The sequence below is a fragment of the Nocardia yamanashiensis NBRC 100130 genome, from assembly GCF_001613325.1.
In the GTDB taxonomy this organism is placed as follows: Bacteria; Actinomycetota; Actinomycetes; order Mycobacteriales; family Mycobacteriaceae; genus Nocardia; species Nocardia yamanashiensis.
In genome coordinates, this window is sequence record NZ_BDCD01000038.1 from 1 (window position 1) to 97,634 (window position 97,634).

Consider the following 97,634-nt stretch of genomic DNA (forward strand, 5'->3'; position numbering starts at 1 on the left):
GACCGCGCACCCGATCGCGCCACCGATCAGCGCACCCGGGACGGCCATCGCACCGGCAGTGGGGATTCCGCCGATCAACCCGCCCGCGACCGCGCCCACGATCGCCCCGACACCGCACCCGCCGACCGCGCCGACCGGGGCCGCGGCCAGGGCCGCGACCGGGGCACCGATCGCCGCACCACCGAGTGCTCCGGCTGCGACGCGGTCGGATTCGGCCTGCGGTAGTCCGGCGGCGTCTCCGGCGGCCGCGATGTTCCATTCGGCCAAATCGACATACGCCTGCACCTTGTCGCGCGAGCGCACATCCACCACCTCGGGCAACATGACCTGTCCGTTGCCCAGGCGCAGGGCGTGCGGGTCACGCGGCGGCACCGCCGGGACGTCGAGTGCCGGTTCGGTGTCGGTCTCGGTGACCTGTTCGGGTTCGCTGGACCAGTTCTGCGTCCAGGTCTGGATCTGCGGCTGGGTTTGGGGCTGGGTCTGCTGCTGTTGCGGGCGCGGCCGCCACTGCGGAACCGGCATCACCTGCTCGGGCTCGGGAACCCAATCCGCGAGCTGGGTAGTCGAGGGCGCCGACTGCGGCACCACGGGAGAGACCGGGGCGGCCTGCGGTGCGGCACTGGCACCGGGCTGCCCCGCTCCGGGGGCGGCCATGCCGGGCTGTCCGGGGGCGGCGTGTGCTGCTCCGGCAGCCAGCGCGAGCAGTGCCGGCCACGCCCCGATCGCCATCCATACCTTGCGGGTACGGGAAGGGTTGCTGCTCATCGGATTTCCGTCCTCTCGGTCCACGCGACCAGCGGCCGCGACAGGGTGTGCACGGGCTGAACATGGGTGGCGCCGTAGCGCCACAGCAGGCGCGCGGCCCACCGGTCTTCGGCATCGAGCACCGCCAGCAGCCGAACCACCGCCGGCGCGTTCATCGCCGCACCGCCGATCGAGAGACAGGCCGGGGTGTTGGTGCCGCAAGACATTGCGTGATCGGCGACAGCGCGCCGACGAGCAGAACCGCGCGCACCCACAACGCCAGGTCGGCAGCGGCCAGAGCGAGAGCGCGGCGGATCAGAGTCTTGGTGTGATGCACAGGAATTCGCGTGGCCGGTCGCACCAGGAAGGGAGCCGAGGTGTTGTTCTCCCCGATGCGAACCGGCCGACGCCCCCGTACCCGCGAGCAGTCAGCGAGCCGGGTGACCAGGACATGCCACGACAGCGGGCAAACCCACCCCGACCCGAAACGGGTTGTGTGTGAGGGGGTTTCTTCCGCGCGGTGCCCATGAGGGTGCGTCGCGTCCTGGACGATTTCATGTAGTGCGCGGCCGGCGCCGTAAGCGTCGATGACGGCCGCGCTGGTCAGATGCTCACGCCCGGCATCGAGGGCGTGCATCGCCTCCCTGTCCAGGAGGTCGTCGAGCTGGCGTGTCAGCGCAGCGATTTCGGCATCCTGAGCCGCGATTTCGGCGGCCTGAGCCGCGAGGCGAGTGCGTAGCCGGGCCACCTCGCCCGTGAGCGAGCAAGCGCGAAGTGGCCCGGCACCAGCGACTCTCACCGCGCAGGATGGGCGAGAGCGACCTGTGACAGGGATGCGAGCAGAGACAGAGGTAGTCATGGCAGGTTCCTTCGGGTGTGCGCCCGGGTGGCCACGACAGCACCAGGGGATGCTTCGCGAACGCCGAAGGGGCGCAATGAAATAGGGGGGTGAAGGAAAACGCGCTGATCAGAAGGTGATCAGTCACGCCATCAGAGCTGCCATCACAGTCTCTGGGTTGTTCGCTTCGAACAACAATCCCGATTGCTCGAGGGTTGCTCTGTGCGAGTGAGCTCAGAGTATGCCCGGAAAGTGATCCGCGCAACACCCCGCGTTGACTCATTACAAATGCCCGCGTAAACCGGGTCGTTGCCTCATCGGGAAATGCCCGCTTTCCGGCGTGTCTGCGCAGGTGGGTGACGGTGTGATTGCTTGCCGGAAGGATGGCTGGGCTGACGATGGGACAGCGAAAAGCGGTCACGAAGGCGATGGCGGCGCGGTATCGGTCGGCGTCGAGGTCGGGCAAGGCCGCGATGTTGACCGAGTTGTGCCTTTTGACGGGTTGGCATCGTGATCATGCGCGCAAGCAGTTGCGGGCCGCGCTGGGGCCGAAACCTGTTGTGAAGAAGAGAGTTCCGCGGCCGGTGGTGTATTCCGAGGAGGTCGTGGCCGCGTTGCGGAAGGTGTGGGCGGTGCTGGACGCCCCGGCCGGCAAGCGGTTGGCGCCGTTCCTGCCCGAGGTGGTGGCCCGGTTGCGGGCCTGCGGGGAGCTCGATATCGACGATGCGACCGCGGCGAGGTTGTCGGGCATGTCGGCGGCCACGATCGATCGCAGGCTTGCCGGTGAGCGGAAACGGTTGCAGCTCAGGGGCAGAACGCTGACCAAGCCGGGGTCGTTGTTGAAGTCGGCGATCCCGGTGCGGACCTGGGCGCAGTGGGACGAGGCGCAGGCGGGGTTCGTGGAGATCGACACCGTCGGTCACGAGGGCGGTGATCCGCGCGGGGAGCACTGCTACACGCTGACGGTGACCGACGTCGCGACCGGCTGGACCGAGCTGCGCGGGGTGCGCAACCGCGCGCAGAAGTGGGTTTTCGTTGCGCTGCAAGAGGTTCGGGAGGCGTTTCCGTTCCCGATCATCGGCATCGATTGCGACAACGGGGGCGATTTCATCAATCACAATCTGTTGCGGTACTGCGAGGCCGAGCAGATCACCTTCACCCGGTCGCGGCCGGGAAACAGCAACGACGGCGCGCACGTGGAGGAGAAGAACTGGTCGGTGGTGCGCCGGACGGTGGGGTATTGGCGCTACGACACCGCACCGGAGTTGTTGTTGCTCAACGAGATCTACGCGAAGCTGCGTTTGCAGATCAATTTCTTCGCTCCGCACCAGAAGCTGGTGTTCAAGCAGCGCGCCGGGGCGAAGGTGGTCAAGCGCTACGACACCGCCGCGACCGCCTACCAGCGGGTCCTGGCCGATCCGAGCGTGCCCGAGGCGGTCAAGGCGGGGTTGGCGAGTCAGTACGCGACGCTCAATCCGGCCCAGTTGCGGCGCGAGATCCTGGCGTTGTCGGGGCGGCTGCTGGAGCTGGTCAGGGACAAACCCCGTGCGCCGGGGCATCCGGCGGTCAGGTCCGCGCGGGCACAATCGGGTGAGGCAACGAATCCGCCCTCGCGGGCATCTTGACATGAGGCAACAGGCACCCTGGCGCGAAATCGGCGCGCACGCTGGGCAATCAGGGCGACACGCCGTCGATTCGCCCCTGAACAGCCCCTTTGCCCGTTTCCGCTGCCCGACCAGCGGATTCGGACCAACCGGATATTTGGCACGATTCGTCATCACGGAAATCGCTCTGATCAGCTACAACGCCCCAACAGGCGCTGTACGGTCTGCTTTATAGCGTCCCGCTATACCGCTTCGGGTCGGAGGAGCCGTCCACCCCGGGGCACCCCTACAACCGACACCCGGAAAGCAGGGAAACCGAACGGTAACCAGCATCGGCCTATGGCCGATAACCAGCTGTTGGGAGGTTCACCATGGAGCCCGTCACCGCGCCCCGCAGCGACGACCCCGGCGACGACCGCACCGCACAGACCAGCGCGACCTGGCCGTGGGTGGTCATCGAAACCCTCACCGAACCAGACGATTTCACCGTCGTGCTCGACGGCCCCGCCCCCAGAGCGTTCTCACGCCTCAACCGCGCCAGCATCTCCCGCAACTCCACCGCCGCCCGCATGCTCCCCGGGTTGGTTCGCGACGCCGCCGCCACCGGCCGCACCCGCGACCAGTACTTCCACCTCTCCGACGACCGGGTCCGGCGCATGATGGTCATCCCCGTCGCCGGCCCCACCGGCATCGTCCACGCCACCGCGGTCTGGGTCGGCGGTATCGAGGAACCCTTGCCACGGCTGCCGATCATCGGCGCGATCGAATGGACCATCCAGGGACTGGCCGTGGCCAACCCCGCCGGCCAATTCCTGCTCCGTGCACCTCAGGGCGACCTGCTCAGCGCGCACACCCTGCCCGAAATGCTCTCGGGCTTCGACGAATTCGAGGACAGGCCGGGGTTCCTGTCGCTGTTCAATCTGGGCGATCTCGACACCCCCGCCCAGCAATGGCACGGCACCGCCCGCCTGCGCTACGACGACGGCGGCGAACTGCACACCCTGTTCCTGGCCGCCCGCGCCGTCGGCCAGGGCACCGACCGCGTGGTGCGCGCGGTCGTCACCGACATCACCGGCAGCCAAACCCCCACCCGGCCCGACCTCACCTTGGCCGCGGTCCGGCATATGCCGATCACCCCCGGCCATGCCCTTGCCCTCGCCGACCTGAAAACGGGTTTCATTCACGAGTGGCTGACGTCGTCTCCGACCAGCCCGCTCACCGCGTGGCGGCACCACAATCCGGAGTTCGATCCGGTGTCCAAGCTGGAAGTCGTACAAGCGTGTTATGCGCTGGCCACCGGCACTACCGAGACCGTGACCCACCAGGTCACCATGCGGTTCTCCGAAGCCGACGACTGGATCCCGCTGCTGGCGAAATGGACGCTGATCTCCGGCGGGGACCGCCCCCAAGCGCTGATCGACATCACCCCGATGGCGCCGCTGCCCTCGCCGGCGGTCAGTGGCTGTCGCATGTGCGCGGACTTCGCCGCCCGCAACGCCACCACCTGACCGCCGGACGCGAACCCCTGGACGAGCGAGTCCTCACGCCTCCCGCGGAGAGGACTCGCTGCGGTGAGCCCACACCGACTCCAGCACCGCGGCCGCGTGGTCGACGAACAGCAAATGCCCTGCGCCTTCCACGATATGCAGCTCCGCGCCGGGAATCGTCGCGGCCAGACGCCGACCGTCACCGGTCGGCACGTTCATGTCATCGTCGCCGTGCCACACCGCCGTCGGCACCCGAATGTCCGCGGGATCGAAACCCCAGTCCCGCGCGAACAACCGCACCATATCCGCCGCGGTCCCCCGGGTGCCTGCTGCCATCGACGTGCGGATGTTCTCCCCGAGATCGGCCAGCAGCTGATCATCCCCGGCGATCCGCGCCTGATCGGTCGCCGACATCTGTTTGATCACCGCGGCCAGCCCTTTCGGCTTCGCCACCACCTGCTTGAGCCGCCACACCGCCGGCCGCGCCAGGAACGGCGACCGCCGCAACATCAACAACCCGCCCGCCTGCCGCTTCTCCCCCGGCTCCGGCGCGACGTCGGTGAACGGTGCCAGCGAGCTGACCAGCACGCACTTGCTCACCCGCTCCGGCAGCTGATGCGCACACGCCATCGCATACGGGCCACCTCCGGAAGCCCCCAGGACCGCGAACTCCTCCAGGCCGAGGTGATCGGCCACCGCGGCCGCAGTCGCGGCCCAATCGACCACTTGCCGCTGCTCGGCCATCCCCGACATGCCCATGCCCGGCCGGTCGACCGCGATGAAATGCAATCCAGCCTCCGCGGCCGGAACATGCGCGAAGGCAACAGCTTCCACATGGCAACCAGGCGAGCCGTGGAACGCCATCACCGGGTAGCCCTGCCGGTCACCACAGTGCATCCCGCCTACCGTCACACCGTCCAGGGACAACGTCCACCGCGTCGGAGAAGTCATGCCAGCGACCATACGAGCCAGCGAATATCCAGCGCACCGAAACGCCGACGCTGTACCGAATCGCCCGCCAATCTGTCCGAGATGTCAGATTTGCCAGCGCAATTCGCCCCAACGAGTAGGACCTGCGACGACACGGGCGGTCCGTGCTGGTGAGTCGGTTGCGACACCAACCGACTCGGACGGACGCGTCCGTCCGATATCGGTGTGACCGCGCACTGCGGATTTGGACGGCACGGGCCGAATCACACTCCGACACAACTCGATTAGAAGCAGCATGGCGCGCGCCTTCGTTGCTTCTAATCGGCGCACGGGTGTCGAAGTTGTCGGTACCTGCTGCGATCCTCGACTACACCAACAAGCCCGGAGGAGGACGCTGTGGCCGCAACAGCGAGCGCTGGGCCGGACCCGGCACCAGAAGGAGTGGCCGACGGCCGCTTCGCGCTGTGGCTCGCCGCCGTGGCCGGGCTCTCGCGCCGCACCCAGCAGAGCTACAGCGAGCAAGCCCAGTACTACCTGAACTGGCTCGACCGCCCAGCCCAGCAGGCCGCCCACCCGGCCGCACTCACCCGCGCCGAGGCCCGTGACGAGGCGATCACCGCCTATTGCACCGACCTACTCGCTGACGGGTTCGCCACCGCCTCGGTCAACCTCGCCCGCGCCGCCGTGCACGCCTTCTACCGCTGGCTCGGCCTGCCCGCCGACGACATCGCCACCGTCAGCATCGACCGCGTCGTGCATCCACCCCTCACCCTGGCCGAACGCGCCGGCATCCTGACCGAAGCCGAAAGCCGCGGTCCCCGCGACCACGCGATCACCGTGCTCCCGCTCTTCACCGGCCTGCGCAAATCCGAACTCGCCGATCTCGACACCGACGACCTCGAGATCACCGCCCGCCAGGGCCGCATCCGCTGCCCCGGCCCCGATGGACAACCCTGCTTCCTGCCCTTCGACGCGCGCCTGGGCACCGTGCTGCTCACCTGGCTCAACCACCGCCGCCAGCTCCTCGGCACATCGCTGGGCCCACTGTTCGTCTCCCTCGACCGCCCCCACACCCGGCTCTCACCCCGCAGCATCGACGCCGTCATCCGCGCGGCCGGCCGCGCCGCCGGAATCGAAGTCTCCCCCGGCGTACTGCGCAACACCTGCCAAGCCTGGCTACAGCAATCGGGCTACGACAACGCCACCGTCGCAGCCTTCATGCGCCAAGCCCGTTCCGACCCAGCCCGCGTACGCGCCTTCCAAGCCGCCACCGACCTCACACCACCCACCGACCGATCAACCCCGCTGCTGCGACCACCGCAGATCGGCCCGGAGTCTGCACAGCTGCCCCTCGACTTCTGACCGGGTCAGCGACCATTGCCGCGATCGCGTCCCAGATCGGGATCCGGTGCCCGATAAGCGGTCTTGCTCTCGCCGGTGACTGAGGTCGGACCGGACGCACGTCATCGCCCTGCGTCCTGTTTCGCCGCCCGCAACGCCGCCACCTGACTACCGGCCACCTGCTTGCAGGGGAGAACGCTCGCCCCTCCTTCAGGGAAGATTCGAATGTGCGGCCGCAGACCCTGTCCACACGTAACCCCTGATCTCACCATCCCCCACGCCCGCGTTCGCCCAGCCGGACAACCCGAAATCAGCGCCGGGGATGGCGCGCAGTAAATAGCGTGACGTCGCCGATATCAACCAACTCGACAGCACCGAATGCCTCCTTCAGCGCCGATTCCAGTCCGGCATGATCATCGGCACGGTTGTTGAACGCCCCGACCCGGCTGTAGGTCGCGGTCAACGCCCGGCCGAACAGTGTGGCCGGACGCTGATTGAGAATGGTCGAACCGAACAGCACGCCGTCCTCCGCGAGCACGGCCGCCAGATGGCTGAACGCCACGCCCTTCTCCGCGAAAGACCCCGGCAGGCAGTGCAATACGAAATTGATGCCAATCGAGTCGTAACCGTCGCATGCCTCCGCTGGAACTGGCTCAAGCGCACTACCAGCCACGGCCTGAATCCGTCCAACTGTGCCCTGCAACCGCCGGCGGGTGTGCTTCATCGGGATCGGATTCAGATCCAGCAGCGTGACTGTGCAATCCGCGGGTAGCCGAGCATTCACCAGATACCAGCCCGACCCTGGGCCGACCTCGAGATGCCGGGCACCGGCGAACTTTCGGTACGGCGCGAGCATCCGTTCCGCTGGGCAACGCCATGCGAACCGATCGCTGAGTTTGATGACCCACACGTCGTAAACCGCAAGGAACACCGGCGTATACGGTTCCGCAGCAAGCTGGGCTCTGTCCTTCTCGGCCATACATTCACCCCACGCTGTCGGAAGCACTCGGTATCGACCTTTCATGCGGCCTGCATCGACCGGCCATATCCCGGTTCCGATGGCCGATATCGGAACGACCGCACGGGACCACAGGCTGGCTCTGGTCAGGAGAACAAGACCCTAGTAGTCTCGATGGTAGTCTCGGGGCTGTGGCGATCGAGTGGTATTGGGCGTTGGCGCAGATGCTGGCGAAGACCGGAGTGGACATCAATGACGTCTTCGACATGGTCAACGCCTGGCAGTCCGGCAGGCGCCGGGTACGGCTCGAGCGCGCTATCGATCCCGCGACCGGGCTGGGGTCCTTTGTCATCTGGGGCCGCACCGACAAGGGCCGAGCGGTCGCCGTGTACGCCCGGCACACCGGGCGCGACATTTACATTTATGACGCGACCTACCTGAACACCGAGCAGACCGCACTTTTCGAAAGTTGGGAGGCGACCCGCAATGACTGATCCGTTCGAAACCATGAGTCCCGACGAGGTCGCGGCGATCAAGGACCGCCTCGTGCTGACCGGTGAGACCGTGACCGAAGAGGAACTGGGTATCACCATCGGTCCCGACGTCGAGCCGGTACTGGTTCCGCGGTCGATCAAGATGCCCTATGAGCTCGACCTGGCAGCCAAGAAGCGTGCGGCGGCCCTGGGAATGTCGGCGTCGGCCTATATCCGGTCTCTGATCGAGAACGACATCGCCACGGCCGGCATCGGGGAACCGCGACCGCCGTGGGTGAAAGAACTCCTCGCTGTCATCGCCCACCACGAGCACGACCGCAAAGCATCCTGACCGGTCCTACCCGGCGCTGAATCAGCCACCCACACAACGTGCTTCAGCGTTGGTCATCGGTGGGGATACCACGCGTGCGATCGCTCCGTGTCCTGACTACCGTCCACGTGAAGAGTGCGGACGAGGAGTGGCCGGGTGCGGGTTTTGGTGTCGGCGAGCGGTACCCGCGGTGATATCGAGCCGGCTTTGGGGCTCGCCGTGGCATTGCGTGAGCTCGGGAGTCAGGTGCGGCTGTGCGTGCCGCCCTACTTCGCGGACCGCTGCGACGAGTTGGGAATAACATCGGTGCCCGTGGGGCCACTGCCACCGGGCGCCGATGGCGGCCCGGTTTCGCTGGCAGATCTACTCGACTACGCGAACCACTGGCCCGGGTTCCATTTCGACACGATTCCCGAGGCGGCCGCAGGATGTGATGCGATCGTGGCGACAGGGATCACCGAGATCGCGGCCCGGTCGGCGGCGGAGCAACTCGGGATCCACTACCAGTACGCGAGCTACCAGCCGACAAGTCTGCCGTCACCGCATCACCCGCCCATGCCGCGCAGTGCGGGCGATCGACCCGCGCCGGCGACGATCGGCAACGAATTGCAATGGGAGATCGACGCTCTCGGATGGAACGCGCAATTCGGTGCGGCATTGAACAATGGGCGTGCCGCGCTGGGGCTGTTGCCGGTGAGCGATGTGCGTGAACATGTCATGACCGAACGACCTTGGCTGGCAGCCGATCCGATGCTTGGGCCCTGGCCGGGATCACCCGGTCTGGAGGTGGTGCAGACCGGCGCTTGGGTCGTTCCCGATCACCGACCGCTACCCCCAGCGGTAACGGCATTCCTGGACGCGGGAGAACCTCCCGTATACGTCGGCTTCGGCAGCATGCTGGTCCGCAACGAGGTCGCCCGAGCCGCTATCGAGGCGATACGCACACTCGGCCGACGCGTGCTGTTATCCCGTGGCTGGGCGAAACTGGCGTTGGTCGACGAATTTCCCGACAGTATGGCCATCGGCGAGGTCAATCATCAGAAGCTGTTCAAGCGGGTCGCAGCCGTCGTCCACCACGGCGGGGCAGGTACGACCACTACCGCTGCCGGCGCCGGCGCGCCACAGGTCGTGGTGCCGCAAATGCTCGACCAGCAGTACTGGGCAGACCGGGTGGTTACGCTCGGCATCGGAACCGCCTGTGCGACTAGCGTTCCCGATCCCCAGTCACTGTCTACCGCGCTCGAATCCGCATTGACACCAACCATCCGGGCACGGGCACATGCGGTGGCGGGCACGATCCGGGCCGACGGGGCCACAGCGGCAGCGAGATTGCTGATCGACGCGATCGGCTAGGGCACGCCGGGCCGATCCTCGTCAGGTCCCGCGCGGACCACGAGTCGGGGTCGCGCGCGGATCAACGCTCCTGATCGCGTTGGTCGTGCACATCGAGAGCGTGCTGCAAGGTGGCATTGAGCGCTTGGGCCTCAGCGAGCTGATCTTCCAGGATCACGATCCGGCACGCGCCTTCCATGGAATTGCCGGCATCGATGAGTTCACGCACGCGCACGGCAATTCGCAGCTGGTAGCGCGAGTAGCGGCGATGACCGCCCTCGGAGCGCTGCGGAGTCAGCAGTCGCGCCGCGTCGAGAGTCCGCAGGAATGCCTGGGTGACGCCGAGGAGCTCCGCCGCGCGGCCCATGCTGTAGGCGGGGAAGTCCTCGTCATCGAGCCGGTCCACCCCGGCCGAATCAGTATCGAGGGCCGGATTCGTTTCCGATTGCTGCACAGCACCTCTCAAAGAACTCTGAAACGACGGGAGGCCCCGGCGCTGATGCGCCGGGGCCCGGACAACACTTATCCGAAAGGGTCGAACTGTTCACCGGCCTCCACGGGCCGATGGCAAACACCGTGCCTGGGCAGGCGCGGGTCGCGAAACAGGTTGCCGGCTGGTCAGTGAGCCACCACCTCCAATTCGTATCGGTCTTGTCCGAAAGTCTCGCCGTTGCTGCACCGCGCCCCTGCCTGCGGCGGTCGGGCAGCCAGCAGGCCAGCCGGACTCTCGCCTGCTTCGGCAGGGGCGCGGGGTACCGCATACCAGGCAGTTCACCTGCCCAGTCCACTCGATCTCGCATTTGAACGACAGTGAAATTACACAGCCTCCGCCCGAATGTCTATAGTCTCCACTACAAATTTTTTCCTAGCATCTACCGACTAGAGGCCCGCAGTCATCAGCACCGCAAGGCGGCGGCGTCCGTGGCAGCCCAGGTGCCGCCGCAATTTGCCCCCTTGTCCTGGCTTGCTGTTCGGCGAGGTTCGCTGGGACCTTTTGTTTGCATTCATAAATAGATGTATATATATAAGTAGCCTCCTGAATATCCTTCTCGGACTCAGGACGTGGAGTGTTCTCGGCCCATCTCTACATCGCCGGCACCGGGAACGCTGATCGATCGAACTCGTGGTTGCGCAGAGCTCGAACGAACGCCGTGTACTCGACATGGTCGAAACGAAGCGTGGCGGTGCCGACCGACTGCCTGTATTGGGGCGGTGCACTGAACTCGTAGTGACCGTCGGGCTGACGAACGATGCTCAGCCACGGCGGCAGCGGCGCTCCGGTGCGCAAGGCCCACTGAATAAGGTCGAACCGATCGTGATCGAAGACCAGGCATTGCTCGACAGGCACCGTGAGATTCGCGGCGTCGGCGAGCTTGTCATCCCACACCAGGGTGCGATGCTCGTCGCGGTAGATCATCACACACGCCTGCTGCGGCGAGCTGGCGGCGGCTTTGCGGAACTGCGCGGCGGTGAGCGTCGAGATCATCTGCGATCCTTTCGAATTATCCAGCGGAGCAAGCTGTTTCGGGTCAGCGCAGGACGCCGACACCGGCGAAGTTGCAGGGCCGCGCGGTGTCGGCGGTATCGATGGGATGGTCGGGGTGCCAGTCGGTGGCGTAAGTGAGGCCGGGTTCGACCAGGGACCAGCCGTCGAAGAAGGCTTCGAACTGGGCGCGGTCGCGCAGCGTGACCGGAGTGCTGGCGTCCTGGAAGATGGCGGCGCCGGCGGCGACCTGCTGTTTGATCTCCGGCCCCGCGTCCTCGAGCGATACGTGGGTCATGGCGATGTGGCTGCCGGGCGCGAGCGCCTCGCGCAGCTGAGCGATCAGAGCGGCTGGCTTGTCACTGTCGGGCACCCAGGGCAGTACCGAAACCAGCAACAGACCAACGGGTTCGGTGAAGTCGATCAGCCGTGCGGTGTCGGGGTGTTCGAGAATGCGCGCCGGATCGCGCAGGTCGGCGTCGAGCATGGTGGCGCGGGCGTGGATGCCTTGGCGCTGCAGCAGGTCTCGGGCGCGATTGATCGCCTCTTCGTCATTGTCGACGTAGACCACCCGCGCCTCGGGCGAGAGTTCGTGCGCGACCTCGTGAGTATTGCCACCGGTGGGCAGACCCGAACCGATATCGAGGAATTGGCGAATACCCCTACCGACCATGTAGCGCACCGCGCGGTCGAGGAATCGGCGATTGTGGCGCGCCCACAGCGGATAGAAGGGGATCTGCTCGTAGAGCCGGTGAATGAAAGGCAGATCCGATTCGAAGATCACCTCGCCGGTGATCATGTGGTGGTAGATGCGCGCGGAGCTGGGCTTGTGGGTGTCGATCGGGCGTGGCTCGAAATCACTGGCAGACATCATGTTTCCCATACGGTCGAGACGAGCGGATATCAGGAGTGGAAGGTGGGACGGCTGCGCAAGCCGCGGCGCAGGTGTTCGATGAACTGGCGGGAATCGGCGGGACCGAGCGCGGTCATGGCCAACCGGTTGAAGATGCGGTCCCGGATGGCGACCGCGGGTTTGTCGTCGATGTAGCGAATGTCGCCCTGCGCTTCTACGACCGCCATCTCGAGGTCGCCCGCAGCACCGGGCGAGGGAACGCGCAGCAGGATGTAGCGGTCCTCCATCCCGGCACCGGGGGCCTGATGGGTGAACGGCATGACCTGCAATTGGATATTGGGATGCTGGGACAGCTCGAGAAGGTGACCGAGCTGCTCGAGCATCACCGCGTCACCGCCATAAGTGCGGCGCAGGCACGACTCGGAGAGAATGGCGTGGAATTCCGGTGCGCCGCGTTTGAACAAAATCTGCTGGCGCGCGATCCGCGCCTGCACATGGTCCTCGACGGTCGCCGCATCCGGGTCGCCGAGGTCGGGTCGCAGCGGTTCGTGCAATGCGCGAATGTAGTCGGGATGTTGCAGCAGACCGGGAACGATCTCGCTCCCGGTCTCCCGTAATCGGTCAGCCACATCCTCCAGATCGACCAGCAGCCGCAGTTCCTCGACGTATGCCCGCCGATGGCCAGCCGTCCAATAACCGCGCCGGCGGCTGTCCTCACGCAGGTCCAGCAGCATCCGCACGAACGCCTCGTCACCTGCTCCCAGCTTGCGGGCCAGCGTCTCCAGCGCTTCGGCTTCGAGATTGCCGGAACCGGCGATCGCGGCCGCGATCCGCGACTGGCTGACCCCGATGAGTTTGCCCGCCTCGGCCTGGGTGGTGCGCGCCCGCCGCAGCATCGCGTCGATCTCCCGGCCCAGCAACACTTTTCGCGCTGTCTTCACCATGGTTCCCCACCGTATCGGGCTGCGTGCGGATCGCTACATATGTCACAACCCTGATGATCAAGCTAGATTATCTGGCACAATTATTACGCGAGCGAGGCCACGGGGCCATTCGAAGCACCACAGCCCCAAGCGCTTTCAGCAGCCTGACGAAGGGCGGGGGCCTGCTATGGACGTCATCGACCCCGAAACCGCGCGCGGCGCTCCGGTTTCCGGGACGCCCGACGGATGGGGCCGGAAGCTGCGGCTGTTTCGCCACACGCAATTGGGACTCAGCCGTGGCGATTTCGCCGAGCTGGTCAATGAGCAGGCCCGGCGGCAGGGCCTCAACGTCGCATGTTCCGAACGGCACATCGCACGCTGGGAACTGGGCGAGGTGCGCCGGCCCAACACGACCTACCGCGACCTGCTCGCCGCTCTCGGCGCCCCCTCCCCCGACACCGCGTACCCGCCCAGCGCGGCAGAGACGATCGCCGAACTCGATCCCGCATCGACAGCTTGGCTCAGTGCGCCGGGCGACGGCACCCGTTCCGGCGCAGCGACTTTCATCGAATCCCTGGCCGCCGCGGTCGTGGGCTCGCCCGACCATCTGATCCGCTGGCTTCCCCCCGCGAGCGCTGGTGGATCGAACGGCGAGCAAACCCACCACGATCTCGACTTCGTCCGTGACGCCACCGCCCGGCTACGCGAGATCGACCAGCGCCACGGCGGTTCCGCCGTCGCCACCGCGGCCACGGGACTGCTGACCTCCACCACCACGCAGCTGATCCACTGCCGGGACGAGGACCGCGAGCACGCGCTGCTGATCGCCTGCGCCGATCTGGCCCGCCTGGTCGGCTGGGCCCACCACGACATCGGCGACCAGCATCAGGCCCGCGGCTACGCCGCACTGGCATTGTTCTTCGCCCGGAAAGCCGGAGCCGACAGTCTCGCCGCGTCGATCCTCTACGTGCTCGGCCGGATCAGCTTGTTCGAACGCGACCCGCACACCGCGCTGCGCATGTTCCAGCTCGGGCAACTACCCGCCCAAGTCGCCACCGGCAGTGGCGAATCCGCGCGACTCTACGCCAACGAGGCATGGGCGCACGCCATGCTCGGCGACGCACACCGGATGCGCTGGGCGCTCTCACGCGCCGAGGACGAAATCGACCGCGTCGGCGATGCCCTCGATCCCTGGACGCAGGTGTTCTTCACGCCGGGGGAATACACCGGCATGCGGTCGGTGATCTACAGCGAGTACGCGGCGACCACCAGCGGGCGCACGGCCGAACGGCACACGCTCGAAGCCATCGACACCGCGCGGACCTCCCTGATGACCGCCGCCCCCGGACGGCCCACCCGCAGCATCCTGTTCGACAACATCACCGTGGCCACCGGCGCCTTCCGACTCGGCCAGATCGATGACGCGATGACTTTCGCCACCGCATCCCTGGCGCTGACCCACGAGGTCGACAGCGGCCGCGCCATCGAACGCCTCGGCCGCATGGCCCACACCGCCGCCCTCGCCTCACCCCGCGCCGACGTCCGCGATCTCTGTGAAGCGGTCCGGCACACACTCACCGCGGCCGCGCACCGGATACGCACGCCGCGACCGAAACCCCTCCCCGCCGGCCGGGAGTAGTCGATGACCACCGACATGGACGCCGGGCGCATCGAAGAGCTGCATCACGCCGTCGAATCCTCCTGCGCACGAGCCGGTTTGAATCCCGCCGGCGCGCAGCTGATCAAATACACGGTCAATGCCGTCTTCCGGCTGCCCACCGAAGGCGTCGTCGTACGCATCGCGAGCGGCGCCGACGCCGCAGACCGGACCCGGCGCACGGTCGCGACCGCACGCTGGTTGCACGATCGCCGGGCGCCGATCGGCCCGCTGCTGGACGGCGATCAACCGATCGACATCGACGGCTGGCATTGGGCCACCTTCTGGCAAGAACTGGACCGTGCACCGGCATGGTCACCAGCCGAGCTGGCGGCACCGCTCATCACGCTGCACACGCTGGCGCCGGACGGGGCACTGCCGCACTGGAATCCCTTCGGCACCGCACGCGCTCGTCTCGCTGCAGCCGATCGCGCCGTCGTCGGCGGCGACGACCTTCGATGGCTGACCGCCGAATGGGAGCACGCCGAGCACATGTACGGCTCCTGGCAGCACGAGCTGCCCCTGACGGTCATCCACGGCGACCCGCACACCGGCAACCTGCTGCGGCGCGCCGACGGCCAGGTGGTGCTGTGCGATCTCGACGAGACCGGAATCGGCCCCGCGGCCTGGGATCTGGTCCCGCAGGCCGTGGGCGCGACGCGCTTCGTCCGCCCCGCGTTCTATCGTGCGTTCGCCGCCGCCTATGGCTGCGATGTGCGGCGCGAACCGTATTTTCCGGTGCTGGCCCGGATCCGGGAGCTGATCATGGTCACCGGGGTCCTGCCCGATCTGAGCCATCGCCCTGCCGTCGCAGCGCAATTCACCCACCGGCTCGCCACCTTGCGTACCGGCCGCACCTCGGCCACCTGGGATCTCTACACCTGAGCGCGGGCCCCACCCGTGATCCACGAACTGGCTGAGGCCCGATCGACTCCGCATTGCCCGCCACCGCAGGGCCCCATCATGATGCCCGCGCCGAGGCAATGTCCTGTTCGATACCGTGGATGTCATCCTCGCGGCACCGTATCGCCGGGACTGACCTGTCGAATGTCATTGTCACAGAGCACTTTCGGCTATTGACTCGACAGATGATCATGGGTGACGCGGACGTCCGCCGCGCGAACGACGATACGCACTCCCCCGCCGCCGCGCCGCTGCTTCGGTGCACTCTGCTCGTCCGGTCCCGGCCGTGAATCCCGTCATGTGGTTCGGTTACGCCCGCGTGGACCTTTTGGCCGCGCAGGAGCACGGCGTGGTCGCCGCCGCATTGCACCGGTACGCGGCCGATCGGGGATTCGGTGACGGCACTGTCATTTTCGAGCCGTTCACCGCGGCTGTCATCCTGCGTGACATGGTTGCCGAGCTCGATCGAGCCGATCCCGCCGCGGCAATGGCGCCTCGGCTCCGCGGCCTCGCCCAGACCTGGGGCATCGACCTCGACGCGGTCTTCGATGACACCGGAGGCACTGAAGTGCTCTGGCAGCTCATCGAACAGCTCGAGCACAGCAGCGCCGCGCACCTGATCGTGCCCTCGCGCGCGCACCTGACCGAGCTGAGCGCGCCCGGGCGGGCGGCGGCGAGCCGGCTCGCCGAATCACCCACCATCACTGTGCATTTCCTCGATTCCTCCAGCACAGACGAGCTACCCGCCCGCCTCCGCGACGAGCTACAAGTACTGGTGGAAACTCCGATCGGCGCGATCCCCGCGGTGGCTCAGCTCGATGTCGCCACCGAACTCATTCGTTTCGGACAGAACTCGGCTGTCGAGCCCGTGGACGCGGTCTACGTAGCTCTGATCAATGAGGTCCAGACCCCGGTCAGGGGCGCCGGTTTCCTCGCGGCCGGGCCCGATCCCGCGGTCATCCGGCTGCTCGCAACCGCGACCGGGCACTTCGTCGTCGAATTGGAAGAGCCCTACCCGCACACCTCCCCGGTCTCCCGATCACTGACCGAGTTGTGCACGCACACAGAGCGTTTCGTCGACCGTGGCAGAACTTGGACTCGCTGCCTGGTACGTCTGCCCGATGCAAACCTCCCGGGAGGCCGGGCATGAGCGCGACCACGCCGGACGGGCTCGACACCCGCTGCGGCGGTGAACCGATGCGCGCCGCCGAAGGGCTGCTGGACGCACGACAGCTACTGCTCGCCATCGCCGGCAGGCTGCGCGGCAGCTCCCCGCACATCGAGTGGGCACGCGAACTCGCCGACCTGCACGCCACCCTGGTCACCGCATCGGTCTCGGAAGCCCGCCGCCCCAACGACTTCGACTACTTCACCATCCACCACCGCATCGACACCATGATCATGCTCATCGACCGCTGGGCCGCCTTCCACCTGCCCCGCGCCACCACCGGCCGCCGCCACACCCACTCCCTCGGCGAGGTGATCAGCCACGTCGCCGGCGTATATGCGCAAACCCAATGGACCCTGCGCCACCAGCCCGGCGCCCAGCACCAGCATCACGCGGCACTGCGGTTCGCCCATGCGCAGGAAGGCTACGCCGAACTCGTCGAGGAGATCCGGGCCTTACGGGTCGTACTGCCCGCAGGGCGCTGGCGGACCGATACCACGTCCTGAATCGGCTGAATCCCGGCTCGGACGCGCTGCGTCGCTTGCGTCGTCCGCAAGTTATGCGCGACAACCGTTTTCGCAGACCGCCTTCCTCGCCGCTAGTCGTGAGCTGACGGCGAGTCCCGCTACTTGTTATCGGGGAAGCAGACGTTGGGAGGTCGCTCGCGCCATTCGATTTCGATGATGACCGAAGGGTTGTCGGGGGTCGCCCAAGAACACCACGAAGGGGAACCGTTGCCGTGGAACAGGCAGGCGGCGTCCGCGGCGCTGACGGCGACCGGGCGGACCCGGCCGGGGTCCCAGCCCTCGGCACAGGTCACCAGGTGCGGGGTCATGCCTTCAGTCATGGAAGGCGCAGTTTTCGATCGCGGGCTTCGGTTGTCGTGGCTGGTCGGCGGGCCGTTGGCGGCGCAGATCACATTCAGCCGCGGATGTGGGCAGGTCACAGATCACGGAGTCGGTGCTCCCCTCGCATTGCCTGCCCGGAAGGCGCAAACTTGAGGCTTATCGGTAGGTCTGTTGTATTCCGAACGACGAAGGGCGGTACATCATGGCAACGCTCATCCTCGCGGGCATTGCGACGGTGGGAGTGTTCGCACTCTTCCACAACCGCGACAACATGGACTTCCGCGCACGCGAAATCGCCGAATACCGCAACCGTAAATAACTGCCCAGGGTGCACCGGTGATGGTGGCCGGGGTCATGTCCGCACGCTATGCGCGGCAACGACTCTCGTCGATTCGGGCATAATCTTCGACTGCGGGTGGCCTCGACACGGTCGATACTGGCCTTGTCCCCCGGAGGAGGAAAGTCGACAGCGCGGCGTCGCCACGGGTCGCGAAGCAATCGGACAGGCGCGATGGCCGGCCCGATCGACTTCGTAGACAGACGTTACTTACCAGCCTTGTTGTAGGCCTCGAGGATCTCAGCCGACACTCGACCGCGGCTCGATACCTCGAAGCCGTTCTTGCGGGCCCACTCTCGGATCGCCTGGGTCTGCTCGCGATCGACGGTCGAGCGGCCTTTGGTCGCACTAGTGCTCTTTGCAGCGCGGCCGACCTTGCGTGCGTGCGGCGTCCACTGCTCGAAAACCCCGCGTAGAGAAGTGGCGTTCGAAGCGGACAGGTCGATTTCGTATGCGACACCATCGACAGCGAAGTTCACCGTCTCCTCGGCGGCGGACTTTCCATCGAAATCGTCCACCAACTCGACGATGACCTTACGTGCCATGGAGCTTCCTCTCAGAATCAACCGACGTACCGACACGGAATCCTAATGGAGGACGAACAGGGGCGGTCACCGCTGGTTCCCACACCACCGACATCAGTGGCCGAGGTCGTTGGTCCGGAATTCCTCGGCGACCGTGCGCACCGCGTTCATCTCGATATCGGAAAGACGTCCGATCGCCTGGATGGCCTGTGCGTCGAGCCCGAGGTCGAGTGCCGCGGCTGCGGCGACCAGGCGTCGGTCTCGCAGATTCGCGTACTCCGGATCGTCTGCACGCGATCCATCGAGCAATGTTTGCAGTTCCGACAAAACGGTTACGGCATCCAACTGTGCCTCGGTTGCCGGTCCGTCACTGCCGCTGGCGCGCTTCACTTCCGTTGTCCCTCCGGTGCGATCGTCTCGTCGTTCGAAAAATCGGCGAGACGAGTTCGAGTTCGCCGTCGATTCTTGTAAACCGTCGGCAGCGTCGACAGCACCGATCGCGTCAACCCGCTGCGATACACGCCAGCACAGATGGAATCCCGGCTCGATCGGCATGGGCTGCAGCCGAGTGGAAGGGCGGGTTGCGGGATCGGGCGGTCACCAACCCGCCGGGGCCTGGTTCACGGGCCGATCAATCCGGGCCGCCGTCCGGAATCGCGCTGAACCTTCGGACTCGTCATGGGTTCCGAAAATGAACAGCGCCACACCGGCCGCGCCCAGCTACCCACAATTCACCGGAACGGCGGCCCGCTGACGTCCAGCGTCCACGGACAGAGCAGATTCCGCGGGCAGTCTTCGAATCGGCCACCGGTTGGATCCATGTCCGCGCTGGCCCGGGAGCGTCCTGATCTGCCATTCCAGGGGGCGACCGCCGAACCCGCTGATGCCGCCGGACCCTGCCCGGCGGCATCGCTTCGAGCCGGACGTCCGCGTGTTATGCGCATAGCCGTGTCACAGCCGTTGCGGGTCAACGCATTTCGCAACTCCGCTCAGGTGTCAGCCGCGGGCCAGGGCCCGGAAACCCGGTGACATCGGGATGTGGGGCAAGCCGGGGCGCAGCACCACGCCGGCGTCGGTGGTATCGACATTGGCCTGCGGGTAGACCACCACGACCTGCTTGAGGGCTTCGGTGAAATCGCGCCGGAACTGGTGGCGGCGGCGGCGATCGGAGGTGTCTGCCGCCGAACCGAACTGGACCATCAGCGATTCCCACGGGACCGTGGTCTCGCGCTTGACCGAGAACATGCGGTAGGTCAACCACGCGTAGACATCCAGGCGCAGCGCCGAACCGCCGAGCGCCTTGATCGCGTTCATGTCCAGCGGGACCGGGTGCGCGGTGACCTCGCGGAAGAACTCGTCGCTCAGGCGGACGGTCGAGGAGAACAGCGACGGCTGCTCTTCGTCACTGCCGCACCAGATGTTGTACGCGCTGGCGACATAGAGTTTCGCGCCGATGCGACGGTTCGCGTCACCCTTGTACTCGATGGTCAGCGTCGCATTGAACAGCCGATGCGATTGCATGCGCATCCGGGTCAGCGAACCGTTCTTGCCCCCGGTCGCGGTCAGCCCCATCGCGCCCATGAAATCAGTGAGGCTGTCGCCCAGGACGATCTCCTGCGACCCGGTCCGGACCGCCTCGGTGGACAGGAACGTCAGGATCAATCGGGGCATCGTGCCATAGGGATAGCCGATCGAACTCGTCTTGTTGTTCTCGTCGGTGGTCATACCCGGCTGCACCGTCAGCGACAGGTCGCCATTGCGCCGTCCCCAGGCGGGGACATCTCCGGGATCTCGATACGGCAGCGACGTCTGAGTGAACACGCGCGCCAGATAACCGACTTCCTGCTCGCCGTCCCATACCTCGGCAGCAGCGCGCACGATGTCCAAAGGACTGCGTTTGGGTCGTGGCATGGCGCCTAGCATGGCACGAAACGCGCCGATAGCTGGTGCATGTCGTACGGCGCGGCGTGCCACCGTGCCGTACTATCTCCAGCCCGCTCATACGATTTCGCACGCATAACTCGCGGACATCGGCAGGTCAGTACCGTATACGGAGGGGCCTGATGAGCAACTCGCGCGCGACCACGACCCGCGCATAAATCGCGGACGTCGACGACATCACATCCACTCCCGGCAAGCGATCACTGGGACAATCGATGTCGAGCCCGCTAGACAGATGCCCGACTCGCGAGAACGTGGGTATCCGCGGTCGACGGCGAAGCGGCACCCGCGGTGAGGCACTGGGGCACTGAATCTTGCTGGGTTCATCGAGGTCACCTGCGGTATGGAGACCGTCTCGGCCAAGTCGCGAACGCCCGGGGAGATGCGCATACCTTGCGGACAACCCCTGTATCCGGGCACGCATATCTTGCGGACGGCGACCGCCTGCCCAGAGCACATGAGCGGGGCATGGCCACGGAGTTTCCCTGGAGTCGGCGACCTCCGGCCCGTCGACGCATACCTTGCGGACCGCGCGAGCATGTCGTGCGGACCCTTCCGTGGCGCGCATACCTCGCGGACATCCCCGCAGTGCGCATACCTTGCGGACTCCCAGCTCCCCGCCGCGCATAACTTGCGGACATCCAGGCCGCCGTCGCGCATACCTTGCGGACAGCTCCCCACTCAGCGCGCATATCTCGCGGACGCTGACCGCCGACGCACGCATATCTCGCGGACGGTGGATAACCGGCGTCCGCGAGATATGCGCACCGGCGATCATGATGGCAGGGCTTGCCCGGCCGCTTCTCCGCAGGCCAGCCCCTGCAGAGCGGGACCGGTGTCCGCAAGGTATGCGGCGCCGAAGTCCCAGGAGCGCACGCATAAGAGGCGGACGGGATAGAGGCGAAGTTGTCCACGCATATTCTGCGGACGTTATCCACAAGCAGCGCACCGGATCTCGGCCGAAAAGCAGGTTGTCCACGCATATCTTGCGGACATCGGAAACCGGATTTTCCCAGAACGGCACGCATATCTTGCGGACGGGGTACGCATATCTTGCGGACACCGGGTCATTGTTTCCCCAGGTGACACGCATGAAACGCGAGCCCCATGTAGTTCTTTTCCTAGAAGAGATTCCTGTAGTAGGCTCGGCTGCGGTTGTGGACAGGGATCGCCGCGACCAACCCCCAATGTGGTTGACCCGGACGCCGATTCGCGATGCGTCCCCGCTCCTTCTCCATGCCGTTTTGCTTCGCCCAGCCGACTGATTCGACGCTCGATATCGCGGCTACCAGCGGAAAGGGCTTGTGACGCAGGACGATTACCGCCCGGTGCGGTGCCGTCAGCTCTCACAATCGGCGCGCGCGGGTGATACCTTCGCCGGCTCAGTCAATAGCTGGGTCGTTCGAATCCGCCCCGTCATCACCGACCGCTCCAGCTCGGCCGTACGAATCTTGTTCCAGCACGACCTCTTCAGCGTCTCGGAAGGCTCCCGTCCGAGCCGCACCGCACCGTCCTAGGCATTGCGGCCCCTTAACTTCCACCTGAGCGCACAAGAATTCGTCCCGGCTGAACTTTGGCGGCCGCTGCCACGAATGTTCTCTGTGAGGCCTTCCGGCCACGTTCTGACTCAGTTGCTGCACAGAAGCAGCGGCATCAGCATCGACTGGCCCGAGCACCACTGGCAACTGCACAGCGCGGCCAGCACCGGCCACCGGTGACCGAGCGATCACCGGTGGCGTCCCGAAGTACAGGTACCCGCGTCATGGAACATCACGGAGTACCGCAGCGGCTCAGTTCTCGGTCGAGGCGTCTTCGTCGCCTTCTTCCTCGCCCGCGAGACGTGCGATGTCCTCGGCGAGGTAGAGCTGAAGTGCCTTGTCGACCAGCGCACTTCGGCTACCGGCATGCCATTCCACCACCAGCTCGTCGAGCTGGGCGAGGTCCGCGGCGATAATGCCGGCCAGCGGAATCTTGACCGGAGGCTCGGCATGGCGGCGACGCCGAGGACGGGAGTGGTCGACACGCGCGAACAATCGCCCAGCGGGTTTGGCGTTGGCCGCGGGGTCGAAATGCCGCTTGATCTCGTCCATGTGCTGCTCGATCGCGTCAAGCACCACCGCACCATAACTGCGGCCTTGCCCACGCTGCTGCTTCTCAGCATGAGTCAGCTGCCGCAAGGCCTCCGCGGCGAGACTGGCGACATGCGCCTCGGGCGTCGAATTCGTCGCTCGCCGGCTGACCGCCGGTTTCGTCCGCTTGGCGACGGTGTCTCCCGCTGCCGCGGCGGCCCGGGTGGTCTTGCGCGGGGCAGGCTTGACGGGGACAGTCTCGGTCTCTGCGATATCCGCTATCGGAGCGTGGGTTTCGACCACTGCTGCGGCGGGGGCCTGTGCCACCGGCGGCCGAGACGCCGCTACCGGGCGCGGCGGCGCCGGGGGCAGCAGATCATCGATGTCACCAAGCGCGTCGTCGGTGAATGCGCCTTTGCGAGCCATTTACACGGCCTCCTTCGCACGCTCGCCTGCGGCCAAGCGCAGCAGTACTTCTTTGGTCAACAGCTGATAGTCGGTGGCGAGAGGGCCCGGATCGCGAGACCACTTCTTGGCGGGCACATCCTCGGCGGCGGTGTCCTCGGTGACCCGGGGCGGGGTGTAGTCGATGAGTTCCTCGGGCGTCAGATGGAAAGCGCGCGTATCGATCGCGGTGGCCTTGTCCTGCCGGATGAAGTTCCGGAAAGGCTCGATGCCGGTACCGTCGAGCAGCTCCATGATCTTGCCGAGGGTGTCCTCGTTGCGGCGCACCGCCCGGGGATTGCAGTCGAAGAGGATCATGCCCATCAGTTCGACCGCCGCACCGCCCTTGCGCGCCATCAGGTATCGGCGTGCCAGTAGTTCCGCGCCGTCGATGCTGCCGTCGTCCTCCTTGGTCGGGACGATCAGCCAGCTGACGACCTGCAGTAGCAGATCGAGCACGCCGCGGTCACCCGGGCCGGAGTCGATGAGCACCAGGTCGTAGCCCTCGCTGTCGACCAGCGACTCCAATGCGGCCAGCAGGTTGCCCCGCGGATCGATACCGTGCTGCTCGGAGTTGGAGATGAGAGTTCCGGCGAGCGCCAGCATCTTTCCGCCGCAGACCACGTCCAATCCGCTGCGCACATCCCGCACCGGTTCCAGCGCGGAACCGTACTGCAGGGTCATCGCCAGCGAGCGACCGTCGTCGGAGGCTTTCACCCCGAGGTCTTTGAGAGTGCAGTTGCCTTGCTGATCGGCGTCGACTACCAGCACGCGCTTACCGCGCTTCGCGACCGCCACGGCGATGGCGGCGACGATCGACGACTTGCCCACTCCCCCCTTCTGGTTGGCAACCAGAATCGTTCGTCTCACGGCCCGGGCATCATCTGGCAAACGCGAACTTGTCACGCCGTGGACAGTACCGGAGCGCAAGCCTCAAGAACAACAACCGGATTGGGGTGTGTCGTGCCCTGATCAAGGGGTACGACGGCGGCGTGAGCCAGGGGCAATGACTATGTGCTGAAAGAGCTCTCATCTCAAGCCGTGTGGACTGTGGCCCGTTGGATTGTTCGAAATGCCTGCGAGACAGCCTGCTACGGCGTCGCAGCTCGAGCTGCTTGTGGTGGGGTTCTGATGTCCATGCCTAGGGGCGATACAACGGTGCGTGCCAGGGCAAGGCAACAAGCGGTAGTAGCCGCAATAACCGAGACTTCCGCCTTGGCCGTGGTCAAGCTCAGAGGACCGGGAGTATACGAGCCCTCGAGTTAGGTACGGGAGAACGCAATTCGATTGGTAATCGTCTCGGCCTGTGTAAGCGTTGCTACCTCGGCACAGGTATTGGGCGATAGGCGGGCCGCCGGCATGGGGATAAGTCGGGTTGTCTTAGATGCAGCAGTGAGACCAGTGTGCATGGCGCTGGCGAGTGCCAAGTGTTGGGCGCGCAGAGTTGTCATGAACAGGGTTGCATTGACTGCACGCGCTTCCACACAGGAATCGTCCAGTGAGGTTGCAGATACTACGACGTGAGAAGCAGCGCTGAACCAGGTATGCAAACCGGTCCTGCTATGCGCGCTGTTTACGGCTGTGTCGATGGGCTTGGTAATGCCGGTGACGAAGGCTATATGGACGGTAGGTGGGATAGCTCTAGCAATGGCGGTACCTGCGAGCGAGGTGTTGGCGCTGTTCAAGCGCGTGTCGAATGGCGTCGGTACTGCTTCTTCAACCCCACCTGAATGGACGTTCGAAAAGGCCTTTTGAGAAGTCTGCGACAGTGGCTGAGTGAACGCTTTCATGACGTCACTGTGTACTGCCCTCGACTTGCCGGGTAACCACGTACGTCGAGCCGTCTTATGTTGAGGCGTTGCTGAAGCCGTTGGATAAACCAAGGAGCAGACCGAATTAGATGCGGAACTAGGAGTCACAACAAGAGCATGTGTAAAAGTCATATCTACACCGGCTGTCATGGGCTCCTCTGAAGGAGTCTCAGCTGCCGTTGATAGCGCACTCGAATGGGGTAACTGAACGACCGATGAAACTGCTGTTCGGAAGCCCAGTCTGACCGGATTCTTTTTGGTCAAACAATATCCAGCTAGGTGGGTCCTCATGTGAGGGTTAGATGCTGGCTCTTGTCGGGTCGTAGTTAACGTCGTACATGCGACGCTAACTACGACGTTGCGTACGACGCTAGGTACGACGTTAACTACGACGGTTGGTGATGCATAGCATGAAACATGCAGTTGGAAAGTGGTTTTTGGCTGGCTTTCGCACGCCTTGGATACCCTTTGAGGGGATGATCCTCGAGCTAGCTTGCCGTCTCGAAGGGGTGGAACAGGCCATGCGGAGAGGGGTTGCAAGGTCGTGTCACGGTCGTCCACTTTCCCTGCCACCTCCTTCTGTACTGTCGCCTGCGGAACGCGCACTTTGTCAACTGTAACGGTGGGAATTGTAGCGCGTCGCAAGACCGTTGAGGCTAAGGCAGGTAGGCCGGTTCGAAACTGCTCTTGCCGTAGAAATCGGCATCTGCCATAACGACTCCGGCGACAGGCTTCTTCTGGATGATTGCACCACGGCAGGTCAGGACTAGCGAACCCGCTCGAGCCCTTCCTGTGCACCCGCGAACACGAGAAGAGCACTGCGCGGATGCAATCCTCGTCGCCCCCCGATCGAGTCGTGACAGCTCGATACGTTCCGCTCCGCAATGAAGCCAGCACGATTGACACACGGTGAAAAGCAACCCGTCATCGAAAGCACGGTGGTGGGGGAGTGGGTCTCGATAACCGCATGAGACGGCGAGCAGGCGCAATCCCCGATGGTCTCGTCGGCGCGGTTCCTATCTGTTCACGCGCACGGGATAACGCTGCCGTTGAATCCGATTTGCGCACGCACAGGACCGACATCGGTTTCGAGTTCCCCTTCACGCCGACCTGCGCCCGAGAGCTGTGCGAGCGCTGAGCCGCACCGAACTCCTTCGCGGACACCGCTTGTTCTCGACCGACTGCCCCGTCAGTTTCCGGCAGCTCGCCGCATCATCGTGTGGCCGTTCGAAACGGATCGTGCGCGACGTCCAACCGGAGATGCCCCCGTCGAAAACCCCCGAACGGTATGAGGGCTTGAGGTCCGTCCTCGGTTCGGTTGCGAGCACACCGGTCACCGTCAGCGCAGCTTCACCCAACGGAGACTCGATGTCCGTCCGTGCCGGGCGCGCTTGCCCTAATCCTGCTGTAGCCACCTCATTCGAGGATCTGGCTTGTCCCGAGTTGGAACGCTCCAGGATGCGTGCACCCGCCGAGCAGACCGCTGAACGAACTATGGTCCTGTGCGACAGGACATTCGCGGAATGCACCGACAACGGAGTACACCGAGCGGATGACCTAGCCATTGCAGCCGACCACCAGGATCGCCAGCGCCACAGTGCTGATGACCGCGCGAGGCCGCCGAGCAGTTCCGTGTCGACGGCCGTGGACGGGGGAGTGCGGAGGCCTGAACATCGTGTCGGCCGCGGCCGTCCCATCGCCTTTCGAACACTCATCGAGGTTTGCTGGCAAGATGCCAAAAATTCTGCGAATCGGGCCGAATAGCAGGATTTTCAGCGCGCCGCATCGGTCGGAATCGCCGTTTTGGGCTCAATTTTGGCCGTAGAGCGATTTGGGTGCCTGATCGATGTGCGGACCCACACTCGACCCTGAAAGTCCGCCTGTTGGCCGCCTAGCATGCTAGAGCGTGTTGACCTGCGACGATGTTCAGCAGGCGCCAGTGACTGATGCCTGACTGCCAGTCGCCGACGCGAAAGCCGTAGCCGAACAAGCCCAGTCAGGCAGGAGAGGGGAGTGCACTCGCAGGGTGCAAAGCCGGCGGGCCGCCAGGAGGTTGCGGTACCAGCCGCGAACGGAGGCTTCCGGCTTGTTCCTTGCGCGGTGAAACCCCAGGTGGCCCGCAGCTAGCCACACGCGACCCGGATCGAACATCGCCAGCCATGAGATGGAAAACACCAGGTAGAAGCAGTAAAATGGCGTCAGGTTCACGGTTGACCGTCACCGCCGCACCGCCGGCCAGGTATCTGAGGTTTCTCGATCCCGGTAGAGGCCAAGAGAACTCACTCGGTGATTTGTTGTTCGAGATACCGGCAAAGGTATTTATCGGAACCCGAAACGCTGAATAGCCTGATCAATACAGATATCTCGGTCATAGACACGATCGGCATTGACGCCTGGATTCGGTCGGAAACCCCGTACCCTGAACAATCGTGACGATCAGGGACTATTCGACGGCCACGCGCCGAGGCCGACCCAAAGCGACCAATACCCTGCTCGCCTACGGGAAGTCGTGGCAGCGATACACCGAATGGTGTGCTGCCCGCGACACGCCGCCCCTGCCCGCCGATCCCACCCACATGCCCTTCTACGAGCAGCTGCTCGCCGCCTACCTCACCGACGCCGCACAGACCCGCACCGCGACCGGCGGCTTCCGGTATGCCCGTTCGACATTGGATTCCTGGGTCGCGGCCATCGCGCACCATTTCTCCGAAGCCGGCCTGGCCGCCCCCGGCCGCAGCATCCTCGTCGCTCGAGCCCTGGATACCGCAGCCGCGCAACGCCGCGCCGCCGGCACGGACACCGACCGAGCCCAACCCCTGTCTCCCGAGACCCTGGCCGCGATCGTCGCGAGCATCCACGACCACACCGTCGGCTGGAAAGCCCGCATCGCCGCACGCCGCGATATCGCATTACTGCTGGTGAGTTACGCTGCGGGCCTGCGACGCTCGGAGCTGGTCGCCCTCGACCTCGGCGATGTTCATCCAGGCGAGGACGGTGCGCGAGACCGTCTGCACCTCCGGATCCACATGAGTGCCGAACCGACGGGATCGGGCATCGATATCGAGGTGGGACGCGGCTCCGCGGCGGTGACCTGCCCGTGGTGCGCCCTCCTGCGCTGGATGGCCGTCCTGGCCGCCTTCGACCGCGCGGACCTGGCAAAAGCAGCCGGGCCCAGCGCCGAAATCGCCGTCCAGAGAACACTACGACGCGACGAGACACCCGACGACCTGCACATCTGCGACCGAGAATGGCCCCGATTCCGCCGGACCGCGGCCCCGCTGTTCCGACCGCTGGATCGCGACGGCCTGCCGTATCCCGAACGGCTGTCCACCCGTTCGGTGCCACTGATCCTCAAACGCCGTGCCGCGGCGGCCGGGATCGAGCCCGAGATAGTCGAGAAGCTGCGCGGCCACTCCGCCCGCGCCGGCGCGGCCACCCACGCCCTGGCCGCCGGCGCCGCCCCCGACGCGGTGGCCGAGCACCTGCGCGCCCGTGATCCGCGCACCGTCATGGCCTACCGCCGCACGGATTCCGAGGTGGGGGAGTCGGTCGCACACCGGCTGGGATTGTGATCCGATGACAGCTGAGAGTGAATTCGATTATGTACCACCACCTTTCGGCCTGAAACGGCGCTATCACACCGACTGGCGGCAGTTCGCGGTCTGGTGTGCGGCCGCTGACCGGGAGGCTCTGCCCGCAGCCACCCTGACCGTGGCGGAGTTCTTGGCCGACCACCCGGGCAAGCCGGCCACCCAAGCTGGACGCCTCACCGCGATCAATCGAGCCCACGACGCGGCCGGACACCCAGCCCCCGGACGGGCCGAAGCCATCCGGCAAGCCCTCGACGAGTCGCGCGCGCGGCGGATAGCGGCGGTGCGCCGGGCCGTCGACCGGTTGCTGCCGGACATTCCCCGCTGGGGCTGGCCGGGCGGGCTGGCCGGGCGCCGCAATGCCGCCATCCTCACCGTCGCCGCCGCTGGGCTGCCCTACGCCCGGATCGCCCGCTTGACCATCGGGGACATCGCCTGCTCGGACCGCGAAATCCATTTGGGCACACAGCCTTTGGTTTCGATTCTCGCTGCGGACGAACCTTACCGATGCCCGGTCACCGCACTACGCGGCTGGCTCGAGGTACGACCCGCCCTGCAGCGCTACAACGGCCACGCCCTGGCGAAGGCCGCCCTCGAAACCCAGACCCTGCCCGGAATCGGCCTCGACACCGTCGATCCGGACCAGCCGCTGTTCCTTCGCCTGGACCGCCACGGCTATGCCCCGATGCCCTTCGTCAGCGCCCCCGGCCAATCGCTCGCGATCCCGCCCTTGCCAGCAGACTCCATCGCGTCGATAGTCGCCGCGCACCTACGTGGCCAACCGCCCAAGTACCGCAATCTGCCTCCGCGTACGAACGCCGATGACCAATCCGACGCGCCCCCAGAGTTTTTCGAGCTCGAGCTGAGCAACGACTACTACGAACGTGGCACCGCGGCACGACGTCGCGACGCCGAACTGCTGGCCGACGTCAATGATGACCTCGACGCCATCCTCGAGCAGATGGACGACTGGATGGCTCGCACCGACGAGCTGCTCCGCGACGCCACGCGGTGACCTTCACGATGGCGCGGCACGATCTCGGGCCGCGTCCGCGACTTATGCGCGCGCTCAACGGGTTCGGCGGGATGTCCTCGATCCGGAATGCGGCGGCGCGGCCAGGCATGATCGACGAACATACCCGCCGCTATCGTCCCTGAGGCTTTCTTACGCCCGCTCGACGCTGGGACTGTTCACGCCAAACAAGTCCGGGACTCGTCCTGTGTACAGCGAACGAGAAGGTCCGATCGCTACCGCAGTTGCCGTCGCAATGGGTGGCTCGCCGCCGACCGGATAGATGGCAGTACACAGTCCGGTAGGGAGGGCTCGTGGAGACAGTCCCGAATCTCGCTCGCATGCGCGAGACACGCCATACCACAGTGTGTTCCAGCGCCAACCGCTTCGAGTAGGTAAGACGACCGGGGCCGCTTACGGCCCGTAGGCCGACAGGGCTGTAGATATTAGTATGTATATATGCGTATCTAACTACGTAAATCCGGCATTTCACACAACCAAACGACTCGCCCCGACATGCCGAACGCAGCTAACGTGCCAACTTGTCGAGTCGATCCCGAACTACGAAACAATGAGCACTGACCTTGGTTGCGATCGTTGCCGTCATCGGAGGCCTGCACGCCAGCGCGAATTGATTTGAAGCATATGAGGAAATGCGGCGGCCAGAATGCCCACATGACAGCCGCGTCTCATCGACAACGACTGCCGATGTGGATGCCAGCGCCCGACCAGGCGGCGGCGCACAGCAAGGGCGCACTCCTCGCAGCGTCCGCCGGGCCGGCACATCTCAGCTGTGTAGCGCGTACGCGAGTTCGGCGAGTTGTCCCAGCGTGCAGTCCAACTGGTCGTATCCGACGGCTTCGAGCGCGGCCGAGACGCTCGGGGTGATCAACGGGCCCGAGAACACGATGCTCGCGGTGACGGTGGTACCGGTGTCACACGGTTGCAGCCAGTAGCTGAAGTCGCACCGCACGCCGTCATGCCCATGGCCGCGCAACGAAATCTGGTTGGGCGCGTCGAGTTTGGTCACCGTCCACTCCACCTCCTCGCTCATGCCGTGCAACAGCACCTCGGAGACGAAGGTCGAACCCTGCACCAGCCGCACTGGCGGGGTGCCCACGAAATCGCGGTGAATACCGAACCAGTGCTCCCACGTGCCCGGGGAAACAATGGTCTCGTACAGTGTCCCGAGGGTTCCCGGGACATCTTTGCTCAGGAGAATGGCGCCCATCGCGCTCCTTCGTGAAGTCATGTGTCGAACTGGCCCGGGCCGATCCGGCCGGGGCTCGTCGCGATCGCCGGTAGTCCGGCGATTTTCAGTGTGATGCGCCGTCGGCGCATGAATATGGCTGTACTACAAGGGCATTCGGGCGCATGGCCAGACGCCATGTCCGAATCACCGTGTGAATCAATGGCAAGCGTCTCCTCGTGGCGGGTGAACAGTCGAAAAGTGCTGCGCCGATGCAGCATTTCGGCCGCCTCGCTCCGCTGCCCCCGCGCCGATGCGGTCGATCCTGGCACATGGCAAACCGCAGCACAATACGAGGTAACCAGTGGTAGAACTTGCTATTGCAAATGCAATCGCAGAGCCTCGGGACAGCGCGGGCCGGTGCAAAGACCGGGAAGGTCCAGTGGCGATTGTGAGCACCAGACACGGCCGGGGTGGTCGGTAGGTGGGGCCGGCAGGTGCTCGGATGCCGACATGACTCGGTGGGTTTCGATTACCCCTGAGGGGACGAGATCTGCTGGGGGAGAGTCGTTTCCATTCAACGTCGTACATACTGTCGTATGAGTCGTCTTATGTACGACGTTGACTCGGAACGGATGCCGGGATTCAGGGATGGTGAAGGGCCCGCCAGCACCGTTGCCGGCGGGTCCGCTCGTGGGTTCAAGCCGCCGCTCGGACCTCGAACCGGGTCGCGCCTATGTCGGCTTCGCAGTGGTTGACCTCTGCAACGGTATTTCCACGCAGCCGACCCTGGGCTCACCCGATTCGAATGAACAGAGGTGCGCTCGACATTCCGGCATCGAGCCAACGCGGCGGTGCGTTGGTGACTGACGCGGTCCGCAAGCCGAACAGATGGGCTCGCGTGCTCAGGTGTTTTCGGAAAGGACGAACAACTCGAGCCGGTAAGGCAGCTGCTGCTCGATCGCGGTCCACCGGTCACGGTCCGCGGTCACGATGGGCCAATCGAGTTGCTTGGCAGTGTGCACGACATGCGCGGCGGCGAGATCATGTAGCGCACCGAATTCGATGATCACCCTGGAGAAGTCGGTCGCCTCCGTAGCGGAATGCAAACCATCGAGATCGATGTGCTCGAGCAACTCGATGACCCCGTCGACCTCATCGCACTGCTCATCGGACAGCTCCACCTTGGCCAAGGCGAGCGTCACGCTCGGCACCGCCATCCGGATACTGCGCGCGTCATTGGCGGCGATCATGCGCGCGACATGATCACTTCCGTGGGCGAAAGCGTGAATGATGGTGTCGTCGAGCACGAAACCGATCACCGCTGTGCGGCCTGACGCTCCTCCAAGTACCGGACCATATCCTCGGAGGTCTTCTCACCCCACGCCACCGCGGCGGGGTTGGCGTTCGCATGAGCGAGCCGCCGTTCCCAAGCCAGCCGGCGACGGGCCTGCGCCCGCTGATGTTCGTCGAGCAACGTGGTGATCACGTCTTCCATCGTTTCGCCCTTGCGGGCGAGCGCCGCCAGCCGGTCCCGGGTCGCGCCCGAGACCTTCACCGTAGTCGCAGTCACGTCGGCCATACCGTCAGTATACTGTACATACCAGATTGTACGCCGTAGTCGAGCCTACGGTCCGACGGTCCGACCCGCCGGACCGGATTCGTTCCCGCGAATGAGAAGCGCTGAGAATGCATCTGGAAGAGAGCTGGAAAAGCTTCGGCGTCAATGTATTTCGCCGCGTGCGGGTCGACGGTGTGGCGACGTGCAGTGAACGGCCCTGATCGGAGGAACTGTGTCAGTTGGGGACGAAATCAAGGATCTTCTGGACGGTGAGAATCTCCTGGAGGGTGTGGCCAACTATCTCACGCCTGGTTTACCCGGCGCCCCGATGGGCATACCGGACGACGCGGGAGACGCCCTCCGCAGGTTTGCCGCCGGTGTCGGCCCGATTGCGCCGCCTTTGCATGAACGCGTCGAACAACTGAAGGCGAACCGCGTGGACTCGAGCGGCACGACACCGCCCGGTGGTCAAGCGATATACGTCAACCGCGCTGTGCTGGAGAAGGCCGCAAAGTCGATGGATAACTCCGTGGACGCCGCGCTGATGTGCTTGCCGAACAAATGGATGGAGCCGCCCGGGGGTGACCCACGCTCGGCCGGGGCAGCCAACGGATTCAATCGGCGAGGCTGGGAGCTGGTCAACGAGAGCTTCACGGAGCTCACCGGATTGCAAGGCATGGCCCGGTTCATCCGTGCGGCGGCCAGTAAGTACGATTATATCGACGATGAGGGTGCGAGCATCATCGGTGGTGGTGGGCGTGCTCCGCGCGAGGTCGTGAGTGCTATGACGCCGCTGGGGGAATGCAGCAGTCCCTTGAACCCCCAGCCACCCCCCGATTTCTTCACACCCGACGAGAAGGAGTACACCGACGCCATCGTGTTCGCTGAATCCTTGACGAAGGGCGCGAAGACAGCCTCGGCGACGGATTTCGCCGAGTCGCTGGTTCGGTTCTGCGACGAAGTACACAACAAGCTGGCGCCGGACCTCAGCCGCGACGCCCTGTCTGTGCGTGAATACTGGAAGCCGGCTGGGACCCTGCAGGCCGAGACGATCGTCAGCACCAGCGGCCATCTCCTCGAGATCGAGGCCCAAATGAGGAAATTGGCCAAGTCCGTGTTGGACGTCGTTGCTGCCTTTGAACTGGTCAAGCACGACCATCCCACCGCGAAGCAGCTGAGCGAGACACGCGATCTGTATCACGAGATGCGAAACCGGCCGGACGTCAACGCCGCTGAGCGCGACATCGCGGTACAGGACTATGAGAATACGATCGCGAGAGCCACGACCGCCCGGACGACCTATGAGCGGCGGGTCAATGTCGAAGTCTGGGACGATGTCATCATCGCCAAACTCGATCCTGCTCCAGCCGATTCGCGGTCCTGAGCGTGCGGCGGCCTCGGGAGATTCAGGGCCGTTGTGCGATGGCGGAACCGGAGTTACCTGCCCCCGCCAATCTTCCCAGTACTGAGAATTTCCTGGGTGCGTGCCATGCTGACGCGCATGTCACGAGCCAGACGCAGCCCCTTGGACATCGTGCGCGCCGCCGCCGGCATATGGGATGGGGAACAAGAGGTCGGGTATCTGGCCCGCGTCTTCACCCAGACCTCGCTGCCTTACCGCGATCCCGGTGACGTGCCGGCCTGGGGCCGACGCAACGGCGACCTCTCCTTGACCGTGCAGCCGGGCATGACCACCGGCGAGGACAACAAACCGATGTCAGTCGGCTACCCGTACGGGACGATGCCCCGACTGATCCTGACGTTCCTCTCGACCGAGGCGGTGCGCACCCGGTCGCCGGAAATCGTGCTCGGCGACAGCTTGACCGATTTCATGGCCTCGATGGGTTTGACCGCCACGGGTGGCAAAAACGGATCGCTGACTCGTATGCGCGCCCAGTCGCATCGGTTGTTCAATGCGACCTTGACCATCGAATACAAGGGCGACGCCAATCGTCGGATCGGGGCGAAGCTCAATGTTGCCAGCGCGTACAACATTTGGTGCGGTACCGAGTCCGAGGACGATCACCCGTCGTTGTTCTCCTCGACGGTGCGGTTGAGCGACGAGTTCTTCCGAGAGGTCACCGCCCACCCGGTCCCCTTGGACATCAACGCCATCAAGGCGCTCGGCGGATCAGCGCTGCGCTTGGACATCTACGCTTGGCTGACCTACCGGATGTTCTCGGTGAAGCACGAGACGACCGTGCCGTGGGAATCGCTGATGGTCCAATTCGGTTCGGTTGCCGATACTTCCGATCGACGCCGGCGTCATCAATTCCGGCGTGATTTCACCGAAGGACTGCGCCAGGTACTCGTGGTGTATCCGCAGGCCAATGTCGACACCACCGACACCGGGGTGATCCTGCGCCCGGGCTTGACGCATATCCCTGTGTCACCGGGGTTCCGTGCGCTGGCGCGTGTCTGAGCAATAGTCGAAATACCTTCCCGCCCTTGGGAATTCGATCGACAACATCTCGGTCGGGACCTCGCTACCGTTCACACGCCGGAACCCAATACCGGCAAAGATGTTCGAACGGAGTGGTACCCATGGAAAACAAATCCCGTCCGATCGTGTTGTCCGTCGTGATCCCGGTATTGAATGAACGCACGAATATCCTTTCGACACTGGAGCGATTGGTTGTCCAGGATGCCATCGACCAGATCGTGGTCGTGGACAACGGCAGCACCGATGGCACCCACACGATGGTGGCCCAATACGGAATGACCCACCCCAAGGTCGATCTCGTTCACGAACCCGTACGTGGCATCGCGCAGGCTCGCAACACCGGATTCGACAGGGCTGCAGGGGAATTCATCGCCCGAGTCGATGCCGACACGATCGTCGGCCCGGAGTGGGGGGCGGTGGTCCGCGATTACTTCACCGACAATCCCGACGTCGCGGCGCTCACCGGCATCACCACCTATTTCGACTCGCCGGTGGGGTTCCTGCTCAGGTTCGGTCTCTGGCTGCAGATCAAGCGCGGCAAACTCGGCGGACCCGTCGGCAATCTGCAGGGTGCCAATATGGCCATCCGGCGCAGCGCCTGGGAGCAGGTACGTGAGGACGTCAGCACTCGGCCGGGTGTGATCGACGACCTCGATCTCGCATTGTGCCTGAGCAAACGACGGTTGCCGATGATGCTACTGACCCAGCTGCGGGCCCAGACCTCCGCTCGGCGCCGTCATACCAGCCTGCGCCGCTGGTGGCAGTACCAGCAGTCGGGTCTGCAGACGATCGTCGACCAAGGTTTCGAAGTCCTTCCGATACATCAGATCTTCATCCGGATGGCGTGGCTGGCGCACGCTGTGCAGTACCCCATCTATCGATTCTGGGACTTCGAGAAGCGGCGCTACACCTGGCGCCGTCCGTCCGCCCGCATCCTGGTACTCGACGAGAAGCAGCCACGCCAAGCCGAAGCCGCTTAGCAGGCAGTGGCGTAGTCCGGTGTCCATGTTGGCGTGAAAAGTCCTCCTGATGGCTACCGAAGGTTCGTGAGAATGTCGCCATGGAATTGCGGGACATCGAGATCTTCCTCGTACTGGCAGAGGAGTTGCACTTCGGACGGACGGCTCAACGATTGCATCTGTCGCAGGCCAGGATCAGCCAGTCCATCAAGAGTCAGGAACGCCGCATCGGCGGCCGCCTGATCGATCGATCCAACCCGCGCAGCGTGCAATTGACCATGCTCGGCCGGCAACTGCTCGCTGAGCTGCAACCCGCCTATCACGGGGTCCTGTCAGCCATCGAAAACGCGCGTTCGGTGGCTCTGGGCATCACGGGGGTCTTGCGGGTAGCCATGATCGGCTACAACCCCTATGACTACCAACCGTTCTGGGATGCCTTCCGCACCCGGCACCCGGGATGGCAGCTGCAGATCCGCAGCACCGAATTCGGCGACCAGTTCGGTCCTCTCTATCGCGACGAGGCCGATATCGTGATCGCCTGGCTCCCGGTCGAAGAACCCGGCCTGACGGTAGGACCGGTCATTTCCGCCGAGCCGATGGTCGTGGTGATGCCCGACAACCACGACCTCGCAGGCGAAAAGCATTTGTCCCTGGAGGTTTTCGGCGACTACGGCGTGTTCAAACCCAGCTCGCCGCTGCCGGACTATTGGGAAGACGCAGTCAGCCCCTTCTTCACCCCGAAAGGGCGGCCGATCGAGCGCGTCACGCCGATCTCGACGCTCGAGGACATCCTGACCACGGTCAGTACCAGCACCGCCCTGACCACGGGCATGAGTCATATCGCGCGGTATTACAGCCGCCCCGGCATCACTTATGTACCGATCACCGATTCACATCTGGTCCGGTGGGGCCTGGTATGGCGCAGCGATGCGGAGAACGAGCAGATCCATGCCTTCGCCAGCATCGTGCGTGAGCTCGGCAGCCTCGACCAGAGTTGATGTTCGCGTGTGCACGAACGCGATATCCATCACTGAAAGTGATCGTAAGTCGAGGGTTTTCGAGGTTGTTCCCACACCCGCCGCTGACGGAGGCTTGCAGGGCAAGTGTGGGACAACCTAGAAGGACACAGCATTGTTCGGAAGAAGGACGCTCGGTCGTGAACCTTCGTTCACGGTATTGCTGTCAGTGCAACGGAAGTCCGCCGCGGCGGGCGAGTGTCTGATCGATGACTTCGGTCGCGGCACGAGTGGTCATCAGGCGGGTGATGGCGAGATTGGTCTCGAAGGTCGCCGCGTCCTTGTGCGTACGCTCGGACCCCTCATATGCCTTCCCGGCCAGCTGGTGGAAAAGCATCCCGGCATAGCGATCGGCCAGCGCGGTGCAGTCGGCGCGGAAGCGTTCGATGAGCACCAGCGCCTCGGTGGCCGGCAGGCCGGCGTCCACCAACCTGGCCGCCAGGTCACCGCAGCGTGGATTGGTCAGCCGATATCCTTCGAGGGGGTCGCCGCTGGCGGCCATGGCCCGTTTGAGGTAGTCGGGTAGATCCGCCGTGGGATCGACCAGCATGGGAGCCTCGGGTTCCGGATCAGCGGGCTCGCTAACGCCGAGGATGTCGGCGAGACCATCACCGCGGTCCCAGGCATCGAGAAGTTCGCGGATGCCGTTGAGCTTCATCCCCCTGCTGAGCAAACGACTGATCGTCTGCAGCCTGTCCAGATGGCCGGTGCCGTAGTAGCCGATACGGCCCCTTACGTCAGGTGACGGAAGTAGACCGCGTTCGTGGTATACGCGGACGCTGCGCACAGTCGTCTCGGCCGCCCGCGCCAGTTCATCGATTGTGTACTCCACTGTGCCGATCGTCCTCGAGCTCGAACTGTGCAGAATCGGTTCGGATGTAGCGAGCCGTTAAGCAACGATGCAACAAAATTACGCCCAAGTCAATGGCCCGTTATTTAACGGTATATGACTTGCAGGCTGGACACACGTCGGTTAACGTTCCAGCACCGGCTTTTCCCACCGGATTCCGGGGCCTGTAGAGCAGCCCTGATGCCCGCCCGATACGAGGGCACCACCGCAATCCCGGTGTGCCCCGGCTTTTCCCGGAGACGGCTATGAGCAACGCCCTGTCATCTGTGCCCGCTGTGCACAGCGCGACCACCTCGTCCAAGCGCCCTCCCTGCGCTGATGACCCCAGCGATTGGGATCTCGACGTCGGCACCCCCGAAACGTGGCGCAACGCGATGCGCGTCTGCCACGACTGCCCACTACTGGCCAGCTGCACGCAATTGGTCGAAACCTTCACCGCGCGAGGCGATGTGCCCCGTGCCATGATCTGGGCCGGAGTGCCCTACGACAACGTCGGCCGCATCGTGGAAGACCTCGACCGGCATCGCACCGTTCCGATCGATCACAAGCGGCCCATGCGCATCGTGCGCACCGGAGCCGCCCCCGCCCGTGCAGAGCCCGCGCCCGAAACGCCGCGTCGGCACCTGGTGCTCGGCCGCAGCCTCCGGCCGACCGGTACCGACTTCTGATCACTCGCTGCCAATCGACGGAAACCATTGCGATAGTGGGTAATTCATGGCGCTGATCGCGCTCCAGATCGGCCCGGAAGGCTTCGCTGCCTGTCAGGTGGCCGAGGAGGTCGAAGAGGCCGACATCCGGCGAATCCCGATCCCACCGGAGGATCCGTGGCAGGCATGCGTCGAGCTGGTGCGTGAGGTCGCGGCCGGCGCGGAGCCCACCGCGCTCGGCATCGCCTGTTCGGGGCCGATCGACCTGGTCGCTGGTGTGGTCGCGCCGCCCGAAATACCGCAGTGGCGAACAGGTTTCGATCTCATGAAGGCGGTTTCCGCGGCATTTCCCGGCGCTCCGGCACAGCTCGCGCTGGACGGCGTCTGCCTGGCGTTGGCGGAGCGCGCCCTCGGGGCCACCACCAACGCCGGAGATTCGGTGGCCCTATGGGCCGGTGACAGGATCGTCGGCGGCGTCATGGTCGGGAGCTTCGCTGTGGTCGGGCGCACGGGCAATGCCGGGAACATCGGCCACCTGCTGGTTCCTGGGTTCGACGAACCCTGCGCGTGTGGTGGCCACGGTTGTCTCGAAGCGGTGGCGGGCGGTCGATCCCTACGCCGATGGGCACGGGCTCGCGGCTGGCGGGGCGAATCGACGGCCGATCTTGTGCTGGCCGCTGAGCACGGAGACACTGCGGCGGTGGCCGCACTGGAACGCGCCGGCACCGCGCTGGGCCGAGCCGCCGCCTCGGTAGCCGCGGTGCTGGACATCGATCGGGTGGTTGTGGCCGGTCCGCTGGCTGCCGCCGGTCGGCCGCTGTGGAAGCCCCTCAACGCGGCGGTCGCCGAACACGCGCGCCTCGGCTTTCTAACCGGATTACGCTGCGTACCTTCGCAATTGGGAGAGATCGGGATGCTGATCGGGGCGAGCGTTCTAGCTCTGACAGCAGAGCCCGAGCAGTAGCGATTAGTTGGCAATCAGATCGTTTCGACGATGCGGCAACCATGGATCCATTGAATGTACCGCTATTTAACGGTACATTGCTTTCGTGGCGAAGTTGGGGGCGGGTCGCCGCACGGCAACGGCTGGTACGAACGGGCATGAAGCGGAGCGCCTTGTGATTCCATGGATAACGGCGGAAATGCTGGCGCCGGAGACACTTTCGGTGGTGTCGGTCGGTGGCGCACCCCGCGACTTCGTCGGCTGGCAGCGGGCGTTGCAGCGACAGCTCACCAAAACCCCCGCACTCTATGACGCTTTCACCAGTGCCGCACTGACCACGGCGGTGTGGTCGGTACGTGATCGCGCCGACGATCTGAATCTGACCGCCGCGACCAAAGCTGGCCCGCACGCACTGCGGATCCGTCCGGTGTTCGGCCCCGCGGGCGACGTGCATGCGGTGCGGTTGTGGCTGGGCCCGGCGCGGACGGCGATCTCCGAGCCGCGACCGGCCGTCGGCGCAATCTGGGATCTGGCCTCGCAGACGATCGTCGTGCCCAGCGGCATCACCGAACTGACCGGTATCGCGCCGGAGGAGTACACGCCGCGCATGTCCATCGCCGAGCTGTTCCACCGGGTATCGGCCTTCGACCGTCATGGCGAAGTCCTGGACCTGCTCTACGATCCTCGGCCGGGCAAGAAACTGCAGTTCGAGGCCACCGTCACGGACGCAGCGGGACGATCCGGGCGCTGGCTCATCACCATCCGCGCCCGGGACGACAACCGGGCGCGCGGGGCGTGGCTGCTCATCGAGGACGTCACCACCGGCCAACTGTCCACCCAAGGCCCGGCCTTGGAATGGGTCGGACTACGCGAGGCACATCGGCGGGCCGGCACCCACCTGGCTGTGGTACACCTCGAGCACAGCGCGATTTCGCACTGGCTTACCGATCCGGCGCCCTGGGTGCGCTGGGACTACCTCTTTCATCCTGGTGATGTCTTCCATCCGCGTGATCAAACCCGGCTGCGGGATTTGAGTGACCGAGTCCGTGCCGGATATACCGCGGGCGCCACCGTTCGGACATTGGACTATGAAGGCGGATACGCCCCGACGTCGCTGTTGCTCTACCCATATCCCGGATTCTCTACACAGCCGTTCGCGATCGTTCAGTTCGTCCGGGCCGCCGAGGAATTCAGTGTTTCGGAACCGATTGCTGACCCGAGGGACGAGCTCGACACCGGTCCGCCGATCGGCTACGACGAACAGCTACGACATCGTATGACCTGCCGGATGCGACGCAGCGTGCTCCAATGATCTCCTCCCATCGATGGGAATGATAATTTCCGTGCACCCACCGTGGGATCCCTACCATTCCTGAGGTGAGCATTTTCGGTGGTAAACGGACAGAATCGGGTGAGATCCTGCTTCGCCGAATGGCCGCCCGCCGCCGCCGCGATAATGTGGTAGTCGCGATATTGGCGATTCTTGCGATAATGGGCGGCGGCCATGCCGTGGCGGACGCCTTCTCGGACCCGCCTGCGGGCCCGTCGGAGAGTTCGACAATTCTGCTCCTCGGACGAGCTCAACTGGCCGGATCATTCGCCCGAGAATTCGTGACGCAATATCTGAGCGCCGGCTCCGGCCAGCAGGAACGCCTCGCCGAATTCGTCGGCGAGGCGCGCCAGGCAACACTTCCCGCCACCGGCCGCCCGGTATCGGATCCGGTCGTCGTCTACGTCGAGCGGCAGGTATCGAACGGCGACATCGATGTGTGGACCGTGACCCTCGCGGTGCGGATGGCCAAACGCGCGGGCGCGGCCGAAGAACGACAGCACTACCGGGTGTCGGTGGCGGTCTCGGCGGGCCGATTGCGCGCGCTGACTCTGCCCACCGCGGTCGAAGCACCGGGCCGCGGGTACGACCTCGCCCTTGGCTATCCCACATCGTGCTCACCCGATACACCATTGGCCCAGGTGGCGGCAGGCTTCTTGCAGGCCCTGCTGACCGGCGGCGGCGACATCGCCCGCTACACCACTCCCGACTCGGGCATCACCGCGCTCAAACCGTCCCCTTTCACCACGACCGACACCGCCACCGTCTCCGCCGACAGCACGGGCTGTGGTGCGTCCGGGGGCGATAGTGCCCGGGTGCTGGCCATGGTCAACCCGAAGATCGACGGCACCGCCGCACCGACCCTGGCCTATCCACTGGCCATGGTGCGGGCGGCCGGGCAGTGGCAGGTGCGCTCGGTAGAAGCCGTTCCCGCACTGCGCAATCCGCTGACGGTCGTCACCGATCAGCAAGCCGCGGCCAGTGGCGGCGCCGGCACATCGGCTTCGCGCGCGCCCTCGAGCGCCGCGCTGCCGATCCCGCCGGCAACCCAGAACTGACCTCTCGAAAGGACATCGCCATGGGCACGAGCCTGGCCAATATCCTCGTCAACGTGCTGTTGGCCTTCCGATGGATCGGCATCATCGTTCTCACCATCGCGAGCATGGCCATCCTGATAGCCGAGGCCGCCAAGAACAAGCTCTCACCCGGCAAGGTCCTCACCGTCGCCGGCTCGGCGGTCCTGGCGGCCGTGGTGTTCTGGGTCCTGCCGACCGTCATCAACTACGCCCGCGACGACACGAAGGCCGTCATCGACAATCACCCGATCGGTACCTATCGATGAGTCAGGTGATCAAGGTCTTTACGCCGGTCAAGCGCGTGCCCACGATGATCGGCAAAGCCCAGAACGGGCAGCGCCTGCCCTTCGGCCCCTACACGCTGCCACAGATCGCGGCCGCGGCCGTCATGCTGCTGGTGACCGCGGTGTGCTCGATGAACCTGCCGGCCAACCCCGCGGTCACCTTCGTCACCGGCGCGATCCTGACCGCGATCGTGGTGTTCTCCCTCGGACTAGTGCCCTACACCGGTGTTCGCCTCACCTCGCGCGCGATGTGGCTCACCAGGTTACTGATCCTGCGCAAACCCGCGTCGGCCTCGGGGATGCCGGTGGACATCGACACCGCCCGGAATCTGCTGTTCGTGGAGGAGAGCGTGGTGGTGGTGATGCCTTCCACGACACGGCAATCGAAGCCCGCGGCCGGTGCGAAGCCCGTGCTGGCACTCGGCGATATTCCGGCCCTGCTCGCGAGCAAGCGCGGCTGATGGCATTCGATCGCGACCTGCAACCCACCGCGGCCATCCGCGGCAACCTGCAATTCACCCACTCGGGCCTGGTCTGCGCCATGTACTTCATCCAGCCCATCGGCTACGGGCTGCGCAAATCCGGAGACAAATTCGATGTGAAACTCGCCCACCACTCCTTGATCAACAACCTGCCGAACGGATCACTGCTGCTGGGCATCCAAGCCCGGCTCAATACCGTGGACGTGCTGGGCAAGATGGTGGAGGGCATCGACCTCGACGAGTGCGACGACTACGCGCTCGAGGTGGTCGCATCCTATGAACGCGTGCGCGCCATCGTGCCGCAGACCAGGCTGTTTCTGCTTTCGATACCGGTGGGATCGGCCAATACGGGCATGTCGGCGGTCTCGCGGCTGTGGCGCGGCGGAACCGGCTTCGACCCCTCGTCGATCTCGCGCACCGAGATCGCCGGATACGAGGAGCGCGCCGGTGAGATCCTCTCGCGTATCGGCGGTGACTTCGACCCGGTCCCGGTCCCGGCTGCCCTGTTCCAATGGCTGTGGGAGCACTACCTGTCCCGGGGCGCATCGGGCGATCCGGTGGCGCCGACTCGTGCCGGAGCCCTCGACGACGCGACCGCCGCGGTCTTTCGTTCCGCGGCCCTGGACGAAGGCGCACAAGCCGACAGCAAGCGCCGCCTTCGACCCTCGTTCGTGCCCGTGATCAAAGTGGTGCAACCCGATTTCGAGTACCAGCCTTCCTACCAGGCGATGCTCACCCCGCACTCGTTTCCCTACGCGGGCATGACCTTTCCCGGCGGCAGCGAATTCCTCAACGTGCTCGAAGGACTCAACGGCGTCACCGTGGACTGGGGCATCCGGATCTCGACCAAACCCGCCGATCAGGTGCTCAAGAACAACGAAACCAACCTGCGCCGGCTCGGCGAGCAGATGGACCAACGCGACCAAGAGGTGTCCTTCGCACAGAACACCCTGCTGTCCAAGGCGCAGATGCTCGGCGAATACAACCAGCATTTCGAGGTCAACGGCGCCGAATCGGAGGTCTCGTTCACGACTGTGATCGCGGTAGGCAGCCCCTCCCGTGACATCACCCTGGACGCGGTCAACACGCTCAAACGCCGATACAAGCGGTTCCAGATCGATCTCACCGCACCACTGGGCGCGCAGGTCGACCTGTGGTCGATGCTGGTACCCGGCAGCCCGAGCCGGCGCGCCTATGACGACTACGCCCACATCGTGCCCTCGGACATGTGGGCCGGGTTCGTGCCGTTCACCACCAGTCAGATCGGTGACGACAGCGGGCCGGTGATCGGGGTCAACCTGATGTCGGGCCATTTCGAACCTATCCACTTCGGGATCATGGAGGCCGCTTTCCACGATCTGTCCGCGTCTTTCGCGGTCACCGGCGAGCTCGGCTCAGGCAAGTCCTATTTCCTGAAACTGATCGCGGCGCTTGTGCACGATATGGGCGGTCAGTTCCTGGCCATCGACCGCAGTCAGGTCGGCGAGTGGGAGCATTTCGCCTCCGCCATCGACGACGCGGTGATCATCGACCTGGCCAACCCCACCGTCTCGCTGGACCCGCTGCGCCTGTTCGAACCCGGCATCGCCGGCGAACGCACCCTGGATTCGATTCTGCCGCTGCTGGATCTCTCACCCACCTCGGGCGCGGGCGCGGCCGCGAGCGCACTGCTGACCCCACGCGCAATCGCCGAACACCGCATCCGTTCCTTGCGTGACCTGTACCAGGTGGCGCTGAAACTACGGCAGGACCCCAACCTTGCGGCGGAGTACGCCGATCTGGCCGCGCGCCTGGGGACCGTCGCGGAGCGGGTACCGGTGCTCTTCGACCCGCACCTGCCGCCGCTACGCTTGGACGCCGCCGCCACGGTGGTGCGCAGCCATCACGTGGCGCTGCCGACCGCCGAGGAGCTCACCACCCCGCACCTGTACAACCGGTTGCCGCTGACCAAACGCCTCGGCACCGCCCTGTACGAACTGGTCGGTGTGGCCGCCCGGGAAGCGTTCCTCAGCGACAACGGCCGCTTCGGGCTACTGGTGGGCGATGAAGCCCACCACTTCACCCAAACCCAGGTCGGCGCGGCGGTCACCTCCGATTTCAGCCGCGATGGCCGAAAACACTTGGCCGCAATCGGATTGGCCTCCCACGATCCGGCGACCGACTTCCAGGGCGCCGCCCACAATCTGATCCCGAACCGCTTCGTGTTCCGCCAGCGCGACGAAACGCTGGCCCGCAACAGCCTCGAATGGCTCGGTGTCGATCTCGAGGAAGCGCCGTACCTGCTGCAGATCCTGCGCGAGGAGACCTCCCCGCCGGTCGGCCAGGGCCGCCAAGTGCCCGAGGAACGACGCGGCGAGATGTTCATGCGCGACGCACTCAACAGGATCGGCCGCGGTAAGGTGCTGGGCCCCGCACGACCTGACCGGGCCGCCGCGATCACCAGCACGCCGAAAACAGGGCGCACCACCACCGATCGCCAGGCACTCACATGATCACGCCGGGCCCCGTGCGCCGATACCTGGACCAGCCGGTGCTCGGGTGGCTGCTCCGGACCGACCTGACAATCCCGACGCTGCCGCGAGCCTGGCAGCGACTGCGAGCGTGGACCCGGGTCTCACGCCGCCGCCGTATAGCGGTGACCCTCGCGGCACTGGTCACCGCGTTGGTCATCCTGCCGTGCTGCCTGGGCGCCGTCGCGCTGGCAGAATCCGGCTCGCCCTCGGGGACTGCGGCAGCGGGAAACGCGTTGGGTGGGTTGAATGTCCGCGATTCCGCCGGGGTCAATCTGGCCAGCTATCAGATCTTCATCGACAGGGGTGGCGTCCTGCATCCGCTCACCACGGCTACGGCATTCGTGGTGAAACTCGAATGCGCCGGATGGATGATCATCACGATCTGCGTCTGCTGGCTGATCCCCGAAATCCTGTCCCTGAGCTTTCTCAACATCATCGCCATGCCGATGCGCGGAATCGGACGCGCCTTCGCCCATGACATCGGTACCAGCGCCGTATTGATCCTGGCCAGCACCGTCGGCGCGGCCTGCGTGGCCGCCTTCGTACTGCGTGGCCTGCATGCCAAGGCGAGCATGCAGATCGTCACCATGATCTTCGTGGCGATCATCGGACCGGTATTCCTGGCCGACCCGTTGGCCGAAACACTCTCGCCCGAGGGCTGGCTGGCCCAAGGCCGCGATGTCGGTCTGTCGGTTGCGGCCGGCATCACCGGTGACGGTCACGCGCAACCGGACCGGCTCATCACGAACATGCAGCAACAACTCGCCGACGGGTTCGCGCGCCGTCCTTTGCAGGTATGGAACTTCGGGCATGTAGTCGACGAACTGCCTTCCTGCCGCGCCGCCTGGACGGCGGCCACAATGGCCGCGAACGACGACATGATGAAGGCGGGGATGCGCAACTGCGGCGACATGGCCGCCTCACAGGCCGCCTCTCAGGTGACCTTCGGGCAGATCGGCATCGGGCTGCTGATCCTGATCACGGGGATCATGCTGCTGGCCTTCGCCGTCGTGCTCTCGGTCCGCGTCGTGCACTCCGCGCTTGACTCCATCTTCCACGGGATGATGGCCGTATTCGGCTTCGCCGCAGGTGGATTCGTCTATGGACCGACCCAAACCTTCCTCATACGCAATCTGGTGGCCGGTTTCTTCGCCGGCGCGCGGATGGCCGCGGAGGTGGTGTTCCTGACCGTGTACGTCATGCTCATCAACAACGTGTTCGAGCAGGCGCACGGTCAGGTGCTCCCAGCATTCATCATCGGCGCGATCATCGAGATCGTCGCGATCCTCCAGCTGCGCCGGTTGTCGGACAGTTTGGATCGCGGAAACGATTGGGTGGCTGGACGTTTCGCCGCCGCCATACAGGGCGGCGGAGGTGGTGGTGGCGGATCGGCCGGCATCGGGGCCGCTGCGGCGAGTCGGCACGGGCTGGGCGTGATGGGGATGCTCGGCATGGCCTCCGCGATCAACGGGTCACCGCTCACCGAATGGATGTTCATGGGAACCCGGGCACCTTTGAGCCGCTACTCCCGTGATGCGCGCCGTGGACTGAAAGCCGCGTACCACATGCGCAAACTGCACAGCGATGCGGCGCGGAAGGCGGCGAATGCCAATGGTGGTATTGATTCCATCAAAGGCCAGGCTGCGGCGATTCACGCAATGAAGAACATCGGCGCGGGCGACGGCGACCTGTTGGCGGGACTGATCGGCGCCGGTGCCAGCACCCGCGGAGGGATGTTGAACAGCACTCTCGGGACCTACCAGCAGATCACCGGGACTGCCGATCGCTATTCGTCGAATCTGCATCGCGGCAGAGCAATCGCCGCCATGCTCCAACTTCGCAAAGGCGCCGCGGCGCTCACCGCAGCCGGGCCGAACGCGACTCGGGAGGAGATCCGCACCGTCGCTGCGAATCTCGCGCACCTGCGCGGCGTGGCGCTGGATATGCACCGAGACAGCCCTGAACACATCCCACTCCCTGCCGCGCATGAGGCATTCGTCACCGAATACATGGACAACCCCACGCAGGAACGACTAGTCGCGCTGGCTCGGGTCGTGCAAGGCGACACACTCAAGGGGCTGGTGGCCTATGACTCGACGGAGAAGAAATGGGATCTCGCGAAGGATGAAGAAGGTCGTGTCAAGACCGATATCGGCAGTGAAGCACCCGATCTGGTCCTACTGCTCAACACCCTGCAGTCACACGAGGGAGCACCTGGCGACACGCAGCGCCGCACCGACGCCGCTCGGCTCATGTGGGCGTCGATCGGACATCGGCTGGATAACCAGTTTATTTCGGCGTCAAAGGAATTGGAAAAGACCCCTGGCGATCTGACCCTGATGGACAAAACTATCCGGCCGCTGGTCGCCGCCGAAGCGACCGCCCGGCGGACCCCCTACGGCATGACTCAACCCGAGAATCAACTCGCACCGGAACATGGCCCCAAGAATGCCAAAGCCACCCCCGTCGATTACCGAGAAGCCATGGAACGAGTGGCGCGCGAATATCAGTAGCGCCGAGGTCACCGCGCGGGGTCGAGGCGAGCGCGGCGGCAGGGAGGTACACGATGATCAAACAACTTGTGGTGCGGGCGTTGGTGATCCGCTGGCCCATCCCCGTGCTAATAGTGGTGACCCTGGGGTTGGGTCTGGTCTTCACGGTGATCGTGTCGGCGTTGGGTCCCATCGACTCGTCGATGTCGGCTGACCTGAGCACCGAATGTGCCACGTCGGCAGGTCCCGGCTCGATGCCGTCAGCCTCACCCACATTTGGGCCTCCCCCCGGAAGGTCCGCGGGCAATTCGGATACCGGCTTCTCGCCACAGCAGCGGGAATGTATGGACGCGCTGTGTGTGCAGCGCATCGCAATCGTCCTGGCCGATCAGCAGACGCAGGCAGTCGGCGTGGCCGCTGAGCCGGCCGCGGTGATCGCGGCCATCTTCCGTCGCGCCGCCCTCACGCGGGCTGCAGGTTGTCCCGCGCCGAGCACTCGCGAGACGATCGACATCGTCTCCGCCACCGCCGGACCCAGCACCCCGGCCATCTCCGCCACCGCTGGGCGCGGCCCCTCGACGGACACGTCCGCCACGAATTGCCAGACCGGGTCCGCAGCGACGACGTCGCTACCGGAAACGCTTGTGGCGCAAAGCATGTGTGGTCAGCGTGTGAATCCCGCGGCGATCTCGATTGCGGACCTGGTGTACTGGGAATACCTCGAACAGGCACCTCGCCGGGTCGGGATCGCGATGGGCGAGGGCATGATGCTGACGGATGACCCGGCGACCGCGCGCCTGACACTCACGGCCCTGCCGCAGGACTCGGAGGTGCGAGTTAACCGGATTCTCGGGTCCGACTGGTGACCGGTTCGATACCGGCGAGCACCACGCCGGAAGATACTGCCGCCGAACCGCAGCCGAGCCGGTCCGGTGCCACACCGTGGACTTCGGCGCGTGCGACGGCCGACGCGCCGAAGCCGAACGGCGATGAGGCCTCGGGGCTTGGGGCTGCCTTCCCGGCGGCGAGCGCCGCAGACCTGGAGGACTGGTCGGCGGCCGTCCCGGGCGGGATTTCAGGCGTCGCCGGGCTGGAGCGATCGAACACGGTGACCGAATGGCAACTGGCGCAACCGACGACGCCGACCGGAATATTCGTGGGTCCGACCCCGGCCCTCGCCGCAACGGAAGGGGCGACCTCGAGGGCCGAACTCGGGGGTGCGCAATCGATTACACCGACCGGACCGGCAACACTCGCCGGCTCGGCGGCCGTCGCCGCGGTCGCCGAACCCGCGATCGAGATCGATCCGGGATTCGCGGAACGCGATTTCGCCAGGAATTTCGCGGGCGCGATCGCCGATCGGCCGCTCGGTGCCGCGCCCCTGGTGGGCACGTCCGCCACCCACACGCCGTCCGCCCGGACGGAGGGAGTTGCCGCACCGAAGCTGCCGGCCGGGTCCGTGCCGGTGTCCGCGATCGATCCGGGAGTCGAGGAACGCGACTTCGCGAAGGACTTCGCGGCCGCGTTCGCCGCCCGCTCGGCGGGTGCCGCGCCACTCGCGGGCACCTCCGCCTCTCCAGCCGTGTCACCGCGGCCGACGGGAACGCCAACCCCGAAAGTCCTTTCCCCGCAAGCACGGGCCACCCTCGAGGTCCTGAAAGTGTTGCGGGCCGCCTACGGTGGCGACCCGGCGACCGCGCCCGGAACCGGCGGTGTGTCGACAGCGAGCACGGGGGCGGGTGACGGCAAAACCATGCGCGCGTTGCGTGCGACGGAGCTGTATCAGCGCATGGCGATGGCCGCCTTCCGCAACCTCGACGAGCAGCTGGCCGCTTACCTCACGTCGTTCGCGGGCAGCCAGCGGGTCGACCGGGCCGCACTCGGCCGCTTCCTGACCCAACTCGATGTCGAACTGGCCGCCGTCGGCGGCGCCACCTACACGCCCGCCGGCCAGCAGAAAGTGCGTGCCATCCTCACCGCCGCCCTCCAGCGTGGGCAGTCACTGGTCGGCGCGACGAACGCGAATGCCGCCGACACCGCCGCCGCCATCGACCAGTTGACCGCGCAATATCTGGTGAACCTGGTGGGCGGCAGGCATTCCGGCCTCGCCATCGACTCCGGCGGCGGGCCGGGGCGGCAAGCGGCATTGGTCGCGCTGAGACAGCAGGGCGTGCCCTATGTGTGGGGCGGGACAACACCGAGCGGCTTCGACTGCTCGGGGCTGATGCAATACGCGGCGCGGGCATCCGGAGCCTCGATCCCGCGCACCTCCCAAGAGCAATACGAGAGATTGCCGCCCGTGTCGCCCAGCGCTATCCGGCCCGGCGACCTGATCTTCCCGTCATCCAGCATGAAAGGCGGGCAGTCGCCGACCCACGTCATGATGTATCTCGGAAACAACCAGTGCGTCGAAGCCCCGCGCACCGGCCTGAACGTGCGCGTGGTCGCGCTGCCCGACACCTTCGAAGCCGCACGGTGGAGCTGAAACAAGCACTACCACAACAGTATCGGTGGATTGACGACCCGGGCTCTGACAGGCTCGCGGTGGCGGCTCTGCATGGTACGACGGCGTCGTGTCGCGTGACGAAGTCCCGGGTGTGGGCTCGGTTCACAGTAGTCAGCCGAACGTGTGGAACGGGCTCGGGCGTGACGGATTGTTCTCCGGGTGTAGGTAATTGATCGGAAGGGTGGCCTGGAGCAGTTTGCGGCGAGCGGCCGCCGCCTCGGGTCCGCGCGGAGACGCGCCGTTGTACAGCACCTGCTCGTACTCCTGCGCGGCGTCATTGTGTCGCTGGGCCAGCTCATTACCGATCTGTCGCTGTGTGTCGCGGTTGGCGCGCTGCCACTCTTGCGGTGTGATCGCGGCGAGTCTCGCCTCCGAGCCCGAGGCGTTGAGCACCTTGTCCACGAACAGCTGGTCGACCTTGGCGGCGTCGATCGGCGCCATCGCGTGCCGCAGGAAGTTGTCGGAGGCGACCACCGCCTGACTTGCGAAAGCCATGATGACCTGATCGGAGTCGCTGTCGCGGAGATGGTTGTGAATGGCGTTGGTGGCGGCTACCGCGTTCTGCAGCGGGGCGACACCCGCGGGATTATTGGAGCGGGACGCCCGCTGCACACTCAGCACCCGCAACATCAGATTGGCCTGGTCCGCGCTGAACCCGCGCTCGGTCAGCAGCGGAATCATCAGGGCATCAGGCACCTTGCTGTCGCCCAGGCCGTCGAGGATGTTGAAACCCGATAGCAGGCTGGTCGGCCGGTCGGCGAGGGCGCGCTGCTCGGCCTTCAGACGCCAGCCGTCGCGGGCGCGTTGATTCCAGATATTGGAGTCCAGGTTCATCGGGGCGTTGTCCATGTTGATCAGCTCGGTGTCGCGACGTTTGCGCGCGTTCGGATTGAGCGGACCCGGTGTCTTCGCCATCAGCCAGGCCGTCAGGGCCGAGTTGTTGACGGTGCCCAGGGCTCCCAGCTTGGCGACCATTCCCCTGCCGAGGGAGGCGCGCGCGTGTGCTGAGCCCATCCCGAGCGCGCTGCCGCCGCCTGCGCCCGCCCGGGCCATCCCGCCCTGCACCGCGGACGCGAAACGATTGGCGATCCACTCGTTTCCGGCCGACAGGCTCCGGCCGAGGTTCTTGAGCTGAGTGATAGCGACCACTTCGATCACGCACGCGGTCACCAGCACTTTCATCACCTCGCCGTGGGCCTGGCGAAAGATGCTCGACAGCAGCAGCATGTAGACGCCGAGGAACATGGTGTAGAGCGTCATCCTGGCCGCGGCGACCAGGCTGTGCACCAGGCTGCGGATCAGATTGTTTTGCGTCGGCCCATAGATGAATCCGCCCACGGCGAAACCGAACACGGTCGCGAACGCGGTCCAGATGGTGTCCAGCGCCGCCCTGATGATCCGTACGGCCAGCACCGCCGCGAAGGCCAGCAGCAGGGCGCCGCACACCAGCACGATGACACCGGTGCCGACCTGCCCGAGGTGGGGGTGGTCGGCACGCGTGGCGGCGGTGTTGTCGCCGCACGCGCGCAGACCTTTCTTGACCGCATCCTCGTTCGCCGCGGTCATGGCCGCCGACCACATCGTGCGGCAGGCGGGCAGATCATCGATCACGTGCCCGAAGTTCCAGACCTGCAACGGAATTCGCACGAAATGGTCGGCGAGATTGCCTTGGAATCCGGTCACCAGCCGGTTGATGTTCGGATTGGCGTCGCCGGTCAGGCCCGCGGCCACCGCCACCCCGACATTGCGGCCCTGTGCGAGCAGTCCGTCCGAGGACAACACCTCGCCGAGTGGATCGGCCAGATACACCGGCCCCATGATCGCCACCGCGAGCATGGTCACCACCTGCACGACCGCTTTTGCGTGATAGCCGCGCAGCAGGAACCACGCCACGCAGAACGCCCCGATCCCCGCCGCCGCGACCAGCACGGCGGGGGTGGCCAGCTGGTGGGCGAAGGTCCGCGCCATGCCGGCCAGGCTGTCGTTGAGCAGGTTCAGCCATTGAAAACTCAACGCGTAGCCGATGAGCCAGATGGCGGTGATCACGATCGCCAGGTATCCGATGAACTCGAGCCCCAGCAGCGTCGAGATGGTGGTGTTGTCCAGGGCCAGCAGGCTGCCATGGTTGGTGACGAACTGATAGTTGGCCACCGGCACACCCGAGGAATCACGAACATCCATCCAGGCCAGACCGTCGATCCGGGACCCTCCCGAACCTCCGTCGGCGGTCGCGACCGCGCCGACGATTCCGGGAAACACGAACAGCGCGAACAGAATTCCGAGCATCCACCGGATGCGCCGCCGCCACCGCAGATCCAAGCGCGCCAGTAGGGAACGCACCGCGAGTAAGGGTAGGCAACAACCCTCTGGGTCGGAATTCATTGGTATTCCCCCATTTTCGGCACCGGACTGCTTTGTCGGGTGAGGTGACCTGAGGCGGGATCTGGCGCGAGGCTAGCCGAAGGTGTTGTCCGGCAACAACAGTTGGTTGTTACCGATGGTTGTGCCTCTCGTAACCCAGTTCTCATCAAATATTCGCTGCCGACGGCGTCGGCCTGTTCTCACCCGTGGGGGGCAGGGTGTGGCACGGATCATCTTCTCGCGCAGTAGGATCGAAACTCCGGGATGTCTCCGATTCCCCGGGTGAAATCCGCAGCTGCGCCGGCGTCGCGAGACGCAGTGCTCTCGCATGCTGATCGAGGACGTCGCGGGTAGCGATTCTCTGAAAAGGATGTATTGCCATGGGAAATCTCAGTGACCTCGTCGGATCCAACCCGCAGCGGCTGATGGACGCGGCGTCGCCTGCCCTGCGCGCGGCCGTGCACCGTCACCTCGAGCGGTCCGCCGATCGCGGTACCGCGGGCTTCAACTCCACCATCACCTCGGCGAGCTAGCTCGCCGGCGGCAGCGCGCCGTGGGCTTCCGGTCTGCCGGCTCACGGCTCGCTGTGCGGGATAACCCGGACATCACAGGAAAGGGCGTCGCCGATGCCGCAGTTCGTGGAGGAATTACCTTGGCCCGATTGGGGATTGGACTTCGCCGAATTGCGCCGCAAAGGCTGGAAGCCGTTCGCGTTCAGCGAATTCGTGATGAAGATTCACGGGCGCTGCAACCTGGCCTGTGACTACTGCTATGTCTATGAGATGGCCGATCAGAGCTGGCGGTCCAAACCCAAAGCGATGACCCGCCCGGTCTTCGATCGCGCGTGCCGGACCATCGGCGACCATGCCCGCCGATTCGGTCTCACCTCGGTCAGCCTGGTGTTCCACGGCGGCGAGCCGCTGCTGGTCGGCCCCGGTGAACTCGACTACTTCGCGCGGACCGCCCGCGAGATCCTGGAGCCGGACATCGCCGTGCACCTGGGCATGCAAACCAATGGCGTGCTGATCGACGAGGACGTGCTGCGGATCTGTGAGCGCTGGAACGTCCGGATCGGGGTGAGCATCGACGGGGGCGAGACCGAGCACGATCGCCACCGGCTCGACCGTGCCGGACGCGGCAGCTACACCCGAGTCGCGGCCGGACTGGGCAGGCTGCTCGACCCGGCGTACCGCCCCCTGTTCTCGGGCTTGCTGTGCACCGTCGACCTGGCCAACGATCCGGTGCGCACCTATGAGGAGCTGTGCCGTTTCCAACCGCCCGCCATGGATTTCCTGGTGCCGCACGGCAATTGGACGAACCCGCCGCCGGGCCGCGAACCCGATGCGAGCACGCCTTACGCCGACTGGCTCATCGCCATCTTCGACCACTGGTACGACGATCCACAACAACGCGTCCGCATCCGGCTTTTCGATGACATCATCGGCTTGCTGGTGGGCGGGCATCCGGTATCGGAAACCGTGGGCCTGGAACCCATTCGACTCGCCGTCATCGAAACCGACGGCTCACTCGAGCAAGTCGACGAGCTGAAGTCGGCCTTCGACGGCGCGGCGCGCCTCACCGTGACCGGCGAGGGCAACCCGCTGGACCTGGCGCTGTGGGAACCGTCGATGATCGCCCGCCAGATCGGCATCGACGCACTGGGGCCCGAATGCCGTGCCTGCCCGCTGCAGCGGATCTGCGGCGGCGGCCATTACGTGCACCGCTACCGGCAAGGCAGCGGCTTCCGTAATAGGTCGGTGTACTGCGCCGACCTCACCACGCTCATCGAGCACATCCACGCCCGCGTCCGGACCGAGGTGGAGGGTGCGCTCGGCGTCTCGGTATCGACCCCGTCAGGAGACCAGCCATGCCCGCAGCCGACAGCGAAACCCTCGACGTAGCACTCGACCTGAGCTCCGGATACGGCAGCGAATCCGGGGTGGCGGCATTGACGGACGGCCTGTTTGGGCTGCGGGTCATGATGCTGCGCACACTGATGAGCTGCACCGAGGACGTCCGCCCGGACCTCGCGCTGGAATTGGCGGCGGCTTTCCGGGTGCTGGCGGACCTGCAACTCGAGCACCCCGGCGTCGTGTCGGACATGCTGTGCTACCCCCACACCGGCCCCTGGCTCAACCGCGCGCTGACCTCCACCACCGGCGCGGACCACAGCTCCGCCGCGGAATTCCCGGTCGAGGCCGAGCTGGCCTACCTCGGCTGGCTCGCGGCCGCCGCGGCGGCCGTATGCCGTCCGCACGGGCGGATGGCATTGCGGGTCCGTGACGGCGTGATCATGCTGCCCGGTCTCGGACTGGCGCGCCTGGACGAGCCGGGCTACTGCGGGCCCTGTGAGATGAACTGGAACGCCGACGGCGAGCTGACGTTCACCGGCGATTTCGGCAGCATGCGAATCCGTTCCAGCGCAACAGAATCCGATCCGAGATGGCTGCCGCTGCGATTCGTGCGCGGCGGCGACACCGAACCGCCCGTGCTGCTCGATGACCTCGACCCCTACCGGGTAGTCCCGGATCTGGGTGCGACCCCACGCCTGGACGCCGCACAATCCCGGCAATGGCAAGCCGATTTCGCCTCAGCATGGGCGCTGCTCACCCACGAGATGCCCGCCTGTGCCACCCCGATGCGCAAAGCGCTGCGCAGCCTCGCCCCGCTGACCACGCACCCGGTCGTCGATGCCACCAGTCACACTGCCGCCATCGGGGTCGGGTGCGTCTACACCACCGCGCCGGCCGATCCGTGCCAGCTGGCCCTGACCCTGGTCCACGAAATCCAGCACACCAAATTCAACCTGCTCATCGATCAGGTGGAGCTGTTCACCGCCGACCCCGAACCGCGCTTCTATGCGCCCTGGCGCGATGACCCCCGGCCCATCCACGGGCTCATGCACGGCATCTACGCCTTCTTCGGCGTCACCGACTTCTGGCGGACGCACCGGCATTCCGAATGCCACGGTGAGCTGCAATCGCACGCCGACTTCGAACTGTGGCGGTTGCAGGTCGGCATGGCCATAGATCAGGCGCTGGCCTCGGGCCTGCTGACCGAGGCGGGCACCCGGTTCCTGACCACCCTGTCCGCGGCCATGCGTCCCTGGGCCCGCGAGCGGGTGCCGGCAGCTGCCCGCGGCGCGGCCCGCTGGTCCGCCACGGCACACGAAACCTTTTGGCGGGTACGCAATCTGGTGCCGAATCCAGATGTGGTCGCCACTTTGGCGGCCGGTTGGTGGCTGGACCGGCCGATCACTGTTGAGGTGAAATCCACTGCAGCACCACAGGAAAAGATCCCCGACAGCCACCGGCGGCTGCCCCTGGCAGCGTTGCTGAAGATCCCCGGCGGCCGTGCGCTGACCGCTTCGAACGAGGTGCAACACACGTCCGCGGATCGGGCATTGCTCTCCGGATACCTGAGTGAGGCACTCGCGCGGTACAGCGGCGAGCTGCGCGACGATCCACTGCGCCCGCAAGCATGGGCAGGATTGGCCGTGTCGCTACCGAAACTGTATGGGGACAACGCCTTTCCCGTCCTCAGGGACCACCCGGAGGTCGCCGCGCACGTCTATCGGGTTGTCGGGCCCGAAGTCGAACCGGTACCACTGCTCCGCTACCTGTCGACCAGCGCCGTCGGAGCGCCTTGACGCGCGATCGGAGTTCGCGGGCTCCACGCTAGCCTCGCCGCCCGTCGTGGGAGACGCGAGTGATCCAGTTCGGCGGGCCGGTCGGCTCCGGGGGAGCGGGAGGCCGCGGGTCGGCCAAGCGGCGGGCGCGTCGTGCCATCAGCAGCATGGCCAGCACAATTATCCAGCCCGTCGCCGAAGAACCGAGCAGGGTAAGCAGAGTGCCCGACAGCAGGGCGCCGGACGCGGTGCCGGCGTGGCCCATCAGCTTCGTGGCCGCGAAGATTCGCCCCACCATCCCCTGCGGGAAAGCCCGGACCCGGTACATGGTGAGAGACACGTTGCCGATCGGCGCGGCGAAGCCCAGACCCATCCAGCACACCCCCAGCACCAGCGGATTGTCGAACAGCGCGATGGGCACACACAGAAAGACCCACGCCCACAGCATCGCCGTGAGCGCGATGCGCGGGTTGATCCGATCGGCCACCGCGGCCGCCGGTATCGCACCGAGTAGCCCGCCGAGGCCGGTGGTGCCCAAGACCATGCCGATCACCCACGCCGGATGGCCGCCGTCCTTGACCTTCACCGTGAGCAACAGGATCAGAATCTGGAACAGGATATTGGCCGCGCCGAGAATCGCCGTCGAGTCCCTGGCGAACGGCTCGGACCACATGCCGCGCAGACCTGCCCACGCGTGATTCCAGTTCCAGATGCGCTCGGGCGCAGTCGTATTCGACTCGGACGGGTCAGGTGCCCTGGTTCGCATCTTCGACAGGGTCCACAGGCAGTAGAGGTACGACGCCGCATTGGCCAGGAACGGCAGCGACCGCGCGATGCCGAGCGTGACAGCGCCCATCGACCGGCCGGCCATATTGGCGATCGGTTGCTCGGCCTCGAGGAAGGAGAACGCGGCCGCGCGTTGCGGCTCGGCCACGACATCGCGCACCAGCACCAGCTCACTGGTGTTGAAGAAGACGTAGGCCGCGCCTTCGGCGAACGCGGCCGCAGCCAGAAACAGCGCCAGTCCCGGCGGGCGCATCGTGATCACGACCGCTGCCAGCAGCGTGGATATCAAACCCAGGCGCTGGCAGGCGATCAGAGTGCGGCGCCGGTCCCGATAGTCGGCCACGACCCCGGCGGGAATCTCGAAGATCAAGCCCGGCAAGGCGAGCGCGAACGCCACCAGGCTCGCCGCGACCGCGGAATCGGTCAACAGCAGCGTCAGTAGTGGATAGGCGATCCGGACGCCCTGCAGGCCGACATGCGAAGCCGCATTGCCGGACCACAGCAGCAGAAAGTCCCGGTTGCGGAGGACGGACGCACTACCCATGTCGAATCAGCCTCGGTCGGAATCGAATCGGATGCGCGTCTACAGCAGTTTGCTCGCGAAGGCCGCGATCGTGCGCAGCCCGCTACGCCAGGAACGAAGCACCGAGACCGCCGCCGACAGGAAAGACACCGCGATCGAGGCGTAAGCCCACTCGGTCAGCGCGGACGCGCGGAGCGAGGAAGCGGCATCCGCCGGCCAAGGGTAGGGGGAGGTGCCGCGCAACGCGCCGACCACCATGCCGATCTGAGGTCCCAGATCACTTCCCATACCGAGCGCTTTGCCCACCTCCGGGATCTTGCTCTGCAGGGTGAACGTCTGAGCGAGAACGAAGATCGCGATCGCGACCGCCGCCAGGGCGGTCACCGCACCGGCGGTCTCGTTCCCCCGGAACACCGCCTGCCACGCCGCGACCACCAGCACCAGGGTCGCGACCACAATGAGGATCGCCCACAGCGCGCCCACCTGCGCACCGGGCGGGGGAGCCTGCGACCACAGGTTCAAATGCCTTGTGGTGCGGCGTATCCGGCCGAACGCATCGACGGTGGCCTTGCCATCCCATCCCGAGGCGACCATCCACGGACGGACCATCATGAACAGCAGCACCACGCTCGCGATCGCCGAGACCGCATACGGCCACCGCGCGCGGAACTCCGCGGTCACCGAACGTCGCGGACCGTCGCCGGACGGCGCGGCGGGCGGCTGTGAAGGCGTCGTCTGCACCATCGACTCAGAGTAAGGACCCGCGCGGAACAACCGTTCCCAATCGTGGGGGTCCGCAGCGACGGCCGGAAGCGCTGGAATTCGTTCCCACAATTGGGAATCCAAGAGAATACAGCCGAAGGCCGCCCGGAACAGGTTCGGGCCCAGCTTGTTTCGTCGTGGATGTAGCGGTGCGGAGACGAGATCGCGCGCCCGGCCGGGTGAGGAGTTCTCGATGGGATGGTCCGACAACCTCAGCACCATCGGAGGTCTCATCGGGATGGCAGCCGGTCCATGGGGCGCGGGGGTGATGGCATTCGCTGGTAGTGCGATAGGTTCGGCCATCGACGGCGAGAGCCTCACGAGCGGATCAGTAATGGGGAAGGCAGCGCTTGCCGGCGCGACATCCGCGGCAGGTGGGACCCTGGTCGGCTTCGCCACCAAGAAGATCTTCGGTGAGGCGATAAAACGTCTGCCGCTTCTGTTCCCCAGTTTAACCAAGGCATTTGGAAAGAATGGCGGAAGTATTTTCAGTCGCTGGGGTCATCTCGTAGCGCCGGTGAAGCGTCCTGTGCGCGGAGCAATTTTTGGCGCAGCTCCCGGCGCCTATGGCGGTAACCGTTTGGGTGAGATGTTCTTCGGTCGAGACTATGGCACCATTCCTACTCGAGAAATTCCATATAAACCGGTTTTGGGAAGCAGGAAATCAGCCGCTACTCAAGCTTCTTCGTAATTCAGGAAAGATCTCGTTACAATCGGATGGCTTGTGCAATCACTAAGGAGGTGATCCAATATGCTGGAAGAGCTGATTAAGATACCAGATAAAGGTGAATTGGAGAAATGGCCTCCGAAATACAGACTATCTGATGAAACCGAGAGATTTTACGTCGAACTTGCTCAGAAGATCTACGCGACCTTCGACAGCCTTGGAACGGGTGCCACGCTACCGCCGCCTGTGCTTGGCGATATGCCGCAGATGTCCTTGTTGTCCGAAGGCGTAATGAAGGAGCATGGCTACACGGCGACGAGTTATATGGAACGTCGCGACCAATATGACCAAATTGTCGAGCATCTGAAAGAAGCCGACAAGGCTATCGCAAAGGCGGCAAAAGCGGCTGAGAATATCAATTCTCAGATTCGATCCGAGCTAATCGAGTTGGTTCGTAAGATAAATGCCAATGCCAGCTCTCCGCCTGTCGATGGTGGTTCGGAGGACCTTCATGTATTGGATTCTATCCTCTATGCGCACAACGTCTATGCCACCAGAATGATGGAATGGAAACCTGCAATTGACGACCTGGGTAAGACTATTGCAGAGAAGGATGCGGAAATAGCACAGTTGAAGAAGGCGGCTCAAGACAAGGCTGACGCAAAGGGTGACGGGACGGGTGACGGGAAGGATGACCGTCGTCCCTCTCTCGATCCCAATTCGCAAATACTCTCGGAATTGCAGCGTCGGCTGCAAGCGAGCGAAACCAATCAGGGGCTGAACTCCACACTGCCGGGGTCGAGGCTCGACAGCGGCGTGGACTACGACCGGCTGTCGAAAATCTTCGATCCACCGGCCGGCAAGAACGACGCTGTCGAGAAGGCTCTGCGGGACGCGTTGGACCCCACGGGCACTGATACCCCCGCGCCCGGCTCGACCACACGCCCCGGCTCGGAGACCATGCCTCCCTCGACCAGTCCTCCGGCGTCCGCCGAGCCTCCCGGGGTATCGGGAGCTCGTCCGGTCGCGGACTGGGGCGGCGGAAACCCGTGGTCGTCGCCGTACGGCGGAATGGGTGGCATGTACGGCCAGAACAATCCTTTCGACCGCTTCGGTGACGACGACCAGTATCGAGAACGCTCCTCACGGGATCGGGACGAGCACGAGCCGGTGCGGGCCGTGCCCGCCGTGGCCGCGCAGGCACCGGGCGCGCCCTCGGCCAACCCCGCCTCCCAGCCGGTCGCGCAACCCAATGCCACGCCCCCCGCCGGCAATGGCGCGCAGCCCGCTGCCCAACCCACCGCGCAGCCTGCCCTGAACAGTCCCGCCGAAGGCGACAAGGGTGTGACTTTCGACTTCTACGACAGTGTCTCGCAGATGGTTTCACCGCTGGTGCATAAAGCGCTGATGGCAGCCGGGGTCCACAAGGATCAGGTCGCCGCGGCCGAGAAACCGGCCGCCGCCGACGCACAGCAGGCGTACGCCGACACTGCGGCGAAATGGACCGACAACAAGAACATCGGCGACCGCAAGGACCCGATGCAGTTGGTCACCGGCGCTGTCGCAGTGTGGGAGAACCCCGACCGCACCGCCCTCGTACGGGTTCAAGGGACGGGAGCCGACGGCATGCTCGAGGTGATCATCGACGGCAAGCTCGTTCCGCTCCCGGAAACCACCGGCGGCAGCAGCGGATTCGGCGACTTCGCGGGCTTCCGGCATCCGCCCGGCATCGAACTCCCGAGCGCGACAGCGAAGACCGGCGACGCGGCGGTTCCGATGATCGATCCGGCTACGTCCGCGACCGCCTCGGCGACCGCCTTGCCGGCAGTGTGATCGGACAGGGAAATGGCAGACGGCAATCTCAAAGTCGAACCCAGCGAGTTGTACGACCTCGGGCGAAATTTGCAGACCGCGGTCGCGGCCGCACGCCTGGCGCGACCCGGGGAATGGGTCCGGCCCGCAGGTCACGAAGCACAATCGGCACAGGCTGCGGAGGCTTTCAACAGAACCCACGCCAACATTCAGGCCGAGCTGCTGGAACAGCTCGCGACACTGACCCAGCTCGGCGGCGTGGTCGGCCGGGCATCAGGTGAATACGGGGAAGGCGACGAATCCTGGGCTCACCTGATTCAAGGTGGGTACGGTCGCGGCGGGACCCGCATGTTCATGGACCACTATGGCGCCGACGGCAATCCCGGCGGCCCCGGGTCGCAGCTGCCCGACGAAACCACGATCCACCGACCAGCCGTCGAACCCGTCGCGCCGGTGGCCGACCCCGCCAAATACGCCGCCCAACTGCACGGGGGGCCGGGAGCCGACTCGGCTCGAGCCTTCGCCCACTCACTGCGCCGATATTTCGCCAATGACCATACAAGCGTTCTGGGCGCGGTCGACGCGGCCATTTCGACACTGGGGAGATGGGAACCGCACGGAGTCGCGAAGGTTCCCGAAGTGGTGAAGATTCGTTCCGAATTGGATGTTCTCGGCGAGCGGATGGTACGACTGGCCGGCGATGCCGAAGCCTACGCCACCGCTTTCCAATCCGCCTCCGCCCACCATCCGGAAGCGGAAGTAATAGAGCGCGCCAGAAAGGAAGCGCTGGACAAGACGAAAAGCGCGCTGGACCACTCGATCGCTCTGGCCAAGCTGGCCAAGATTCTCGGCGTCGCGGACATGGTGAAGGCCGATTACACCGCGCAGGTGGATCTCGTGAAACAGGAGAAGGAAGCCGGGACGGGAACCACACCCGAGCCTGGGCCTCCGAAGAACACGGGTGCGTCCGCGACCGGCGGTAGCGCCTCCTCCGGTGACTCCTCGGCGATGACGACCATGCTGGGGCAGATCCTTACTGACGTGATGGGCAAAGTGTCCCAGCTGAACCCGAGTGGCGGCGGCGACCGTTCCATACCCGGCGATGGCCTCGAGGGTGAGCCGTACGAGGACGAACTGCCGGCTGTGCTGTCCTCATTCGGTGGTGGCGGGGGAGGTGGTGGTGGCGGTGGTGGCGGCTCGGAATACACCGGGGCCGCGCCGGCGGGGGGATATCAGATCGCGCCGGTGCCCGCGGTCGCCCCCGCGACCGCGCTCAGCAGTGGATCGCCGGTGCGTGTGGCCGGTGAGTCAGTCGCAGCGAACGCAGGCTCGGCTCGTGGCGCGGCCGGGACACCGTATGGTTCGCCGTACATGCCTATGGCCCCCGGTCAAGCGACCGCCACGGGCGGCGATCGGGCTCGCAACGGCGAATGGCATCCCCCCAGGGTGATGTACCAGGACTCGACCCCGCACACCGAGTTGGTGATGGGTGAGAAGCCCGCCATCGTGCCGACGGTGACACCGCTGACGCCCAATCCGGCCAATCAGCCCAATTCGGGGACCGCCACATGAGGCGCGTCCGATCTCGGCATGGGGACGAGGTATCGAAACGAGTTGCAGGAGTGATGATTCCGATTCGGAACAGGTGCCCACGCGCGATCCCAGGCTCGCCGGGCGCCGGTGGGCGTGACAGGAGCAACCATGGCCGATGAAGCTTTCGCTGACGCCGGAGTCGCCGTCGCCCCGGCAGCGGGTATACCCAACCGGGCCGGAGCATTCGGGGAGAGCGAGGACGGCGTAACGGTTTTCGTCGACCACGAGGTGCTGGACAGCCTCGCCGAATCGTTGTCGGCGGCCACGGACAAGGCCTTCCAGAGCTTGCCGGATCGCGGAGTCATGCCCGCGGGCTCCGAGCCGCGTTCGACCTCCGCGGCGAATGCGTTCAATGCCCGCGCCGCGTCGTGCAATGAGGAGATCTGCGTCATCCTCAACCGGTTGTTCGGTTACGCGCAGTACATCCGCGACGCGAGTGCCGCATACGACCGAAACGACGAAGACGGCGCGCAACGCGTCCGCGGCGGCGGACAGTCCGGTGCGGAATTCGTGTCCACGTCGGCGCGCAGGGTGAGGCCGCCGGTGGCGTACATCTGTTTCGTCGTGCCCGAAGGACGAGATTTCGCTGATGCCGCCATATACGCGGAGGCGTTGGAGACAGGAGACGGAACGGGAACGGGATCTGCTGAAGCCGTCGTCAAGTCGATCGAACACAAGACCCGCGACGCCCTCCGAGACCTGGATGCCGAACTGGCCCACGATATTCTGCGGGTGCGGGAGAGCTGGAAGCCGGTCGGTGCGGCAATGGCTTTGGTGCTGAGCGGAATTCGCGATGAGCTGGCAGAGTGCGCCAGCCGTATGGAGCAACTCCGCACCGACGTGGACGACTACGTCCACGCCTTCGAAACTGTCCAGAAGGATCACCCGCTTGCATCGGAAATCCGTGAGGCCCGCGCGCGGATCGAGCCTGCCACCGGGGCCCGGGATCGGAAGAATTTCAGTCCAATCGAGCTGTTCAACGCTCAGAACGACTATCTGCACGTGCTCAAGACGGCCTTGAAGGCCCGGGCCGCATACGAATACAGAGTCGCTGATGACGAGTTGGCGCACAAGCGCAACACTCACGCTCCCGACGCCGCGATGTTCCAGGGAATGGCGTAGCACCGATGCGCAACTCGGTCCCGATCAGTTCCGCGCCCCCTTCGGCGCGGAAACGGTGCTTCGGTCGCACCCACGCGAATCCGGCCGGGATCTCCCCTCTGCCAACGAGGTTCCGGCCATAGGAACGCCGGGATGACGGCATGCCGTCACGGTGCTGAAGCGATGCCCGGCAGGAGAAGCCGCCGCCGAGGCCGATGAACCGGAGCTCCCCGACGAGCACCGACCGACCAACCCACCAACCGAATCAGGAGGCTCCGCGTGAGTGACATCCACCCCGACGTGCAGGCCGCGCTCGACGCCGCCCGCGACCTACGCCACCGCATCGCGGACATGCGCGAGAAGATCAATGCCATTCGCGCCCGCCGCCCTTCGCCCTCGGGCGGGGTACTGCCCGAGGTCGACGCCATGGGCCGATTGACCGACCTGTACCTGGCACCCGGCACCACCGAACGCTTCGACAACGCCGGTTTGGTCGCCGAAATCATGGCAGCCATCCGAGACAGCACCGCCGACGCCGGCCGGCAGTACCAGGCGTTGATGGACGCCGATCCGTGGCCCCTGTCCGAGACCGCCGACGAATCGAAGCAGCCGGCATGACCGGTGTCCCGGAGGTCACCGTCGCCGACACGATCCGCTGGCTGCACGACGAGGGCCTGGCCCGGCTGGCCGGCATCGGCGTCGACGCGCCCACTCCGCTGGTGGCCTACACCGTCGAGGTCGCCACCGGCATCGTCACCACCTTTCCCGCGTCGGTGCACGGCCCGGGTACCGACGTGCAGGCCGTACCGGCCGATGACCTGCCCGGCCCGGTGGCGAACGTCCGGCGGCTGGTCGTGGTCGGCGTCACCGAGACCGAATCGGTGCTGGTGCTCGACCTGGCCAATATCGCGGAGCTCGAGGTGCATGCCGATCGGCCGGAATCGACGGTGCGCGCGTGGGTGACGCAACTGTTGCTGGATCCGACCGTCACCATCGCCACCAACAGCCCGGATCTCACGATCAACGCCGGCGATCGCTGCCGGCAGACCTTCATTCCCGGCGGCGGCACCATCGTCACCGTCGATGATCGGCAACCGCCGGTCACCACGATCTCCCTCACCCCCGGCCTCGAAGCGGCCGATCGGCTGGAGGTGGCGCGCGACGGGTCCGGCCGGCTGTATCTGGGCGAACGTTTCTGGCAGTTGCGGCGTGTGCTCCGAATCGACGACCTCACCTGGGCCGCGCTCACCGAGGATATGGAACCTGAAGCGCCGCAATATGATTCGAATCCACCCGGGATTCTCTGAACCGTAGGAGTCTGGCATGACCACCGAACCCGACGAACTCGACCCCGACGCCGCGAATCCGCGCACCCTGACCTATCAGGTTTTCAACCCCGACGACACGGTCGGCGTCGCCTGCAACCGCGACGGCGAGGTCGTGGGCCTGCATCTCACCGACGAAGCCCGCGACAACGGAGACACCTGGCTCGCGGCCGAGATCCTGCGCCTGGCTCGCCTCGGGCATATGAAATCCCGGGTCGGGCTGCGCGCGGAAATGGAACGCAACGGCACGCTGCCATACACCATCGATTCGTTCGACTTGCCGACCGAATCCGCCTACCGGGCAATGGAGATCGCCGAATTCGGCAGCGCCCGCCCCTGACCCGTACGGGAGACCCGCCATGGCGGACAAGATCGACATTGACGACCCTGATGCGGTCATCGCCGCCGCCGACCGTGTCGCGGACGCCGGGGCCGCCGCATCCGGCGTTCTGCTGCGCGTCGCCGGCGGGCTCCGCTCCGGTGGCCACTCCGAACTCGACCGCGCGCTGAAGAGCGAAGTATCGCAGCCGGCGTGCGACGCGATCGAGGAATTCGCGCCGACCATGGCCGCCCGGCCCGAGCAGCTGCGCGGGCAGGTGGCGGCCGCGATGCGGGAGCTTGCCGACGCCGATATCGGCGCGGCACGGAGTATGAGACACGCGGCGCGCGAATCGATCTGACGCCGGTGGAGCAACGGCTCGAACACCCGAACTGGAACGCCATCGTCGGCGACCACTGGCCCGAGATCGGACCCGAGGACTGGAACGCGATGGCGGCGCGGGCACGAAGCGGCGCCACCGACCTCGACCTGCCCGGCTTCGAACAGGCACTGCGCGACTTCGAAGGACGGGCCCGCGCCGGCGCGGCCATGACCGCGGCCAAGGACGCACTACGCAGCACCCAGAAGCGGTTGTCAGCGGCGCACGAAGCCCTGGGCGTCGCGGCCGAAGTCTACGAGGAAGCCGCGGCGCTGGTGCATCGCACCAGAAATCGGATACTGGACGTTGTCGACGAAACAGAAGCGCAGCTCGGCGCACTCGACTCCGAAGCGGCGCAGGATGATTCGGCATCTGAGGATTCCGTGTCGGCGCAAAAGGACCGTGCGGCGCGCAGGGACGAGATCGTCAGCGCCGCTCGCGCCGAGATCGCCGGCATCGTGTCCGCCGCGCGGAACACGGTGACCGTGAACGGATTCCCCGGCCTCGCTCGCATCACCGAGTTGCTTGGGCAACCAGGCGTCCCACCGCACACCGGCGGAGCGCACGCCGGACCGGCTGCCGGGCCGACCGCACCGCACGGTGAACAGACGGGCGGCGGGACCGTTCCCGCTTCCCGCGCGCCGTGGGATCCCGCGCACTATCCGGCTTCACCGGCTTCACCGGCTTCACCGGCTTCACCGGCTTCACCGGCTTCACCGGCTTCACCGGATTCGGCCGCACCCGGCCAGGAATACGAAACGGCGCTCGTTCGCGGCCAAGAACTTCCGCCTGGTGAAGTATCTACCCATGGCGTCGGTCCGGCCGTGACCGACAGCGTGGGCCGAGGCATCAATACAACAACCGGCCGGAGCGGACTCGAAACCGACACCCCGGCCTCCGAGGCTGCGGGCGAGCCGAACAGGCAGGCCCGACATGGACTTCTCGGCACCGATTCTCCCGGGTACGAAAAGCCAGGAATCGGCGCCGCGCCGGCCACTTCCACCGCCATGCACCAGGTGTCCGAAAAACCCTCGTCCCCAGCCGATTCCGAGCAACCGTCCGAAGGCACACACGAATCGCCCACGAACGAGCACCCGGTCACCGCGACGCGAACAGCCTCCGATTCTCTGGCGTCCCAGCTCGACGATACGAACGGCGCGGTGGCGGACTCCGGCCAGCGCACGTCCGGCGATGCGAGTACCGCATCGCTCGCTCCGCCGATTCCGGCCGCCTTCGCCCCAGCAGCCGCGAACGGACCGCTGGCGGCGTTCGGAGGTTCGGCGCCCACCCGAATGACCACGTCCGGTTCGAGTGTCGCGTCCGGCTCGGTGTCCGCGCTCGGTTCGACGGCCGGGGCGGGCACCTCCGCCGAGACCCGAACCGCCGCACCGCGATCGGCATCCTCGCCCGGCGGAGGTTCTTACACGCAGGACCGGTCGGCAACGACACCCCGCAACGCATCGCTCGCCGGTTCGGCTGCGGGCGGTGAGTCACCGACGGGCGCCCGGCCCAGCTCCGGCACGCCCGCGTCCCCGGGACCCCGGGCGGGTTCCGCCCCGCCGGAACGCTGGCATCAGCCCACAACCTCGGAATCCGCGCCGCAGGGGGAAGGCATGGAGGGGGGCATGCCGGGCGCGCTGTCGGTGGCCGAGGCGGTCGGGGCCGCGATGGCCGCGACCGCGCCGGCCGGTGTGCTCGGCGAACGAACGGACGGCGATCTGGTGCTGGCCCGGACCCTGCTGCGCAGTGTGCTCGCCGCCGTGGACCGCGGGCCGGTGGCCCCGGACTGGGCGGTGGCCGTGCTCCGCCACAGCAGCGGCGTCACCGCGTTCCTCACCTCCAACGAAGGGCGCGGCTGGTTGCCCGCCGGGCTCTATCTGCCCCCCGAGGTGCGCACGCCGTGGATGTTCGACAGTGCCCGCGCCGCACCGTGGGAGGGCATCGACGATCCAGCTCGGATGCTGGCCGAATTCGCCCTGCTGTGGCAGGCCGCGCAGGGCGCTCCGATGACGGCGCTGGTTTCCTCGCGACCAATCGATCCGCGGCTGCGAGCGGCATTGCCCGGCGTCGCGGTCGATGACGGTGTGCTCGGGGCTCCGGATGTCGATCTGAGCGTCCCCGCTGCCGGTCGGCTGGACCGGCTCGCCGCTACGGCCGCGCCGACACTGCTCGAACGCGTCGCCGCGGTACCCGAGGGTCACATCGAACGTCGCCGTGTGGACCTGGCCCGGGACGCGCACGACCGGTTGAGTCCCAGCACCGCGCTGGATGGACTGGGTGTACGCGAATTGCGCGCGCAGGTCCTGGATGCGATGCGACGCGGTACGACGGTGCCGGACTCGCTACGCCAGGAGCTGTCCGACGCCGACTACTTGATCGCCGCCGCCGTGACGACCAAGCGCCTCGCGGTGACCGATATTCCGCTGGGGGAGTTGCGCGCCGACCGCGATGGCGCCGCACTCACCGCGGTGCGGGTGCTGCATCTGGAGCGGTGTTGCAATGAACTGCTGCTGGCGCCGCAGGAGGCCTCGGGCCGGGATCGGTTGCGTGCGGCCGTATATTCGCATGCCTATATCGCGAACCACCCGCTGACATCCGGTACTTCGCCGACTGCGGCCCGAAGAGCCGGGGCCGGACCGCGAAAGTCATGATGCCCCGGCGAGATTCGTCAAGAACCGGAATTGGCGTTCGAACCATCAACCAGGACAAAAGGTTTCCGCCCGCGAGATCATTCCCCACTTGTGGGAAGGCTCGACAATTGTCAGGTCAGAGGAGAGGCGAAAGGAGCCGGAGTCAGCATGTCCGACCGTCTGAAAACCGACCGCAACGACTTGCTCAGACTCCGGCAACAGCACCTCGATATCGCCGACGAACTCGAACGATGGGGCAAACGGCCGGAGGACTGGCTCAAAGAATTCCCCAAAACTTACGGCAGCATCGCCGCCCCGGTGTACAAAGCACTCGACGGCTACTACCACGCCCGGGAACGCGCCGTGCACCGACTGGCTGAGCAGCATCGCGAAACCGCGCGATTGCTCGGTGAAGCAGCGGAGAGGTTCTCGCAGGCCGACGAAGAGGGACGAGCAAACCTTCTCGGCGCTCACCCGGACGCGCGGGCAAGTCATCCGGCCGCCGGCGGATCGGCGCCGATTCCGTTTGCGCCCGACAGCACCTCGGTCCCGCCCATGAGTTCGCCCTCGGCTCCCCCCGCCGCGCCCTCGACCCCGGTCACCGCACCTTCGATTCCGGCCGCCGTGCCGGATGACCAGTTGCCCACGACGCCAGGGTCTCCTGCCGCGGGCGGTGCGCCCGCCGCCGGTCCCGCGCCGGTCACCACCGGCGCGACGCCCGGCGCCACCGCCGGCCCGGGCACGGTAGCCGGGCCGGACAGCCCGGTCACATCCGGCCCGGCCGCCACCACGGCCATCCCGGGCGGGACATTCGCGGAAACCGCGAGCGACTCGGCCGGGTCATCCCGGACCGGCACCGGTGCCAGTGCCGCCCCGTCCGGGACGGACCCACTCGCGGCCTCGTCCACCACCGGAACGGATTCCACGCCCACCACGTCCGCACCGGCCACGACTCCCGGGGCAGCCGCGCCGATCCTCACGCCGTTCGCGGCTGCGGTGGCCGCTCACGGATCCGCGCCCGCCGACAGCCCAGCCGGCGCCGCGAGTACCACCGATCTCGAGGTCGCTCGCACCCTGCTCGGCGCGGTGCTGGCGGCCACCGAGAACAGCGCGGTCGGACTGGCCTGGGCGGTGTCGGTGATGCGTGGACCCGACGGACCGGTGGTGTTCCTCACCTCCAACGAGGGACGTGGCTGGCTGCCCGCCGGAATCCATCTGCCCAGCGGGATCTCGACACCCTGGCAGTGGGATAGAACCCTGGGACCACGCGTCACCTCGGCCTGGGAGGGCGTCGCCGATCCGGCTCGGGTGCTGGCCGAATTCGGCCGCGTCTGGGGCCCGGCATCGGAGAGCGCCCTGACTGCGCTCGTCTCCTCCGGCCCCATCGACCCCAGCCTGCAAGCCGCGCTGGAAGGCGTCGCGACCGAAGGTTTGGTCGGGCCCGCCTACGATCTCGACCTCCGGATACCGACTCCCGGCAGCGTGGATCGTCTCGACCTGTTCTCGCCGCCGCTCGCCGAAGATCCTGCCGCAGTGGCGGATTCGATGCTGCGCGCCCGCTGCCTCGAGCTCGCGATGCGGGCGCATATGGAGGTCGGTGCGGCGGTGCGCACCCCGGCGCAGGCGGTCGCCGTGCGTTCGATGCGCGAGCGGGTGCTCGCCCTCGCCGAGGCCGGGCAGCCGATTCCCCGGCCACTGTGGGACGACCTACGCGCCGCGGACGAACAATTGGCGGCCGATATGCTCTCCCATCGCATCGATACCGGGCGAATCGCTTTCGGCGAGCTGCCGAGCGTTGGAGAGCCGGAAGTATTGCGGGCGTTGGTGTTCGAGCGACGCTGCACCGAACTGGCGCTATTGCTCGCAGGTGACCTCAGCCGTCAAACCTTGCGTGACGCACTGTATGCCCACCAGCAGATCGTTTCGCATCCGTGGTACGCGGAGCAGCCGACAGGCACCATGCCTGCGCGGGTATCTGCTCCAGCAGCAGGCGTTTCCGCCGGTGCGGCCGGCGGCCTGGTAGCAGGTCCGCAGTCCAGTGTTGTTGCGCCCGTCGACAGCGCGCCGCCTGCCGTCACGCCCGGAAACAGGTGATCCATTGGCGACCACGGAAGCCGTCGCTCTCCGCCGGTGCCCTCCCAGTTCGGCTCTAGGAGGACACACTCGATTGTTTGCCATCGAAGAGAGCATGGGCGGGCATCTAGGGTTCGGCATGGGCAGGGGGCGGAGATGAGCACCGAAGATCTCGAACGATTCGTTCGCCCATGGGGGCAGCGGGAGGTCGATACGGACAAGCTCATCGACCGGTTCTCGCCCCCGGAGCCGAGACCTACCGTCCCGGACCCCGTGGGTAGATCCAGGGAGTACACGAACACGAATCCGAACGCCGCTTTTCGGCAGCGCGCGCCATTGGACGAACCCGGCGTCCCGAAGGTCTTCGGCCTAGACAACAACATCCTGTCTGTAGGAGATACCCTTCACCCCGGCCAGAAGATGACCGTCAAGGACAGCGAGGGCAAGGTCGCCTACACGCTGCAGTTCGACGCCAACAAAGACCTGACCATCTACGGCAAGGATGGCGAAACGCCCCAATGGCAGGCCGGCCTCGGCGAATTCAAGGGCCCAGGGGCACGATGGGCGACCATCGGACCGGATGGTTCGCTGGTCGTGAAGGAATACACCGACAAACCCGAAAACGCGAAGACTGTCTTCTCCACCCTGACAGATCAGGCGGGTTCCACCGGTCTCGCACTGAACAGCGACGGCACACTGAACGTCCTGGACAAGGACGGCAAGGTCACCTCGACGACCGTCGCCCGTGCGGATCCGGAGAAGCATGAGTTCCGGGTAATCCTCCGGCTTCCCGCTTTATCGCCGTTACCACCGAAATGGCTCCGCGCCTTTCTGGAGACCGCGCAACTCCTGCTGCAAGACCTCGTGGACGGCCTGGGCGTCGGAAAGGCTGCCGAATTACCGGATCTGAACGAGCTCCTGCGAAACGCGCACCTGCCCAGCCCGCAACACGGGCGCATGGCTGACCAGTACAGCTCGCAGCTGGAGAAATTCGAGTCGATCAACACACAGTTGCGCGCCCTGCACCTGATGGCGGGAGGGGCCGCCGCGTCCATCCTGGCGATCACCCAGAAGGCACTGCCGGAGGTCAAAAAGGAAATCGAGAACTTGCGGCAGGTGTTGCTGACCGCCAGCCAGGATCGCTCCGGTGACCCGTACGACAGCAAACGAGACCTGGTCCGTGCCGAGATGACCGCGGCGACCGCGACGCGACTCGGGGATGCGATCGCCGACTGTCTTGGCCGTGTAGGCGCGATCGTCGACGAGGTGAAGGCCGAAGCCAAGCGGGTCGCTGCAGGATTGGACTCAGGCCCGCTTGACGAGCTGGCTGCCAGTAGGGCAGGCGCGGCGGAAGCTGAGCGAGCCGCGCGGGCTTCGGCGGATGCGGCCGCCGCCGCCGCGGCGGCCGGGAAGGCGAATGCTGCCGCGAACCCCGCAGTCAACGGAGTCGACCTGCCGGGCCCGCTCGGCAACCCGGCCGGGAATGAGGAACTGATCAAGGCGATCGACGCGGCGACCTCGAAAATCGAGGCTGGTGCCGCCGGTCCGGCCACGACCCCTCCGCCGGCCACGACCCCTCCGGGCACGCCTCCACCGGTCGGCTCCACCGGTTCGCCGGGCAACCCCGGCGGTCAGAACGCCGGCGGATCCGGTGGCGGCGGAATAGATTTCTCGTCGATTCTCATGATGGCCATGCCCATGGTGATGATGGCGATCCCCATCGTCATCCAAGTACTGAAATGGCTGCACGACGAAGCCGAGCGCACCCAGCGTCGCGAAGAGGAAGCCCGGGAAGCCCGCGAGGCGTCTGCCGAACCTCGATCCGGAGTCGTGCCTGCCTCCGCCCCAGCCGAGCCCCCGCTGATCGCGGCGCCGCCCGCGCCCGGCGCGGTTCCGGTCGACGAGGTGCAGGCGGTGATCGACCGAGCATCCCCCGTGGTGGCCGATGCGCTACGGCGCGAAACGCAGAATCCCAACGGCTGCGACGCCCGCGCCGCCTACCTGGGCACTGCGGGCGAGGAGTCGCCGGAGCATCCGTGGAAGCAGATCAGCGACACCGAGCTGAAGACCGGGGATGTGGTGCGCTGGAGCAACCGCAGCGCCTTGGCGGTCATCGAGAACGGCACCATGCAGATCATGGTCAACCGCAGGCCGGTGCCGTTCGGTAATCCAACCCAGATGCCCGACGACGGTCACGGCCCCTTCGGTGATTTCGAAGGCTATTTCCACCCCACCGGCGTCGATGTGGCCGTACCCGCACCGAAACCCAACGCCATGGCGGTGTAGCGGCGCCGTGCTGCGTGGGTGGTCGGAGTTCAGTTGCGTAACAGCGTGTTTCGGATTGTCGAACCGAACGTCTTCAGGCTGAGACCTTTTCGGCCGCGCCCACCTTTTCGGCCGACTGTGGCTGCGAGGACGGCACGGTCGGTACCACTGCCGCGGGTTGGCCGGAGGGCACGCTCGCCGTGGTCGCGGCGGGCTGGCCGGTTCCTGTCTCCGGTGTGGCAGCGGGTGCGCCCGGCTCGCCGGGTGCGGGAACGGAGCCACTCGCCTTCTGCTCGGCGCCCTTCTCGTGCTTCTTCTTCTCTTCTTCCTTCTTCTCCTCGTCACGGTCGCCACCCAGATCCAGCTGCTGCAGCAGATTCGGCAGCATGCTGGCCATAATCATCAAAGGCATCAGCGGGTTGCTTGCACCACCGTCGCCGGAACCGCCGCCACCACCATTACCGGCCGCGCCTGCACCACCGGGCGCCGGATTGTTCCCGGGCACGGGGCTGTTGCCGCCCGGTACGCCTTGACCGCCCCCTGCCATCTGTTGATTGCGGAGCGCCACATGATGCACCTTGGCGACGATGTCGTCCACCGTCCTGGCGATCTGCTCCATCAGAGCCGTCTCCTGCCCGGCGTTGAGCTTGCCCGACCCGACCGCCTGCAGACTCACATTCTGCGCCTTCACCTGCTCGGTGATCTTGGCAAGCACACCGTCCTTATCCTCGGCCACCACGATCGCCACCTTGAGCACTTCGGCGTCCTGCTCGAGCAACTGAGCACGCTTGGCCTGTACTACCGCGAGAGTCTCACGGTAGGCCGCATCGGTTTCGCCTCGGCCCAGCGCAGTGAACACCGTCGGGGTCAACGCCGCAGCCGGCCGAGGCGGTGGAATGGGCGCGCCCCGGCCGAGCAGATCGACCGCCATATTCTTTGCGGCATTGGCGAATTCGACGAAGGCCCGCAGTCCGGCCGAAGCGCCGGGCGGGCAGATCAGGTCCGGCACATGACCGTAATGCCGCCCGATTCCCGCTCCGCCAGGCAGGTCGCGGGCGGCCTGGGTGGATAGGAGCGAGGCATCGCTCACGTCCTCGGTCATGCCGGTCCGCACCTTTCCGTCGATTCCCCTCATTCTCGGGCGTTCCCAAGTCTGGGGATGGCCGCCGAATATGTTTGGGGCATAGTCAATTCGGGTCCGGTCGATACTGCTTCGGGGGTTGCCGGGATCGATCGGACCCATCACAAACGGAACAAGTGGGGAGCCAACCGGTCTAAAGGGTGGGTGAAGTGAATGGTGGCGTTGACCAACGATCTACACGGCGTCATGGAGTCCTTGCTCGGGCTTTACGGGGTGGGGTGGCCCGATCGTGCAGCCGTAGCCGAAGGACGGGCGATGACCGAAGCCGAGACTTCGATGCACGGCCCGACGGCCCGCGCCTATAGCGAGACGAGCGGCATGCATCGTGCGGTCGTCGATTCGCACACGGGCAGAGACGGTGTGGTTCACCAGGCCGTCGCCACCTCCGGCGGCACGGTCACCGATGGCCGCAGCAGCCTCAACTACCAAATCGCAGATCTGCGCTCCCGGATCCAGGCCATCACCGCGGTCGGTGACAGCCGATTCAGCGGATCCGCACTGCTCGACGCCGCACACACCGCGATCGAGAAAGCAACCAGGCAAGTCGATTCGGATACCACCGCCGCACGCAAACTGGCCAGCCAGATCATGCCGCCGTCAACTCCGACCGCATTGTTCGGGCGCGGAAAACCGGCGGGCGGCCGACGCAGCCGTCCCGCCCGCCGTCGCCGTCGCCGCCCACGCTCGAACACGACGACAGGGGGCGCGGCAGTGCGCGCCGCGGGCAATTGGCTCGGGACCCCCTACATCTACGGCGGCGGTGGTGCCACCGGCCCCAGCGGCGGCGGCTTCGACTGTTCGGGCCTGACCCAGTACGCGGTCGCTCAGGCCTCCGGCGGACAGGTCGTATTGCCGCGCACCAGTCAGGAACAGATCTACGCGGGCGTGCGCGTACCCGTCGAGGATGTCCGGCCGGGCGACCTGGTTTTCCCGGCGGGATCCTTCGGCCCGACCGGACCCGAGCATGTACAGCTGGCCGCAGGCAACGGGATGGTCATCGAGGCGCCGTACACGGGCGCGTCGGTCCAATGGTCGCGTATGCCCGACAAAGCCGTAGTCGTGCGGGTGCTCTGACCTGCGACCATGACGATCAAACTTCCGCACGAGGTGGTTTTCTTCCTCAACATCATCGGGGTGCCATACCCCGATGTCGACGAGGACCAGGTCCGGGCATTGTCCCGCCACGTGGAGCAGTTTCGGCGCAACGTGCAGGAGACACACGAGGCCGCGACCGTCGCCGTGAACGACATGGGGAGCGTGTATTCCGGCTTCTCCTACCAGGAATTGCTCGCATCCTGGGGGCGGATGAGCACCGGCCACATGCGAGTGCTGGATTCAGCCTGCCGGGTGGTCTCGAAAGCACTGGCCGTCGCCGCCGACGTCATAGTGGCGATCAAGGTCGCTGTGCTCGCCGAGCTCGTGGCGCTGGCCGCCAGCTACGCGGCGTTGATGGTCGCGGCGCCTGCGACGTCCGGGTTCTCGGTCTTGGGGGCAGGATCGATCAAGATCGCGACCCAGCGGATTTTGACGCAGATGCAGAAGTCCGTGATCGGGTATCTGATCGCCGAAGTGGTCTCCATGGCGATCGAGCCCTTCGAGCACGCCGTCGAACAGATGGTGAGCGGCGCGGCCCAGCATGCGGCGGTCGCCTTGCTGGATGTACCGCCTCCTGGCAGTTCGCCGGACCGGATAATGATCGATCCGGATCGGGTGTTGCATTACGCGAGCGTGCTGGACGGGTATGCCGACGACATGCTCGGTCACGCTGACGAATTCGCCCGTAATACCAGCGGTTTGACATTCGAATCGGTGTCAGGCCCAGGCTCAGGGGCGGGCGTGACAGCCTCACCGCAACCGGCTGTGCCGCTCGCGGCGATCTCGTCCGCGCCGGGAACCCAGCCGTTGGTCGCCGACTCGCGGACGCTCAGTCCCGACTCCGGCGCAGCAAAGGTGATCCCGCACTCGACACCAGCCAGCGCTCGACACCCGTTGCCCGCAGCGGCATCGCCCGACGAATCCGATGCACCACAGCCGATTCCGGGCTTACACGGGCAAGCCGGTGACGAGCGTGCCGCGACGTCCACCCCGGATCGCACACCTCCTCCGGCGTCGTCCGCGCAGCACGAAGAACCCGGGCCCCAATCGATTCCCGGCGTCACCGTCGGCACCCAGGGAACTGGCGTGCCGGTCACCCGAGGCGAGTTCGGCAGCGAGGGCCCGGACCGAGCGGCCGGACACACTGCGAATTTCGGTCCACGGCAGGCAAGCCAGGAGCAGGCCGGCGGCGCCGCCTCCGGCTCTGGCAGTGCGTCCGCCGGAACGGCGCCGGCCGCCGTGGGCCGCGGGCAAGGAGCTGTATCCGTGGCCCAGGCTGCCCACCCACCCGTCACGGCCTGGGCATCCGCCGCTGGAGGGCCGAGCGCGACGGAATCACCCGCTTCGCAATCGAGTCTTGCACGGGCACGGACCATCAGCGCAACGGAATCAACCGCGCCGCAATCGAATACGAACTCAGCCGCTGGGCAGGCTCCCGCCGCGGTTTCAGCCGAGCAGCCGAACCTGGTACCCGCGCGGGTGCGCGGCACCTCCCGCCCGAACCCGTGGAGTGGGGAGAACGCGGCGAACCGGGCCGCGCCGGATGCGGCAGATAGTGACGCCGATGCCGCCACCACACCGTGGTCAAAGCCGATTGCCGAGCCCGTGTCCTGGAACGGAAGCACGTGATCAAGCGGCCGCCGCGCTGCTTGCAAATGCTGGTGTCAGACGAAGTCCAGTTCGATGCTGATTGTCGGAGCCGCTGGCGGGTCCTGGGCGAACGAGTAAGGGATTCCTTGTGAGTCGAGGGTGTCGAAGAGCTTCGCTGGATATTCGGACCTGTCCGAGAAAAAGGTGACACGGTCAATCGAATCGGTTCCCAAGGGCGACAACTCTGTCCCGGCTGGCGAGGAGATGAGCCGATGGACCTGAGCTTCGATGTAGGGTCTGATACTTTCCGGGGTCTGGTGGGTGAACGGATCTTCGTTGCGCGGGAACAGTTTCGAGGTCGGTCTGGTCAGCGGATCAGCGAGTGACATACCCACCTTCAGCTCGTCCTTGTGTGTCGCCACGGCCAAGGAGTCGTTGAGCGTTACCGTTGTCCGTTCCGCAACCTGCGGTTTGAAAACCACTGCTACCGTTCCGTAACCGGACAAGCGGCCGCCGTTAAGATCACGCCCCAACGGATCCCGTGTGATGTACCCGTAGATCGGTCGAGCAGCCGGGAGCAGATCGGCGCCGTACCCGAACAGCGCCTTGTGTGAGGGAACATATTCCGCCAACTGATGGTCGATGATGCTGGTTTTGCCCGTGTCGAAGTACGACTTGATTTCTCCGCTGTCGAGCACCTTCTGCAGTGTGGGACCAGTGACCCTAGTGCAGACATAGCTGTTTCCGACAAGGTCCGCTGCGTGTTTGTCGGCTCGGGTGATGAACTGGTCCAGAGGGAGTTCGTGTTCTGCCGCGAAGCGCGACCAGTGCTGTGCTCGGTTCGCTTCATAATCGGTGAGGCATTGCTCGGACGGCTTGACATGCGCCAGCGGAGGAATCGGCTCGCCGTTTCGGCTGAATCGGCCACCGAACCCACCCGGCGGTCCGGGTTCGCCGTGACCGGCCACTTGACCACGGAGGGCATGAGCACTGTTCGAGTCGCTGTCCAGGTAGGAACGCACGCCCGGCCGAAGAGTATCCGGAAATCTGCGCACGCCCTTTCCAGCGCCTTCGGCACCGCGGACTATTGCGCCGACCACTCGACCGCCTACCTCGGCCGCCACCTTGCTCAACCTCGGATCGATCACTCGAGCAACTCCCACCGCGGCGAACCGAGGGCCGATAGCGATGATTCCCTGCTGGTGACGAAGCGGGAGTGGAAGACTGTGACCAGGTATCGCACCCCTCCAACCCCGGTTCCGGGGCACGTTGCCCACCAGGACGGTTCGGAGCCACACCGGAGCGCGCCAGGTGATCTTGTGCAGCGGCGGGCCAGGTCGATCACGGTCACAGGTCTACTGGGTGTAGCGAGCGCCGTTCCAGGTGAAGCAGGGCATCGCTGGTCTTCCCTCAGCATTCACGCGCTGCCGCCAGCGCCGTGCGCAGCGCGTCGCCGTATAACACCAGATCCTGTTGCGGGGCATCGCGTATCCCGGCTCGCGCCAGGGGTTCGGGTGTGCCTCTGATATCGCCGATGGCTACGAACCCCCAGCCGCGCTCCTCGGCGCGTTCCGCGCGGGGATGGCCGGCATGCAGGACGAAGCCACGGGTGCCGACTGTGGAGTTCGAGAAGATCGCGTGTCCGTCGGCGCGTTCGAGTACCGCGCGCATCAGAATCGGCCCTAGTCCCGGTGTCCTGGCATGCCAGCTGTACATCTGGATCGAGACCGGATCACCTCGGACGGACTCGGGCAGGTCGCGCCAGACATCCGGGCGTGCTTCGAGATTCGCGGTGCGGAAGCGCCGAAACGAGGTGAAGCCGTCGACCCGGGCATCCGCACCGCGATGCACCAGGACCGTCATGTCCCCGCGCAGGATTCGTCGGTAGTCTTCGAGCTTCTGGACTCGCATGCCTGCGGTCAAGCGCGCCAGGCCACCCTCACCCGCGCCGGGCAGATCCCGGTAGGCGAGTTCGGCGGCACGAACGAGTGTTTCGACGATATCGACGAGATCTCCCGGACGCGCGGGCTCGAGTGCACGTGGACCTGACCGCGGTTCACTGGTCGGTTCGCCCATTTCCCCTCGTACGTCGTGACGGTGGCACGAATGCCGTGTCGATCAGCGATGCTAGGGGAGTAGACGGTCGGCCGAGTTCCCGCCACCGGGAACATCGCTCGCCCAGCACACTGACGAGGCCCTTACCTCGGAGATGGTCCGGCCGCGTCGCCGCCGGAAGAGCGTGCGCAATGTGCCCGGGTTGAGATAACCGACACGGCCGGCAATCGATTCGACGGTCATCGAGGTGGTGTGCAGCAGTTGGGTGGCGCGTTCGAGCCGGATCTCGTCGACGAACTCCTTGGGTGACATACCCAATTCGTCATGGGTCGCACGTTGCAAACTGCGCGGAGTGACGCCGAGTTCGCGTGCGACGTCGGCGATCTGGAACTGTTCGCCGACATGACCGGCGACCCAGCGCTGGAATCCGACGACCAGCGAATCACCGCGCGCCACGACCTCGGGGACCACCGACTGCCGGCGGCGGTCACCCGCGAGCAGATAACGGCCCGCGAGTTGCGCGGTGTCCGGACTCAGTCGCGCGATCAACGCCAGCGCCAGATCCAGATGCGCGATCGCTGCTCCAGCGGTCGTGACACCGTCGGCGTGGTAAACGGTATAGGCCTCGACGACTTCGACTTTCGGGTAGCGCTTGCGGAACTGGGGACTGATGGTCCAATTGGTCGTGGCCCGAAGCCCGTCCAGCACACCGGCCTCGGCGAGCTGAAAAGTGCCGGTACAGGCTGCCGCGAGCTGTGTGCCGTGGCTCCGCGCCGCGGAGATGTGTTCCAGTACCGGTCGATTGACTGGATCCGAGACCCGCGAGATGATCCGGTCGGCGGACATCGCGAGCATCGCGGGTACGACCAGGATGTCGGCCGTCTCACACCGCGCGAGCGGCAATGTCGGCACCAGGTGCTCGTGCGCGGTGCGGACGCTCTCTCCCTGCGATATGGTTCGCACCCGCCACGGTGTCGCCTCCGGATCTGTTTCCGGCAGTAGGGAATTGGCTACGGTGAATACTTCCAGCACCGCCGACAACCCCAGGTCGGAAACTCCATCGGTGACCAGTACGGCGACATCCATGTCGCAAACAGTACTGAATATGTCGTTTCAGACACTCCGCAACGGCGCAAAGGCGACATAGGGTGCTTCGACGGTCACCCCCGCGTGGCCCCGCGAGAAAGGATCGCAAACCATGCGAATCTTCAGCAGTCGTAGTCGCGTGTTCGAGTATGCGCCGACTGCGCCCGCTCCGTGCGCGGTCGGCTTGGATGCCGCCGCGGTCGGTGTGGTGAACGAATTCGCGGACTGCTTGGTGGTAACCATGACAATTGAGCCCGGTGATCAGCGGCTCGGGAAAGCCGCTGCCAATGTGATCGAGCGGATCGCGGTTCGAACCGGCGCTTCGTCGGTCGTGATAGACGGTCGGATTAAAACTCCAGCGGCTGACGACCATCCCAGCGGTGCCGACATCCTCGAGGCATTGGCCGATGCTTTGGACATCCTGGCTGAGGTCACCGAAACCGCCACTGCCGGTGGGAGACCCGTTCATCTGATGCCCTTCGGCTGGCACACCGACACGCGGCTTGAACTCGCCCAAGGCAGCGACGCCCGCCATCTCGTACACCTATGCCCCAACAGCGTCCAGCGCGGTCGAGTTGTAGCGGCTTTGAATACCACGCCGTTCCACGGCATGGATGAATCACGGTCGGTCCCGACGGTTCCGGTCGATTCGGCCCACTCCTGAAGTGGCGCGCACACCCGATCAGCGATACCTCGCCCTCCGCAGTGACCGATGGTGCTCGTCCCAAAACCCATCGGCCACCACGACCGAACCGCATTCGTCATGCCTGTACGACGAACCGGCCTTCGGAGGCAGTCGAAAGCGCCGGATCACGGCGCGATTTCGACCAGACGACCGAGTTGCGGAGATGAGGGAACCGCAACCCGCTCAGTGTGCCGCTGCCCGACGGCACGTTCAATGATTCCTCATCGGCGTCGATCTCGTCTCGGCTCTGTTCCCAGCGTGGGGAATCCTGGCGAAGGATCAGACGCTCACCCGGCTGTGTACCGAACGGGTGGCGACACCGACGATGTTCACCACCGGAAATACGCTTCCCGGGCGACATCGGGAAATCCGGCCGACCTGTCTTCCGCGAGTTTGCGCTTGCGGTCCGCCACGATCCTGGCGGCCGCAGCGAACCAATCGGTCACAGAGGGCCATCGCATCTCGACCGTGCCTGATTCGTGCAGGAGCCACAGCGGCGGGTCCGGTTCATCGAGATCCTTGCCGTCGACGATCACGTAGTTGTACGAACCGATTTCGGCCAGCACGAGCATCCCGCCCGGGTCGCTCAACGCATGGTCTGCAGCATCGTCCAAACCCGCCAGCGCTTCCTGCTTTTCCTCGCCGTTCACCGCGGACACACCGAACAGGGCTCCTGAATACCAAATTCCAGGGTCTTTCCCGATTACTCGGAATACCTCACGTGCGGCTACGGGGATCGCCCGGGCTCGTTGTTGTTCGAGCATTCGATCGATTTCGTCATCGGACGCGCCGACGACCATATCGGGCCGGAATCCGTCGGCGACCGCGGCCGCGAAGATCGCACGGACCCGCACCTCGGATTCTTGAAGGCTGGTCATGTTGTGGTACCCCACATTTCGTCGTTTTCGGGATTTCGCGCGGTGATTCGAACCCTGCCGGCGAATGCACCGCGGAAGTCGCGCAGCACATCCTGACATGAATCACATATCTGAGCGAGTGGACTCAGCGACATAGCCCGTCCGCGTGGAAAGTCGATGACCAGGGCCACGTCGACATCGATGCTGCCGAGATCGACCCCGAGTCGCTGCGCCGACCGTCCGATCACTACGGCCGGGTCGACAGGGTAACCGTCGGGCTGCGCCGGCGCTGCCTGGACCACATCCCTGATGACTGCCTCGACCTCGGCTTTCGTTCTCCCGGAACCGATCTCCAGAATCCGGCGGGTGAGATCCTCGAGCAGCTTGGGCTCGGAATCGAACGCTCGGCTGATGCCGTCTACCTCGCTGGTCTTGAATATCCGGCTTCCTTCGTCCGGGAGTTGCGGTAGCCGCTCTCCAGGGGTTCCCCGCAGCGCGCGACGGTCGCCACTGGTCGCGGCGAGTTCTTCGAAGAACGGCTTCCCGTTGACGGCGCCCGATGCCGTACCCGTGGTCACCGTTCGCTTGGGCCAGCGGTTACGACCTCCCTCGGATGCCCCCGAGACGGGACCGTCGCGGATCGTCCGGACTTGCCGCAGCAATTCGTTGTAGTGGGTCTCGCTCCCGAATCCAGCTTTGGCCAGGATGTCCTGGGCGAGGTCTCGGTCCTTCTTGGCAAGCCCCTTCCCAGCGGCGCGGGCCCCCCGCGCGGCGTGACGCGCCGGTGTCACCCGTGCGGCCGCCGCGAAGCCTTCGGTCAGATCCTCGGCCAGTTCCTTGACCAGGCGGGCGGGTGAGCTTCGCTGACTCTTCCTGCTCGACCTGGAACCCGCGCGTTTCACCCGATCGACTCAGTCTCGTTGCCGCACGGTGAGTTTGCGCAACAGCCGGGAGCGCCCGGTGAATTGGAGAGTCAGAGTCTTATCAGCGCGATACTCGCGGAAGGTGACCGTGCCTTCCGGTGGGACGCGCGGGTCGATTTCGACGAGGTCGCGGGCGAAGGCGAAGCCGCCAGAGAGGTCGGATTGGTAGAAGCGGCTCTCGGCGCGGGGCGTGAGAATCAGGATGGGGTGATGCGGTGCGATGTCGGGGCGGCGCAGAGAAACAATCGAGAACGGTCCGGCGACCGGAAAACCCAGCAACTCGCGTACACCCGGGGTCGCACACATTACTTCGCGCAATTCGACACCGCATGCGCGAGAGACCATTTCGGTAGTGAGAATGCCCGGCGCCGCGGTGATCGCGGCGGTGATCGAGAACAAGCTCTCGATCTGCGAGGGAATGGCCATGCTGCCGCCGTTCGTTCGGGGAGACGAATGCTCGCCGCGCCGACCGGAACTCCGCGCGTTCACGGCCGGCGCAACGACAGACCACCGATGAGAAGTGTGAGAGCCGGCGATCTGGACGAGGTGGCCGATCCACCCGGTGGGGTTCGAATGGATCGGCCGGATTCGGCGGCACCTGCGGGGATAGGGCATGGCCGGCTCCGGTTCCCTCGGAAACCGGCCAGTGGTTCGGCCGCCGTCGCTATTCAACCCCGGCGACCGCGCCCGGCAATTCCCAGTGATGGGAAGTCTCCGGCCTGACGTGCGTGTCTACCCTCGAGCAGACGAGAACGGCGGAAGGGAAATCCGAGGGTGTCAGCGGCCGAGGACGCGTTCTACACGGGAGTTCAAAGTCTCGGATTGGTTGCCGGGGGTGTACGCAACGACCAGCACGCGCTGGCCGCGTTCCGGGCAGCCACCGAACTCGATCCGGACATGTGCGATGCCTGGCTGGGCCGGGCCATGGCGGGGGAGGTCACCGGCGAGGTCGTCTACGGCGCTTACCGTTCGGTTCACAACCTGTATCGCGACCAGCAGCGCGCCGCGCTGCCCGACCGGTCCCTGTGGTGCCAGGTCGACACCGGCATGTACGGGCTGCGAGTGACGATGGCCGACCGCGATCAGATCGCCATAGCGCAGGCCTGCCTGTACGCCGAAGGCGGCGAATGGGCTGAGGCCGCATCCATTCTCGAACCGCTGCGCGGCGACGATGTCGCCGAATTCACGCTGCAGTCCCTGTACTTCCGCACCCGGCGCTGGCCCGACGTGATCGAATCACGCACCGCCAAACCGCTTCTCGGCGACAGCCTGCTCGACATCGCCGCCGAGCTGATGGCCACCCAGGCCCTCGCGCAACTGGGCCGCTTCGGCGAGGCACTGCCGCGCGCGCAGCGCATCGTCGAGGACTGCGCCTCCGGCAGCCTGTCCTACATCTGGGCCGACGCGCACTTCGTGCTGGGAATGATCCTGCGCCACAACGGCGAACACGAGACCGCCGACCGGATCCTCAAGGGCCTGCAAGGTTCCTCGCTGTGGCCGCAGCGCCCCCAATGGCAGCGCGCGGTCGAAGACAAAGCGTTCCGGCTCGAGATCACCAGTGCCGAGGTCATCACCACCCGGACCGATCGCTGGAACCCGGCCTCGGGCGACGACCCAACCGAAGCCGCCGCCTCGACTGCCCGCTCCGGCCGGGAAGCCCTGCTGGCCGAAGCCTCCGAGCTGTTGCAAGCCCAGATCGGCATGGACTCGGTCAAGGAACAGGTCGACCGGATCAAATCCGGTGTACTGATGGACCAGGTCCGCGCCAAACGCGGCCTGGCCGTGGACTCCCGCTCCCATCACCTGATCTTCTCCGGCCCGCCGGGCACCGGAAAGACGACCATCGCACGCGTCGTCGCCAAGATCTTCGCCGGACTCGGCGTGGTGCAGAACGCCGACGTGATCGAGGTGTCGCGCAACGACATGGTCGGCACCCACCTCGGCCACACCGCACCGAAAACCAACGCGCTTATCGACTCCGCGCTGGGCGGGGTGCTCTTCATCGACGAGGCCTACACCCTGGTGCAGGAAGGACTCTCCGGCGGCGACGCCTTCGGCAAGGAAGCGGTCGACACGCTCCTGGCGCGCATGGAGAACGACCGCGACAAACTGGTGGTGGTCATCGCCGGATACGAAGACCAGATCGATCGATTCCTGGCCTCCAACGACGGCCTGGCCTCACGGTTCACCAAACGCGTCCGCTTCTCCAGCTACGAAGCCGACGAGCTGGTGCGGATCGCCGACCACATTGCGCAGAAGAAGGATTCGATCCTGGCCGCCGACGCGCGCCGGACCCTGTTCGAGCGCTGCCAGGACCTGTCGGGCCAGAGCCGCAACGGCCGCCGGCTCATCGACCTGGCCGGCAACGGCCGCTTCGTCCGCAATGTGATCGAAGCCGCCGAGGCCGAACGCGACTACCGGTTCACCCGCGAACACACCGACATCGCCGCCATGACCGACGAAGCGCTCATGACCATCACCGTCGCCGACATCACCGCCGCGCTGGAAGGGCTCGCGCCGGCCGGGCGAGGCTGAGCGTGCAATCCAAGATTCCCAAGACCGTGGCCCGCTTCCGCGTGGTCACCAAACATCAGATCTCGGGCTGGCGCTTCCTGTTCCGGCGCATCGAGCACGCCCTGGTGCGCCGGGACGCCTCGATGATCGACGACCCGCAGCGCGGCCGATCCACCGCCCTGTCGCTGGGCGTCGCGCTGGCATGCGTGATCATCGCAGGATCGGCGGTGCTGTCTTTCTTCAAACCCGCCAAGCAGGTGGGAGATTCGGCCATCGTGGCCGAGAAGGACACCGGCGCGTTGTTCGTCCGGATCGGCCCCCGATTGCATCCCGCCTTGAACCTGACCTCCGCGCGGCTCATCGTGGGCAGCCCGGCCAACCCGGTACTCGTCTCCCGTGATGAACTGGCCAAGTACCCGCGCGGACCGCTGGTCGGCATCGCGGGCGCACCGGGCAGCATCACGGATTCGGGCGGCCGCGATTCCTCCTGGACGGTGTGTGACGGCGTGCGCACCGGCACGGCCGCGCCCGTGGATCCGGCCACCGGATTGCCGACCGTCAGCCGAGCATCCTTGCGCACCACCGCCATCGGCGGCCCGCTCACCGTGGACGGTGAGAAGGTGCGACCGCTGGCCGACGGCGAGGCCCGGCTGCTGCGCGGCGGCAACACCACCTGGCTGGTGTATCCCGACCGGGATCACGGAGTGGTCCGCGCCGCAATCGATCTCGGCAATTCCGCGGTCACCCTCGCGCTCGGTCTCGACTCCACCGCGACCATGCTGCAGGCGTCGGCGGGCTTGCTCGGTGCGATCCCGGAGGCCCCGCCGATCAGAGTGCCGGAGATACCTGGTGCCGGGCAGTTGACGACCTTGAGTTCCGGGCTGAGCGTGGCGGTGGGTTCGGTGCTGACGGTCGCCACCGTCGATCGGGGTACCGCCTACTATCTGGTGTCGCAATCCGGTGTGGTGCAGGTCGGCCCGGTACTGGCCGCCATGATCCGCAACGCGGACTCCTATGGTTCGGTGACCACCAATTCGGTCGGTCCGGATGTGATCGCGGCCAATCTGCGCCCCGGATCCTGGCCGGGCACGGCAACCTATCCCACCGCGCAAGTTCGGCTCGTCGGTGTCGATCGCTACGACACCACCTGCTATCACTGGTCGCGCGGTGCCTCCGAGCTCAACGCCACCACCCGCGTGCTGGTCGGCCGGCAATTGCCGGTCGCCAGCGAGGAGTCCACGCGCACAGTGCCTTTGGTGACCGCCACCGGTGCGCAGGGCGGGACCGCCGATGCCGCCTACCTGCCGCGCAGCACCGGCCGATTCGTTCGAGTCACCGGCACCGACCCGGCCTCCCCATTGCGTGAGGCGCTGTTCTGGATCTCCGACAGCGGCGTGCGCTACGGCATCGAGGTCGCGCCCTCCGGCGGCTCCGACCCGACCTTGACCGCGCTCGCCCTGCGCAATCCGGTGCCGGCGCCCTGGAGCGTGGTCTCGCTCTTCGCGGCCGGCCCAACCCTGTCGCAACGCGACGCCCGCGTTCAACACGACGCCCTGCCCGTGGATACCGCGGCCACGGCGTTGCCCGGAGGATGAGCATGACCAGTACCCGTCGCTTCGTGCGGCCCGCCCGCATGCTGCGCGGCCCCAAAGCGCCCGCGGTGACCGAACTCCGGCTGCACGCGCCGACCGAATTGCCCAAACCCATTCCGCCGTCCCGGCTTCGGATGATCATGCCGGTCGTCATGATGGCGGGCATGGCCGGCATGATGGTCATGATGTTCCGCGGCGGCGGCGCCATGTCGCCGACCAGTCTGTTCTTTCCCATGATGATGCTGGTGTCGGTCTTCGGCATGCTGGGCGGCAGCGCCAGCGGCAACGGCTCCGGCGGCGCGGCCGCACTCAACGAGGAACGTAAAGAGTATCTGCGCAGTGTCGCCGACAACCGCCGCTCGGTGCTGGACTCGGAAATCGACCTGCACGCCTACCTGCGCTACATCCATCCCGGACCCACCGAGATCGCGGCCCTGGTCGGTGGCGGCCGCATGTGGGAGGTCCAGGTCGCCAGCCCGCAATTCCTGCGCATCCGGGTCGGCCGGGGCCGCATCGCCAACCAGGTCCGGGTGATCGTGCCCGAAGCCGCGCCGCTGCACGATCTCGATCCGGTCGGCGTGGTCGAGGTGACCCGATTCGCCAAGGCGTACTCCACCGTCGGCGGCATGCCGATCGCGATCAACCTGCTGTCCGCGCCCGAAATCGTGCTCGACGGCGATCCCGACGCCGGCGCCGCCCTGGTGCGCGCCATGATCGCGGAAGCCGTTGTGCTGCACGGCCCCGACCAGGTCGGGGTCGCCGCCGTGCTGCCGGAGCTGGACACCGAGGAGTGGGCCTGGCTCAAATGGCTGCCGCATACCCAGCACCCCACCGAGGTGGACGGGATCGGCACCGGCCGAATGGTTTACCCTACCGTCGCCGACCTGCGCGCCAAACTGCTCGCGGGCCTCAATCGCGGGCCCTTCTCGGCCAACACCCAACCGTCCCTGGACCGCAAACATTATCTGCTGATCGTCGGACCCGGCGGCGCGCCGAACGAACGTGACGTCTCCGGGATCGACGGCTGCACCTGGCTGCGGCTGGGCGCGGTGGAACAGCCGCTGCCGCGCGCCATGCGTTTCCTGGTCGGTGTCGACGGCTCACTGTCGGAGATCAACGCTCGGGGACAGCGCAGAGTCGGTGTCGCCGACGACATGTCGGCCGCCGCGCTGACCGCGCTCGCCCGCGGCATCTCCCCGTACCGACTGTCGAGTGTGGTGGAGGCCGTCGCGGCCGAACAGGCCGGCGGCACCAGCTGGGAGGACATGGTCGCCCTCGACGACCCGGGCGACATCCGGGTCGAACGGCAGTGGGTGGCACGCCGCGATGCCGACCGCGCGCGGTTGAACATCCCGTTCGGCCACGACAGCGCAGGCGGTTTGGTCTTCCTGGACATCAAAGAATCGGCCGAGGACGGCATGGGACCGCACGGCATGTGCATCGGCGCCACCGGCTCCGGAAAGTCGGAATTCCTTCGCACCCTGGTGCTCTCGGCCGTCGCCACCCACTCACCGGACGTGCTCAACCTGCTGCTCGTCGACTTCAAGGGCGGTGCGACCTTCCTCGGCTTCGACCGCCTGTCCCATGTGACCGCAGTCGTCACGAATATGGAGGAAGAAGCCGACCTCGTCACCCGTATGGAAGACGTGATCAACGGTGAAATGGCACGCCGGCAACGGATCCTGCGCGATGCGGGCAACTTCGCCAATGTCGCCGACTACGAGCGCGCCCGCGAGCAAGGCGCGCAACTCGATCCGATGCCCACCCTGCTCATCATCCTCGACGAATTCGCCGAACTGCTCGAACAGCATCCGAACTTCAGCAAACTGTTCGTGGCCATCGGCCGGCTCGGACGCTCGCTGCGCATCCACCTGCTGCTGTCCTCGCAGAAGGTGCCGGCCAGCCGCATGGGTGAACTCGAAGCGCACCTGTCGTATCGAATCGCCCTGCGCACCAACCAGACCAGCGATTCCCGCGACGCCATCGGTACCGCGGATGCCTACCATCTGCCCAAGAAGCCCGGCGCGGGGTACTTGCGTGTCGGCGCGGGGGACCTGCAGCGTTTTCAGGCCGCCTACGTCGGCGGACCCTACGTCGCGCCGGTGAAGTCGACCGCCGCCGGGCCGCAACGCGCCCGCCGCGCGGGCAGCGGATACCTGCCCCCGCAGCTGTTCACCGCCGCCGTGGTGCTCAACGCCGAACCCGCTGCCCCCGAACCCGATCCGGTGCAACCCGGCCCGGAGGCCCCGGACAGCGAACCGGTGACGATCATGGAGACGGTGCTCGCTCAGCTGGCCGGGCGTGGTCGTGCTGCCCATCGAATGTGGCTGCCGCCCTTGAGTGTTCCGCCGACCCTCGACCGGCTGGCCCCGACGGTCGGTCAGGGTGAACTGCGGGTGCCGTGGGCCATCGTGGACAAGCCGCGCCAGCAGAAGCAGGAAGTGTGGACGGTGGACCTGTCCGGGGCGGGCGGTCACGTCGCCGTGGTCGGTGGTCCGCAGTCGGGCAAATCCACTGCGCTGCAAACCCTGGTGCTGGCCACCGCGCTCACCCACGCTCCCGAACAGGTGCAGTTCTACTGCCTGGACTTCTCCGGCGGATTGTCGGGACTGCGCGGATTGCCGCATGTCGGATCGGTGGCTTCCGCCCGTGACAACGATCGGGTGCGACGCACCTTCGCGCTGATCAGCAATCTCGTTCACGCCAGGCAGTCGTTGTTCGCCGAACTGGGCATCGATTCGATGCGCGAATTCCGGCGCCGCCGCGCGAGCGCGGCCGAATCCGCCGAACTGACCGCACGCGGCGACGCGCACGGCGACGTGTTCCTGGTCATCGACGGCTGGGATATCGGATTTACGCCCAGCGGACCGTTCTATGACGACTATGGCCCGATCGTGGAATCGATTGCGTTGCAGGGACTGAACTACGGCATCCATCTGGTGATCAGCAGTTCGCGCTGGGCGGCCATCCGTCCCGCGGTCAAGGACCTGCTGCAAACCCGCCTCGAATTGCGTCTCGGTGATCTCACCGACACCGCGTTCAACGCGCACCGATATATCGTCGCGGCGATTCCGCCCAATCGTCCCGGACGATGTATTTCCAACGACGGTCTGCACATGCTCACCGCACTGCCTCGCATCGACGGCATCGGCGATCAGGAATCCGCCGGCGCCGGACTGCAATCGGCCGTTGAAGCACTGAACAACGCCTATCCGGATCGGCGCGCGCCCGAGGTGCGGCTGCTGCCGACCCGAATCGATCTCGACCAGATTCTCGCCGGCCGACCCGAGCCGAGCACGCTGGCCGAGCGACTGGCCGTGCCGTTCGGGATCCGTGAATCGAATCTGGGTCCGGCCGTGGCCGATTTCAACGTCTCAGCGAATTTCATGGTGCTCGGCTCGTCCGGGTGCGGCAAGTCCACGGTCATCGGCGCATTGCTGGCGTCGATCCGCGACCGCTTCACACCCGAGCAGGCCCGGGTGCTGCTGATCGACTACCGCCGCCAGCACCTGGACGCCATCCCCGACGAAATGTCGATCGGCTACCTCACCAGTGAACGCGACCTGGCCGAAGGACTGCCCGCCTTCGCCGAGAAAATGCGCGCCCGTCGCCCACCGGACGGGGTCACCACGCAGCAGCTGCGGGACCGCTCCTGGTGGAGCGGTCCGGAAATCTTCGTGGTCGTCGACGATTACCACATGGTCGTCCAGCGCGGGCAACTCAATCCGCTGGAATCACTCAAGGACATCATCGTCGACGGGCGTGACACCGGCCTGCACGTCATCATCTCCCGTAGTATCGCGCAAGCCGATTCGGCCATGTACGACAATGTGCTCGGGCAGCTCAAGAACCTGAATTCATCCGGGCTAATCATGGACGGATCCCGATTGGATGGAATGCTGATCGGCGACGTGAAGGCGACCAAACAGCCTGTCGGGCGCGGAATCCTCGTCGAACCATTGCAGTCTCGACGCGACCTCGTCCAAGCGGCGATGGTCCCGGACCATGCGTCACCCGGTCAGATCTGAAGGGCAGAATCGAAAAGCGCTGTGCGTTCCCAACTTTGGGAATGAAATAGCGTTGGCACCGTACCGCCCCTTTCGGGCCGGAAACCGCTGAGACACAAGGAGACGATCCATGGAAGTCAGAGTGGATCCCGCAGATCTGCCGGTCATCGGAGCTCAAATACTCGCCAATCATGCCAGCCTCGGCGGGGTCGTGCATGCTTCGGCATTTTCCGGGCTGGTCCATCTGATTGGGTTCGACGAAACCAGCACAGAAATCATGGCGGCGCTGAACACTCATCACGCCGATTCGATCGTCTCCCTCGTGTCCGGTCTGGAGTCAGGCACAGAGCGCGGTGCGGCGCTCGCGCCGGTAGCTGCGGCCTATCGCGGTCAAGACGCTGCCAGTGGGATCGCGATCGCCACATAGGTTTCGGCCCCGAGGCATTGCTTTACCGATGGTGAGATGAGTGTGGAGCGCCATGATTCTGTTCGACCCTGTGCTGCTGTGGTTCTCCACGAGCCTGCATCTCGCGCCCGGCCCTGCGCCGCTAATCGAGGCGGGGGCCGTGAAATCCGCGCTCTCGACCGCGCTGCTCGCGTCCGCGAGTGATGCGGAAGCGTCCATGGCGCGAATGTCCGTCACCTGGGCCAGCCCAGCCGCGGATCAAGCCCAGCTGTCATTTCGCCGCCACATCGAATGGCTGCGGGAGCAGGCTGCCGTAGCGGCGAACACCGCAGGGCGGGCCTATCTTCTTGCCGATGCCAACGCCGCGGCACGCGCATTGATGCCCACGCCCGTGGAGGTCGTGGCAGTGGAGCTCGAGATCGAGGCCGCGTTGGCAGGAGTCGCAGCGGGGTCACCCTTGGCCGGCGCGGATCTTATCGCGGCTGGACTCCACTACAGCGTGCTGTGGGCGCGAGCGATGAAGTCGAAGGCGGGCTACGCGAGCGCAGCCACCTCACTGCTCAGCGGCCTGCAGGCACCACCACCGCCGCCAACCGCAATGCCCGGCGGGGGGGCAGGTGTCATACCGCTCGGAACCGGCGTCCCGGGCGTCGGTGGGACACATGGCCTAGGTGGTGCTGGCAGTGGAACCACGTCGTTGAACACGTCGGATGCCTCCGGTGCGAGCACGTCCGGTGGCTCAGGTGCGGACGCGCCCGGCGCGTTGCCCGGGAGCAGTTCAGCGGGGGCCGCGCAGTCCGGCGGAAGTAGCGGCTCAACGGGTACAGGACAATCTGGCGCGGGTGACGGAGGAGGAAATTCCGGTCCCGGGTCGACGCCAGGGGGCGGCGATGCCGCGCAGCCGGGATCCGCTGCGCAGCAACCTGCTTCAACGCTGGGCGAGCTGCCGGACGACGGCTCCGATTTCGGAACCGGCGAAGCCGCGCACGACGTGGGCACCTCGGGATACGACCGTGACGACTCGCCGTCGCGGACCCTCGCGGACTCGAGCGGCGTGATGGGAGGTCTTGTCGCACCGACCGTGATCACGGGCGGGCCCGGCGCCATGTCCGGAGTCGCCAGCGGTTTCGTTTCGCCGAGGCCCTGGAACGCACGCGCCGTGCGGGCCTTCGGCGCCGGTGTCGGTGCGACCGGTGAACCCACTGCTCCGGCCGCGGTCGCACCCCGTGGCGCGACTTCATCCCTTCCCCAGCGAGATCGTCGTCGTCAGGTCGAGCGCAAGTCCGCGATCATCGCCCCCCGCGGCTCCCAGGAGGCGCCGACGCTCGAGCAGGGCGCCGCGATCGGCGTCCTCGAATACGCCGGTAGTGACGCTGAATCGGCGGCGGAATGGGAATCTATGCCAACCGCAGGGGTTCTCGGAATCGCTATCGAAGATTCGGACTGATCAATAGATCAGTGACTACCACGACGTACTCGGTGTCTATTCCGAGGCGATATCTATTTCGATCATGAAAGGAAAGTAAATGACCACATTTCAAGGTGGCAAAGATGCATTGGATCGGGCCGCTTCGGATACCGACGGGTACGGGACGGTACTGAAAGGTCATACGAATCAGGTTGCGAACGATCAGTCTCAATTGAGAGGTACCTGCCGAAGCGGTGCTACCGCCCGCGCCATTCAGCAGGTTCTGACTGAATTTGGCGAGACCGGCAACAAATTGTCGAGGTCGCTGGATTCGATCGTCGACGAATTGAGGAGCACCGCATCTGCCGTCGGTAACTATGATGCCGAAAGTGGTTCCTCGATCCTGAGTCAGGGAGGTGAATCCGCTGGTACTCCCAGTAAGACTGACACTACGACCTGGAACTGAATTGGCTTCGGAACTCACCGCAAGAAAGGAACTGAGCTATGCCTAGTGACGACATTATCGATGTGGATATCCAACCCACGATTGATATTCTCACCGCCCTGAAAGGTAGGGTGCCGCAGATGATTAACAATGGTGAAGATATCAATCAAAATGTTCGGAAAACGCTGGAAACCTTCAAAGGTGAAGGCTCCGAGAGCTTTAATCGCTTGATGACTAACTTCAGTTCCTCTTACGAGGAGCACAGCCAGCATCTCAAGGGTATCACCACGAAAATCGACAAGGCCATCGAGGAATTGAAGGCATTGGACCGGCAAATCGCTGCGAAAATGTCACGCTAGCGTTCGACGTAGTGATTGCGCAGCCCGTGTTGTATGCGAGCATGCGGCACGCGGCGGCCCGGGCTGCTCCACACACGATCAGGTCACGATCCAGATAATGAACGATCCTGTCACAGTTGAACTGAACGTTGATTCCGCGCTGCTGCTCAAGCAGTTGGTCGGCATCGACTCGTACCCGGCGCAGTTGGCGCTCTACTCCGACATTCATCGCCTTGCCGATCGCGACCGCGTCAATTCGCGGGTGGCAGAACAGCTGACCGCTGTCGGGCTACTGGACGACGGCCGGGTAAATCCGGTCGTCGCACACTGGCTGCATTGTCTGGACCGACCGGATGTCGAACTGGTCGCCTACATTGTGAACATTGGCCAGGAGAGCGCCGGTGCCACGTTGAGCATGTCGCTGGTGCGCCGCGATGACAGCCATGTGCTGGCGATGCGTTGCGATGACCATGTCGTGTTCCAGTCGGTGTTTGTCGAAGGAGACCGCATCGACGTGCTCACAGCGGCCTTGAGCTCGGTGTTGGGTTCGGCGACTGCGCCGGCATTCGAGCCGATCACCGCCAACCGGGACGAATGGGCCACCCTTCCCACCGATCCCGACGGGCGACGGCGGGTCCTGTCGGAGCTCGGTGCGACCTCGCGGGCCGCAAATATCCTCGCCCGGACCCTGGACCGGGTGGAACGCCACGCCGAAGTGCTCATGGTCGAGCATCGCGACGGTGACACAACGTTGCCCGAGGTGTCGCTGAGCGTGATCGATACCGCCGAGGGACGGATCGTGGTGATGCCCAAACGGTCGTTGGACGGGCGGATCCAGATGACCTATATGCCCGGCGACGATGGCGTCCTGCACGCCGGCGTCCGGGCACTCGTCGAATCGCTGCCTGGACAGAGCTGGTTCGAACCCCGCCGCGGGTGATTTTCCGCAGGGTTTGTGAAGAGGATGAGGGAGATGAGCGAAGCACCGACCAGAAACGGCGCGCCCACAGGGCCCGCGCGCGCCCGCGGCGGTTACGACGCCTTCTTCGCGCCCGCTCCGGAAACCACCGGGGAGTCCACGGGCGCCAGCTGGCGGGAGAGCGTCGGCGGCCGCAACGAGGAATACTCCCGCCGGACGGTGGTGCCGCCGCGCCCGCGTCAGCCGACCGTGCCGGAGCCGCCCGAACCTACCGAACCGCCCACCGCGCCCGAGGATTCGCTGTTTCCCGGCAACCCGGAACCGCCCGCCCAACCAGAATCCCCACGGAAACCCGATTTCTCGGCTCCTCCCGCGCCGCCGAACCCGGCGCAGTCCTCCGCCCCGGTGAACCCGGCACAGTCCTCCACCCCGCCGAATCCGCCGGAAACCTTCGCGCCGCCGCCGAATTCGGCCTTCACGTCCGCGCCGCCGAACTCGGCACGCGCATCCGGGCCGCCGAATTCGGCATATACGTCCGGGCAGTTCCGCGCGTCGCCCTTCGGCGAGCAGGTCCCGCCGCAACGCCAAACGCAGCCCCGTCCGGGCGCGGCCCACGATCCCGCGGTCATCGAGGGGTATGCGGGACAGGATGCCGCCCCACCGCGACCGCCGGCGCCGCCGGCCCCGGCGGTGTGGCATCCGGAGCAGCAGAGCGGCTGGCAAGCGAAAGCACCGGCGCAGCGCGAACCCGACGGGCCGCGCGGGCTGCCGATCTCGCTCACCTCCACCGAATTGCTGGCCGAGATCGCCGCCAGCCATCAAGCGCACCTGCGCTCCACCAGCGGGATGCGCGGCGCGCTGAACAAGGTCGGCTTCAATCTGGGCCTCTCACCCACCGAACAGCGCACCGAGGATCGGCGTGTGCGCATCCGCCGGCATCTGGTGCAGCCCTACCGGATCGCCGTGCTGAACGTGAAAGGCGGTGTGGGACGGACCACCACGGTCGCCGGACTGGCCTCCACCTTCGCGGCGCTGCGCCCGGATCGGGTGGTCGCGGTCGACGCCAACCCCGACTTCGGTGATCTGGCCGCCCGCACCAGCCGCCACCCCTATGGGCTGACGCTGCGTGATCTGGCCCAAGCCCCAAACCTGGATGCCTTCGCGGCCGTGCAGTCCTTCGCCTCGATCACCATGTCGGATCTGGCCGTGGTCGCCTCACCCTGGTCCACGGCCGCGGTCGACCAGTTGTCCGGGCCGGAATACCTTGCCGCCCTGAATATTCTGCAAAAGCACTACAACCTGCTGGTGATCGACTGCGGCACCGGCGTACTGGACTCGGCGACCTCGGGCGTGCTGCGCACGGCCGACGCGGTGGTGGTGGTCACGCCCGCGACCGTGCGCGGGGTGACCGGAGCCGTGGCCACTCTGGAATGGCTCGACGGACACGGACTGCACCGGCTGGCCGCCGAATCGGTGATCGCCATCGTGCACCAGCAGCCTTCGAAGCCCATCGTGGAGATCGAACGGATCGAGGAATTGTTCACTGCCGCACGGCGACCCACCTATCGCCTGCCCTATGACGAGCATCTGGCCGAAGGCGGCGAGATCGACCTGCGGTTGTTCGACAAGGACACCGCCCTGGCATTCGAAGACCTGGCCGCGGGCCTGGCCGATGCCTTCCCCGACGATATGACCGGTGCGCCGAGAGGCGGCCGCTGGTGACCGCCGCGGCGACCGGTGCGCCCGCACAGTCCGCCGAAGTCACGCGCGCCCGGGTCGCGGTCCTGGTCGCCGGCTATCAGGTCGATGCGGTGCTGCCCACCAAGTTCGCCGTCGAGACTTTCATCGACGACCTGCTCGTGGTGCTGGACTCCGCGATCGACGACGAGTCGGTCGATTTCACTCCGCCGCAAGGACAATGGACCCTGGCCCGGCCGGGTGAGCCGGCGATTCCCCGGTGGCGGACGCTGGCGGATCATCAGATCGACGACGGTGCGCTGTTGATCTTGACGACCGTCGAATCGGCCGAAGTGTTCACCCCGATCGTCGAGGACATCACCGAGGCGCTGGCGCTGATCAACGAACGCGAGTTCAGCGAATTCGACCCCGAGACAGCCGAATTCGCGGGACAAGTCGCGCTCGGATGCGCCGCCGTCCTGGTGGCCGGCCTGTTGGCCGTCATCTGGACCGCTTCCGCATCGGTGCTTTGGTGCGCGCTGCCCGCGGTCCTGCTCGGCCTGCTCTGCTGGGCTGTGGCTCTGATGCTCGCCCACCGGCCGCGTCGCCGGCGGCTGGGCCGGGTGCTGGCCCTGTCGGCGCTCCCGCTCATCGCCATCGGCGCGGCCATGCTGGTTCCGCCACCGCACGGAGTGCCCGGCCCGTTCACCGCCGCCAATCTCGCCGCCGGCGCGGCCGCGGCCGCGATCGTGGCCCTGACGCTGCTGCGCTCGACCAGCTTCGCCACGCCTATGCTGGTGGCCACCGTCACCGGCGGCGCGCTGCTCGCCCCAGCCGCCGGGGCCGCCGCCTTCCTCGACATATCCGCACGGCAGGTGACCGGTGGCGTCGTCTTCGCCGGACTGATCCTGCTGACGGCCGCACCGCGCCTGGCCGTGTTCCTCGCGAGCATCCGTCCCCCGGACCTGCCCGACCCCGGCAAAGAGGTGTCGGCGAGCACGCTCAACGACATCTTCGACGCCGAATCCGCCACTCCGGGTGACGAACTCGGCGATCCCGACGGCGAGGACCGTCGCCCGCGCCACACCATCGAAAGCCGGGCGCGCCTGGCCGTGACCAGCCTGCGCGGCCTGATCGTCGCCGCCGCGGCGACCCTCGCGGGGGCCGCGGTGCTGACCGCGCACGCCGCGCCCGGCGGTATCCGCGAGCTCGTGCTGGCCGTCGCGGTGGCCGGGGTGCTGCTGATGCGGGCGCGCTGGTACCCCGACCGGGTGCAGGCCAGCGTGCTGGTCGCCGCCACCACGGTGACGGTCGCCGGAACAGCGTGGGCACTGGTCGAGGCCTACCACACGCCGGCGGCGCGTACCGCGGTCACACTGGCGGTCGCGGCGATCGCGGCCGCCGGCTGCGCGGCGGGCACGAAACTACCCGGGGTGCGGCTTTCACCGGTCGTTCGCCGGATCATCGATCTGGTCGAATACCTGCTCATCCTCGCGATTCCGGTGCTCAGCTGCTGGATCATGGGCGTCTACACCGCCATGCGGAGGTTGTGATGCGCGCCGGACCGCTGACCGCCGCGGTCGCCGCCGTCCTCGTCGCCGTGTCCACGCCGGCGGCGGCGGTAGCGCCCCCGCAGGTGACCGTCGGCGGCGCCCCGGCCGACGGCACACCGGGCCCGGAGTTCGCCACCAAGCAGGACAAGTCCTGTCTGGCCGCGGGTGTGCTGCCCGACAGCGACCTGCGGCAGATCCCGCCGGTGGAACGTGCCCTGGATCTGAGCCGCGCCCGCGCCCTGACCCGGGGCGCGGGGGTCACCGTGGCCGTCATCGACACCGGTGTCAGCCAGCACACCAGGCTGCCGGAGCTGGCCGCCGGCGGTGACTATGTGCAAGCCGGCGGCGACGGGCTCTTCGACTGCGATGCGCACGGAACGCTGATCGCCGGCATCATCGCGGCGGCCGACGACCCGGCCGACGGTTTCACCGGGGTCGCCCCGGAGGCCAAGCTCATCTCCCTCCGCTACCGATCGGGCGCGTTCCGGGCGGACGGCAATCTGAACATCGATGCCGCCCAGCAACTTTCCATCGACATCGGGCGGATGGCCAAGGCCATCGTCCATGCCGCCAACCTCGGTGCGCAGGTGATCACCGTGGCGATGCCGGTCTGTGTGCCCGCCGGGCTCGGCATCGACCAGTCCGCGCTGTCGGCGGCCATCGGCTACGCCGTGCACACCCGCGGCGCGCTCATCGTGGCCGGTGCCGGCACCGCCGGAAACGGTGGCTGCGAACAGAATCCGGGTATCGACCCCGGTCGCCCCGCCGACCCGCGCAACTGGGATCGGGTGAAAACCATCTCGGTGCCGAGCTGGTTCGCACCGTCGGTATTGAGTGTCGGATACACCACCGCCACCGGTGACACCGCGCCGGAATCGCTGTCGGGGCCGTGGGTTTCACTGGCCGCGCCCGGTGTCGGGATCGAATCCCTCGGCCCCGGCGGCGGCGGACTGATCAACGGTGTCGGCGGCGACAAAATGGTCCCGGTCGGCGGCGCCAGCTTCGCCGCCGCATACGTCAGCGGAGTGGCGGCCCTGCTGCGTTCGCGCTTCCCCAACGAATCGCCCGCGGAAATCACTGCCCGCCTGCTGGCTTCGGCGCACGCGCCCGCGCGCGGTGTCGACAATTCCGTCGGCGCGGGACTCGTCGATCCGCTCGCCGCGTTGAGCTATCGCGTCCCGCCGGAACCGCCGGCCGCGTTGTCGCGGTCGGCGGCCCTGGCCGTGC

84 protein-coding genes and 2 pseudogenes are annotated in these 97,634 nt (G+C 65.9%); 55 read left to right on the top strand and 31 right to left on the bottom strand.

The window, feature by feature from the left end:
- The 3 genes and pseudogenes from NY1_RS35150 to NY1_RS43315 all read right to left on the bottom strand — a co-directional run.
- A pseudogene (locus NY1_RS35150) lies at nt 1-765 on the bottom strand (hypothetical protein); the annotation flags it as partial.
- Nucleotides 762-920, bottom strand: a complete 159-nt coding sequence (locus NY1_RS35155) for a hypothetical protein (protein ID WP_157762647.1) — start codon at nt 918-920, stop codon at nt 762-764. The gene NY1_RS35155 and the pseudogene NY1_RS35150, both read right to left, overlap by 4 nt.
- A complete protein-coding gene (locus NY1_RS43315) occupies nt 917-1,492 on the bottom strand; it encodes a hypothetical protein (RefSeq protein ID WP_157762648.1) in 576 nt (191 codons plus the stop codon). Before NY1_RS43315 ends, NY1_RS35155 begins: the two co-directional genes overlap by 4 nt.
- A 473-nt stretch (nt 1,493-1,965) precedes the next feature.
- On the opposite strand from NY1_RS43315, the gene NY1_RS35160 reads away from it, so the two are divergent.
- Nucleotides 1,966-3,207 (top strand): DDE-type integrase/transposase/recombinase, encoded by a 1,242-nt coding sequence (locus NY1_RS35160; RefSeq protein ID WP_067721492.1) that lies wholly within the window; start codon nt 1,966-1,968, stop codon nt 3,205-3,207.
- Nucleotides 3,208-3,557: 350 nt separating this feature from the next.
- A complete protein-coding gene (locus tag NY1_RS35165) occupies nt 3,558-4,694 on the top strand; it encodes a GAF domain-containing protein (protein ID WP_067721493.1) in 1,137 nt (378 codons plus the stop codon).
- Between the two features lie 33 nt (nt 4,695-4,727).
- Here the strand turns inward: NY1_RS35165 and NY1_RS35170 are convergent, their stop codons facing one another.
- A complete protein-coding gene (locus NY1_RS35170; RefSeq protein ID WP_169815448.1) occupies nt 4,728-5,624 on the bottom strand; it encodes an alpha/beta fold hydrolase in 897 nt (298 codons plus the stop codon).
- Nucleotides 5,625-5,999: 375 nt separating this feature from the next.
- On the opposite strand from NY1_RS35170, the gene NY1_RS35175 reads away from it, so the two are divergent.
- Nucleotides 6,000-6,965 (top strand): tyrosine-type recombinase/integrase, encoded by a 966-nt coding sequence (locus tag NY1_RS35175; RefSeq protein ID WP_084535932.1) that lies wholly within the window; start codon nt 6,000-6,002, stop codon nt 6,963-6,965.
- A gap of 289 nt (nt 6,966-7,254) precedes the next feature.
- Here the strand turns inward: NY1_RS35175 and NY1_RS35180 are convergent, their stop codons facing one another.
- On the bottom strand, nt 7,255-7,923 hold the full coding sequence (locus NY1_RS35180) for a class I SAM-dependent methyltransferase (protein ID WP_067721496.1): 669 nt from the start codon (nt 7,921-7,923) through the stop codon (nt 7,255-7,257).
- Between the two features lie 170 nt (nt 7,924-8,093).
- Between NY1_RS35180 and NY1_RS35185 the strand changes: the two genes are divergently transcribed.
- From NY1_RS35185 to NY1_RS35195, 3 genes are all read left to right on the top strand, one after another.
- Nucleotides 8,094-8,396: a hypothetical protein gene (locus tag NY1_RS35185; RefSeq protein WP_067721497.1), complete on the top strand. Its 303-nt coding sequence runs from the start codon at nt 8,094-8,096 to the stop codon at nt 8,394-8,396.
- Nucleotides 8,389-8,727, top strand: coding sequence for a hypothetical protein (locus NY1_RS35190; protein WP_067721498.1), 339 nt, complete (start codon nt 8,389-8,391; stop codon nt 8,725-8,727). The genes NY1_RS35185 and NY1_RS35190 overlap by 8 nt, the downstream gene beginning before the upstream one ends.
- A gap of 135 nt (nt 8,728-8,862) precedes the next feature.
- A complete protein-coding gene (locus NY1_RS35195) occupies nt 8,863-10,059 on the top strand; it encodes a glycosyltransferase (protein ID WP_067721499.1) in 1,197 nt (398 codons plus the stop codon).
- A gap of 61 nt (nt 10,060-10,120) precedes the next feature.
- Here the strand turns inward: NY1_RS35195 and NY1_RS35200 are convergent, their stop codons facing one another.
- From NY1_RS35200 to NY1_RS35215, 4 genes are all read right to left on the bottom strand, one after another.
- Nucleotides 10,121-10,492, bottom strand: a complete 372-nt coding sequence (locus tag NY1_RS35200; protein ID WP_067721500.1) for a MerR family transcriptional regulator — start codon at nt 10,490-10,492, stop codon at nt 10,121-10,123.
- Between the two features lie 630 nt (nt 10,493-11,122).
- Nucleotides 11,123-11,524, bottom strand: a complete 402-nt coding sequence (locus tag NY1_RS35205; RefSeq protein WP_067721501.1) for a hypothetical protein — start codon at nt 11,522-11,524, stop codon at nt 11,123-11,125.
- 43 nt (nt 11,525-11,567) lie between these two features.
- Nucleotides 11,568-12,392: an SAM-dependent methyltransferase gene (locus NY1_RS35210; protein WP_067721565.1), complete on the bottom strand. Its 825-nt coding sequence runs from the start codon at nt 12,390-12,392 to the stop codon at nt 11,568-11,570.
- A gap of 32 nt (nt 12,393-12,424) precedes the next feature.
- The gene (locus NY1_RS35215) at nt 12,425-13,318 is read right to left on the bottom strand and encodes a helix-turn-helix domain-containing protein (RefSeq protein WP_067721502.1); all 894 of its coding nucleotides are present in this window, start codon (nt 13,316-13,318) and stop codon (nt 12,425-12,427) included.
- 166 nt (nt 13,319-13,484) lie between these two features.
- On the opposite strand from NY1_RS35215, the gene NY1_RS35220 reads away from it, so the two are divergent.
- From NY1_RS35220 to NY1_RS35240, 4 genes are all read left to right on the top strand, one after another.
- Nucleotides 13,485-14,936, top strand: coding sequence for an NsdA family TPR-like regulatory protein (locus tag NY1_RS35220; RefSeq protein WP_067721503.1), 1,452 nt, complete (start codon nt 13,485-13,487; stop codon nt 14,934-14,936).
- A gap of 3 nt (nt 14,937-14,939) precedes the next feature.
- Nucleotides 14,940-15,839: an aminoglycoside phosphotransferase family protein gene (locus NY1_RS35225; protein ID WP_084535934.1), complete on the top strand. Its 900-nt coding sequence runs from the start codon at nt 14,940-14,942 to the stop codon at nt 15,837-15,839.
- 304 nt (nt 15,840-16,143) lie between these two features.
- Entirely contained in the window at nt 16,144-17,007 is an 864-nt protein-coding gene (locus NY1_RS35235) for a hypothetical protein (RefSeq protein WP_157762649.1), read from the top strand.
- Entirely contained in the window at nt 17,004-17,531 is a 528-nt protein-coding gene (locus NY1_RS35240) for a hypothetical protein (protein ID WP_067721506.1), read from the top strand. Before NY1_RS35235 ends, NY1_RS35240 begins: the two co-directional genes overlap by 4 nt.
- Before the next feature lie 119 nt (nt 17,532-17,650).
- Here NY1_RS35240 and NY1_RS35245 read toward each other — a convergent pair whose 3' ends face one another.
- From NY1_RS35245 to NY1_RS43325, 7 genes are all read right to left on the bottom strand, one after another.
- Nucleotides 17,651-17,872 (bottom strand): hypothetical protein, encoded by a 222-nt coding sequence (locus tag NY1_RS35245; protein WP_157762650.1) that lies wholly within the window; start codon nt 17,870-17,872, stop codon nt 17,651-17,653.
- A 544-nt stretch (nt 17,873-18,416) separates the two neighbouring features.
- A complete protein-coding gene (locus NY1_RS35250) occupies nt 18,417-18,755 on the bottom strand; it encodes a histone-like nucleoid-structuring protein Lsr2 (protein WP_067721508.1) in 339 nt (112 codons plus the stop codon).
- Between the two features lie 93 nt (nt 18,756-18,848).
- Nucleotides 18,849-19,289: a hypothetical protein gene (locus tag NY1_RS43320; RefSeq protein ID WP_157762651.1), complete on the bottom strand. Its 441-nt coding sequence runs from the start codon at nt 19,287-19,289 to the stop codon at nt 18,849-18,851.
- A 441-nt stretch (nt 19,290-19,730) separates the two neighbouring features.
- Nucleotides 19,731-20,645, bottom strand: coding sequence for a replication protein RepA (locus tag NY1_RS35260; RefSeq protein ID WP_067721567.1), 915 nt, complete (start codon nt 20,643-20,645; stop codon nt 19,731-19,733).
- A 1,820-nt stretch (nt 20,646-22,465) separates the two neighbouring features.
- A complete protein-coding gene (locus tag NY1_RS35265; RefSeq protein ID WP_067721510.1) occupies nt 22,466-23,170 on the bottom strand; it encodes a hypothetical protein in 705 nt (234 codons plus the stop codon).
- A complete protein-coding gene (locus NY1_RS35270; protein WP_369690469.1) occupies nt 23,171-24,094 on the bottom strand; it encodes a ParA family protein in 924 nt (307 codons plus the stop codon).
- Between the two features lie 356 nt (nt 24,095-24,450).
- The gene (locus tag NY1_RS43325) at nt 24,451-24,978 is read right to left on the bottom strand and encodes a hypothetical protein (protein ID WP_157762652.1); all 528 of its coding nucleotides are present in this window, start codon (nt 24,976-24,978) and stop codon (nt 24,451-24,453) included.
- Between the two features lie 2,450 nt (nt 24,979-27,428).
- Here NY1_RS43325 and NY1_RS35275 point away from each other — a divergent pair.
- Nucleotides 27,429-28,571, top strand: a complete 1,143-nt coding sequence (locus NY1_RS35275; RefSeq protein ID WP_067721511.1) for a tyrosine-type recombinase/integrase — start codon at nt 27,429-27,431, stop codon at nt 28,569-28,571.
- 4 nt (nt 28,572-28,575) lie between these two features.
- Complete coding sequence (locus NY1_RS35280; protein WP_067721512.1) at nt 28,576-29,604, top strand: site-specific integrase; 1,029 nt, start codon at nt 28,576-28,578, stop codon at nt 29,602-29,604.
- Nucleotides 29,605-30,388: 784 nt separating this feature from the next.
- On the opposite strand, the gene NY1_RS35285 is transcribed toward NY1_RS35280, so the two are convergent.
- The 3 genes from NY1_RS35285 to NY1_RS35295 form a co-directional block, all read right to left on the bottom strand.
- Nucleotides 30,389-30,832 carry an SRPBCC family protein gene (locus NY1_RS35285; protein ID WP_067721513.1) on the bottom strand — a complete coding sequence of 148 codons (444 nt, stop codon included), beginning with the start codon at nt 30,830-30,832 and terminating at the stop codon, nt 30,389-30,391.
- An 863-nt stretch (nt 30,833-31,695) separates the two neighbouring features.
- Nucleotides 31,696-32,112: a hypothetical protein gene (locus tag NY1_RS35290; RefSeq protein WP_067721514.1), complete on the bottom strand. Its 417-nt coding sequence runs from the start codon at nt 32,110-32,112 to the stop codon at nt 31,696-31,698.
- Nucleotides 32,109-32,372 carry a hypothetical protein gene (locus NY1_RS35295; protein ID WP_067721515.1) on the bottom strand — a complete coding sequence of 88 codons (264 nt, stop codon included), beginning with the start codon at nt 32,370-32,372 and terminating at the stop codon, nt 32,109-32,111. The genes NY1_RS35290 and NY1_RS35295 overlap by 4 nt, the downstream gene beginning before the upstream one ends.
- A gap of 268 nt (nt 32,373-32,640) precedes the next feature.
- Between NY1_RS35295 and NY1_RS35300 the strand changes: the two genes are divergently transcribed.
- The 4 genes from NY1_RS35300 (at nt 32,641) to NY1_RS35315 (ending at nt 36,751) form a co-directional block, all read left to right on the top strand.
- Nucleotides 32,641-33,735, top strand: a complete 1,095-nt coding sequence (locus tag NY1_RS35300) for a hypothetical protein (RefSeq protein ID WP_157762653.1) — start codon at nt 32,641-32,643, stop codon at nt 33,733-33,735.
- Nucleotides 33,736-33,852: 117 nt separating this feature from the next.
- A complete protein-coding gene (locus NY1_RS35305; protein ID WP_067721569.1) occupies nt 33,853-34,773 on the top strand; it encodes a replication protein RepA in 921 nt (306 codons plus the stop codon).
- 122 nt (nt 34,774-34,895) lie between these two features.
- The gene (locus tag NY1_RS35310) at nt 34,896-35,774 is read left to right on the top strand and encodes a glycosyltransferase family 2 protein (protein WP_067721517.1); all 879 of its coding nucleotides are present in this window, start codon (nt 34,896-34,898) and stop codon (nt 35,772-35,774) included.
- An 80-nt stretch (nt 35,775-35,854) separates the two neighbouring features.
- The gene (locus tag NY1_RS35315) at nt 35,855-36,751 is read left to right on the top strand and encodes a LysR family transcriptional regulator (protein WP_067721518.1); all 897 of its coding nucleotides are present in this window, start codon (nt 35,855-35,857) and stop codon (nt 36,749-36,751) included.
- 184 nt (nt 36,752-36,935) lie between these two features.
- Here NY1_RS35315 and NY1_RS35320 read toward each other — a convergent pair whose 3' ends face one another.
- Nucleotides 36,936-37,601 carry a MerR family transcriptional regulator gene (locus tag NY1_RS35320; protein ID WP_067721519.1) on the bottom strand — a complete coding sequence of 222 codons (666 nt, stop codon included), beginning with the start codon at nt 37,599-37,601 and terminating at the stop codon, nt 36,936-36,938.
- Nucleotides 37,602-37,864: 263 nt separating this feature from the next.
- Between NY1_RS35320 and NY1_RS35325 the strand changes: the two genes are divergently transcribed.
- From NY1_RS35325 to NY1_RS35370, 10 genes are all read left to right on the top strand, one after another.
- Nucleotides 37,865-38,287, top strand: a complete 423-nt coding sequence (locus NY1_RS35325) for a hypothetical protein (protein ID WP_157762655.1) — start codon at nt 37,865-37,867, stop codon at nt 38,285-38,287.
- Nucleotides 38,288-38,333: 46 nt separating this feature from the next.
- The gene (locus tag NY1_RS35330) at nt 38,334-39,230 is read left to right on the top strand and encodes an ROK family protein (RefSeq protein WP_067721521.1); all 897 of its coding nucleotides are present in this window, start codon (nt 38,334-38,336) and stop codon (nt 39,228-39,230) included.
- Nucleotides 39,231-39,384: 154 nt separating this feature from the next.
- The gene (locus NY1_RS35335) at nt 39,385-40,521 is read left to right on the top strand and encodes a GAF domain-containing protein (protein ID WP_267888486.1); all 1,137 of its coding nucleotides are present in this window, start codon (nt 39,385-39,387) and stop codon (nt 40,519-40,521) included.
- Nucleotides 40,522-40,700: 179 nt separating this feature from the next.
- Nucleotides 40,701-41,597 carry a conjugal transfer protein gene (locus NY1_RS35340; protein WP_267888487.1) on the top strand — a complete coding sequence of 299 codons (897 nt, stop codon included), beginning with the start codon at nt 40,701-40,703 and terminating at the stop codon, nt 41,595-41,597.
- Between the two features lie 20 nt (nt 41,598-41,617).
- Nucleotides 41,618-41,881: a hypothetical protein gene (locus NY1_RS35345; RefSeq protein ID WP_067721523.1), complete on the top strand. Its 264-nt coding sequence runs from the start codon at nt 41,618-41,620 to the stop codon at nt 41,879-41,881.
- Nucleotides 41,878-42,360, top strand: a complete 483-nt coding sequence (locus NY1_RS35350; RefSeq protein WP_233434624.1) for a hypothetical protein — start codon at nt 41,878-41,880, stop codon at nt 42,358-42,360. The genes NY1_RS35345 and NY1_RS35350 overlap by 4 nt, the downstream gene beginning before the upstream one ends.
- Entirely contained in the window at nt 42,360-44,873 is a 2,514-nt protein-coding gene (locus NY1_RS35355) for an ATP-binding protein (RefSeq protein ID WP_067721524.1), read from the top strand. Before NY1_RS35350 ends, NY1_RS35355 begins: the two co-directional genes overlap by 1 nt.
- Entirely contained in the window at nt 44,870-47,407 is a 2,538-nt protein-coding gene (locus NY1_RS35360) for a hypothetical protein (protein WP_067721525.1), read from the top strand. Before NY1_RS35355 ends, NY1_RS35360 begins: the two co-directional genes overlap by 4 nt.
- Nucleotides 47,408-47,460: 53 nt before the next feature.
- Nucleotides 47,461-48,252 (top strand): hypothetical protein, encoded by a 792-nt coding sequence (locus NY1_RS35365; protein ID WP_067721526.1) that lies wholly within the window; start codon nt 47,461-47,463, stop codon nt 48,250-48,252.
- Nucleotides 48,249-49,871 (top strand): C40 family peptidase, encoded by a 1,623-nt coding sequence (locus NY1_RS35370; protein ID WP_067721527.1) that lies wholly within the window; start codon nt 48,249-48,251, stop codon nt 49,869-49,871. The genes NY1_RS35365 and NY1_RS35370 overlap by 4 nt, the downstream gene beginning before the upstream one ends.
- A 132-nt stretch (nt 49,872-50,003) precedes the next feature.
- On the opposite strand, the gene NY1_RS35375 is transcribed toward NY1_RS35370, so the two are convergent.
- Complete coding sequence (locus NY1_RS35375; RefSeq protein WP_157762656.1) at nt 50,004-52,232, bottom strand: hypothetical protein; 2,229 nt, start codon at nt 52,230-52,232, stop codon at nt 50,004-50,006.
- Nucleotides 52,233-52,633: 401 nt separating this feature from the next.
- Here NY1_RS35375 and NY1_RS43335 point away from each other — a divergent pair, with 401 nt between their 5' ends.
- The 3 genes from NY1_RS43335 to NY1_RS35385 all read left to right on the top strand — a co-directional run bounded on the left by NY1_RS43335 (nt 52,634) and on the right by NY1_RS35385 (nt 55,902).
- Entirely contained in the window at nt 52,634-52,786 is a 153-nt protein-coding gene (locus tag NY1_RS43335) for a hypothetical protein (RefSeq protein ID WP_157762658.1), read from the top strand.
- Nucleotides 52,787-52,879: 93 nt separating this feature from the next.
- On the top strand, nt 52,880-54,154 hold the full coding sequence (locus tag NY1_RS35380; protein WP_067721529.1) for an FxsB family cyclophane-forming radical SAM/SPASM peptide maturase: 1,275 nt from the start codon (nt 52,880-52,882) through the stop codon (nt 54,152-54,154).
- Complete coding sequence (locus NY1_RS35385) at nt 54,121-55,902, top strand: HEXXH motif domain-containing protein (protein ID WP_067721530.1); 1,782 nt, start codon at nt 54,121-54,123, stop codon at nt 55,900-55,902. The genes NY1_RS35380 and NY1_RS35385 overlap by 34 nt, the downstream gene beginning before the upstream one ends.
- Before the next feature lie 28 nt (nt 55,903-55,930).
- Here NY1_RS35385 and NY1_RS35390 read toward each other — a convergent pair whose 3' ends face one another.
- Complete coding sequence (locus NY1_RS35390) at nt 55,931-57,211, bottom strand: MFS transporter (protein ID WP_067721531.1); 1,281 nt, start codon at nt 57,209-57,211, stop codon at nt 55,931-55,933.
- Between the two features lie 39 nt (nt 57,212-57,250).
- The gene (locus NY1_RS35395) at nt 57,251-57,934 is read right to left on the bottom strand and encodes a hypothetical protein (RefSeq protein WP_067721532.1); all 684 of its coding nucleotides are present in this window, start codon (nt 57,932-57,934) and stop codon (nt 57,251-57,253) included.
- Between the two features lie 211 nt (nt 57,935-58,145).
- Between NY1_RS35395 and NY1_RS43340 the strand changes: the two genes are divergently transcribed.
- From NY1_RS43340 to NY1_RS45475, 10 genes and pseudogenes are all read left to right on the top strand, one after another.
- Nucleotides 58,146-58,643, top strand: coding sequence for a hypothetical protein (locus tag NY1_RS43340; protein ID WP_157762659.1), 498 nt, complete (start codon nt 58,146-58,148; stop codon nt 58,641-58,643).
- 60 nt (nt 58,644-58,703) lie between these two features.
- Nucleotides 58,704-60,452 (top strand): PT domain-containing protein, encoded by a 1,749-nt coding sequence (locus NY1_RS43345; protein WP_157762660.1) that lies wholly within the window; start codon nt 58,704-58,706, stop codon nt 60,450-60,452.
- A gap of 12 nt (nt 60,453-60,464) precedes the next feature.
- Nucleotides 60,465-62,003: a hypothetical protein gene (locus tag NY1_RS43350; RefSeq protein ID WP_067721534.1), complete on the top strand. Its 1,539-nt coding sequence runs from the start codon at nt 60,465-60,467 to the stop codon at nt 62,001-62,003.
- 129 nt (nt 62,004-62,132) lie between these two features.
- Nucleotides 62,133-63,146 (top strand): hypothetical protein, encoded by a 1,014-nt coding sequence (locus tag NY1_RS35410; protein ID WP_067721535.1) that lies wholly within the window; start codon nt 62,133-62,135, stop codon nt 63,144-63,146.
- Between the two features lie 258 nt (nt 63,147-63,404).
- Nucleotides 63,405-63,743 carry a YbaB/EbfC family nucleoid-associated protein gene (locus NY1_RS35415; protein WP_067721536.1) on the top strand — a complete coding sequence of 113 codons (339 nt, stop codon included), beginning with the start codon at nt 63,405-63,407 and terminating at the stop codon, nt 63,741-63,743.
- Complete coding sequence (locus NY1_RS35420) at nt 63,740-64,432, top strand: hypothetical protein (RefSeq protein ID WP_067721537.1); 693 nt, start codon at nt 63,740-63,742, stop codon at nt 64,430-64,432. Before NY1_RS35415 ends, NY1_RS35420 begins: the two co-directional genes overlap by 4 nt.
- A gap of 16 nt (nt 64,433-64,448) precedes the next feature.
- Nucleotides 64,449-64,790 (top strand): hypothetical protein, encoded by a 342-nt coding sequence (locus tag NY1_RS35425; protein ID WP_067721538.1) that lies wholly within the window; start codon nt 64,449-64,451, stop codon nt 64,788-64,790.
- Between the two features lie 19 nt (nt 64,791-64,809).
- Nucleotides 64,810-65,130, top strand: a complete 321-nt coding sequence (locus tag NY1_RS35430) for a hypothetical protein (protein ID WP_067721539.1) — start codon at nt 64,810-64,812, stop codon at nt 65,128-65,130.
- A gap of 5 nt (nt 65,131-65,135) precedes the next feature.
- A complete protein-coding gene (locus NY1_RS43355) occupies nt 65,136-67,799 on the top strand; it encodes a hypothetical protein (protein WP_067721540.1) in 2,664 nt (887 codons plus the stop codon).
- A gap of 147 nt (nt 67,800-67,946) precedes the next feature.
- A pseudogene (locus tag NY1_RS45475) lies at nt 67,947-68,180 on the top strand (hypothetical protein); the annotation flags it as partial.
- Nucleotides 68,181-68,269: 89 nt separating this feature from the next.
- On the opposite strand, the gene NY1_RS44875 reads toward NY1_RS45475, so the two are convergent.
- Nucleotides 68,270-68,728 (bottom strand): hypothetical protein, encoded by a 459-nt coding sequence (locus NY1_RS44875; RefSeq protein WP_067721542.1) that lies wholly within the window; start codon nt 68,726-68,728, stop codon nt 68,270-68,272.
- Between the two features lie 46 nt (nt 68,729-68,774).
- Between NY1_RS44875 and NY1_RS44880 the strand changes: the two genes are divergently transcribed.
- Both NY1_RS44880 and NY1_RS35455 read left to right on the top strand, forming a co-directional pair.
- The gene (locus NY1_RS44880; protein WP_067721543.1) at nt 68,775-69,872 is read left to right on the top strand and encodes a hypothetical protein; all 1,098 of its coding nucleotides are present in this window, start codon (nt 68,775-68,777) and stop codon (nt 69,870-69,872) included.
- Nucleotides 69,873-70,007: 135 nt separating this feature from the next.
- Entirely contained in the window at nt 70,008-72,137 is a 2,130-nt protein-coding gene (locus NY1_RS35455; protein ID WP_157762661.1) for a hypothetical protein, read from the top strand.
- A gap of 73 nt (nt 72,138-72,210) precedes the next feature.
- Here NY1_RS35455 and NY1_RS35460 read toward each other — a convergent pair whose 3' ends face one another.
- Nucleotides 72,211-73,218, bottom strand: coding sequence for a hypothetical protein (locus tag NY1_RS35460; RefSeq protein ID WP_067721545.1), 1,008 nt, complete (start codon nt 73,216-73,218; stop codon nt 72,211-72,213).
- 294 nt (nt 73,219-73,512) lie between these two features.
- Here NY1_RS35460 and NY1_RS35465 point away from each other — a divergent pair, with 294 nt between their 5' ends.
- Both NY1_RS35465 and NY1_RS35470 read left to right on the top strand, forming a co-directional pair.
- Nucleotides 73,513-74,331: a C40 family peptidase gene (locus NY1_RS35465; RefSeq protein ID WP_233434626.1), complete on the top strand. Its 819-nt coding sequence runs from the start codon at nt 73,513-73,515 to the stop codon at nt 74,329-74,331.
- 9 nt (nt 74,332-74,340) lie between these two features.
- Nucleotides 74,341-75,981 carry a WXG100-like domain-containing protein gene (locus NY1_RS35470; protein ID WP_157762662.1) on the top strand — a complete coding sequence of 547 codons (1,641 nt, stop codon included), beginning with the start codon at nt 74,341-74,343 and terminating at the stop codon, nt 75,979-75,981.
- 35 nt (nt 75,982-76,016) lie between these two features.
- On the opposite strand, the gene NY1_RS35475 is transcribed toward NY1_RS35470, so the two are convergent.
- The 3 genes from NY1_RS35475 to NY1_RS35490 form a co-directional block, all read right to left on the bottom strand.
- Nucleotides 76,017-77,090, bottom strand: coding sequence for a hypothetical protein (locus NY1_RS35475; RefSeq protein WP_157762663.1), 1,074 nt, complete (start codon nt 77,088-77,090; stop codon nt 76,017-76,019).
- Nucleotides 77,091-77,352: 262 nt separating this feature from the next.
- Nucleotides 77,353-78,018 carry a hypothetical protein gene (locus tag NY1_RS35480; protein ID WP_157762664.1) on the bottom strand — a complete coding sequence of 222 codons (666 nt, stop codon included), beginning with the start codon at nt 78,016-78,018 and terminating at the stop codon, nt 77,353-77,355.
- Between the two features lie 51 nt (nt 78,019-78,069).
- A complete protein-coding gene (locus NY1_RS35490; RefSeq protein ID WP_067721551.1) occupies nt 78,070-79,083 on the bottom strand; it encodes a GlxA family transcriptional regulator in 1,014 nt (337 codons plus the stop codon).
- Between the two features lie 112 nt (nt 79,084-79,195).
- Here NY1_RS35490 and NY1_RS35495 point away from each other — a divergent pair, with 112 nt between their 5' ends.
- Nucleotides 79,196-79,747, top strand: a complete 552-nt coding sequence (locus NY1_RS35495) for a hypothetical protein (RefSeq protein ID WP_157762665.1) — start codon at nt 79,196-79,198, stop codon at nt 79,745-79,747.
- A 350-nt stretch (nt 79,748-80,097) separates the two neighbouring features.
- Here NY1_RS35495 and NY1_RS35500 read toward each other — a convergent pair whose 3' ends face one another.
- From NY1_RS35500 to NY1_RS35515, 3 genes are all read right to left on the bottom strand, one after another.
- Nucleotides 80,098-80,568: an SMI1/KNR4 family protein gene (locus NY1_RS35500; protein WP_157762666.1), complete on the bottom strand. Its 471-nt coding sequence runs from the start codon at nt 80,566-80,568 to the stop codon at nt 80,098-80,100.
- Nucleotides 80,569-80,642: 74 nt separating this feature from the next.
- Nucleotides 80,643-81,527 (bottom strand): hypothetical protein, encoded by an 885-nt coding sequence (locus tag NY1_RS43360; protein WP_157762667.1) that lies wholly within the window; start codon nt 81,525-81,527, stop codon nt 80,643-80,645.
- Nucleotides 81,528-81,536: 9 nt separating this feature from the next.
- Nucleotides 81,537-81,974: a hypothetical protein gene (locus tag NY1_RS35515; protein ID WP_067721556.1), complete on the bottom strand. Its 438-nt coding sequence runs from the start codon at nt 81,972-81,974 to the stop codon at nt 81,537-81,539.
- A 348-nt stretch (nt 81,975-82,322) separates the two neighbouring features.
- Between NY1_RS35515 and eccA the strand changes: the two genes are divergently transcribed.
- The 11 genes from eccA to mycP form a co-directional block, all read left to right on the top strand.
- Nucleotides 82,323-84,083, top strand: a complete 1,761-nt coding sequence (eccA, locus tag NY1_RS35520; protein ID WP_067721557.1) for a type VII secretion AAA-ATPase EccA — start codon at nt 82,323-82,325, stop codon at nt 84,081-84,083.
- 2 nt (nt 84,084-84,085) lie between these two features.
- On the top strand, nt 84,086-85,657 hold the full coding sequence (gene eccB, locus NY1_RS35525) for a type VII secretion protein EccB (RefSeq protein ID WP_233434627.1): 1,572 nt from the start codon (nt 84,086-84,088) through the stop codon (nt 85,655-85,657).
- Between the two features lie 2 nt (nt 85,658-85,659).
- On the top strand, nt 85,660-89,682 hold the full coding sequence (eccCa, locus tag NY1_RS35530; RefSeq protein ID WP_067721558.1) for a type VII secretion protein EccCa: 4,023 nt from the start codon (nt 85,660-85,662) through the stop codon (nt 89,680-89,682).
- Nucleotides 89,683-89,791: 109 nt separating this feature from the next.
- Nucleotides 89,792-90,088 (top strand): hypothetical protein, encoded by a 297-nt coding sequence (locus tag NY1_RS35535; RefSeq protein WP_067721559.1) that lies wholly within the window; start codon nt 89,792-89,794, stop codon nt 90,086-90,088.
- A gap of 52 nt (nt 90,089-90,140) precedes the next feature.
- The gene (locus NY1_RS42385; protein ID WP_084535954.1) at nt 90,141-91,514 is read left to right on the top strand and encodes a PPE domain-containing protein; all 1,374 of its coding nucleotides are present in this window, start codon (nt 90,141-90,143) and stop codon (nt 91,512-91,514) included.
- 79 nt (nt 91,515-91,593) lie between these two features.
- The gene (locus NY1_RS43365) at nt 91,594-91,941 is read left to right on the top strand and encodes a WXG100 family type VII secretion target (protein WP_157762668.1); all 348 of its coding nucleotides are present in this window, start codon (nt 91,594-91,596) and stop codon (nt 91,939-91,941) included.
- A 38-nt stretch (nt 91,942-91,979) separates the two neighbouring features.
- On the top strand, nt 91,980-92,279 hold the full coding sequence (locus tag NY1_RS35545) for a WXG100 family type VII secretion target (protein WP_067721561.1): 300 nt from the start codon (nt 91,980-91,982) through the stop codon (nt 92,277-92,279).
- 97 nt (nt 92,280-92,376) lie between these two features.
- Nucleotides 92,377-93,198 carry an ESX secretion-associated protein EspG gene (locus NY1_RS35550; RefSeq protein WP_067721562.1) on the top strand — a complete coding sequence of 274 codons (822 nt, stop codon included), beginning with the start codon at nt 92,377-92,379 and terminating at the stop codon, nt 93,196-93,198.
- Nucleotides 93,199-93,231: 33 nt separating this feature from the next.
- On the top strand, nt 93,232-94,899 hold the full coding sequence (locus NY1_RS42390; protein ID WP_084535956.1) for a MinD/ParA family ATP-binding protein: 1,668 nt from the start codon (nt 93,232-93,234) through the stop codon (nt 94,897-94,899).
- Entirely contained in the window at nt 94,896-96,407 is a 1,512-nt protein-coding gene (gene eccD / locus NY1_RS35560; RefSeq protein ID WP_233434628.1) for a type VII secretion integral membrane protein EccD, read from the top strand. Before NY1_RS42390 ends, eccD begins: the two co-directional genes overlap by 4 nt.
- The coding region (gene mycP, locus NY1_RS35565; protein ID WP_067721564.1) for a type VII secretion-associated serine protease mycosin at nt 96,407-97,634 on the top strand (1,228 nt) is incomplete at its 3' end. The genes eccD and mycP, both read left to right, overlap by 1 nt.

What these genes read in the sequence shown, in the direction of transcription:
- NY1_RS35355 (WP_067721524.1), top strand. Translation starts at nt 42,360, where the DNA reads ATGGCATTCGATCGCGACCTGCAACCCACCGCGGCCATCCGCGGCAAC.
- NY1_RS35240 (WP_067721506.1), top strand. Translation starts at nt 17,004, where the DNA reads ATGAGCGCGACCACGCCGGACGGGCTCGACACCCGCTGCGGCGGTGAA.
- NY1_RS35285 (WP_067721513.1), bottom strand. Translation starts at nt 30,832, where the DNA reads ATGGGCGCCATTCTCCTGAGCAAAGATGTCCCGGGAACCCTCGGGACA.
- NY1_RS43335 (WP_157762658.1), top strand. Translation starts at nt 52,634, where the DNA reads ATGGGAAATCTCAGTGACCTCGTCGGATCCAACCCGCAGCGGCTGATG.
- NY1_RS35280 (WP_067721512.1), top strand. Translation starts at nt 28,576, where the DNA reads ATGACAGCTGAGAGTGAATTCGATTATGTACCACCACCTTTCGGCCTG.
- NY1_RS35260 (WP_067721567.1), bottom strand. Translation starts at nt 20,645, where the DNA reads ATGCCACGACCCAAACGCAGTCCTTTGGACATCGTGCGCGCTGCTGCC.
- NY1_RS35215 (WP_067721502.1), bottom strand. Translation starts at nt 13,318, where the DNA reads ATGGTGAAGACAGCGCGAAAAGTGTTGCTGGGCCGGGAGATCGACGCG.
- NY1_RS35545 (WP_067721561.1), top strand. Translation starts at nt 91,980, where the DNA reads ATGCCTAGTGACGACATTATCGATGTGGATATCCAACCCACGATTGAT.
- NY1_RS35350 (WP_233434624.1), top strand. Translation starts at nt 41,878, where the DNA reads ATGAGTCAGGTGATCAAGGTCTTTACGCCGGTCAAGCGCGTGCCCACG.
- NY1_RS35340 (WP_267888487.1), top strand. Translation starts at nt 40,701, where the DNA reads ATGGGCGGCGGCCATGCCGTGGCGGACGCCTTCTCGGACCCGCCTGCG.
- NY1_RS35360 (WP_067721525.1), top strand. Translation starts at nt 44,870, where the DNA reads ATGATCACGCCGGGCCCCGTGCGCCGATACCTGGACCAGCCGGTGCTC.
- NY1_RS35470 (WP_157762662.1), top strand. Translation starts at nt 74,341, where the DNA reads ATGACGATCAAACTTCCGCACGAGGTGGTTTTCTTCCTCAACATCATC.
- NY1_RS35380 (WP_067721529.1), top strand. Translation starts at nt 52,880, where the DNA reads ATGCCGCAGTTCGTGGAGGAATTACCTTGGCCCGATTGGGGATTGGAC.
- NY1_RS35165 (WP_067721493.1), top strand. Translation starts at nt 3,558, where the DNA reads ATGGAGCCCGTCACCGCGCCCCGCAGCGACGACCCCGGCGACGACCGC.
- NY1_RS35535 (WP_067721559.1), top strand. Translation starts at nt 89,792, where the DNA reads ATGGAAGTCAGAGTGGATCCCGCAGATCTGCCGGTCATCGGAGCTCAA.
- NY1_RS35210 (WP_067721565.1), bottom strand. Translation starts at nt 12,392, where the DNA reads ATGTCTGCCAGTGATTTCGAGCCACGCCCGATCGACACCCACAAGCCC.
- NY1_RS35330 (WP_067721521.1), top strand. Translation starts at nt 38,334, where the DNA reads ATGGCGCTGATCGCGCTCCAGATCGGCCCGGAAGGCTTCGCTGCCTGT.
- NY1_RS35180 (WP_067721496.1), bottom strand. Translation starts at nt 7,923, where the DNA reads ATGGCCGAGAAGGACAGAGCCCAGCTTGCTGCGGAACCGTATACGCCG.
- NY1_RS43365 (WP_157762668.1), top strand. Translation starts at nt 91,594, where the DNA reads ATGACCACATTTCAAGGTGGCAAAGATGCATTGGATCGGGCCGCTTCG.
- NY1_RS43320 (WP_157762651.1), bottom strand. Translation starts at nt 19,289, where the DNA reads ATGCCGATCGAGCCGGGATTCCATCTGTGCTGGCGTGTATCGCAGCGG.
- NY1_RS42385 (WP_084535954.1), top strand. Translation starts at nt 90,141, where the DNA reads ATGATTCTGTTCGACCCTGTGCTGCTGTGGTTCTCCACGAGCCTGCAT.
- NY1_RS35420 (WP_067721537.1), top strand. Translation starts at nt 63,740, where the DNA reads ATGACCGGTGTCCCGGAGGTCACCGTCGCCGACACGATCCGCTGGCTG.
- NY1_RS35460 (WP_067721545.1), bottom strand. Translation starts at nt 73,218, where the DNA reads ATGACCGAGGACGTGAGCGATGCCTCGCTCCTATCCACCCAGGCCGCC.
- NY1_RS35325 (WP_157762655.1), top strand. Translation starts at nt 37,865, where the DNA reads ATGAGCAACGCCCTGTCATCTGTGCCCGCTGTGCACAGCGCGACCACC.
- NY1_RS35190 (WP_067721498.1), top strand. Translation starts at nt 8,389, where the DNA reads ATGACTGATCCGTTCGAAACCATGAGTCCCGACGAGGTCGCGGCGATC.
- NY1_RS35345 (WP_067721523.1), top strand. Translation starts at nt 41,618, where the DNA reads ATGGGCACGAGCCTGGCCAATATCCTCGTCAACGTGCTGTTGGCCTTC.
- NY1_RS43325 (WP_157762652.1), bottom strand. Translation starts at nt 24,978, where the DNA reads ATGAAAGCGTTCACTCAGCCACTGTCGCAGACTTCTCAAAAGGCCTTT.
- NY1_RS35155 (WP_157762647.1), bottom strand. Translation starts at nt 920, where the DNA reads ATGAACGCGCCGGCGGTGGTTCGGCTGCTGGCGGTGCTCGATGCCGAA.
- NY1_RS35455 (WP_157762661.1), top strand. Translation starts at nt 70,008, where the DNA reads ATGAGCACCGAAGATCTCGAACGATTCGTTCGCCCATGGGGGCAGCGG.
- NY1_RS35295 (WP_067721515.1), bottom strand. Translation starts at nt 32,372, where the DNA reads ATGGCCGACGTGACTGCGACTACGGTGAAGGTCTCGGGCGCGACCCGG.
- NY1_RS35550 (WP_067721562.1), top strand. Translation starts at nt 92,377, where the DNA reads ATGAACGATCCTGTCACAGTTGAACTGAACGTTGATTCCGCGCTGCTG.
- NY1_RS35245 (WP_157762650.1), bottom strand. Translation starts at nt 17,872, where the DNA reads ATGACTGAAGGCATGACCCCGCACCTGGTGACCTGTGCCGAGGGCTGG.
- NY1_RS43340 (WP_157762659.1), top strand. Translation starts at nt 58,146, where the DNA reads ATGGGATGGTCCGACAACCTCAGCACCATCGGAGGTCTCATCGGGATG.
- NY1_RS42390 (WP_084535956.1), top strand. Translation starts at nt 93,232, where the DNA reads ATGAGCGAAGCACCGACCAGAAACGGCGCGCCCACAGGGCCCGCGCGC.
- NY1_RS43350 (WP_067721534.1), top strand. Translation starts at nt 60,465, where the DNA reads ATGGCAGACGGCAATCTCAAAGTCGAACCCAGCGAGTTGTACGACCTC.
- NY1_RS35250 (WP_067721508.1), bottom strand. Translation starts at nt 18,755, where the DNA reads ATGGCACGTAAGGTCATCGTCGAGTTGGTGGACGATTTCGATGGAAAG.
- NY1_RS35490 (WP_067721551.1), bottom strand. Translation starts at nt 79,083, where the DNA reads ATGGATGTCGCCGTACTGGTCACCGATGGAGTTTCCGACCTGGGGTTG.
- NY1_RS35480 (WP_157762664.1), bottom strand. Translation starts at nt 78,018, where the DNA reads ATGGGCGAACCGACCAGTGAACCGCGGTCAGGTCCACGTGCACTCGAG.
- NY1_RS35160 (WP_067721492.1), top strand. Translation starts at nt 1,966, where the DNA reads ATGGCTGGGCTGACGATGGGACAGCGAAAAGCGGTCACGAAGGCGATG.
- NY1_RS35500 (WP_157762666.1), bottom strand. Translation starts at nt 80,568, where the DNA reads ATGGTCGTCGGCGCGTCCGATGACGAAATCGATCGAATGCTCGAACAA.
- NY1_RS35315 (WP_067721518.1), top strand. Translation starts at nt 35,855, where the DNA reads ATGGAATTGCGGGACATCGAGATCTTCCTCGTACTGGCAGAGGAGTTG.
- NY1_RS35225 (WP_084535934.1), top strand. Translation starts at nt 14,940, where the DNA reads ATGACCACCGACATGGACGCCGGGCGCATCGAAGAGCTGCATCACGCC.
- eccCa (WP_067721558.1), top strand. Translation starts at nt 85,660, where the DNA reads ATGACCAGTACCCGTCGCTTCGTGCGGCCCGCCCGCATGCTGCGCGGC.
- NY1_RS35390 (WP_067721531.1), bottom strand. Translation starts at nt 57,211, where the DNA reads ATGGGTAGTGCGTCCGTCCTCCGCAACCGGGACTTTCTGCTGCTGTGG.
- NY1_RS35205 (WP_067721501.1), bottom strand. Translation starts at nt 11,524, where the DNA reads ATGATCTCGACGCTCACCGCCGCGCAGTTCCGCAAAGCCGCCGCCAGC.
- NY1_RS35395 (WP_067721532.1), bottom strand. Translation starts at nt 57,934, where the DNA reads ATGGTGCAGACGACGCCTTCACAGCCGCCCGCCGCGCCGTCCGGCGAC.
- NY1_RS35220 (WP_067721503.1), top strand. Translation starts at nt 13,485, where the DNA reads ATGGACGTCATCGACCCCGAAACCGCGCGCGGCGCTCCGGTTTCCGGG.
- NY1_RS35310 (WP_067721517.1), top strand. Translation starts at nt 34,896, where the DNA reads ATGGAAAACAAATCCCGTCCGATCGTGTTGTCCGTCGTGATCCCGGTA.
- NY1_RS35495 (WP_157762665.1), top strand. Translation starts at nt 79,196, where the DNA reads ATGCGAATCTTCAGCAGTCGTAGTCGCGTGTTCGAGTATGCGCCGACT.
- NY1_RS35410 (WP_067721535.1), top strand. Translation starts at nt 62,133, where the DNA reads ATGGCCGATGAAGCTTTCGCTGACGCCGGAGTCGCCGTCGCCCCGGCA.
- NY1_RS43345 (WP_157762660.1), top strand. Translation starts at nt 58,704, where the DNA reads ATGCTGGAAGAGCTGATTAAGATACCAGATAAAGGTGAATTGGAGAAA.
- NY1_RS35385 (WP_067721530.1), top strand. Translation starts at nt 54,121, where the DNA reads ATGCCCGCAGCCGACAGCGAAACCCTCGACGTAGCACTCGACCTGAGC.
- NY1_RS35465 (WP_233434626.1), top strand. Translation starts at nt 73,513, where the DNA reads ATGACCGAAGCCGAGACTTCGATGCACGGCCCGACGGCCCGCGCCTAT.
- NY1_RS35425 (WP_067721538.1), top strand. Translation starts at nt 64,449, where the DNA reads ATGACCACCGAACCCGACGAACTCGACCCCGACGCCGCGAATCCGCGC.
- NY1_RS35265 (WP_067721510.1), bottom strand. Translation starts at nt 23,170, where the DNA reads ATGGCTCGCAAAGGCGCATTCACCGACGACGCGCTTGGTGACATCGAT.
- NY1_RS35515 (WP_067721556.1), bottom strand. Translation starts at nt 81,974, where the DNA reads ATGGCCATTCCCTCGCAGATCGAGAGCTTGTTCTCGATCACCGCCGCG.
- NY1_RS35365 (WP_067721526.1), top strand. Translation starts at nt 47,461, where the DNA reads ATGATCAAACAACTTGTGGTGCGGGCGTTGGTGATCCGCTGGCCCATC.
- NY1_RS35305 (WP_067721569.1), top strand. Translation starts at nt 33,853, where the DNA reads ATGTCACGAGCCAGACGCAGCCCCTTGGACATCGTGCGCGCCGCCGCC.
- NY1_RS35430 (WP_067721539.1), top strand. Translation starts at nt 64,810, where the DNA reads ATGGCGGACAAGATCGACATTGACGACCCTGATGCGGTCATCGCCGCC.
- NY1_RS35170 (WP_169815448.1), bottom strand. Translation starts at nt 5,624, where the DNA reads ATGACTTCTCCGACGCGGTGGACGTTGTCCCTGGACGGTGTGACGGTA.